Annotated in this window: 100 protein-coding genes, 1 pseudogene and 1 riboswitch (1 of these 102 running past the window's edge); of the genes and pseudogenes, 61 read left to right on the forward strand and 40 right to left on the reverse strand. The window is 68.2% G+C overall.

The annotated features are described in order from the left end of the window. The first annotated feature begins 154 nt into the window (after positions 1-154). From ACE3SG_RS20045 to ACE3SG_RS20065, 5 genes are read left to right on the forward strand one after another with little or no spacing between them, the layout of a single operon-like run. Positions 155-1,186: a hypothetical protein gene (locus ACE3SG_RS20045; protein WP_374567958.1), complete on the forward strand. Its 1,032-nt coding sequence runs from the start codon at positions 155-157 to the stop codon at positions 1,184-1,186. Beyond that, positions 1,186-2,160 (forward strand): ATP-binding protein, encoded by a 975-nt coding sequence (locus ACE3SG_RS20050; RefSeq protein ID WP_374567959.1) that lies wholly within the window; start codon positions 1,186-1,188, stop codon positions 2,158-2,160. Before ACE3SG_RS20045 ends, ACE3SG_RS20050 begins: the two co-directional genes overlap by 1 nt. After that, the gene (locus ACE3SG_RS20055; RefSeq protein ID WP_374567960.1) at positions 2,157-3,824 is read left to right on the forward strand and encodes a TniQ family protein; all 1,668 of its coding nucleotides are present in this window, start codon (positions 2,157-2,159) and stop codon (positions 3,822-3,824) included. Before ACE3SG_RS20050 ends, ACE3SG_RS20055 begins: the two co-directional genes overlap by 4 nt. Then, on the forward strand, positions 3,817-4,407 hold the full coding sequence (locus ACE3SG_RS20060) for a hypothetical protein (protein ID WP_374567962.1): 591 nt from the start codon (positions 3,817-3,819) through the stop codon (positions 4,405-4,407). Before ACE3SG_RS20055 ends, ACE3SG_RS20060 begins: the two co-directional genes overlap by 8 nt. A gap of 22 nt (positions 4,408-4,429) precedes the next feature. Further along, positions 4,430-4,825 carry a hypothetical protein gene (locus tag ACE3SG_RS20065; RefSeq protein WP_374567964.1) on the forward strand — a complete coding sequence of 132 codons (396 nt, stop codon included), beginning with the start codon at positions 4,430-4,432 and terminating at the stop codon, positions 4,823-4,825. Positions 4,826-4,847: 22 nt separating this feature from the next. Here the strand turns inward: ACE3SG_RS20065 and ACE3SG_RS20070 are convergent, their stop codons facing one another. Beyond that, on the reverse strand, positions 4,848-5,462 hold the full coding sequence (locus ACE3SG_RS20070; RefSeq protein WP_374567965.1) for an HAD domain-containing protein: 615 nt from the start codon (positions 5,460-5,462) through the stop codon (positions 4,848-4,850). A 241-nt stretch (positions 5,463-5,703) separates the two neighbouring features. Here ACE3SG_RS20070 and ACE3SG_RS20075 point away from each other — a divergent pair, with 241 nt between their 5' ends. Further along, positions 5,704-6,861, forward strand: a complete 1,158-nt coding sequence (locus tag ACE3SG_RS20075) for a hypothetical protein (RefSeq protein ID WP_374567967.1) — start codon at positions 5,704-5,706, stop codon at positions 6,859-6,861. A 58-nt stretch (positions 6,862-6,919) separates the two neighbouring features. Here ACE3SG_RS20075 and ACE3SG_RS20080 read toward each other — a convergent pair whose 3' ends face one another. The 5 genes from ACE3SG_RS20080 to ACE3SG_RS20100 form a co-directional block, all read right to left on the reverse strand. Further along, complete coding sequence (locus ACE3SG_RS20080; protein ID WP_374567969.1) at positions 6,920-7,204, reverse strand: hypothetical protein; 285 nt, start codon at positions 7,202-7,204, stop codon at positions 6,920-6,922. 168 nt (positions 7,205-7,372) lie between these two features. Beyond that, positions 7,373-8,086, reverse strand: a complete 714-nt coding sequence (locus ACE3SG_RS20085; RefSeq protein WP_374567970.1) for an NYN domain-containing protein — start codon at positions 8,084-8,086, stop codon at positions 7,373-7,375. Positions 8,087-8,155: 69 nt separating this feature from the next. Next, positions 8,156-9,373 carry a phospholipase D family protein gene (locus tag ACE3SG_RS20090; RefSeq protein ID WP_374567971.1) on the reverse strand — a complete coding sequence of 406 codons (1,218 nt, stop codon included), beginning with the start codon at positions 9,371-9,373 and terminating at the stop codon, positions 8,156-8,158. A 307-nt stretch (positions 9,374-9,680) separates the two neighbouring features. Next, entirely contained in the window at positions 9,681-10,373 is a 693-nt protein-coding gene (locus ACE3SG_RS20095; RefSeq protein WP_374567973.1) for a hypothetical protein, read from the reverse strand. A 525-nt stretch (positions 10,374-10,898) separates the two neighbouring features. Continuing rightward, the gene (locus ACE3SG_RS20100; protein ID WP_374567974.1) at positions 10,899-11,489 is read right to left on the reverse strand and encodes an OmpA family protein; all 591 of its coding nucleotides are present in this window, start codon (positions 11,487-11,489) and stop codon (positions 10,899-10,901) included. 185 nt (positions 11,490-11,674) lie between these two features. Next, a riboswitch (cobalamin riboswitch) is annotated at positions 11,675-11,930 on the forward strand. A 175-nt stretch (positions 11,931-12,105) separates the two neighbouring features. On the opposite strand from ACE3SG_RS20100, the gene ACE3SG_RS20105 reads away from it, so the two are divergent. The 14 genes from ACE3SG_RS20105 to cobA are packed head-to-tail and all read left to right on the forward strand — an operon-like array spanning position 12,106 to position 24,070. Beyond that, positions 12,106-13,395, forward strand: coding sequence for a cobyrinate a,c-diamide synthase (locus ACE3SG_RS20105; RefSeq protein WP_374568122.1), 1,290 nt, complete (start codon positions 12,106-12,108; stop codon positions 13,393-13,395). A gap of 14 nt (positions 13,396-13,409) precedes the next feature. Further along, a complete protein-coding gene (gene cobM / locus ACE3SG_RS20110) occupies positions 13,410-14,252 on the forward strand; it encodes a precorrin-4 C(11)-methyltransferase (protein ID WP_374567975.1) in 843 nt (280 codons plus the stop codon). Further along, the gene (locus ACE3SG_RS20115; protein ID WP_374567976.1) at positions 14,249-15,130 is read left to right on the forward strand and encodes a sirohydrochlorin chelatase; all 882 of its coding nucleotides are present in this window, start codon (positions 14,249-14,251) and stop codon (positions 15,128-15,130) included. The genes cobM and ACE3SG_RS20115 overlap by 4 nt, the downstream gene beginning before the upstream one ends. Then, complete coding sequence (locus ACE3SG_RS20120; protein ID WP_374567977.1) at positions 15,127-15,804, forward strand: precorrin-8X methylmutase; 678 nt, start codon at positions 15,127-15,129, stop codon at positions 15,802-15,804. The genes ACE3SG_RS20115 and ACE3SG_RS20120 overlap by 4 nt, the downstream gene beginning before the upstream one ends. 10 nt (positions 15,805-15,814) lie before the next feature. Next, the gene (locus tag ACE3SG_RS20125) at positions 15,815-16,909 is read left to right on the forward strand and encodes a cobalt-precorrin-5B (C(1))-methyltransferase (protein WP_374567978.1); all 1,095 of its coding nucleotides are present in this window, start codon (positions 15,815-15,817) and stop codon (positions 16,907-16,909) included. Next, positions 16,906-18,240, forward strand: a complete 1,335-nt coding sequence (gene cbiE, locus ACE3SG_RS20130; protein WP_374567979.1) for a precorrin-6y C5,15-methyltransferase (decarboxylating) subunit CbiE — start codon at positions 16,906-16,908, stop codon at positions 18,238-18,240. Before ACE3SG_RS20125 ends, cbiE begins: the two co-directional genes overlap by 4 nt. Then, on the forward strand, positions 18,233-19,033 hold the full coding sequence (gene cobI, locus ACE3SG_RS20135) for a precorrin-2 C(20)-methyltransferase (protein ID WP_374567980.1): 801 nt from the start codon (positions 18,233-18,235) through the stop codon (positions 19,031-19,033). The genes cbiE and cobI overlap by 8 nt, the downstream gene beginning before the upstream one ends. Further along, on the forward strand, positions 19,030-19,797 hold the full coding sequence (locus tag ACE3SG_RS20140) for a cobalamin biosynthesis central domain-containing protein (protein ID WP_374567981.1): 768 nt from the start codon (positions 19,030-19,032) through the stop codon (positions 19,795-19,797). Before cobI ends, ACE3SG_RS20140 begins: the two co-directional genes overlap by 4 nt. Then, positions 19,794-20,213 carry a cobalamin biosynthesis protein gene (locus ACE3SG_RS20145; RefSeq protein ID WP_374567982.1) on the forward strand — a complete coding sequence of 140 codons (420 nt, stop codon included), beginning with the start codon at positions 19,794-19,796 and terminating at the stop codon, positions 20,211-20,213. Before ACE3SG_RS20140 ends, ACE3SG_RS20145 begins: the two co-directional genes overlap by 4 nt. A 13-nt stretch (positions 20,214-20,226) precedes the next feature. Then, positions 20,227-20,412, forward strand: a complete 186-nt coding sequence (locus tag ACE3SG_RS20150; protein WP_374567983.1) for a CbtB domain-containing protein — start codon at positions 20,227-20,229, stop codon at positions 20,410-20,412. A 16-nt stretch (positions 20,413-20,428) separates the two neighbouring features. Continuing rightward, the gene (locus ACE3SG_RS20155) at positions 20,429-21,259 is read left to right on the forward strand and encodes a CbtA family protein (RefSeq protein WP_374567984.1); all 831 of its coding nucleotides are present in this window, start codon (positions 20,429-20,431) and stop codon (positions 21,257-21,259) included. A gap of 14 nt (positions 21,260-21,273) precedes the next feature. Then, entirely contained in the window at positions 21,274-22,233 is a 960-nt protein-coding gene (gene cobJ, locus ACE3SG_RS20160; protein WP_374568123.1) for a precorrin-3B C(17)-methyltransferase, read from the forward strand. Beyond that, positions 22,230-22,592, forward strand: coding sequence for a ferredoxin (locus tag ACE3SG_RS20165; RefSeq protein ID WP_374567985.1), 363 nt, complete (start codon positions 22,230-22,232; stop codon positions 22,590-22,592). The genes cobJ and ACE3SG_RS20165 overlap by 4 nt, the downstream gene beginning before the upstream one ends. Then, a complete protein-coding gene (cobA, locus tag ACE3SG_RS20170) occupies positions 22,589-24,070 on the forward strand; it encodes a uroporphyrinogen-III C-methyltransferase (protein WP_374567986.1) in 1,482 nt (493 codons plus the stop codon). The genes ACE3SG_RS20165 and cobA overlap by 4 nt, the downstream gene beginning before the upstream one ends. On the opposite strand, the gene ACE3SG_RS20175 is transcribed toward cobA, so the two are convergent. Together ACE3SG_RS20175 and ACE3SG_RS20180 are read right to left on the reverse strand one after the other, a co-directional pair. Beyond that, on the reverse strand, positions 23,962-24,726 hold the full coding sequence (locus tag ACE3SG_RS20175) for a 4'-phosphopantetheinyl transferase superfamily protein (protein ID WP_374567987.1): 765 nt from the start codon (positions 24,724-24,726) through the stop codon (positions 23,962-23,964). The genes cobA and ACE3SG_RS20175 overlap by 109 nt on opposite strands. A gap of 17 nt (positions 24,727-24,743) precedes the next feature. Further along, positions 24,744-31,031 (reverse strand): amino acid adenylation domain-containing protein, encoded by a 6,288-nt coding sequence (locus tag ACE3SG_RS20180; protein ID WP_374567988.1) that lies wholly within the window; start codon positions 31,029-31,031, stop codon positions 24,744-24,746. 199 nt (positions 31,032-31,230) lie between these two features. On the opposite strand from ACE3SG_RS20180, the gene ACE3SG_RS20185 reads away from it, so the two are divergent. Next, positions 31,231-31,479, forward strand: a complete 249-nt coding sequence (locus tag ACE3SG_RS20185) for a DUF2249 domain-containing protein (protein ID WP_374567989.1) — start codon at positions 31,231-31,233, stop codon at positions 31,477-31,479. Between the two features lie 158 nt (positions 31,480-31,637). Continuing rightward, a complete protein-coding gene (locus ACE3SG_RS20190; protein WP_374567990.1) occupies positions 31,638-32,150 on the forward strand; it encodes an SH3 domain-containing protein in 513 nt (170 codons plus the stop codon). A 13-nt stretch (positions 32,151-32,163) separates the two neighbouring features. Here ACE3SG_RS20190 and ACE3SG_RS20195 read toward each other — a convergent pair whose 3' ends face one another. Beyond that, positions 32,164-33,357, reverse strand: coding sequence for an MFS transporter (locus tag ACE3SG_RS20195; protein WP_374567991.1), 1,194 nt, complete (start codon positions 33,355-33,357; stop codon positions 32,164-32,166). Positions 33,358-33,552: 195 nt separating this feature from the next. On the opposite strand from ACE3SG_RS20195, the gene ACE3SG_RS20200 reads away from it, so the two are divergent. After that, complete coding sequence (locus ACE3SG_RS20200) at positions 33,553-34,806, forward strand: hypothetical protein (RefSeq protein WP_374567992.1); 1,254 nt, start codon at positions 33,553-33,555, stop codon at positions 34,804-34,806. Between the two features lie 64 nt (positions 34,807-34,870). After that, positions 34,871-35,764: a dienelactone hydrolase family protein gene (locus ACE3SG_RS20205; RefSeq protein ID WP_374567993.1), complete on the forward strand. Its 894-nt coding sequence runs from the start codon at positions 34,871-34,873 to the stop codon at positions 35,762-35,764. A 15-nt stretch (positions 35,765-35,779) separates the two neighbouring features. Here ACE3SG_RS20205 and ACE3SG_RS20210 read toward each other — a convergent pair whose 3' ends face one another. Together ACE3SG_RS20210 and ACE3SG_RS20215 are read right to left on the reverse strand one after the other, a co-directional pair. Then, on the reverse strand, positions 35,780-36,571 hold the full coding sequence (locus ACE3SG_RS20210; RefSeq protein ID WP_374568124.1) for a hydroxyacylglutathione hydrolase: 792 nt from the start codon (positions 36,569-36,571) through the stop codon (positions 35,780-35,782). A gap of 113 nt (positions 36,572-36,684) precedes the next feature. Beyond that, positions 36,685-38,118, reverse strand: coding sequence for a PLP-dependent aminotransferase family protein (locus tag ACE3SG_RS20215; protein ID WP_374567994.1), 1,434 nt, complete (start codon positions 38,116-38,118; stop codon positions 36,685-36,687). A gap of 177 nt (positions 38,119-38,295) precedes the next feature. Here ACE3SG_RS20215 and ACE3SG_RS20220 point away from each other — a divergent pair, with 177 nt between their 5' ends. The 3 genes from ACE3SG_RS20220 (at position 38,296) to ACE3SG_RS20230 (ending at position 41,558) form a co-directional block, all read left to right on the forward strand. Next, positions 38,296-39,063 carry a cytochrome c gene (locus tag ACE3SG_RS20220; protein ID WP_374567995.1) on the forward strand — a complete coding sequence of 256 codons (768 nt, stop codon included), beginning with the start codon at positions 38,296-38,298 and terminating at the stop codon, positions 39,061-39,063. Then, positions 39,060-40,346: a cytochrome c gene (locus tag ACE3SG_RS20225; protein WP_374567996.1), complete on the forward strand. Its 1,287-nt coding sequence runs from the start codon at positions 39,060-39,062 to the stop codon at positions 40,344-40,346. Before ACE3SG_RS20220 ends, ACE3SG_RS20225 begins: the two co-directional genes overlap by 4 nt. A 69-nt stretch (positions 40,347-40,415) precedes the next feature. Beyond that, positions 40,416-41,558, forward strand: a complete 1,143-nt coding sequence (locus ACE3SG_RS20230) for an App1 family protein (RefSeq protein ID WP_374567997.1) — start codon at positions 40,416-40,418, stop codon at positions 41,556-41,558. A 13-nt stretch (positions 41,559-41,571) separates the two neighbouring features. Here the strand turns inward: ACE3SG_RS20230 and ACE3SG_RS20235 are convergent, their stop codons facing one another. Then, entirely contained in the window at positions 41,572-42,303 is a 732-nt protein-coding gene (locus ACE3SG_RS20235) for a hypothetical protein (protein WP_374567998.1), read from the reverse strand. 235 nt (positions 42,304-42,538) lie between these two features. Here ACE3SG_RS20235 and ACE3SG_RS20240 point away from each other — a divergent pair, with 235 nt between their 5' ends. Then, on the forward strand, positions 42,539-43,417 hold the full coding sequence (locus ACE3SG_RS20240) for a substrate-binding periplasmic protein (protein ID WP_374567999.1): 879 nt from the start codon (positions 42,539-42,541) through the stop codon (positions 43,415-43,417). A 138-nt stretch (positions 43,418-43,555) separates the two neighbouring features. On the opposite strand, the gene ACE3SG_RS20245 is transcribed toward ACE3SG_RS20240, so the two are convergent. The 3 genes from ACE3SG_RS20245 to ACE3SG_RS20255 all read right to left on the reverse strand — a co-directional run bounded on the left by ACE3SG_RS20245 (position 43,556) and on the right by ACE3SG_RS20255 (position 44,645). Next, positions 43,556-43,807 (reverse strand): CopG family transcriptional regulator, encoded by a 252-nt coding sequence (locus ACE3SG_RS20245; protein WP_374568000.1) that lies wholly within the window; start codon positions 43,805-43,807, stop codon positions 43,556-43,558. A gap of 86 nt (positions 43,808-43,893) precedes the next feature. Beyond that, complete coding sequence (locus ACE3SG_RS20250; RefSeq protein WP_374568001.1) at positions 43,894-44,382, reverse strand: hypothetical protein; 489 nt, start codon at positions 44,380-44,382, stop codon at positions 43,894-43,896. After that, on the reverse strand, positions 44,304-44,645 hold the full coding sequence (locus ACE3SG_RS20255) for a hypothetical protein (protein WP_374568002.1): 342 nt from the start codon (positions 44,643-44,645) through the stop codon (positions 44,304-44,306). Before ACE3SG_RS20255 ends, ACE3SG_RS20250 begins: the two co-directional genes overlap by 79 nt. Before the next feature lie 176 nt (positions 44,646-44,821). On the opposite strand from ACE3SG_RS20255, the gene ACE3SG_RS20260 reads away from it, so the two are divergent. The 5 genes and pseudogenes from ACE3SG_RS20260 to ACE3SG_RS20280 all read left to right on the forward strand — a co-directional run bounded on the left by ACE3SG_RS20260 (position 44,822) and on the right by ACE3SG_RS20280 (position 48,065). Next, positions 44,822-45,229, forward strand: a complete 408-nt coding sequence (locus ACE3SG_RS20260; protein ID WP_374568003.1) for a ribonucleotide reductase subunit alpha — start codon at positions 44,822-44,824, stop codon at positions 45,227-45,229. 279 nt (positions 45,230-45,508) lie between these two features. After that, positions 45,509-46,723 carry a PAS domain-containing protein gene (locus ACE3SG_RS20265; RefSeq protein WP_374568004.1) on the forward strand — a complete coding sequence of 405 codons (1,215 nt, stop codon included), beginning with the start codon at positions 45,509-45,511 and terminating at the stop codon, positions 46,721-46,723. Between the two features lie 218 nt (positions 46,724-46,941). Further along, complete coding sequence (locus ACE3SG_RS20270; protein WP_374568005.1) at positions 46,942-47,136, forward strand: hypothetical protein; 195 nt, start codon at positions 46,942-46,944, stop codon at positions 47,134-47,136. 41 nt (positions 47,137-47,177) lie between these two features. Then, positions 47,178-47,471, forward strand: a pseudogene (locus ACE3SG_RS20275) (GFA family protein); the annotation flags it as partial. A 114-nt stretch (positions 47,472-47,585) separates the two neighbouring features. Beyond that, a complete protein-coding gene (locus tag ACE3SG_RS20280; protein WP_374568125.1) occupies positions 47,586-48,065 on the forward strand; it encodes a VOC family protein in 480 nt (159 codons plus the stop codon). A 15-nt stretch (positions 48,066-48,080) separates the two neighbouring features. Here the strand turns inward: ACE3SG_RS20280 and ACE3SG_RS20285 are convergent, their stop codons facing one another. The 6 genes from ACE3SG_RS20285 to ACE3SG_RS20310 form a co-directional block, all read right to left on the reverse strand. Beyond that, a complete protein-coding gene (locus ACE3SG_RS20285; RefSeq protein ID WP_374568006.1) occupies positions 48,081-48,437 on the reverse strand; it encodes a hypothetical protein in 357 nt (118 codons plus the stop codon). 11 nt (positions 48,438-48,448) lie between these two features. Then, entirely contained in the window at positions 48,449-48,997 is a 549-nt protein-coding gene (locus ACE3SG_RS20290) for a hypothetical protein (protein ID WP_374568007.1), read from the reverse strand. After that, complete coding sequence (gene bla / locus ACE3SG_RS20295) at positions 48,997-49,872, reverse strand: class A beta-lactamase (protein WP_374568008.1); 876 nt, start codon at positions 49,870-49,872, stop codon at positions 48,997-48,999. The genes ACE3SG_RS20290 and bla overlap by 1 nt, the downstream gene beginning before the upstream one ends. Positions 49,873-49,912: 40 nt before the next feature. Continuing rightward, complete coding sequence (locus ACE3SG_RS20300) at positions 49,913-50,587, reverse strand: DUF3106 domain-containing protein (protein WP_374568010.1); 675 nt, start codon at positions 50,585-50,587, stop codon at positions 49,913-49,915. 61 nt (positions 50,588-50,648) lie between these two features. After that, positions 50,649-51,209: a peptidoglycan-associated lipoprotein Pal gene (gene pal, locus ACE3SG_RS20305; RefSeq protein WP_374568011.1), complete on the reverse strand. Its 561-nt coding sequence runs from the start codon at positions 51,207-51,209 to the stop codon at positions 50,649-50,651. A 172-nt stretch (positions 51,210-51,381) separates the two neighbouring features. Continuing rightward, positions 51,382-53,190 carry a sensor histidine kinase gene (locus tag ACE3SG_RS20310; protein ID WP_374568012.1) on the reverse strand — a complete coding sequence of 603 codons (1,809 nt, stop codon included), beginning with the start codon at positions 53,188-53,190 and terminating at the stop codon, positions 51,382-51,384. A gap of 159 nt (positions 53,191-53,349) precedes the next feature. Here ACE3SG_RS20310 and ACE3SG_RS20315 point away from each other — a divergent pair, with 159 nt between their 5' ends. From ACE3SG_RS20315 to ACE3SG_RS20325, 3 genes are read left to right on the forward strand one after another with little or no spacing between them, the layout of a single operon-like run. Beyond that, complete coding sequence (locus tag ACE3SG_RS20315; protein ID WP_374568014.1) at positions 53,350-53,547, forward strand: hypothetical protein; 198 nt, start codon at positions 53,350-53,352, stop codon at positions 53,545-53,547. 3 nt (positions 53,548-53,550) lie between these two features. Then, on the forward strand, positions 53,551-54,252 hold the full coding sequence (locus ACE3SG_RS20320) for a response regulator (protein WP_374568015.1): 702 nt from the start codon (positions 53,551-53,553) through the stop codon (positions 54,250-54,252). 8 nt (positions 54,253-54,260) lie between these two features. Further along, the gene (locus tag ACE3SG_RS20325) at positions 54,261-54,641 is read left to right on the forward strand and encodes a helix-turn-helix domain-containing protein (protein ID WP_374568016.1); all 381 of its coding nucleotides are present in this window, start codon (positions 54,261-54,263) and stop codon (positions 54,639-54,641) included. 18 nt (positions 54,642-54,659) lie between these two features. Here ACE3SG_RS20325 and ACE3SG_RS20330 read toward each other — a convergent pair whose 3' ends face one another. Both ACE3SG_RS20330 and ACE3SG_RS20335 read right to left on the reverse strand, forming a co-directional pair. Next, positions 54,660-55,448, reverse strand: coding sequence for a LytR/AlgR family response regulator transcription factor (locus ACE3SG_RS20330; RefSeq protein WP_374568017.1), 789 nt, complete (start codon positions 55,446-55,448; stop codon positions 54,660-54,662). Continuing rightward, the gene (locus ACE3SG_RS20335) at positions 55,445-56,494 is read right to left on the reverse strand and encodes a sensor histidine kinase (RefSeq protein WP_374568018.1); all 1,050 of its coding nucleotides are present in this window, start codon (positions 56,492-56,494) and stop codon (positions 55,445-55,447) included. Before ACE3SG_RS20335 ends, ACE3SG_RS20330 begins: the two co-directional genes overlap by 4 nt. A gap of 260 nt (positions 56,495-56,754) precedes the next feature. On the opposite strand from ACE3SG_RS20335, the gene ACE3SG_RS20340 reads away from it, so the two are divergent. Next, the gene (locus ACE3SG_RS20340; protein WP_374568019.1) at positions 56,755-57,243 is read left to right on the forward strand and encodes a hypothetical protein; all 489 of its coding nucleotides are present in this window, start codon (positions 56,755-56,757) and stop codon (positions 57,241-57,243) included. A 16-nt stretch (positions 57,244-57,259) separates the two neighbouring features. On the opposite strand, the gene ACE3SG_RS20345 is transcribed toward ACE3SG_RS20340, so the two are convergent. From ACE3SG_RS20345 to ACE3SG_RS20355, 3 genes are all read right to left on the reverse strand, one after another. Continuing rightward, entirely contained in the window at positions 57,260-58,270 is a 1,011-nt protein-coding gene (locus ACE3SG_RS20345) for an aspartyl protease family protein (RefSeq protein WP_374568021.1), read from the reverse strand. A 131-nt stretch (positions 58,271-58,401) separates the two neighbouring features. Beyond that, the gene (locus ACE3SG_RS20350) at positions 58,402-58,812 is read right to left on the reverse strand and encodes a DUF302 domain-containing protein (protein WP_374568022.1); all 411 of its coding nucleotides are present in this window, start codon (positions 58,810-58,812) and stop codon (positions 58,402-58,404) included. Between the two features lie 112 nt (positions 58,813-58,924). Continuing rightward, complete coding sequence (locus ACE3SG_RS20355) at positions 58,925-60,220, reverse strand: sialidase family protein (RefSeq protein WP_374568023.1); 1,296 nt, start codon at positions 60,218-60,220, stop codon at positions 58,925-58,927. Between the two features lie 185 nt (positions 60,221-60,405). On the opposite strand from ACE3SG_RS20355, the gene ACE3SG_RS20360 reads away from it, so the two are divergent. Beyond that, positions 60,406-61,284: a DUF5694 domain-containing protein gene (locus ACE3SG_RS20360; RefSeq protein ID WP_374568025.1), complete on the forward strand. Its 879-nt coding sequence runs from the start codon at positions 60,406-60,408 to the stop codon at positions 61,282-61,284. A 9-nt stretch (positions 61,285-61,293) separates the two neighbouring features. Here ACE3SG_RS20360 and ACE3SG_RS20365 read toward each other — a convergent pair whose 3' ends face one another. Continuing rightward, positions 61,294-62,652 (reverse strand): MFS transporter, encoded by a 1,359-nt coding sequence (locus ACE3SG_RS20365; RefSeq protein ID WP_374568126.1) that lies wholly within the window; start codon positions 62,650-62,652, stop codon positions 61,294-61,296. A 310-nt stretch (positions 62,653-62,962) separates the two neighbouring features. Between ACE3SG_RS20365 and ACE3SG_RS20370 the strand changes: the two genes are divergently transcribed. Both ACE3SG_RS20370 and ACE3SG_RS20375 read left to right on the forward strand, forming a co-directional pair. After that, positions 62,963-63,949: a hypothetical protein gene (locus ACE3SG_RS20370; RefSeq protein WP_374568026.1), complete on the forward strand. Its 987-nt coding sequence runs from the start codon at positions 62,963-62,965 to the stop codon at positions 63,947-63,949. Between the two features lie 68 nt (positions 63,950-64,017). Next, on the forward strand, positions 64,018-64,920 hold the full coding sequence (locus ACE3SG_RS20375) for a LysR family transcriptional regulator (protein ID WP_374568027.1): 903 nt from the start codon (positions 64,018-64,020) through the stop codon (positions 64,918-64,920). Positions 64,921-65,544: 624 nt separating this feature from the next. Here ACE3SG_RS20375 and ACE3SG_RS20380 read toward each other — a convergent pair. Then, complete coding sequence (locus ACE3SG_RS20380; protein WP_374568028.1) at positions 65,545-68,256, reverse strand: PAS domain-containing protein; 2,712 nt, start codon at positions 68,254-68,256, stop codon at positions 65,545-65,547. A 292-nt stretch (positions 68,257-68,548) separates the two neighbouring features. On the opposite strand from ACE3SG_RS20380, the gene ACE3SG_RS20385 reads away from it, so the two are divergent. Then, positions 68,549-69,835 carry an HD-GYP domain-containing protein gene (locus tag ACE3SG_RS20385; protein ID WP_374568029.1) on the forward strand — a complete coding sequence of 429 codons (1,287 nt, stop codon included), beginning with the start codon at positions 68,549-68,551 and terminating at the stop codon, positions 69,833-69,835. A gap of 25 nt (positions 69,836-69,860) precedes the next feature. Here the strand turns inward: ACE3SG_RS20385 and ACE3SG_RS20390 are convergent, their stop codons facing one another. Then, positions 69,861-72,155 (reverse strand): WD40/YVTN/BNR-like repeat-containing protein, encoded by a 2,295-nt coding sequence (locus ACE3SG_RS20390; protein WP_374568030.1) that lies wholly within the window; start codon positions 72,153-72,155, stop codon positions 69,861-69,863. Between the two features lie 353 nt (positions 72,156-72,508). On the opposite strand from ACE3SG_RS20390, the gene ACE3SG_RS20395 reads away from it, so the two are divergent. Further along, entirely contained in the window at positions 72,509-73,600 is a 1,092-nt protein-coding gene (locus ACE3SG_RS20395; RefSeq protein WP_374568031.1) for a choice-of-anchor tandem repeat GloVer-containing protein, read from the forward strand. Positions 73,601-73,879: 279 nt separating this feature from the next. Continuing rightward, positions 73,880-75,319: a sialidase family protein gene (locus ACE3SG_RS20400; RefSeq protein WP_374568032.1), complete on the forward strand. Its 1,440-nt coding sequence runs from the start codon at positions 73,880-73,882 to the stop codon at positions 75,317-75,319. A 50-nt stretch (positions 75,320-75,369) separates the two neighbouring features. Here the strand turns inward: ACE3SG_RS20400 and ACE3SG_RS20405 are convergent, their stop codons facing one another. From ACE3SG_RS20405 to ACE3SG_RS20415, 3 genes are all read right to left on the reverse strand, one after another. Then, entirely contained in the window at positions 75,370-75,915 is a 546-nt protein-coding gene (locus tag ACE3SG_RS20405; RefSeq protein WP_374568033.1) for a GNAT family N-acetyltransferase, read from the reverse strand. Positions 75,916-75,981: 66 nt separating this feature from the next. After that, on the reverse strand, positions 75,982-77,997 hold the full coding sequence (locus ACE3SG_RS20410; protein ID WP_374568034.1) for a hypothetical protein: 2,016 nt from the start codon (positions 77,995-77,997) through the stop codon (positions 75,982-75,984). A 160-nt stretch (positions 77,998-78,157) separates the two neighbouring features. Continuing rightward, entirely contained in the window at positions 78,158-78,910 is a 753-nt protein-coding gene (locus ACE3SG_RS20415) for an MBL fold metallo-hydrolase (RefSeq protein WP_374568035.1), read from the reverse strand. Between ACE3SG_RS20415 and ACE3SG_RS20420 the strand changes: the two genes are divergently transcribed. Together ACE3SG_RS20420 and ACE3SG_RS20425 are read left to right on the forward strand one after the other, a co-directional pair. Then, complete coding sequence (locus ACE3SG_RS20420) at positions 78,851-80,023, forward strand: GlxA family transcriptional regulator (RefSeq protein WP_374568036.1); 1,173 nt, start codon at positions 78,851-78,853, stop codon at positions 80,021-80,023. The genes ACE3SG_RS20415 and ACE3SG_RS20420 overlap by 60 nt on opposite strands. A 217-nt stretch (positions 80,024-80,240) precedes the next feature. Then, positions 80,241-83,441, forward strand: coding sequence for an Ig-like domain-containing protein (locus ACE3SG_RS20425; RefSeq protein WP_374568037.1), 3,201 nt, complete (start codon positions 80,241-80,243; stop codon positions 83,439-83,441). Positions 83,442-83,468: 27 nt separating this feature from the next. Here ACE3SG_RS20425 and ACE3SG_RS20430 read toward each other — a convergent pair whose 3' ends face one another. After that, a complete protein-coding gene (locus ACE3SG_RS20430; RefSeq protein WP_374568038.1) occupies positions 83,469-83,750 on the reverse strand; it encodes a VF530 family DNA-binding protein in 282 nt (93 codons plus the stop codon). Positions 83,751-83,812: 62 nt separating this feature from the next. Beyond that, positions 83,813-84,436 carry a glutathione S-transferase family protein gene (locus tag ACE3SG_RS20435; RefSeq protein WP_374568039.1) on the reverse strand — a complete coding sequence of 208 codons (624 nt, stop codon included), beginning with the start codon at positions 84,434-84,436 and terminating at the stop codon, positions 83,813-83,815. Between the two features lie 103 nt (positions 84,437-84,539). Between ACE3SG_RS20435 and ACE3SG_RS20440 the strand changes: the two genes are divergently transcribed. The 7 genes from ACE3SG_RS20440 to ACE3SG_RS20470 are packed head-to-tail and all read left to right on the forward strand — an operon-like array spanning position 84,540 to position 94,131. Continuing rightward, entirely contained in the window at positions 84,540-85,565 is a 1,026-nt protein-coding gene (locus tag ACE3SG_RS20440) for a helix-turn-helix transcriptional regulator (protein ID WP_374568040.1), read from the forward strand. 51 nt (positions 85,566-85,616) lie between these two features. Continuing rightward, positions 85,617-86,222 carry a restriction endonuclease subunit S gene (locus ACE3SG_RS20445; RefSeq protein ID WP_374568041.1) on the forward strand — a complete coding sequence of 202 codons (606 nt, stop codon included), beginning with the start codon at positions 85,617-85,619 and terminating at the stop codon, positions 86,220-86,222. Between the two features lie 22 nt (positions 86,223-86,244). Then, positions 86,245-87,774 (forward strand): type I restriction-modification system subunit M, encoded by a 1,530-nt coding sequence (locus ACE3SG_RS20450; RefSeq protein WP_374568042.1) that lies wholly within the window; start codon positions 86,245-86,247, stop codon positions 87,772-87,774. Beyond that, positions 87,767-88,852, forward strand: coding sequence for a virulence RhuM family protein (locus ACE3SG_RS20455; RefSeq protein ID WP_374568043.1), 1,086 nt, complete (start codon positions 87,767-87,769; stop codon positions 88,850-88,852). The genes ACE3SG_RS20450 and ACE3SG_RS20455 overlap by 8 nt, the downstream gene beginning before the upstream one ends. Next, positions 88,842-90,071, forward strand: a complete 1,230-nt coding sequence (locus tag ACE3SG_RS20460) for a restriction endonuclease subunit S (RefSeq protein WP_374568045.1) — start codon at positions 88,842-88,844, stop codon at positions 90,069-90,071. The genes ACE3SG_RS20455 and ACE3SG_RS20460 overlap by 11 nt, the downstream gene beginning before the upstream one ends. Beyond that, a complete protein-coding gene (locus ACE3SG_RS20465) occupies positions 90,068-93,379 on the forward strand; it encodes a type I restriction endonuclease subunit R (protein ID WP_374568046.1) in 3,312 nt (1,103 codons plus the stop codon). The genes ACE3SG_RS20460 and ACE3SG_RS20465 overlap by 4 nt, the downstream gene beginning before the upstream one ends. A gap of 2 nt (positions 93,380-93,381) precedes the next feature. Next, positions 93,382-94,131, forward strand: a complete 750-nt coding sequence (locus tag ACE3SG_RS20470) for a M48 family metallopeptidase (RefSeq protein ID WP_374568127.1) — start codon at positions 93,382-93,384, stop codon at positions 94,129-94,131. Between the two features lie 73 nt (positions 94,132-94,204). Here the strand turns inward: ACE3SG_RS20470 and ACE3SG_RS20475 are convergent, their stop codons facing one another. Continuing rightward, positions 94,205-94,732 (reverse strand): GNAT family N-acetyltransferase, encoded by a 528-nt coding sequence (locus ACE3SG_RS20475; protein WP_374568047.1) that lies wholly within the window; start codon positions 94,730-94,732, stop codon positions 94,205-94,207. Positions 94,733-95,008: 276 nt separating this feature from the next. Here ACE3SG_RS20475 and ACE3SG_RS20480 point away from each other — a divergent pair, with 276 nt between their 5' ends. From ACE3SG_RS20480 to ACE3SG_RS20490, 3 genes are read left to right on the forward strand one after another with little or no spacing between them, the layout of a single operon-like run. Continuing rightward, a complete protein-coding gene (locus tag ACE3SG_RS20480; RefSeq protein ID WP_374568048.1) occupies positions 95,009-97,756 on the forward strand; it encodes an RICIN domain-containing protein in 2,748 nt (915 codons plus the stop codon). A gap of 16 nt (positions 97,757-97,772) precedes the next feature. Continuing rightward, positions 97,773-99,179, forward strand: a complete 1,407-nt coding sequence (locus ACE3SG_RS20485) for an RICIN domain-containing protein (RefSeq protein ID WP_374568049.1) — start codon at positions 97,773-97,775, stop codon at positions 99,177-99,179. Between the two features lie 24 nt (positions 99,180-99,203). Then, the gene (locus ACE3SG_RS20490; protein WP_374568050.1) at positions 99,204-100,685 is read left to right on the forward strand and encodes a right-handed parallel beta-helix repeat-containing protein; all 1,482 of its coding nucleotides are present in this window, start codon (positions 99,204-99,206) and stop codon (positions 100,683-100,685) included. Between the two features lie 25 nt (positions 100,686-100,710). Here ACE3SG_RS20490 and ACE3SG_RS20495 read toward each other — a convergent pair whose 3' ends face one another. The 3 genes from ACE3SG_RS20495 to ACE3SG_RS20505 all read right to left on the reverse strand — a co-directional run bounded on the left by ACE3SG_RS20495 (position 100,711) and on the right by ACE3SG_RS20505 (position 104,435). Then, on the reverse strand, positions 100,711-102,534 hold the full coding sequence (locus tag ACE3SG_RS20495; RefSeq protein WP_374568051.1) for a DUF6055 domain-containing protein: 1,824 nt from the start codon (positions 102,532-102,534) through the stop codon (positions 100,711-100,713). Positions 102,535-102,753: 219 nt separating this feature from the next. Beyond that, positions 102,754-103,686, reverse strand: coding sequence for an endo alpha-1,4 polygalactosaminidase (locus tag ACE3SG_RS20500; protein WP_374568052.1), 933 nt, complete (start codon positions 103,684-103,686; stop codon positions 102,754-102,756). Between the two features lie 197 nt (positions 103,687-103,883). After that, positions 103,884-104,435 carry a GNAT family N-acetyltransferase gene (locus tag ACE3SG_RS20505; protein ID WP_374568053.1) on the reverse strand — a complete coding sequence of 184 codons (552 nt, stop codon included), beginning with the start codon at positions 104,433-104,435 and terminating at the stop codon, positions 103,884-103,886. 167 nt (positions 104,436-104,602) lie between these two features. Between ACE3SG_RS20505 and ACE3SG_RS20510 the strand changes: the two genes are divergently transcribed. Further along, positions 104,603-105,547 (forward strand): glycosyl hydrolase, encoded by a 945-nt coding sequence (locus tag ACE3SG_RS20510; RefSeq protein WP_374568054.1) that lies wholly within the window; start codon positions 104,603-104,605, stop codon positions 105,545-105,547. Positions 105,548-105,595: 48 nt separating this feature from the next. Here ACE3SG_RS20510 and ACE3SG_RS20515 read toward each other — a convergent pair whose 3' ends face one another. Beyond that, on the reverse strand, positions 105,596-106,714 hold the full coding sequence (locus ACE3SG_RS20515; RefSeq protein ID WP_374568055.1) for an acyltransferase family protein: 1,119 nt from the start codon (positions 106,712-106,714) through the stop codon (positions 105,596-105,598). 580 nt (positions 106,715-107,294) lie between these two features. On the opposite strand from ACE3SG_RS20515, the gene ACE3SG_RS20520 reads away from it, so the two are divergent. Then, on the forward strand, positions 107,295-107,933 hold the full coding sequence (locus ACE3SG_RS20520; RefSeq protein ID WP_374568056.1) for a sensor histidine kinase: 639 nt from the start codon (positions 107,295-107,297) through the stop codon (positions 107,931-107,933). Continuing rightward, positions 107,930-108,586: a response regulator gene (locus ACE3SG_RS20525; RefSeq protein ID WP_374568057.1), complete on the forward strand. Its 657-nt coding sequence runs from the start codon at positions 107,930-107,932 to the stop codon at positions 108,584-108,586. The genes ACE3SG_RS20520 and ACE3SG_RS20525 overlap by 4 nt, the downstream gene beginning before the upstream one ends. A gap of 55 nt (positions 108,587-108,641) precedes the next feature. Here the strand turns inward: ACE3SG_RS20525 and ACE3SG_RS20530 are convergent, their stop codons facing one another. After that, positions 108,642-110,441 carry a CocE/NonD family hydrolase gene (locus tag ACE3SG_RS20530; protein ID WP_374568058.1) on the reverse strand — a complete coding sequence of 600 codons (1,800 nt, stop codon included), beginning with the start codon at positions 110,439-110,441 and terminating at the stop codon, positions 108,642-108,644. 278 nt (positions 110,442-110,719) lie between these two features. Here ACE3SG_RS20530 and ACE3SG_RS20535 point away from each other — a divergent pair, with 278 nt between their 5' ends. The 3 genes in view from ACE3SG_RS20535 to ACE3SG_RS20545 are tightly spaced (at most 18 nt apart) and all read left to right on the forward strand, a layout consistent with a single transcriptional unit that may run on beyond the window. Continuing rightward, a complete protein-coding gene (locus tag ACE3SG_RS20535; protein ID WP_374568059.1) occupies positions 110,720-111,322 on the forward strand; it encodes a DUF4255 domain-containing protein in 603 nt (200 codons plus the stop codon). Further along, complete coding sequence (locus ACE3SG_RS20540) at positions 111,319-112,026, forward strand: hypothetical protein (RefSeq protein WP_374568060.1); 708 nt, start codon at positions 111,319-111,321, stop codon at positions 112,024-112,026. Before ACE3SG_RS20535 ends, ACE3SG_RS20540 begins: the two co-directional genes overlap by 4 nt. Before the next feature lie 18 nt (positions 112,027-112,044). Next, positions 112,045-112,577, forward strand: the 5' end (the start) of a protein-coding gene (locus tag ACE3SG_RS20545) for a phage tail sheath family protein (protein ID WP_374568061.1). It continues 1,369 nt past the right edge of the window; 533 of the gene's 1,902 nt are visible here — the first part of the coding sequence; it begins with the start codon at positions 112,045-112,047; its stop codon lies beyond the right edge, outside the window.

Raw genomic sequence — 112,577 nt, forward strand, 5'->3', positions numbered from 1 at the left:
TCATCTTGACTCCATTCTCAATCGAAGGAGCCTCCTCGATTCCCGGGGCGGTTCACCCCAGCCGTCAAGTCGCTCGTTGGGTGGCGAGCGCCAAAACGCTGCCTGAGTTGCACCGGCGACTCGGCTATCTCATCCGACGCAAGCGCATCTGACCATGAGCGACCAATCCGAACAGACCATTCTTCGCAAGGCCCTGGAAGCACTGGACCCAGCACTCAAGGGCGTCGAGTTCGACAAGACAGCGTTGAGCGAGGCACTTCGTGCAATTCCGTGGCCCGCTTGCGGTGTGATGGACGACCTGGTCGTCGACAACGGGCTCGACCTGACATCGAACGGGGTCCAAGACGCCTGCACCGCGCTGGGCATCAACCTCCACTTCACGCCACCGCGCAGCCCTTGGTACAAGGGCACCATCGAAAGAGCCGGTGGAACCTTCAACACCCGCTTCATCCATTGGATACCGGGAACGACGCTCGGGGAAGCCACGGCGGACCGCCAGTACAACGCCGGCGACCACGCGGTCCTCAGCGATGACCACTTCGAGCTGCTGACCCAGGTGTACATCCGCCTGATTCACAACTTCACGCCTCGACGCGAGAAGGTTGGCTCGGGCGTGCGCCGCTACCTCAACGGCATCGCCGAATGGCCCGTTCGCGTTCCGACTTCGATGGACGAACTCGATGCGGCTTGCGCACTCACCCGCACCGCGACCCTGCGTGCGACGGGGCTGATATTCCTCGGGCTGCAGTACCAGAACGACGCGCTGGGAGAACTCTGGAACCGAGTTTCGGCGGGAACGCGGCTGACGTTCAAGGTCAATCCGCTGAACCTGAAGACCATCAAGGTGCTCAAGCCGGTGACCCAAGAAATCATCTCTGTCGACTGTGTCTCCGACTTCTCTTGGCCGAGAACGCTCTCGTATCACGTCGCCGTGCGTCAGCAGGCGCGCAACATGGGAGTGAGCGTGGTCGACCCGGTCGGCTTGTCGCAAGCCGAGCGCGCGCTCAAGGTGCTCCTCGACAAGGCCGTGGCCACCTCCAAGAAGGCGCTGCGTCGCATGCAGGCCGAGCTGTATCGCCAGTCCCGTGCCGCGGAAGATGCCGAAGCGACCGGTGAAGCGGCCGCGACAGTGGCCGCGACAAACCTCGACGATGCGTTGAGTCAGGCGTTTGGAGCGGAGGCCTGATGGACGTGACCTCGCTGGGCCTCGACCTGCCGGAGGGGCCTCTCAACGCCGCGTACAAGGCGCTCAACATCATCTTCGTGGTCACGCGGCGCCACGGAGCCGCCTTGAAGGCCATGGAACGCCTTTTCCGGGCCTCGCCTCACACCTCGAGCCACCAAGGGTTCGCGCTTCTCGGCGAGTCGGGCGCGGGCAAGACCTCCACGCTGGCCGAGTTCGAGGCCTGGTTGCGGAACCAACTCGGTCTCGGTGCCGATGCCCCCTCGCCCTTGCCGCGCATCGAAGTCACCGGCGCCATGCGTCCGAAGGAACTGATGGCCGCGGTGCTCAAGGCCTGTGGTGACCCTGTGTCGTCCAGCGGCACCTTGTCGCAGCTGATGGACCGGTTCACCCTGGTCGCGCCGCATGTCACCAACATCTACGGACTCGCGTTCGATGAGGTTCATCACGCCTTCGTCGGAAAGTCGGGCGATGACAAGCTGCAGATGGCTTTTGCGCTGAAGTCGATTGTCTCGGCGTTTCCCAAGCCCATCATCGCCCTGGGACCGTTGGCCCTCGAGAAATACCTGGATGCCGGAGACGGCACGAAGATGCGATTCGAGCGGCGGGAGTTCCTTGAAGACATGCGATTGGACCTGGCCGATGACCTGCACGACTTGCGCGCGGTCTTGAAAGCCATGGACAAGATACTTCCCAGCGAACCAGGCTGGTCGCTCGACTCGGCCGACATGCTCAAGCGCCTGTACCTGGCCGGCGAGGCGTCTTTCGGCCGCATCGTGAGCCTGGTGCGCCGCGCCTGCCATCAGGGGCTCGAGTCGTGTGCCGTCCGGGTGGGCTCAGAGCACTACAGCGCAGCGTGGCGCGAGGTGGCACCCCGAGGCAAGCGCAGCGACAAGCACGACCCCTTCAAGCTGGACCTCGCCACCGTCACCACGCTGGCAGCGCAGCTCTGCACCAAGCTCCGCGAGGCACCATGACTGTTGAACTTGAGGGTCCGCGCGGTGCCTCGACCGTCGGCCAGACAGCTACCGCCCCTTCGCAGGCCTCGCCGACGTTCGTGCGGTGTCGAGAGCTGCAGCCAGGGGAAAGTCTCGCGAGCCTTGTGCAGTGGCACTGCACGCAGAACGTCGTCCCTCGCCTGTCGACGCTGTTCTCGCTCTTGTCGAAGTGCGGCGGGGAGGCTGTCCGCACCCTTCACGACCTTGCGCAGAGTCCCACATCGCTCTGCGCCTTGGAGCGGGTGACCCGCCAGCCGGCGGGCGCCCTCGCCCACCTGCGGCGCAAGACATTGCGCGCGGCCGTCGAAGACGGCTACGAAGCGCGCGTCGTCGAAGGTGCCTACGAGTGGCCGCAGTTCACTCGCGCGCGCAAGCTGCAGGCCGTTTGCCCGCAGTGCCTGCGAGAACATGGCTACGGATTTGCGAACTGGGACTTCGTGCAAGCGCCGGTGTGTCTGCGCCATGGGGTTCGGCTCCTGGACCACTGTGACCACTGCTCAGTGCCCATCGAGATGGACCGGCTCGCGATGCTTCGATGTGCGCGCTGCTCACGCGCTCTCGGGCAGGCAGTATCGAAGCCCGTGGATGAGACGGTGCTGGCTGCCGCGCGGCTCGTGCAAGCCTCACGCGTTCAGGCGTTTGGAACTGCTGACGACAACTTCCCGGTCGAGCCGCATGACATCAGTGGCCTCCTGCGCTTGTTGCTCCTCGGTGAGGCAAGCAGGCCGGTGGACTTCGGCCTCAAGGGCGACCTCGAAGATGTCTCCATAGACCAACGCGTGGCTGCGCTGCGGCTGCTGGGTCAGACGCTGGCGGGAACGCGGATTGATTCGACGCGACTGCGCGAGCTGTCGCGGCGTCGCTGGGTGTTCGAGGCGCTCCTGCCCGAGGCCGAGCGAAGCCGTTTGCTGAGAGAAGCATGCGCGACCGCCGTGCTGCCGGCGGACGTCACGGCCATGCTGTGCGGCGACCGCGAACGTGCGCCACTGCCGACGGCCGTGGAGCATTTCAAGCCTTGGCAGCCGCCGCGCATTTTCAAGCTTCAGGACCTTGCTAATCGACTGGGTCTGTCGCGAGAGGACTTGCGCCTCCTGATGGCCGAAGAAGGCATATCGGAAGTCAAGCCGTCGCACTACGGCTTCGACATGGACGACGTGTTGCGCCTGGAGCGCGCGCTCGCAGAAATGCTCCCGCTCAACCAAGTGGACGACCTGCTGGGATGGCCGGGACTGGCCACCGAACTGATGTCGATGCGATTGGTGGTGGGCCTGACGCTGGGCTCTGGCGAGCAGCTGGTCCATCCACGCAGCGTGACGAGTCTCTTCGAGCGGGCACAGCAGACTGCGACCGTGACTACCGGGCGGAAAGCCATGGTGACTTTGGCGGCTGCTGCGCGGGCGACTGGCCTGGATGCACGACAGGTCGCCTGGGCTCTGTGGCGCATCTTGAGCGGGAGCGTGCCCAACGGCGGATGGCAAGAACCGTATCGCCTCACGTCGTTGCTCGTGATTCCCGAGCAGTTGCAGGCGCATGTCATCGCGCAATCGCATGGGACCGAGGCATTCACCCTTGCCGGCGCGGAGTCGCCGAGTGCTGGTCTCGCCGCCAGGCATTGCCAGAGTTCGGAGGCCGATGATGATTGAACCCGGCCTGGACATGATTGTCTGCACCAACCTGACACTGCGTGATGGCCGCTTCCGTCAAGGGCCGACGCTCCATGTAGAACAAGGGCATCGTCGACAAGGCGGCGCCTTCGACTGGCACGTGCGCCAACTGAACTCCCGGCTCGAACCAGTGGACTTCGGCACCGTGTTCAGTCACCGGTTGCAGCGAGAGCCGCTGCTATCCCTGGCGGCCCGGGCTGCTTGGTCGCTTTGGAACGACGACACGCCGTTCGAGGAACTCGAGGACTACGTCGGTCTGGTGGTCGAAGTGACGTATGGAGATGACAACGTCGCGACCATCTACGTCGAGCTCGACGAGGCCGGCGGTCGATACACCGGCTCGGCTGCCCCGTGCTTTGAGCTCTCGTTGGCGACGTTCGATAGCCGCGGCAGACGCGATGCCGGGCACTGGGTTCGCTCGGTCTTGAACGAGGTCGCGTTTGGCGACGTCAAACCGTTGCCGCCGTCTCTCTCTCGAGGAGCAACCCTTCGGACGCTGCCCGCGTGCTGGAAGGAAGGCGCAGAGTCTCCCAAAGACAGCGTGCTCATCTACTTCCTGTAGGTCAAGCCGTGAAGGAGAGGACATGACCGAGATGAATCGCACCGTCGTCAGCGCCGGGTCGACGGACATGGTGAGAACCGCGAGTTTGCGGCAGCAGAGTGACGACCACTTGGCGTCCGCAAGCGCGGCCGGAGCAAGAGCCGAATTTGCGCTTGCGGCCTCCTCCGCGATTCAGGCGGGCTACTGCGCCGTGCTGTCCGTGCTGTCGGCGGAGGAAATCCGCACGGTTCCCGACCACCCGAACGGTCAAGCAATGGCGCTCGGCGCGGTGCGTCTTGGCCTTCTGCCGGAGGACCAATTGTTCGGCGAGCAAGCCGCAGAGAACTTCTATGCGCCGCATCCTGAACAGCTTTGGTCGTTCGACGACTGCCTCGGGTGGGCCGGGCGTGCACGAGCGGCTGCCGGCTGGCATGGCTAAGCCTGGAAGGCCGCCGGGTTCGCTATGAGACCGGACTGATGCCGAAGTTGCCCACCAGCAAAGTCATCAAGCGGTCCTGCGCTGCCGGGTCGAGCAGGCCCTTGCAGGGGTCGGTCAACACGCAGTGGCCGCGTCGCTCGTCCACCGTCCAAAGTGCCGCCTCGTCGTCGACCGCGACCCAAGCATCGGGCTGCAGCCAAGCCACGTGATGCCGGACGACCTCCGCGCGCGTCATGGTCCAGTAGATGGTCGGCGACATCGGCTGACCCTGGCGACCCAGCTCGGCGCGCCGGGTCAGGTCGTCGAACGTGTATCCGATGACGCGCGAGGCAAGGCCGGGTCCAAGGCATTGCAGCACTGCCTGCAGCCCCTTGGACCACACCTGCGTCGACGTCAGGACGATGCGTGCGGATGGCCAGCCCTCAAGCAAGCGCTCGAGGTAGAAGGTGCCCTCGTACTCGGTGTGCCCCTGCTGCCAGCAGTTCTTATCGAACATCAGCTTGTACAGGCTGGCGCTGGGGTGAAGGACGCCGCTCACGCCAAGGTAGACGACTTGGGGCGATGTGACGCGCCCAGCCGTCGCTACCGGCAGCAGCGGCGCCAGCGTCACAGCCAGTTCCAGAGGCGTCGCATCCACGTCGGCACCGGACGGGTGGGTGTGTAGTTATGGCGAATCTGCATGGGCCCTCCTGTGGTCGGATAGATACTGTATATCCGTACAGCTTTTGGAGCAAGCGCCCGGCCACTTCTCAGAACTTCTCGCCGATTTTGAGAACTTCCGCGGGGGGGGCGCGGGGGGTCATCGCCGGTACTTCAACGCCGTGTACGTTCCTCTGAACGCGCCCCGTTCTGTCTGCGCCCCCCCACCTTCCAGCACCATGAGCCAGAGAGTCATCGAGTTCCAGCGGCACACGCTTTACAGTGAAGCGTGGACACAGCCGCAGACCAAGCTTGCCCTGCAGTACGGCGTCACGCCGTTGCAGTTGAAGCAGGCTGCCCAAGCGCTGGCGGTACCGTTGCCACCGTCTGGGCACTGGGCAAAAGTGGCGCGCGGCGACGACGTCCAGACGACGCCTCTGCCGGACTTCGATGGCGAGACCACGTTCAGCCTCACGAAATGGGTCGACGACGAGGCCGAAGAGGTGGCGCGACGCTTCGAAGCCGCACGAGACGGTCTTGAGCTGGAAGAGCCACCGCTTCCGGAAATGCGCAAGGCGCTCGCCGACTGTCTCCCCATCGTCAAGCGGATGGCCTCTCGCCTCAAGAAGGGCTACAAGGACGGCCGTGACTGGCCCGCCATCAAGGGGATGGGCCAGTTCGAGCTGGCGGTAGCGCCTGTTAACCAGGAACGCGCGCTGCTGACCATGGACCGCGTCATCCGGCACTGCCAAGCTGCCGGATTCAAGCTGGTCTCGGACGAGACACAGCGCGAGCCAGCCACTTTCATCGTCAACGGCATTGCCTACACGCTGCGCATCTTCGAGTCAGGCCGTCGTGAGGAACGCGAGCTGACTGCTCGTGAAAAGGCCGAGAGGAAGGCCTACCCCGACCGGTACCACTACACGCCGGACCGCTGGTCCTTTCATCCCAGCAATCTTCTGCGGCTCGAAGTGCACAACCCGGGCTACAGGAGCGCCGAGCTCACCATCCAGGATGGTAGCGACGCGCCACTTGCCGACCGCATCGGTGACCTGCCGCTCAAGTTGCAGGAGCGTGCGCTGAAAGAGAAGCTTCGCCAGGACGTTCGCAGCGAGGAGCGAAAACGCGAGGAGGCGCGGCGCGAGGCCCATGCTCGGAAGGTTCAGGCAAAACGCGAAGAACTCGACCGCCTGAAGCATTTCGAGGAGGCCGCCAGCCAGGCAGAGCGGGCGGCCCGCCTTCGCTCCCTCGCGGCGACCATGCAGGCCAGTGGGCAGTACGACGACGCAGAGGGGCAAGACAAGGTCGTCTGGATTCGCAACGCGGCCGACTGGCTAGACCCCGTCGTGAACAAGCACTGGCCGGTCGTCGATGACGTCGACGACCGCTACTACTGATGTTCGAGAGACGCATCACCGCGGCGATGCGGGCCCACAAGTGCTGTCGACGGCTCCATCAACGCACGTCACGAGAGCCGACGAGTCTGAGCACTTCCAACGTCATCCAGGTGTATGCCAGTGATTCGTTGTCGTGCTCTCCAATGGCCCAGCCCTCAGTGATGACGCAGCGCTTTTCACCGGATTGGCCATACGCCAAGGAAACGCGCGCGTGGTCACCGTCGACGGTCTGCGTCAGCTCGCACTCCAGCCCCGCCGAGCGCAGCCGTGCCATACCTCTCTGGAGCGCCAGTCGAGCGCTGGCTGCTCGTTTTGCTTCGTCGTCATCAATGCAATCTGCCATGGTGGCAGTCTCTCGCATTTGCCCCGTCGAAAGGTGAATGGGCCCGTGAGCACAGTCAGGAAGACTAACCTCAACCAAGTGTATGGGCGACACCGATGCAAGATGCATGCGGTGCGTTCAACGTCCGCGTCCCCGGGCGCGTAAACCATGCTTGCTCAGGAGGTACCGCTAGAGTCTGAGGCGAACATGCAGTTGGATGAGACCCGATGGGTCGGTGGTCTCCTTCGTCTCGACGTACGGCTGCTTGCGCACCAACTCGCCGAGCTTTTTGAAGCCGTAATTGCGCGGGTCGAAGGACGCATTGTTCTTGCCGATGTACGAACCGACCGCAGCTAGAAGTGCCCAGCCAGTGTCCCGCTGTGTCTCTTGGATGGCGTGCGTCAACAGGTCCTTGAGGTCCGGGACATCCGCGACAGGGATGCTTGTGGCCTCCTCGGCGGGGGCTTTGAGCACCTCAAAGAAGATGAACCGGTCACAGGCAGCGATGAATGCCTCCGGCGTCTTGCGCTCACCCAGACCTATCACGGTCTTTCCTGCCTCACGCAAACGTGTGGCGAGCCGGGTGTAGTCGCTGTCACTGGCCACGAGGCAGAAGCCGTCGACGTTTCCGGCATACAACAAGTCCATCGCGTCGATGATGAGTGCACTGTCGGTCGCGTTTTTGCCCTTCGTGTACGCGAACTGCTGCATCGGCTGGATGCCGTGCCGGTGCAGATGCTCTTTCCACCCGGTCAGGTTCTGCGTCGTCCAGTCGCCATAGGCCCGCTTGGTCGTGGCTGTACCAAATTTCGCCACCTCCTCCAACAGTTCCTTCGCGACGGACGCGGATGCGTTGTCCGCATCAATGAGCACTGCCAGTCTGACAATATCGCTATTTGCCATAAGCGAATTCCTCCCTTCACCATTGCTTCTCGGCGCCTTCACATGGCTCAAGTATCGAGATGAAGTTCCCTAGGCGTCCTTGAAGCGAAACCAGATGAGCGTGTCCAGTTCGGCGAGCGTCTCCAGCCCAAGCGCTCGCGGTCCTGGGTCATTCAGCGCCGCGCGCATGGCCTCCGCCAATCGAACGTAGCGCGCGCCCTCCGACCCACCCACGCCTCTGTCGAAACCGACTTGGGACCGCCAGCGCCGCACTGGGTCGTCAAGAATCGGGTAGCGCGTCGGAAGCAGGTGACAAAGCAATTCAGTAAGCACGGCGCCACGCGTCGAAACGCCAAGTGCATGCAAGCGGTCCTTCTCACGCGCAACGGTGTCGTCTTGGTCAGCCAAGTGCGCATCGAGTATCTCAACCAGCGACCGGGCCAACTCTCGATGGTCTGCGTGCTTGCCAAGCATGACCCACTGCAGACCACCCAAGCGTGTGGTCTCGCTTCCAGCCCATAGCCGGGACAGTCCGTTGTAAAAGGCGACGTTGTCGTCCTCCAGCCAACGCCGCTTCGCGGCAGCCGTTCTGACGAGGTCCAGCAGGGGCATCTTAGAGTGCGCATCGAAGTAGGCCCTCTGCGCTCGACGAGCCCGGAGATGTCGCGCAAACAGGTTCCGGTCGGCCTTATTTGTCAGCTCGAGCGCGAGGTCAAAGACGGGGGGTGGTCTGGCCTCGTCTGATGTCGCTGGCTTGCGCTTTCCACCGCCTTGAGTACTTCTGATGGGCGCTTCAACATACTTCCCTAGCCAGGCGTCGTTGACCTCCAGGCTGCAATCAGAAATCCGGCGGAACCACGTGAGCGTCCTCGCGTACTCCTCGCTGGAAAGCCCAACAGTCACGTTCGCTTCGACATTGCTCTCAAAAGCTGCGCGCGTGAGGTTCGACGAGCCGATGAGCAGGTAGCGCCGTCCGCTCGCTTCACGCCACAGGACAGCTTTGGGATGAAAGTTGACGCCCCGCAGATTGAAGGCCCGGACCTCGCCAAGAAAGCGTTTGGGAAGCCATCTCAGCACGCTCTCGACCGCTGCCCGGCGCGTGGTCCCAAAGTCGGTGCCGATGATGAGTCTGAACTCTTTGCACTTTGGATTGAGTCGTAGAGCACTTGGCCATTCAGTCAAGAACGCACTAACGATGTACAGCTGTTCTGCCTTCGCAAATGCCCGTCTGTATTCGTCGGCGAACTGCTGTACTCCCTCCCCGCGCCACGCAGTCGGCAACAGATGGAATTGGCTGGCCCTTTCCATGACCTGTCTCTCCTCGCCTCTTGTTGTCAGCCCTCGAGCCTCGCGCAGGCCCGGTGTCGCCAGAGTATCGGCCAGTCACGTCAGACGCGGCGCGAGCGAAGAGTAGGCAGCATGCTGCTGCATGTCTTCCACCGGTTGCGGACTCTTTTGTCCGCGGCATCTTCTCACGTCAATAGGGTGCGGCAATCTTCTCGAAGGCCATGGGGTTGAAGTCGAACAGCAGGGTACTCTTGCCGAGACCTTCTCCCTCGACGCGGCCAGCATACAGCCCGCCGTCTTCGGCCCAGACGACACGCCCACCATCGACTTAGGCCCACTCCCAGTTCGGCAGAGCGATGACCTGTTCCGTGCGCGCGTTGAAAAGCTGGTGCTCATCAAAGTAGCACCCCTTGCCCACGGGGTGATGCAAAGTAGAGTGGGCGAGTTTGCGCAGGCGCCAATGCGTGTTGATGCGGCGCTCAAACATCGTCACTGTGCCGCCGGCGCTGTCCGGCGCCGTGTACTTCATGGCCCACCCGTCGCGCTGCAGGCGCACGTAGTAGACGCCCGGACACTCGCCACCATATTGCTCGTGCCATGGATACGGCGCTGTGCGCTGAATGCGCGCCTCATCCTCGAGGACTACGTGTCCGTAACCCTCGTTGACCCAGAGCTCCTTGCTCGACGCGAACAGTCCCCCACCGTGCCAGCAGTCGCCCTTTGCAAGCAGCGTAATCGCCTTCAGGTACGGCGCCTTCGAGACGGCCGTCCAGGCGCCGCGTGCTCGCGAGTCCCAGCGACCGTTCATGGCGAAGTAGACGAAGTGCTTGCCGTCAGGCGACAGGTCGCAGCGCCGCTCGTAGATGCGTCCGTAGAGCCATTGACCGACCTTGAAGCGGTCGGTTGCCCGGTCCCAGCCGACGACCGCGGTGTGGCGGCTGGGACCTCGACGGATGACGACCGCTGTCGAGGCGTCGCTCGCCAAAAGGACATGGAGACGAGGGGGATGGGCGCGGGTCAAGTTTGATGGCGGTCGCGGTAAGAGGCGAAATCTTCGCATCGTCCGAAGCGCGCGAAGCGCTGCGCGTCGTTCGAGGGCGTGAGCAGACGCTAACTATAGAGCTCTATAGTCGGCTGTAATTGCGGCTCTCGCGGCTTCGGAGAGCGCAGCGGTCAATTTTTCTCTGCAAAATCAATAAGTTGCGGCGTTGCAGAAAATAGGTTGCGAACCGGCTACCCGTCATCACTGCAAACTTGTCCGCCAAGCAGCCGGGCTCGCTAAGTGATTGATTTACCTACTCCCTGGTTGGCAGGGCTACCGTGTCACCACACCAATAGCCACCCGCCAGATGATGATGGACCCCCTCCCACAAAACACGAGCGCTGGTTGTGGCCCAGCGCCCCTTGTCGTTGCTGTTTGCGGGTCGGTTGGCATTGGCTACGAATCCGTTGCCAATGCCTGATCTGTTGGTCTGTCGATGGCAGAGCCGGGTCGCCGTGGTAGCGCTCAAGCGCTACCCAACCGGCCAACGCCGACCCCTCCAGCTCAGCGCATCACGATCAGCTGAACCCGCCGGTTCATGCTGCGGCCTTCGCTGGTGCTGTTGTCGGCCAGGGGCGCAGATTCGCCGTAGCTGATCGTTGCCATGCGCGCCAGCGGCAAGCCGGCGCGGGCCAGGTGCAGGCGCACGGCTTCGGCCCGCTTGAGGCCCAGTTGCTGGTTGATCGTGTCGCTGCCGGTAGCGTCGGTGTGGCCTTGGATTTCAACGAACACCGGCTGGTTGTCGGCCTTGAGCTTGGCCACGAGTTGATCGAGTTCTTGGCCGGCCTGCTCGGTGAGCTGGGCGCGGCCCGAGCTGAACTTGATCTTGTCGTCGGTCAGCAGTGTGCTCATCAGCAGGCCGGGCGGCGCCGGCAGATTGGCGGCGGCCTGGGCGCGCGCCGCAGCCTCCTTCTCCAGCGCCGCGATGCGCGCCTCGCTGCCTTGCGCCCGGCCATCCAGGGCCTTCAGGCTGGCGTCCTGCGCCTGCACGCGGGTCTGCACCGGAGCGATGGACTCTGTGACGAATTCTTTGGTGGCACAAGCGCTCAGCAACATGACGCTGCTGGCGGCGATCAGGCTCGAAAGTCTCAACATCGGTGGGCTCACAGAGAAAGAAAGTGGTGTGACTTTAGTCAGGCCTCCGGGGAAAACGTACCGAGCTGTGAGCAATCCTCTCGCCGTTAACCGGGGCGAACAAACCTTACCGTTCTGCGCCACGGCGCTACGGTGCCACGTGCACAGATCGGCTGGAGCCAACCCCACAGGCCTTCGGCGGCCCGCCTATAATTTCTGCGTTTGGTGCTCGCGCCTGGTCTCAAGCCTGGCGCAGTTAAACGGGAATCAGGAAGGGTCGTTCCAACGGACACCACCCCAACCTGAGCTGCCCCCGCAACGGTAAGCGGTCGAGATCGCACGCAGCATTCGCTGCAGCGCTCTCGCTTCGAGTCACATGCCCACTGGGTGCTCAACGCATCTGGGAAGGGTTCTCGAAGCGCACCGCCAGCCCGGATACCGGCCAACAAGGGAGCACGCTCGCGTGCTTGGTTGCAGGCGCCTGCGGGGAAGCAGGATCCTGGTCGTATCCGGTCGATCCCATGTTCCATTTTCTGGCGCAGCCTGCGCACCTGTACCCGCCCGTGGCGAAGACGATGTTCGTCTGCCCGTGCCCGGTACAGGCGCCGTGAACCCGGTCGCCCACTGTCCGGCGCTGATGGTCAGCGCCCCGGCATCCGGCCAAGGCAAGACGAGCGTGACGGCCGCCATCGCGCGCGCCAACGTGCGCCGAGGCCGGCGCGTGTGCGTGTTCAAGACCGGCCCCGACTTCATCGACCCGATGATCCTCGCGCGCGCTTGCGGCGGGCCGGTGCATCAGCTCGACCTGTTCATGGGCGGGCTGGCGCATTGCCGCGGCTTGCTGCATGCGGCGGCAGCGTCGGCAGACCTGGTCCTCGTCGAGGGGGTGATGGGCCTGTTCGATGGCCAGCCCAGCAGCGCCGACCTAGCTTCTGCCTTCGGGTTGCCGGTGCTCGCGGTGATCGACGCCAGCGCCATGGCGCAGACCTTCGGCGCGCTGGCACATGGCCTGGCCACGTTTCGCGGTGACACACGTGTCATGGGCGTCGTGGCCAACCGCGTCGGCAGCCCGGGCCATGCGCGCATGGTGGGCGAGAGCTTGCCGGCGGGCTTGCCGCTCGTCGCCGCGTTGCGCCGCGACACCGAGCTCAGCCTGCCCGAGCGCCACCTCGGGCTCGTGCAGGCGATGGAGCTGCCCGAGCTCGACGCCTTGCTCGACCGCTGGGCCCATGCCTGGGACGACGCCACTGGCGGCGCCTTCGAGCCCTCACCCATCGCCTTTGAAGCGCCGATGGGCGAAGCGATGCCGCCGTTCGCCGAGCGGCCTCTTGACGGCGTGCGGATCGCCGTTGCGAACGACCCCGCGTTCTCGTTCATCTACCCCGCCAACCTCGACGTGCTGCGCCAGCTCGGCGCCGAGCCGGTGTTCTTCTCACCGCTGACCGACGCCGCGCTCCCATCGTGCGAGGCCTTGTGGCTGCCCGGCGGATACCCCGAGCTGCATGCGCCAGCGCTGTCCGGCAACGCGGCGATGGGCCGTGCCATCCGCCACCACGTTGCGCAGGACAAGCCGGTGCTGGCCGAATGCGGTGGCCTGCTCTACCTGCTGGAATCGCTCACCGATGTGGCCGGGCAGCGCCACGCGATGGTCGGCGCCCTGCCCGGCCATGCCGTGATGCGCCAGCGCTTTGCCGCGCTCGGCCTGCAGGCGGTGACGTTGCCCGAGGGCGAGCTGCGCGGCCACAGCTTTCACTACTCGACGTTGAGCACCGAGATGCAGCCTGTCGCGCGTGGGCGCAATCCCAACGGCGGCAGCACGGCCGAGGCGGTGTACCGCCAAGGCCGGCTCACGGCGAGCTACATCCACCACTACTTCGCGTCGAACCCGCGGGCCACCGCTGCGCTGTTCCGGCCGGGAGCGCATTGATGCCGAACCGGCCCATGCCACACCCAGACAACCTGGCGGCCCGCTGCGAAGCCGGCACCGTCTGGTTCGTTGGCGCCGGCCCCGGCGACCCCGATCTCATCACGGTGAAAGGCCGCGACCTGATCGCGCGGGCCGGCGCCGTGCTCTTCGCCGGCTCGCTGGTCAACAAAGCGGCGACGCGCTGGGCCCCCGCGGGCTGCACGATCGCCGACTCCAAGGACATGACGCTGGAGCAGATCGCGGGCTGGCTGGTCGAGCAGGCCGGCCAGCACGAGACCGTGGTGCGGCTGCAGACCGGCGACCCGGCGCTGTACGGCACCTTGATCGAAGTCGTGCAGCCATTGGACGCCGCCGGCGTGCTGGTGCGCGTGGTGCCGGGGGTGTCGTCGGCCATGGCCTCGGCGGCCGCGGCGGTCGAGAGTTTCACGCTGCCCGAGCTGACGCAGACGGTGATCTTCACCCGCATGGCCGGCCGCACGCCGATGCCCGCAGGCGAGTCGCTCGATGCCCTCGCGCGCCACGGCTGCACGATCTGCATCTTTCTCTCGATCACCCTGCTCGGCCAGGTCGTTCGCGATTTGCGCGCAGGCGGCTGGGCGGAGGACGCGCCGATCCTCGTCGTGCACAAGGCCAGTTGGCCGGGCGAGGAAAAGATCGTGCGCGGCACGCTGGCCGACATCGCGCAGCGCTGCCGCGACGAGCGCATCGTGAGCCAGGCCATGATCATCGCGAGCCCGGCGCTCGGCGCCCGCGACTGGCCCGAGCTGACCAAGTCGAAGCTCTACGACGCGCGCTTCACCCACCGGTTCCGGCGCGCCTCGGTGCCGCCGGGCCCCACCCCGGAGACAACGACATGACCGACACCATTTTGCTGATCGGCCACGGCTCGCGCGAGGCCGAAGGCAACGACGAGATCCAAGCTTTCGTGGCGCAGTGGCGCCAGCGCCAGCCGACCTGGCAGATCGAGGTCTGCTTCATCGAGTTCGCCGAGCCGGGCTTGCATGACGGCCTGCTGGCCGCGGCACGCCATGCGCGCCGTGTGCTGGTGCTGCCGCTCATCCTCAACGCCGCCGGGCACGTGAAGATGGAGATCCCCGAGGCCATCGAGCACACCCGCGAGCACGCGCCGGGCACCGAGTTTCTCTACGGCCCGCATCTCACCGCGTGCGACCCCATCCTGGCCATCCTCAAGCGGCGGCTGGCCGAGGCCATGGCCGAGCTGGACATGCCCGACCCCACGACCACCGGCGTGGTGGTGCTGGGGCGAGGCTCGTCGGACCGGCAAGCCAACGGCGAGATGGCCAAGATGGCGCGCTGGCTGCACGAAGAGACGCGCCACGAGCTGGTCGACCTGGCCTTCACCGGCATCACCTACCCACGGCTCGAGCGGGTGGCACAACGGCAAGCGATGCTGGGCATGAAGCAGATCGTCGTGCTGCCGTACTACCTTTACACCGGCACGCTGGTACAGCGCATTGCGCGCCAGGTCGAGCACCTGCGCCTGCAGTACCCGACGATCCGCTTCGCCAGCACGGCGCACTTCGGCCACGAGCGCGAAATTTTCGAGCTGATGGAGCAGCGCGTGCGGGAGCTGCGTTCGGGCGTGCCGCAAGCGCGGTTGCCTTGCGACGGCTGCAAGTTCCGCGAGATCGCGCACGACCTGGGCCACGGGCATTCGCACGAACATACCCATGTGCCGATCGCCGCCCTGCCGGTGAACGCTGTCGCGGCATGAGCGCCGCCAACACCGTCACCGAGCAGCTCACCGCCGCGGGCCGCGCCATCGAGCATGACTCGTTCGCCGTCATCGACCGCGAGGCGGGCCTGCATGCCTACGGCGAAGCCCAGTGGCAGGTCGTGCGCCGCATGATCCACGCCAATGCCGACTTCGACTTCAACGGCCTGACCGCGTTCCATGACGGCGCGATCGCCGCCGCGATGTCGGCGATCCTCGGTCGCCGCTCGCGCATCGTGGCCGACGTCGAGATGATCTGCGTCGGGCTCTCGGCACCGCGGCTGGCGCACTTCGGCCTCGCCACACACCAGTTCATCAGCGATGCCGATGTCATCGCCGCGGCACAGGCCGACAACACCACGCGCGCCGTGCAGGCGATGCGCAAGGCACACCGCGGCGGCTTGCTGGACGGTGCGATCGTCGGCATCGGCAACGCCCCGACGGCACTGATCGAAGTGGTGCGCCTGATCCGCGAAGAAGGCGCGCGGCCGGCGCTGGTCATCGGGATGCCGGTCGGTTTCGTCTCCGCCGCCGAATCCAAGGACCTGGCCGCCGCGCTGGACGAGGTACCGTGGATCGTCATCCGCGGCCGCAAGGGTGGCTCGACGCTGGTGGTCGCCGCGATCCACGCGCTGCTCGGGTTGGCCGAGGCGAGCGAGCGCGGCAACGCCTGACTGCGTGGTGATGGAGTCCACCGTCAAGCGCGGCACGCGCACCGGCTTCACCACCGGTGCCTGCTCGGCCGCGGCTGCGCGTGCGGCCGTGCTCGGGCTCGTACACGGCGCGGTGCCGAGCACCGTCGAGTGCCTGCTGCCGAACGGTCAGCTGGTCAACTTCGCCGTCAACGACGGCCGCACCGACGGCGTGCTGGCACATGCGATGGTGATCAAGGACGCCGGCGACGACCCCGACTGCACCGACAAGGCCCATCTCACGGCCGACGTGCGCCTGCGCCAAGACCTGCCCGGGCAGGTGCTGCTGCAAGGCGGCTTCGGCGTCGGCACGGTCACCATGCCAGGCCTGGGGCTGGCGGTGGGCGGGCCGGCGATCAACCCGGTGCCGCGCCGAAACATCGAGCACAACGTGCGCCTCGCGGGTGAATCGCTGCTGGACGAAGCCGGCTTCGAAGTGACCCTCTCCGTGCCGCAAGGCATCGAGATGGCGAAGAAGACGCTGAACGCACGGCTCGGCATCCTGGGTGGCATCTCGATCCTCGGCACCACCGGCATCGTCAAACCCTATTCGACCGCCGCCTACCGAGCGAGCGTGGTGCAAGGCGTGCACGTGGCCGCGACGACGGGCGCCGGCGTCGTGGTGCTCACCACCGGTGGCCGCACCGAGAAGTTCGTGATGGACGAGATGCCCGATCTGCCGCAAGCCTGCTTCGTGCAGATGGGCGACTTTTTGCGCTACGCGCTCGGCGCCGCCGTGAAGGCCGGCCTGCCCCGCGTCGTGATCGGCGGCATGGTGGGCAAGCTGACCAAGATCGCGCAGGGCGAGACCATCACCCACGCCGGCCGTGCCGAGGTCGACACCGGGTTGCTCGCCGATCTGTGCGCCGGCATCGGCGTGCCGGCAGACGTGTGTGAAGACATCCGCCATGCCGAGACTGCCCGCTATGCCAGCGAGCGCGTCGCGGCGCTGGGGCTGGTGAGCGAGTTCCACGCGGCGCTGGCGCGGCGCGTGTGGCGCACGGTCACCGAGCGCTATCCCGGCCAATTTCAACTGAAGGTGCTGGTCTGCGACTTCGATGGTCGCAAGCTGGCGGAGGCATCATGAGAGAAGAAGTCGAGCGGTTCAAAGGCGAGCGCTGCCGGGTCATCGGCGTGCTCGACGATGGGGTGGCCAGCCTCGGCGCCGCCGCCCTCGCCCACCTGGCGCGCGCCGACTGTGTGATCGGCGGCACCCGAACGCTCGAATTGCTCGACACGCACCTGCGCCCCGACGCGATCCGCCGCGATCTGACCGGTGCGATGTCGAAGGTGCCCACCTGGGTTCGCGAAGCCCAGGCCGACGGGCTGCGTTGCGTGGTGCTCGCCACCGGTGATCCGCTGTGCCATGGCATTGCGGCCTACCTGGCCTCGCGCCTGTGCATTGAAGCGTTGGAGGTCATCCCCAACCTGTCGACGATCCAGCTGGCCTGCGCGCGCTTGGGCATGCCGTGGCAAGACATGGCGATCGCGTCGGTGCACAGCCACGATGCCGGCGAATGGGTGGAAGGCGCCGACGCGCGCCATGGGCTCTACGCGTTGCTGCAGGCCGCGGCGCGACACGACCGGCTGGCCGTGCTGACCAGCCCCGACAACTCACCCGACCGCATCGCCCGCATGCTGGTCGCCGAGGGCCTGGGCGACGTGTTCCAGGTCGCCGTCGCCGAGCACCTGTGCCGGCCCGACGAACGCGTCGTCACCGGCAGCCTGGCGCAGGTGGCCACGATGCAGTTCGCCGAGCCCAACGTTGTGCTGCTGTGGCGAACGGAACTGCCGGCCCGGCCGGTGATCTTCGGCCTGCCCGATGCGCGCTTCGAGCAGCGCTTTCCCGAGAAGGGACTGATCACCAAGAACGAGGTGCGCGCCGTCTCGCTCGCGCGCCTGCAGCTGCGGGCCGACAGCGTGGTGTGGGACATCGGTGCCGGCTCCGGCTCGGTCGGGCTCGAAGCGGCGCGCCTGTGCCGCGACGGGCATGTCTACGCGATCGAGAAGAACGCCGACGACGCCGGCATTGCCCTGCGCAACCGCCGCGCGATGGCGGTTCACAACTACACGCTGGTGCAGGCGAAGGCCCCGGCCGGCATGCAGGCATGGGCCGACCCGGACGCCGTCTTCATCGGTGGTTCGGGTGGCGAACTGGCGGAGCTGATCGCCCTCGTCCTGTCGCGGCTGAAGCCCAACGGCTGGCTGGTGATGAACTTCGTGACGATCGAGAACCTGGGTGCCGCCGTCGCGGCCCTGAAGGCCGCGGGCGCGCCATGGGACGTGCTGCAGCTGCAGGCCTCGCGCAGCAAGCCCATCCTGCAGATGCACCGGATGGCCGCCGAGAACCCGGTTTGGATCGTGTGCGCGCAGCCGGGGTCGGGCGAGCCGCTCGTTGAGGGCCGCGCCGATGAATGACCCGGCACACGGCATCGGCCGCCTGATCGGCGTGTCCCTCGGCCCGGGTGACCCCGAGCTGATCACCCGCCGGGCGTGGGCCCAGCTGCAGCGCGGCGACGCGCTGTGGACCTACCCGGTGCGCTCGACCAAGAGCGAGAGCTATGCACTGGGCATCGTGCAGCGCAGCGGCCTGGCGCTGCCCGCGCAGCATCTGCCGCTGCTGTTTCCGATGACGCACGACGTGGAGAAGCTCACGCGCCACTGGCTGCGCGCGGCCGAGGCGGTGTTGCCGGTGCTGCTGGCAGGGCGAGACGTGCTGTTCTTGGTCGAGGGCGACGCGTCGACCTACGCCACCTTCGGCCACCTCGAGCGCACGCTGCGCGCGCTCGACGAGCGTATCGCCATCGAGGTGGTGCCCGGCGTCACGTCGTTCCACGCCTCGTGCGCGCGCCTGGGCGTGCCTTTCGCTGAGCAAGACGACACCGTCGCCATCGTGCCGGCCGCCTACGGTGTCGAGATGGTCGAACGCCTGCTCGACGACTTCGACACGCTGGTGCTGATGAAGGTCAAGCCCTTGATCGACGACCTGGTCGATCTGCTCGAGCGGCGAGGCCTGCTCACGCACGCCTGCTTGGTCGAGAAGGCCGGTTCGCCCGAAGAGCGCGTGGTGCGCGACGTGCTCACGTTGCGCGGCACGACCGTCAACTACCTGTCGCTGCTGCTCGTGAAGAACCCGCAGCGCCTGCGCGGCGAGCGCATCAAGGGCTGCAAGAAGAAGACATCCGAGCCATTCGAGAAAGCCACCGCATGACCACCGACACGGATCCCGCAAGCCACGAAGGCGTTCGCGTCGTTCTCGTCGCCATCACCCGCCACGGCGCGCAACAGGCCGCCCGGCTGGCGCGTCAGCTGCCGCAAGCCGGCGTCTGCGTGGCGGCCAAGTTCGCCGACGCGATGGCCGGCCTGGCCAACCCGGTGCACGCCTACGCCGGTGCCTTCAAGGACGAGATCGCCGGGCTGTTCGGCGCCTACGACCAGGTCGTGTTCTTCGTCTCGCTGGGCGCGGTGGTGCGCCTGATCGCGCCCCACCTGCGCAGCAAGGACGAAGACCCGGGCGTGATCGTGATCGACGACGCCGGCGACTTCGTCATCCCCGTGCTGTCGGGGCATGTGGGCGGTGCCAACGCTTGGGCCGAGCAGATCGCCGCGCTGCTGGGCGCCACGCCGGTGCTGACCACGGCATCGGATGTCGGCAAGACGATCCCCGTCGACATCCTCGGGCGCGAGCTCGGCTGGAAGGTGGAGGCGCCGAAGATCAACATCACGCGCGTCTCGGCCAACGTGGTCAACGGCGACCCGATCGCGGTGGTGCAAGAGGCCGGCAGCCCGAACTGGTGGACGAGGCCGACGCCGCTGCCCGCCAGCATCCACCGCTTCGAGCGATTCGACGAGGTCGATCTCGATCGTTTCAAGGCCATTCTGTGGATCACGCACGCCGAGGTCGACGAGGCGCGCTGGCAATCGCTGAACGAGCGGCTGGTCGTGTACCGGCCGCCGCAGGAGCCTGGCGCGTGAGGATCGCTCAAGTAGCTGTCGGACTTGGCTGTGATCGTGGCACGCCGCTGGCGACCGTTGAAGCCGCGCTCGAGCAGGCGCTGGCCAGCGTCGGCCTCACGCCGGACCACGTGGCCGTGCTCGCCAGCATCGACATGAAGGCCGACGAAGAGGCCTTTGTGCAACTGGCCGCGGCGCGCGGCTGGCCGCTTCGCTTCTATTCGGCCGCGCGCCTGGCCAAGGTGGCGGTGCCCAACCCGTCAGAGACGGTGCGCCGCTACATAGGCACGCCGTCGGTGTCCGAAGCGGCGGCCCTGCTGGCCGCGTCGAGCCCCACGCTGCTGGTCGAGAAATTCAAGTGGCGCGGCGAAGACGGCCGCAACGCCACCGTGTCGATCGCACCGATGTCCCCCGCAACCTCTTCATTCCACCCCTGAACCAGGAGCCCCCATGAACGCCCAACCGTCCCCCATCGGCACCCTCGCCCCGGCCCGCGTGAGCAGCCCCTTTTTGCAGATCGCCGCGGCGCTGCTGCTGGGGGCCGTGATGGTCTACGGCGTCGAGTTCAGCGCTTCGCCCCTGGCCCACAACGCGGCACACGACGTGCGCCACGCCAACGGCCGCCCGTGCCACTGACGGAGCCGGAGTCCCCATGCTGTTTCGACGCTTGTTCCTTTGCGCGCTGCTGGTCGGCACCTGCAGCGGGTTGCTGCACGCCGCGCTGCAGCGCTGGCAGGTGGTGCCGCTGATCGCCGCCGCCGAGGTGTATGAATCTACCGCCGAGGCCCACGAGCCACCCGCCATGCCGGCGCACGGCGAATCCGCTGCCGCTCACGAACATGACCACGAGCATGAGCACCAGCACGACGCGAACGAATGGCAACCGGCCGACGGCCTGGAGCGCACGGGCTGGACGATCACCGCCAACATTCTCGCGGCGACCGGCTATGCGCTGCTGCTGATCCCGCTGCTGGCGTGGTGGGACCGTTCGCGCGTCGGCACGGCGGCCTCCTGGAAGACAGGCCTCGCGTGGGGCGCCTGTGCCTGGCTGGCGACCTTCGCGCTGCCGGGCCTCGGGCTGCCGCCAGAGCTGCCGGGCATGGGTGCCGCGGCGCTGCGCTCGCGCCAGGCCTGGTGGTTGCTGAGCGTCGTCTGCTCGGGCGCCGGCCTGGCCGCGTGGTTGCTCGCGCGCCGCAATCATTGGGCTTGGCGCTGCATCGGGGCCGTGCTGCTCGCCGTGCCGTTCGCCGTGGGTGCGCCGCAGCCCGAGGTCGACGCGTTCTCGGCCTTCAGTGGCGACGCTGCCGTGCAGATGCGCCTGCTGTCGACACAGTTCGTTCGCGCCACCGCGCTGGCGACGGCGCTGTACTGGTTGTCGCTCGGTGCGTTGTCTGCCATCGTCGTCGCGCGCTGGGTCAGGCCGCTGATCGGCACCTTCGGCTTCGGCGGTGTGGTGGCACCGGCGGCGGGGCGTGCCCTGTGAGCGCCGGCAAAATCATGCTCGTGGGCATCGGCCCCGGCAGCGTCGATCACATGACGCAGCGGGCACGCGAGGCCATTGCCGAAGCAGACACCGTGATCGGGTATGTCACCTACATCAAGCTGGTGGACGACCTGCTCGAAGGCAAGGAGATCATCCGCAAGTCGATGACGGAAGAGCTCGACCGCGCCGTCAGCGCGCTGCAGGCCGCCCAGGCCGGCCGCAAGGTGGCGCTGATCTCCTCGGGCGATGCCGGTGTCTACGGCATGGCCGGGCCGACCTACGAGGTGCTGTTCCAGGCCGGCTGGACGCCCGAGTCGGGCGTGGAGGTCGAGATCGTGCCGGGGGCTTCAGCCCTGAACAGCTGCGCCGCGCGGGTCGGCGCACCGCTGACCCACGACTTCTGCGCCATCTCGCTGTCCGACCTGCTGACGCCGTGGCCGGTGATCGCGCGGCGGCTGAACGCGGTGGCGGCGGCCGATTTCGTCGTCGCGCTCTACAACCCGAAGAGCGGCCGCCGCACGCGCCAGATCGTCGAGGCGCAGCGGCTGTTCCTCAGCCACCGCCAACCCGACACGCCGGTGGCGATCGTCAAGTCGGCCTACCGCCGGCGCGAGCGCATCGAGTTCACCACGCTGGCCCACATGAGCGAGGCCGACATCGGCATGCTCACCACCGTGCTCATCGGCAACAGCCACACCTTCGTGCGCCACGGCCTGATGGTCACGCCACGCGGCTACGCCAACAAGTACGACATGGACAACCATGGGGCCCATGCCGGCGAACAGGCCGGCCGCTCGTTGTCGACCGGCCTGCTCGGCTGGCTCGACACCCTGGCTGCTGCCCACGCCGCCGGCGACAGCATCGCCCTGCTGGCCGAGCGCTACGGCCTGCCGGCCCCGTACATCGAGGCGACGCTGGCCGAGCAGCCTGTGGAGCAAGACGAGGCGCCCGAGCGCGAGGAGACCGACGCATGACTGCCGATAAGCCGAAGATCGGCGCCTACCGCCGTCACCTGCTCGTGTGCACCGGCCCACGCTGCACGCAAGACAACGCCTCGCAAGACCTGTTCGACAGCCTGGGCGACAAGTTCAAGGCGGCCGGCGTGAACGACGGTGAACTTCGCGTCAAGCGCAGCCGTGTCAACTGCTTCGCCGCCTGCAAAGGCGGCCCGGTGATGTGCGTGCAGCCCGACGGCGTCTGGTACTACGACGTCACGCCCGCGAACATGGACCGCATCATCGAAGAGCACTTCGTCGGCGGCCGCGTGGTCGACGAGCTCGTGTTCCACCGTGGGCCCGGCATGGAAGCCGACGAGCCTTGCGCGTCGGAATGAACGCGGTCGAGCCGGTCACCTCACCAGAGAGCCAGCCGGACAGCCGGCCGGGCATGGTCTACATCGTCGGCGCTGGCCCGGGCCCGGCCGATCTGCTGAGCCTGCGTGCGCTCGATCGCCTTCAGCGGGCCGATGTGGTCGTGCACGATCGCCTGGTGGGTGACGACGTGATGGCGCTGGTGCCGGCGGCGGCGTTGCGTGTGTACGCCGGCAAGGCCTCGGGCCACCACGTGATGCCGCAGGCGCAGATCCATGCCGTGTTGATCGAGCATGCGCGCGCCGGGCGGCGTGTGGTGCGCCTGAAGGGTGGCGACCCGCATGTGTTCGGCCGCGGTGGCGAAGAGGTGCAGGCCCTGCAGGCGGCGGGCATTGCCTTCGAAGTGGTGCCCGGCATCAGCGCCGCCAACGGGTGCGCGGCAGCGGCCGGCATCCCGTTGACCCACCGCGAGCTGGCCAACACCTGCACCTTTCTCCCGGGCCACCTGGCCGATGGCAGCGTCGAGCTCGACTGGCCGGCGCTGGCGCGGCCCGCGCAGACGCTGGTGTTCTACATGGGCGTCGAGCGCATCGCCCGCATCGCCGAGCAGCTCATCGCGCATGGCCTGCCCGACAACACACCGGCCGCCATCGTGCGCGACGGCACGCGCGACACGGAGGACGTGCTGGCAACCGGCCTCGCCGCGCTGGCGCGGCTGGCACCGGCGCACGGGCCGCGGCCGGGCTTGCTGATCGTCGGGCAGACCGTGCGCCTCAGCCCGCACTACCGCCAGGCCGACACCGCCGACCCCAGCCTTCGGGCCGCGGCGACACCCTGCGCACACCATTTTTCTGCCACCGAGCGCGCCAGCTTCTATCGGCTGGTCGACGCACGGCGCGACATGCGCCACTTCACCGTGGGCGGCCGAGTCGATGACGAGGTGCTGCAGCGGCTGCTGACTACCGCGCACCGCGCGCCCTCTGTCGGCCTGATGCAGCCCTGGCGCTATGTGCGTGTGGTGGATGCCGGCCTGCGCGCACGCATCGCGACGCTGGTCGACCAAGAGCGCGCGGCCACGGCCGCCGAGCTCGGCGACAGGGCGGATGAATTCATTCGGCTGAAGGTGGACGGCGTGCGCGAATGCGCCGAGCTGCTGGTGGTGGCGCTGGCCCCCGACGACGGCACGGTCTTCGGGCGCCGCACCATGCCGCGCGACATGGCGCTGTGCTCTCTTGCCTGCAGCGTGCAGAACCTGTGGCTCGCCGCGCGCGCCGAGAACCTGGGCATGGGTTGGGTTTCGATGTTCGAGCCAGCCGCGCTGGCCAAGGCGCTTGGCATGCCCGCCGGTGCCGAACCCATGGGCATCTTGTGCCTGGGCCCCGTCGACCGGTTCTACGACGCGCCGATGCTCGAGATCGAAGGCTGGCGCCAGGGCCGGCCGCTGAGTGCGATGGTGTTCACCGACGGGGCGGCCTGGGCCAGCGCAACGATCGCCCCGTGAGAAGGCGGCAACGAGCGAACCACCACGCGGGCGACACGCTCGCCGCTGCGAACCAACAGCTCGACAGGGTCGGCAGTCGCCCCCACGTCGATGCTGGCGGGCTCGACGCTGAGCCCCCACCCCACGGCCTTCAGGCAGGCCTCCTTGCGGGTCCAGCAGGTGAAGAACGCGCGGGTGACGCCGGCCCCGGTTTCGGCGAAGACCTGGCGTTGTTCGTTCTCGGTGAAGAGTGCCTGGGCCAGCGCGCGCAGGTCGTTCACGGGGCGCGGCTGTTCCACGTCCACGCCGACACCCGTGTCGGCACCCGTCAGTGCAATCAGGGCCAGGTCCTCGCCGTGGCTCAGGTTGAATTGAAGGCCTGACGAGCGCAACCGCGGCTTGCCGAATTCGCCCCGCTCGAACTCGAGCGCGCTGGCCGCCACACCCAGGTGACCGGCGAGCACGGCCCGCAGCGCCACGTGCGCCGTCAGAAACCGGCGGCGGTCGCGCTCGAAGGCGAACGCGCGCGCGCGCCGATGCTCGTCGGCCGACAGCCAGCCCAGCTCCGTCGGCGTGGGCCAACGGTCCAGCTCGGCACACCAGACCTCGAACGGTGCCGGCGCGTCGAGCGACTGGCACCGAATCGTCGAGGCCAGGCGCAGGTGTGCGTGGGGCATCACCGCCAGTCCCGCGTCTACTTGGCCATCGCGTGGTCGGCTTCGCGCTCGGCCGGTTCTTCCAGCCGAACGAGCGGGTTGCTGGGCTGCGCCGCGGCGCGGGTCATCAGCGCCTTCCACTGCAGCAGCCATCCCCTCACCGTCTGCTCATCGAACAGATCGCGTGCGAAGTAGCAGGCCACGGTCAGGCCCTCTTCGCTTTCCCACATGTTGACTTCGAGATCGAAGAAGAGATGCGAACGCGGCGGCACCTGCAGCTCGGTCTGCAGCCCTTTCCATTGCATCTGCGGCGCGTCGTTCAGGTTGAGCAGCACCGACACGATCGGCAGGCAGCCGGGCTCGCGTGGTGGCTGCAGCGCCTGGATCAGCTCGCCACAGGTATAGCCCTCGTGCGCGCGCGCCTGCAGCAGCGTGTGCTTCACATCGCCCAACAGGTCGACGAACGGCGCGGCGTCGTCCACGTCAGCCCGGATCGGCACCACGGCGCTCGAGTGCCCGATCAGGCGCTCGCAGCCGGCGAATGGCTGCAGATCGGCCGCCAACTGCCCTGCCACCGGCACGCCGACGATGATGCGGCGCTGCCCCGTAACCTGCCGCAGCCAGGCGATGGTGGCGGCCAGCAGAAAGTGAAAGAGCGTGGCGCTCGAGGCCGCGCTGGCCGCACGGATGGGTTCGCAGATAGCCCGGTCGATCGTCAATTCGACCGTCCCGGCGCGGTACGAGCGCTGAACAGGGCGTGGCCCCTTGCACGGCAGCGCCACCGACGCGGGCGCATCCGAGAAGGCTCGGGTCCAATACTGCTCGGCATCGTGGTGGGCCCGGCGGGTGTCGGCGCCGTGGTACCAGGCCACGTAGTCTCGATACTGCATCGCGGCGGGCGGCGGCTCGAGACGCTCGGCGCCCACCCGGGCCGAATAGAGCCGGCCCAGCTCCATCACCACCACGTGCGTGGACCAGCCGTCGATCACCACGTGGTGGAACGTCAGCTGCAGCACATGGTCTTGCGCGCCCAGCCGAACGAGCTGCACCCTCATCAGGGGCCCGTCGGTGAGCTTGAACGGTGTCTCACGCCGCTGATCGGCGAGCGCTGCCAGCCGCAATGCCTGTTCATCGCCCGGCTCGGCCGACAGGTCGATGATCGGCAGCGGCTGCACCCGCCAGGGGTGGACGCGCTGCCGTTGGCCGTCGACCGAGATGGTGGTGCGCAGCGCGTCGTTCAGGTCCACCAACTCCTGGACGGACGCTTCGAGCGCCCCGACATCGAGCGGGCCGCGCAGCCGAAGGTCGACCAGCTGGTTGTAGGCCAGCGTCGCCCCGAGCTTCGACGCGAACCAGATCTCCCGCTGCCCCGCCGTCGTCGGCAACTCGATCTCGCCTGTCTGTGCCACCAGCGGCGCCGTCGCCGCAGGCGGGGCGGGCGCGGGCTCGTCGGGCGCGATGGTGACAGTGCGCTCAGGCGGCAAGGCGTGGTCGAGGTGGTCCACCACCATCTCGACATTGGCGAGCTGGCTCATGAGCTGCGCAAACGTCACCTTCACGCCAAACGCCTTCTGGATCGCGAAAGCCACCTGGGTCAGCGACAGCGAATTGAAGCCCTGCTCCAGGAAGGTCGCCGAGGTGCTGATCTGCGCGCGCTCGCGGCCGGATATCGGCACCAGGATGTCGACCAGGCGCGCGCTCAGGCGGGCAGCGCGGTCGTCGGCCGCGCTCAGTGGCGCGTGGGGCGATGGCGCGTCGTCGGGTGGCGCATCCGCCGGCTCGGCACCGGCATGGCCGACACCCATTGCGGCGCCCTGCGCGGCGGCCACGCTGACCGGCGCGGGGTCGACCCAGTAGCGCTGCCGCTCGAAGGCGTAGGTCGGCAAGGGCACCTGGCGGCGGTCTTCGTGGACGGCGAAGGCCTCCCACTCGATGGACACGCCGTTCTGCCACAGCGACCCCAGCGCAAAGAGCCAGGCCGCCCACTCGGCATGGTCGGCCTGCGAATCGGCCAGCGACGGCACCGCCACGCCCGGCCGGTCCGCCGCGAAGTGCTGGCGGACCAGCGACGACAGTGTCGAGCGCGGCCCGCATTCCAAGAAGAGGTCGTGTTGCTGGTCCAGCAGGCAGCGCACCGCCTTCGAGAAGTTGACCGTGGCGCGCGCATGGTTGGCCCAGTAGCCGGGATCGGTGGCCTGCGCCGCCGTCATCGGCTCGCCGGTCACGGTCGACACGATCGGCCGCGCCGGCGGGCGCAGCCGCACCTGGGCCACGGCGGCGCGAAGCGGCTCCAGCATCGGGTCCATCATTGCGGAGTGGAAGGCGTGCGAGGTGTGCAGCAGCCGGCAGACCACGCCCTGCCCTTCGAGCATTTGCTTCAGCTCGTTCACGCTCGCCTCGGGCCCGGCCACCACGCACAGCGAGGGGCTGTTCACCGAGGCGATCTGTAGCGACGCCGGCAGCAGCGGCTCGACCGCGCCGGCAGCCAGGTTGACCGCGAGCATCGCGCCGCGCGGCAGGCCCTGCATCAGCCGACCACGCAGCGCGATGATCTTGAGCGCATCGTCCAGGTCCCACACGTCGGCCAGGGTGGCGGCCACGAACTCGCCGATGCTGTGGCCCACCATCACGGCCGGCTGCACGCCCAGGCTCTGCCACAGCCGGGCGAGCGCGTACTCAATGACGAAGATCGAGGGCTGGGTGTAGTAGGTGTCCTGCAGCGATCGGCGTGCCGTCTCTTCGTCGTCGCTGCGCGGGTAGAGCAGCTCACGCAGGTCGCGCCCAAGGTGCGGCTTCAGCCGCTCGCAGCAGTCGTCGACCACCGCGCGGAACAGCGGCTCGCCTTGGTACAGGTCGAGCCCCATGTTGACGTACTGGGTGCCCTGCCCGCCGAACATGAACACCACCGGCGGGTCGCGCCGCTCGCAGCGCCGGCTGCCGCAGCGCAAGGGGTTGGGCTTGCGCAGCAGGCACGCGGCCTCCTGTGCGTCTGCGGCGACCACGAATCGGCGCTGGGCCATCTGCCGGCGCCCCGACTGCAGGGTGTGGGCCGCGTCAGCCAGCGGCAGGCCCGGCGTGTGTTCGAGGTGGTCTGCCAGCAGCTGCGATTGGGCGTCCAATGCCGCGGGGGATCGTGCCGACAGCGGCAGCAGCTGCAGCGGGCGCGACGCGCCACTCTGTCGCGCCACGCCCGCCTCTTCGAGGATCATGTGCACGTTGGTGCCGCCGAAACCGAACGCACTGACCGCGGTGCGGCGCGGCTCGGCGCCGCGCGGGAACGGGATCAGGCGGTCTGCGATGACGAAGGGCCCGTTCGAGAAATCGATCTTCGGGTTGGGTGTCTTGAAGTGCAGCGTCGGGGGGATCTGCTCGCGGTGCAGCACCATCGCGGCCTTGATCAGGCCTGCGACGCCCGCAGCGTTCGTCGGGTGGCCGATGTGGCCCTTGATCGAGCCGACATGGCAGAACTGCTTCTTGTCGGTCTTCGATTCGAAGACCTGGCGCAAGGCTTCTATCTCGATCGGGTCGCCCACCGGCGTGCCGGTGCCGTGCGCCTCGATGTAGCGAATGGTCTCGACCGGCACGCCAGCGCGCGCCTGGGCGATCGCGATAGCCTCGGCTTGGCCTTCGACGCTCGGCGCGAGGAACGACGCGGGGCGCCCGCCGTTGTTGTTCTTGCCGCTGCCCACCAGCACCGCGTAGACCGTGTCGCCCTCGGCCAGCGCGTCTTCCAGGCGCTTGAGCACCACGATGCCGGCGCCGTCGCAGAACATCGTGCCGGTCGCATCGGCATCGAACGGCCGGCAGTGGCCGTCACGGGCGAAGGTGCCGCCCTCTTGGTAGAGAAAGCCGCTGCGCTGTGGCACCGTGATGTCGACACCGCCGGCCAGCGCCACATCGCACTCGTAGTCGAGCAAGGCCCGGTACGCCTGGTCGACCGCCAGCAGCGTGGTCGAACACGCCGTGTTGAGGCTCACCGCCGGGCCGCGCAGGTCCAGCAGGTAGGCCGTGCGCAGCGCGACGTAGTCTTTCTGGTTGCCGTATTCGACCGCCAGCTTCCCGGCCATGGCCATCAGGTCGGGATGGGTCAGCAGGTTCGTCGTGTAGTAGTGGTTGTCGCCGATGCCGGCGTACACGCCGATGAGCCCCTTGTAGCGCTCGGGGTCGACACCGGCGTTTTCGAGCGCCTGCTGGGCCAGCTCCAGGAAGACGCGCTGTTGCGGGTCCATCACCTTGGCCTCCAGCGGGCCGATGCCGAAGAACGCCGCGTCGAATCGGTCCGCGCCTTCGATCAGCCCGCGGGCGCGCACGTAGTCGGGGTCGTTGCGCAGTTGCGGGTCGATGCCCGGCCCGAGCTCTTCAGGGGCGAAGAACGAGATCGATTCGACACCGTTGCACAGATTGCGCCACAGCTCGTCGAGGTTTTCTGCACCCGGAAACCGGCCCACCATGCCGACGATCGCCACGGCATGGCGCGGCCGCTCGCCCGGGGCCGCGCCGGTGCGCCACTGTTGCGCCCGGCGTTCAGCGCCTTCGTGCAACGGTGCGCTGGTTTCGCGCCCTTCGAGATAGTGCGCCAGCTGCGCGATGGTCGGGTATTGAAAGGCCTTGACGGGCGGGATGTCTGCCCCGAAGCGAGCCCGATACAAGCTCACCATGCGCAGCACCACCAGCGATGTGCCGCCGAGATCGAAGAAGCTGTCGTCGATGCCGCCCTTGTCCACATGCAGAAGCTCGCACCACAGAGCCGCCAGTTGCCGCTCGACGGCCGTGCGCGGGGCGATGTAGGCCTGCGCCAGGTGCGGCCTGGCCTGCAGCGGCGCCGGCAGCGCCTTGCGATCGATCTTGCCGTTGGGTGTCAGGGGCAGGCTGTCGACCGGCTGGAACAGCGACGGCACCATGTAGTCGGCCAAGGTCTGCCTGAGCCGCTGGCGCAGGGCGTCGGCCGTCAACTCGACACCGCTGCCGGTGCCCGTGTAGTAGGCCACCAGGCGCTTCTCGCCAGGGCTGTCTTCTCGCAGCACGACCACCGCCTGCCGGATGCCGTCGATGCGCGCGAGCGCGGCTTCGATCTCGCCGAGTTCGACGCGAAAGCCACGGATCTTGACCTGGTCGTCGATGCGCCCCAGGCACTCGAGGTTCCCGTCGGGCCGAAAGCGCGCGAGGTCGCCGGTGCAGTAGAGCCTGGCACCCGGCTTGAACGGATGGGCGATGAACTTCTCGGCGCTCAGCGCGGGCCGGTTGAAATAGCCCGACGACAGCCCTGCCCCGCCGATCAGCAACTCGCCCGTGCCACCGGGCGGTACCGGCTGCCGTTGAGCGTCCAGCACGAGAACCTCGGTGTTCGCAATCGGCCGGCCGATGTGGATGTCGCGTGCGTTGGTGACGCGGCAGCAGGTCGACCACACGGTGGTTTCGGTCGGGCCGTACATGTTCCACAGCTCGACGCCGCGCGCGAGCAGTTGCTCGGCCAGGTCTTCGGGCAAGGCTTCGCCGCCGACCAGGGCCTTGAACGGTGACGCACCGTCCCAGCCTGCGTCCAGCAACAAACGCCAGGTGACCGGCGTGGCCTGCATGACGGTGGCGCCGTGCGTGCTCAGCAGCGCTCGCAGCGCACGGCCGTCCATCGCATCGTTGCGGCTGGCCATGACCACGGTGGCCCCCACCGTGAGCGGCAGCTGCAACTCCAGCACCGCGATGTCGAACGACAAGGTGGTGACGGCCACCAGCACGTCGTCTCGCGTCAAGCCCGGTTCACGGGCCATGCTCACCAGAAAATTGACCACCGCGCCGTGCGGCACGACCACGCCCTTGGGCTGGCCGGTGGAGCCCGAGGTGTAGATCACATAGGCGGGGTCGTCGGCGCACCCCATGGCAGCGTTTTCGGCGGCGTTTGCCGTGAGCCGGGTCGCTGGTGCGTCGTCGATGCGGGGCGCATCGGCATCGAGCAACAGCTGCCGCTCGCGCGGCAGGCCGAACGTGCCCGCCAGCGCGGCCGTGGACACGAGCAGCGTGAGCTGCGCATCCTGCGCCATGAAGCTCAGCCGCTCGCGCGGGAACGAGGGGTCGAGCGGCACGTAAGCCGCCCCGGCCTTGAGAACGCCGAGCACCACGGCGAGCAGGTTCGCGTCTCGCTCGAGGCACACGCCCACCCGGTGCCCGCGCCCAACGCCGCGTTCGCGCAAGGCCGCGGCCAGGCGCTCGGCGCGCGTGTCCAACTCGGCATACGAGAGCGTCTGGGCCCCGGCCACGAGTGCCGTTCGCTGCGGCGTGCGTCGGGCTTGCGCCTCGAACAGTTCTTGGATCAATGTGATCGCATCGGCCATGGCATCCCTCGCCCATTGGGGTGTTGTGGCGAAGCATGTTTTCATGCCCCCACCGGGGCAGCCTTGTCCTTGGACAACAAACCTGCGAACGCCGCGGGCCCTGGTTGGCCAGGTGTTGCTCAGGGTCAAACGCACCGGCGAGCAGACGGTCGAACATCGAGCCAGCCTGGCGTTGACCAGCGCCGATTCGGAGCGACACATGACCCTCACCACCTATGGCACGAAGATCGACCTGCGCGACATCCCGCCGCGCGACCACCCCAGCCTCGTGCTGAATACCTACCGCCTGCTGAAGGCGGGGCAATCGATGGAACTGATCCACGACCAGGATCCCCGTCCGCTTTACTTCCAGCTCCAGGAACACGAACCGGGCGGCTTCCGCTGGAATTGCGTGGAAGAGTCTTTCTCTGTCTGGCGCGTGCGCGTGCTGTGCCCGTCGCTGGCCTGAGGTCCCTGCGCGAGGCGCGGTGATCGACATGCCGATGAGCGACACGCTGCGGCAGAATCTGAAACTGCGCAGCGACAAGCCGGCGGGCTGACGAACGTCAGCCCCCCACCGATGCGGCTGCCGCAGCGAATTCAATGTCGTTGGCACGGGAGCCCATCATGCTCAGACCACTGACCTTCTCGATGCTCGCCGCGGCGCTGCTGGCCTGGCAGCCCGCGCCGGCCGCGGCAGCAGACACCTACCTGGCCCACGAGACGTCGCTGTTCGCCGGCCCGTCACCCGATCTGCCGCAGGTCACCACGCTGCCTGCGGGTGCCGACGTCTCGGTGCAAGGCTGCCTGGACGACTTCACCTGGTGCGACGTGGCCGCCCAGCGCGGCCGCGGCTGGGTCTATGCCGACAACATCGCCCGCCGCCCGGACGGCGCGAGCGTGAGCGTGCGCCGCACCGGCATCGAGGTCATCGGCTTCGACCTGCTGGCCTACTGGGCCCAGAACTACACCGACCAGCCGTGGTACGAAGAACGCGAGCGCTGGGCGCGCGCGCCGCGGGTCAATCGCCAGCGCTGGCCTCAGTTCCCCGGCCAACCGCCCATCAACCCTCAGCCGCCCCCACCGCCGCCACCGCCGAAGCAGCCCACGCAACCGGTGATGCCGCAGCCGCGGCCTTGAGCGCTCGGCACCACTAACGCGGCATCAACGCCACGAACGCGACGATGGCCAGCAGCGACAGCGCCGCTGCCGCCCCAAAAGCCGCTGCCGGCGCCACGGCCCACAGCAGGCCGGCCAGCAGCGAGGCCGGCAGGTACAGCACGCCGGTCACGAAGCCGAAGACGCCGATCGCGGTGGCGCGGCGCTCGGGTTCGAGGTCGGCGATGAAGGCCTTGCCTTGTGATTCGTCGATGGCGTAGAAGATGCCGTAGACGGCGAACAGCGCCGCCAGTGCCCATCGTTCGGTGATGAAGGCCGCGCCGAGGTTGATCAGCCCATACAGCGTGTAGCCGAGCAAGATGATGCGCGCGCGGCCGACCCGGTCGCCCAGCAGCCCCGCGAACGGCGCCACGACGACGCAGGTGGTGTTGAACAGCGCATACAGCAGCACGATCTCGGCCACGCCAAAGCCCAGCTCGTGTGCGCGCAGCAACAAGAAGCCGAGCGAAAAATACGCCAGCGCGAACAAGGCCGACGGCAGCAGAAAGCGTTTGAATCGTGGGCTCAGCAGGGCCCACGCGGCCAGCGGGCTCTCGCGGCCGTGCTGCACGGCCGGCCGCTCGCCGATCAGCGCCAGGACCACCAGGCTGGCCAGTGCCGGCACGAAAGCCACCCAGAACAAGGTGCGGTAGGTCGACGCCGATTCACCCAGCGATTGCAGCAGGCCATATGCCACCAGCGGGCCGACGACGGCGCCGGCTTTGTCCAGCGCCTTGTGCACGCCGAACGAGTAGCCCCGCGAGGCCGGCGGTGCGATCGAGCTCAGCCATGCGTCGCGCGGCGGCCCGCGAAAGCCCTTGCCCAGGCGCTCGACCACGCGAAACACCGCCAGGCCGGTGATCGCGCTCGACACCAGCAGGATCGACTTGGCCAGCGTCGAAAAACCATAGCCCGCGATCACCAAGGCCTTGCGCCGGCCGCTGCGGTCCGACAACCAGCCCGCCAGCAGGTTGAGCGACGAGCTCGACAGATCGGCCAGCCCTTCGACCAGACCCAGCAGCGCGCTCGAAGCGCCCGCGATCGTCGTGAAGAAGACGGCGAAGACCGCGAAGATCATCTCTGAGCTCACGTCGACCAGAAAGCTGACGAGGCCGAGCTTCAGGACGTCCGGATGCAGCCGGCGTGCATCGGCTGCGGGTGTGTCGCGCCCCTGCTGCGGCTCGGTCATGCTGCGCTCCCTGTCATGGCGCTGCGACTGTACCGAAGGGGGCTGCGCCGTCGGCGGCGGTGACCATCGAGCCGATCAAGCGCGCGATATTCGATGCAGTGAACACGGAATCCGCAGACTTCGTCAGCCGGTGTCTTCCCCCAGGCGCGAAAGCGCAGTCAGAATCGCCGCTCACCGTGTGCGCAACGACCTCGAATGCCAAGAACCTCACCCGATCGAGCTGCTGAAGTGCTGGAACTGGCGCAGCAGCATTTCGAACAGGGGCGGTTGATCGCGACGATCGAACTGCTGGCGCCCCTGGCCGGCGGCGGGCTGCCTGCCCCGTTGGTGGCGAAGGTCGAGCACCTGCGCTGCGTCTCGGCCTACCGCCTGGGCCAGCTCGACGTCAGCCTGCAGAGCACGCGTGCCTTCCTCAAGCGGGTGGACCCGGGCATCGAGTCCACGCTCGAGCAGCGGTTTGCGGTGCTGGCCGTGGCGGTGGTGGCCGCGGGCGAGCTGGCTCAGTACGAGCAGAGCCTGGAGCACCTCACCGAGCTGCTGGGCCTGGCTTCCAGGCTGGGTGGGCTGGCGCACTATGTTCGCGCCCGCGGCACCGCGGCGTCGGCCTTCTTTCTGCTGGGCGACCCGTGGGCGGCGCAGCGCATCTTGTCGGCGCTGACCAGCGAATTCGACCGCGAGCATGACGAGCTGCGCCTGGAAACCACCATGCGCTGCAACCATGCCTCGCTGTGCCTGCAAGTGGCGCGCATGGCGCGCGATGCCGACGACCCCGATGCATCGCAGCAATCGCTGCAAGACGCCCAGGCCAGCCTGGACCGCGCCGTGCTGGCCGCCCAACGGCTGCAGGACCTGCGGCTGGTCACCTTCGTCCAGCTGCACCAGATCGAGCTGAGCCTGCTGCAAGGTCGGCACGAATCGGCATGGGCCCACCTCGACAAGGCCACCGTCAACGCCCGGGCCGCCGGCTTGAACGCGCACTGGCGCCACCTCGAGCTGCTGCGCGCCGAGTTGCTGCTCGGCCGTGGGGCCGGCCTGGCGGCGCTGGACGTCCTCGACGGGCTGCGCCGCACCGAGACCCCGGGCCATGAGCTCAGCGAACGCCTGCTGTTGCGCGAACTCGAGTTTCGCGCGCTGCAGGCGCTCGGCCGCGACGCCGCGGCGCTCAAGGCCAGGGTCGCATTCGACCAGCTGCACGCCTACCGCGCGTTCCGCCAGGCGCGTGCGCAGTCTGCGCTGATGCGCAAGCGGCTGGAGCTTGAGCACCTGTTCCAGCGCAGCTCTGGCCACAAGGCCTTCGGCCCCGTGAAGTCACCAGGCCCCAAGCTGGCGGCATCGCCCGCGCTCGCGCCCGCGCCCACGCCCACGCCCACGCCCACGCAGGCGCCTGGCGGCCCGGCCGTGGCCACCCGTCGCCGCGCACCGCGGCCTGTGCCCATCAGCCAGCCTTGACCCCACCTGGCATGCAGGTCATGCCAGGCGTAGTAGCCTCCCGCTTCGCCCACGGGAGACCCGCATGCCGCCTCGCCTGACGTCGCAGGATTTCGACCAGGAACTGCTCATCCTCTTCGATGCCTATGTGCATGGAGACGTGGATCGCCGCGGCTTCCTGGACCAGGCCAGGCGCTTCGCCAAGGCCGGGGTCACGGCCGCGGGGTTGCTCGCGGCGCTGAGCCCCGATTTCGCCGCCGGCCAGCAGGTGCCGCCCGGCGATGCCCGGCTGAAGGCAGAGCGGGTCTCGGTGCCTTCGCCAAAGGGCAACGGCCAGATTCGCGGCTACCTGGTGCGGCCCGCCGCGGCCGGCAGCGCGAAGCTGCCGATGGTGCTCGTCATTCATGAGAACCGCGGCCTAAACCCGCACATCGAAGACATCGCCCGCCGCCTCGCGCTGGACGGCTTCATGGCCTTCGCGCCCGATGCGTTGACGCCGCTGGGCGGCTACCCGGGCGACGAAGACAAGGCGCGCGCCGCCTTCGCCACGCTCGACCAGGCCAAGACGCGCGAAGACTTTCTGGCGGCCGTGGCGTGGTTGCGCGGCCGGCCCGACGGCAACGGCAAGCTCGGTGCGGTCGGCTTCTGTTATGGCGGCGGCATCGTGCATTGGCTGGCCACCCAGCTGCCCGACCTCGCGGCCGCCGTGCCCTTCTACGGCAACACGCCGGCGCCCGACCAGGCGGCCCAGGTGAAGGCGCCGCTGCTGGTGCACCTGGCAGCCGTCGATGAGCGCATCAACGAAGCCTGGCCGGCTTACGAGAAAGCGCTCAAGGCGGCCGGCGTGAAGCTCGAGGTCTACCAATACGCCGGCACGCAGCACGGCTTCAACAACGACACCACCCCGCGCTACGACGCCGCCGCCGCACGCCAGGCTTGGGACCGCACGGTGGCGTTCTTCAAGCGCCAATTGGCTTGACGATACCGCCAGGCCTTACCAGGTGTTGCGCAGCTCGCGCAGCTTGGTGAACACGGTCTTCGCGTCGGGCGCTTCGGGCAGCTCGGGGAACTGCTCACGCAGGTGGGCGATGACGCTCGGGCTGCTCAGGCGCATGAAGGTGTTGAACTGCTTTTCTTCGCCCAGCGTGGTGACGCGCGCGCTGGCGGCGTCGTGCCCGGCCACCTCGGGCAGCAGCGACTGCGCCGCGGCGTTGTCGGGCTCGCGGGCCAGCGTGAACCGCAGGTTGTTCTCGATGTAGTCGTGGCCGGGGTAGACGCGCGTGTCGTCGGGCAGCTTGGCAATCTGGTCGGCGAACGTGGCGTACATCGCCTCGACGTTGCCGCCGTTGTGGCAGTTGCCGGCACCGGCATTGAACAAGGTGTCGCCCGAGAACAGCGCAGGCTGGTCGCCATGGGCGCGCAGGCAGATGTGGCACATCGTGTGGCCCGGCGTGTCCAGGCATTCGAGCTCGACCGTCTTGCCGACCTTGATCACGTCACCGGCTTTCACGCCTCGGTCCACCCCGGGGATGCGCCCACCGGCCAGGTGGTGCGCGATCACCTTGGCGCCGGTGGCGGCCACCACCGCGGCGTTGCCACCGGTGTGGTCGTGGTGCTCGTGGGTGTTCAGGATCTGCGTGATTTGCCAGCCCCGCACCCGCGCCGCGTTCAGGCACTTCTCGTGGTCCAGCGGGTCGATCGCCAGGGCTTCGCCGCTCTCGGGGCAGGCGATCAGGTAGTTGTAGTTGCGGAAGGCGTTGCCGGTCCAGATGCGCTCGACGATCATCACGGGCTTTCGAATAGGTTGGAGGGTGGCTGGTTCAGCCAGGCGCCGATGATGCCCGCGAACGGGGCCACGCGTGCAAGTAGGCGATAGGTGGGCGATTGGCCGGCGAGCTGCTACGCAGGCGGCGCCAGCAGCGAGCCGGCCAGCTGGCCCACCGTCTTGATCGCCTGGTCGACGCGCTTGTCCGCAGCATGGCCACAGTTCAGGCGCAGGCAATGGCCGAAGCGGCGGCCGGCCGAAAAGATCTGCCCCGGCGCGAGGCTGATGCTGTGCGACAGCGCCAGCCGGTGCAGCTGCCAGGCGTCGATCGACGGCGGCAGCTCGATCCACAGAAAGTAGCCGCCCTCAGGCCGGGTGACGCGCGTGCCTTTCGGGAAGTGCTTTTCCACCGCGCGCAGCGCCCGTGCCTGGCTGCCGGCCAGTGCCTGGCGCAGCTGCCGCAGGTGGCGGTCGTAACCGCCTTGCTGCAGGTAGCCGGTGATCGCCTCTTGCGACGGCACCGGTGCCGACAGCGAGGTCATCAGCTTCAGGCGCTCGACCGCCTGCGCATGCCGGCCGGCCGCCACCCAGCCGACCCGGTAGCCCGGCGCCAGGCACTTCGAAAACGAGCCGCAGTGCATCACCGCGCCGAGGCGGTCAAACGCCTTGGCCGGTGGCGGCTGGTGGCGCCCGAAATACAGCTCGCCGTAGACATCGTCTTCGATCAGCGGGATCTCGCGCGCCGCCAGCATCGCCACCAAATCGCGTTTGGCCTGCTCGGGCATCAGGCAGCCCAGCGGGTTCTGGAAGTTGGGCATGAACCAGCAGGCTTTGACGCGGTGGCGCGCCAGCACGGCCTGCAACGCGCCCAGGTCCACCCCATGGCGCGGGTGCGTGGCCACCTCCACCGCCCGCAGGTTCAATCGCTCCAGCGCCTGCAGCGCGGCGTAGAAGGTGGGCGACTCGATGGCCACCACGTCGCCGGGCTGGGTGACCGCTTGCAGGCTCAGGTTCAGCGCCTCCATCGCGCCATTGGTGATGACGATCTCGTTCGGGTCGACCTTCATCCCCTGCACCGCGTAGCGCAGCGCGATCTGCCGCCGCAGGTCAGCGTTGCCGGGGCCGAGGTCTTCGACGATGCGCTTCGGGTCCATCCGCCGCATGCCGGCGGCCAGCGTGCGCGCCAGTCGCGGCAGCGGGAACAACTCAGGCCCCGGAAAGGCCGAGCCCAGCGGCACCAGCTCGCGCTGGCGCATCGCGCCCAGCACCTCGAACACCAGCTCGCTGATCGCCACCTTGGTCGACCCCGCCGGTGGTTGAGACGGCGCAGGCTCGGCCGGCGCGGCCTTGCTGGCAACGCTGGCGGCACAGACGTAATAGCCCGAGCGCGGCCGGGCCTGGATCAGGCCGCGCGCCTCGAGCAGGTAGTAGGCCTGGAACACCGTCGACGGGCTGATCTGCCGCTGGGTGCTGGCCTGCCGCACCGAGGGCAGCCGGTCACCTGGGCGCAGCGTCTGCTGCCCGATCAGGTCGGCGATCTCGTCGGCATAGCGTTCGTAGCGCGTCATCGGTGGCGGTGGCAACTGATCTGGTGACTGATCTGATTTTGCGCACTGTACTGAGTGGGCTGCTCCACCAGGGCATTGGCGGGTGTCAATGCATCTGATCTGGTCGTTTTTTCGAGTTCTGAGCCTTTTCGATGGGCATGGCGTGAGGCACAGTCTGGCTTGTCCATGATTGCTGCGATGCGCACCACGCGCCGTTTCCTGCCCTCGCCTGTTGCCCAACGCAGCGCCCGCGCCGCCACGTTGGCCGTGCTCTGCCTCGCCGCCGCCCCCGTGTGGGCGGGCGACGCGCCGGCCGAGCGCCAGGTGCCCGACACGCTGCAGCAGCGCCTGCTGGCCTGCACCGCCTGCCACGGCAAAGACGGGCGCGCCACCAACCAGGGTTACTTCCCGCGCATCGCCGGCAAACCGGCGGGTTACCTCTACAACCAGCTGCTCGGTTTTCGTGACGGGCGGCGCCACTACGCCGGCATGACGAGCATGGTCGAGCACATGTCGGACGACTACCTGCGCCGCATTGCCGACCACTTCGCCGCACTCGATCTGCCCTACCCCGGCCCGCAGACCACCGCGGCGCCGGCCGCGCTGCTGGCCGCCGGCGAACGCCTGGTGCGCCAGGGCGATGGCGCCCGGCAGCTGCCCGCCTGCGTCAAATGCCATGGCGCCGCGATGACCGGCACGCTGCCCGCCACGCCGGGCCTGCTGGGCTTGCCGCGCGACTACCTCGTGGCGCAGCTCGGGGCCTGGCGCAGCGGCTCGCGCCACGCCGCCGAGCCAGATTGCATGGCCCGCATCGCGCAAGCCCTCGGCCCCGACGACATCGCCGCGGTGTCGACCTGGTTGTCTGCGCAGCCCTTGCCGGCCAACCCGAAAGCCGTGACGGCCAGCGCCGAGCCGTTGCCCTCGCCTTTGCCACCGTCGTTGCGCTGCGGGAGCGTGCCCCCATGACGCGGCGTGTCGTGCTCAAGCGCGTGGCGCTGATCGGGCTCGCGTTGGCCGCCTTGGCCGCCATCGTCATCGGCCGCAACCTGCGCGACGAGGCCACTGTGCCCGAGCCTGCCGCGCCGCTGGCGATCACGCCGCAGCTGGTCGAGCGCGGCGCCTATCTGGCGCGCGCCGGCAACTGCGCCGCCTGCCACACCGCCCGCGGCGGGGCTGCCTACGCCGGCGGGCGCGGCATCGAGACGCCGTTCGGCGTGGTCTACGCCGGCAACCTGACGCCCGAGGCCGACACCGGCATCGGCCGCTGGACGGCGGGTGACTTCTGGCGCGCGCTGCACAACGGCCGCTCGAAAGACGGCCACTTGCTGGCGCCGGCGTTCCCCTACCCGAGCTACACCCAGGTCAGCCGCGACGACGCCGACGCCATCTACGCCTACCTGCGCACCGTGGCGCCGGTGCGCCAGGCCAACCGGCCGCATGCGCTGCGCTTTCCCTACAACACGCAGGCCGCGCTGGCCGTGTGGCGCGCGCTGTTTTTCGAGCCCGGCAGCTTTCAGCCGCAGCCAGGCAAGACGGCAGAGTGGAACCGCGGCGCCTACCTGGCCAAGGGCCTGGGCCACTGCGTGGCTTGCCACTCGCCGCGCAATGCATTCGGCGCGATCGCCGACGGGTTCGAGTTCCGCGGTGGCCTGATCCCGATGCAGAACTGGTATGCGCCGTCGCTGGCCTCGCCGCAAGAGGCCGGCGTGGCTGATTGGCCAACGCCACAGGTGGTGGGCTTGTTGAAGACCGGCGTCTCGCCGCGCGGCTCGGTGATGGGGCCGATGGCCGACGTGGTCTACCGCAGCACCCAGCACCTGAGCGACGCCGACCTGCAGGCGATGGCCGTGTTTCTGAAAGACCTGCCGCAGCACGACACGGCCCCGCGCGAGGCCGACCATTCGGCCGACCATTCGGCCGACGACGCGCTGCTGCCGCAAGGCGCCAAGCTGTACGACAAGCACTGCGCCTCGTGCCATGGCGACCAGGGCCAGGGCGCCAGCGGCGCCTACCCGCCGCTGGCCGGCAACCGCATGGTCACGATGAACGACCCGACCAACCTGGTGCGCGTGGTCGTGGGCGGTGGCTTCCCGCCCACCACCGCCGGCAACCCCAGCCCCTACGGCATGCCGCCGTTCGGCCCGCTGCTCGGCAACGACGACATCGCGGCGGTGATCAGCCACATCCGCAACGCCTGGGGCCACCATGCGCCGACGGTGTCGCCGCAAGACGTGGTGCGCGCCCGCTGAGCGTGGCCCGCTCGGCGCCCCGCGCCGTTGCGCATAGGATGACGCGCTGTCAATCTGCCGGGAGTCTTCATGCACGCATGGCGAGCCTTCGTCGCGGCCACACGTACGGCCACACGCACGGTCATGCAACTGTGCGGCATCGCGCTGGCCGGTGGGGTTGTGGCCAGCTGTGCCCAGGCCGAGGGGCTGGAGCGCGGCGACCTGGTCATGTTCGCGCCGGCCCAGGCGGCGGTCACCAGCCCGGGCCAGTGGACGGTGTTCATCCAGGGCCGCGTGTTCGAATCGCCGGCCGGCAAGCCAGGCCGCCAGGCGCTGATCGACGCCTTGGCGCCGGTATTGGGGGCCGACCGAGCGAACCCGATCTACCGCGAACGGGCGGGCCAGTTGGTGTCCGACAGCGCCGGCGGCACCGAGGTCTCGGTGCTGCTCGCCGGCCGGGTGTTCGACGCCGCGCCGTCTGACGCGGCGGGTGTCTTCTCGCTCGACGTGGCGCTGACCGACGACGAGATCGCGCGCGCGTCGCGCCAAGGTGTCGTCCCGTTCGAAACGCTGCCCACGCGGCGCAACCCGCAGCGCTTCCAGGGCCAGGCGGTGCTGGTGCCGCCGCAGGGGCTGACCGTGGTCACCGACATGGACGACACGATCAAGGAAACGAACGTCAACGACCGCACCGAGGCCAAGGCCAACACCTTCGTGCGGCCGTTCAGGCCGGTGGCCGGCATGCCGGCGCTGTACCGCGCGTGGCAGGCCGCGTCCGGCGGGCAGATCCACTTTCACCTCGTGTCGGCCGGCCCGTGGCAACTGCACGCGCCGTTGCGGCGTTTCACCGAAGAAGCGGGCTTCCCGGCCTTCACCTGGGACATGCGCTCGATCGACATCACCGACCCGCGCCGGCTGATCGACGAAACCGTGCACGCCGATCCGGCCCGGCTGTTCGACTTCAAGGTGGCCCGGATCCGCGCACTGATGGCCCGTTGGCCGGCGCGGCACGTGGTGCTCGTCGGCGACTCGGGCGAGCGCGACCCCGAGGTCTACGCCACCATCGCGTCCGAGTTTGCAGACCGGGTCGACGCGGTGTTCATCCGCAACGTGACCGGTGAGCCCTCCACTGCGCCGCGCTACACCAGGCTGTTCGCCGACGCCAGCACCGCCGCCAAGCTGACGGTGTTCACCGACCCCGCCCAGTTGCCGCGCCGGTTAGCGGCACGCTGAAGCGACCCGGGTATCAAGGCTTTCGCGGCTTGCCGGCGGCCGGTGCGGAGGATGCGGCGGATGCGGACGCCGATGCTGCGTCGGGCTTGGCCGCGGCGGGCGCCGCGCTGCCAGCTTGCGCGGCCTTGGCGGCGGCGGCGTCGTCGCCCGCGGTGCGCTTCACGCCGATCAGTTTCAGGTGCCGCTCCTGGGCGATGTCGCCCAGCTCGGCGTAGACGCTGGCCAGGTCGAGCGGCGAAGGCGAGAGCAGGCGGATCGCGATGCGCTCCACGTCGGCCACCGCGGTGCGGTTGGTCTGCCACTTCATCTGGAAATCGCCCGACGACGACAGCGCCGCGAGGATCGCGCTCAGCGAGGCCATGGCTGCGGCGAGGTCTTTCTTCAGCGAAGCGCGCTGGGGCCAGGCTTCGAGCTTCAGCACCAGGGCGGCCAGCAGGCCGAGCGCCGAGGCCCCGAGCACGCAGCCGTTGTAGACACCGCTCCACAGGCGCGCCACGTCGCGGTACTCGTCGAACATCGTCACCGCCAGCTTGGCAGCGCCCTGGCGCGGCTCGGCCATGCTCTGGGCGTCGACGCGCAGCTTCTCGATCGCCGCGCTGTCGGACGCATGCCAACCGAAGCCGTTGAGCTTGACCACCGCCACGCCGGCCAGCACCAGCAAGGCGATCAGCAGGATCAGCACCCACGGTGAGCGGCGCGGCGGTGGGGTCTGGGTGGCGCTGGGCGCCGGCGTGTCGGTGCTCATTCGGGTCCTTTGGGTCAGGTTTCGTTCGAAGGTCGCGAAGGGCCGCACGCCATCATGCGCCGCACCCGGGCCGCGGGTCATCCCAACCCCGGTGGATTCGACCGCCGGTCGCCCCGCCTGTTGCGTGTTGGCGACCACAGTGACACCATCGACCCACCGTGATCGGCCGTGCGCCGGGCGGCAATGGCCCATCGGCGCGACGCTTCAAGATGTTGGAGGCCAGATGAACACGGACATGCCCCCTCTGCGTGCTCTGCGCGCTTCTCGCATCGTGCCCGGCCGCCGGCTCGGCCAGGCCATCCGCGCGCTGGCCCGCGCGGCCCCCTGCGCCCTGCTCATCGCCGCCGCGGGCCTGTGCCATGCGGCGCCGCCGGCGCCGGTGGACGTGACGATCTATGCCGACGACGGCTATCCGCCCTACTCGTATGGCGAAGACGGCAAGGCGCGCGGCATCTACGCTGAGATCCTGAACAAGGCCTTCGAGCAGATGCCGCAGTACCGGGTGACGGTGGTGCCGGTGCCCTGGAAGCGCGGGCTTCGGCTGCTCGAGAGCGGCCAGGGCTTCGCGCTGTACCCGCCCTACTTCAGGCCCGACGAGCGGCCGTACATCAAGTATTCAGAGCCGATCCTCGACGAGCAGGTCGTCGTCTTCTGCAACCGGCTCACCACGTCCAACCGCAACCTCAAGACCTGGCCGGACGACTATGTCGGCCTGACGATCGGCACCAACGCCGGCTTCCTGCTCGGCGGCAAAGAGTTCGACCGTTATGTGGCCGCAGGGCGGATCACTCGAGACTCCAGCACGTCCAGCCACGGCAGCGTGCTGAAGATGCTCTCGGGCCGCAACGACTGCTACATCAACGACCGGCTGGCCATCCGCTGGGAGGTGGACCAGATCCGCCGCCACGGTGAAGTCGAGGCCCAGCGGATCGCCATCGTCGAGACCAACCGCCTCTATTCTGAAAAAGGCCACCTGGGCTTCACCGACCGCGACGACGGCCGCTTCGAGTTCAAGAACAACTTCATGCAGGACCTGAACGCGGCGATCATCCGAATGAAGAACGACGGCGAGATCGACCGCGCGGTCGAGCGCTTTCTCAACGCCTTGCGCTGAGTCCCTCGAGCCTTGAGTGGGCTGGCCTTCTACTGGAACCGCACCCACCCCGACGGCAAGGTGCTGGCCAACCGCGCGCGGCTGGTCGGCCTGCGCCGCGCGCCCTGATCGCCCGCGCCGGGCCCGCCGCGGCGATGCTCAGCGTGCTCGGGCGGCCCTGGCCGGCTTGCCGGGCTTGGCGGCGGCGCCGCGCTGGGGCGACGCCGGTGGGGCCTCTTCGCCATCCAGCCCGCTGGGCGTGTAGCTGGCGCCGTGCTGCGCCAAGTAGTCGCGGATCAGCTGCCGCACCACCTGCGACGGCGTGAGGTCGAGCTGCGAACACAGGCGCTCGAAGGCTGCCTTCTTGTTCGGATCGATCAGCAGCGTCAACCGCGCGGTCTTGAGCTCCATGGATCCCTCGGTGTGCAGAGTCAGGTGATGTGGGCGGCCGATGCTAACTGAGCAGCCGTGGCCGACGATTGCGCCGTGTGAGCGCTTCAGTCTGGCCGTGAAGATTTCATCGCGCCGCGGATCAACGCGAAGGCGCTTGCCAACTGCGCGCTGGCGGCGGGGTCGAGCGGTGCCGATGCCGCGCCGGCGCTGATCTGCTTCAACGCGTGGCCCTTGCAGGCAAAGACGATGCTGTTGCTCAGCTCGCCGTCGTCCACCAGCAGCACCGCACCATCGAAGCTGCGCCGGATGCGCTCGACGAACGCGTCGCGCTGGCGATGGCCATAGTGCAGGTTCACCACCAGGATCCCGTCGGGCTGCAGCATCTCGTGGCAGTCGTCGTAGAAGCGCTGTGAGCACAGGCGCGGCGGCTGGCCGTCGGTGTCGTACGCGTCGACCATCAACACGTCGGGCCGGGTCACCCGGTGGCGCACGAACTGGGCGCCATCGGTGCGTATCACGCGAAATCGGTCATCGTCGGGCGGCACGTGGAACTCGTCGCGCAGCGCGATGACGTGCGGGTTGATCTCGGCCACCTCGATCGAGGTTTGCGGCAGGTAGCGGTAGCAGAACTTGGCCAGCGAGCCCCGCCCAAACCGATCATCACGATCTGCCGCGGCTTCGGGTGAAACAGCAGAAAACCCATCATCGTCTGCGTGTATTCCAGGTCCAGCGCGTCGGGGTCGCGCAGCTTCATGCGGCTCTGGATCGCGCTGATCGAGAAATGCAGCGCTTTGGAGGTCAGGCTCTCGTAGACGAACGGCCTGACGTGGTCGGCGGAATCGAGGCTCTCGGGCATGGCTGGATGCGACTGCTGGCACCGCGCCAAGCGGCGCCGTGCATTGGGTTCAGATGATACTCGTATGTTAATGCAAGTGACATGATTGTGCACTGTCGGCCGCCCTGGGCCGCCGGCCGCGGCGCGCTTGACAAAGCGCAAGCCCGTCCGGACGAGGCTCGTTCAAGCTGACCCTCATGAACGAGCCCCATCATTTCCAGCAGTTGCTGCGGGCCGCCCGCGGCATGACGCAACCGCAGCGCCTGCTGTTCGTCTTCACCACCGCCGGCCTGCCTGACGACGCCAACCCCGAGCAGCGCGCCCGCCACATCGCCGGCGCGGGCGGCACCTTGACGCCGCTGATGTGCGTCGACAAGGCGCCCGAGGACCTGACGGATTTCGCCGCCCTGGTGGCCGAATCGCGCGTGGCCGGCCCGCCGTGGGACGTGGTGTTCGTGGCCGCGCTCGACGGCGGCGGCGGCCAGCCGGCGTCCGATGCCGCGATCGACACCGCCCTTGAATCGATGGTGGCCGCGGTGCGAAACGGCAGCGTGGGCCACCTCGCCGCCTACGACAGCCTGGGCCGCACGCTGGCCTTCGAATAGCGCGCGCCAGGCGTTGCGTTGGCCACTTTGCAAGCCTGCAGGTCTTGGCTGCGAATACGCCGCTCATGACACCGCGCGTTGGTGTCGACGACGCAGGCAACCGCGTCACCCGGGGCCGCGCGAGTATTCGCGCCGCGCCAAAGCGTGAACGGGTGCACGCCCCGGTGGCACGGCCCACGCCGCGTCAGCCCGATGACATGTTGGGCCGTCAACCTGTCGGGTGGCGGCACCATCGACCTGCCCCGCGCTGCGCGCGGCATACCCTGGAGACGGGCTGACATGAAGAACCTGGTTTTGCGCGCCGTGGCGGCCGCCCTGGACGGCGTGGAGATTGCCTTCTGCGCCTTCGACCGGCTCGACCGGGCGCTGGCCTGGAACAGCACCTTCCTCGACTTCTTTCCCGAGCACCGGGGCCAGGTCCACGTCGGCGAGCCTTATGCCGACAACCTGCGCCGCTTCTACATGCAGCGCCTGGACGCTGCCGAGCTGCCGCTGCTGCAGCGCTACATCGACGAAGGCATTGCTCGGCACCGCTCGCAATGCCGCCCCTACGAGTTCGACCACCGCGGCGCGCGGGTGCGCGTGTCGTCGGTCGAGATGGGGGCGTTCGGCCGCATCCGCGTCTGGCGCCGGCTGTCCGCCACCAGCCCCGGCGCGGCAACGGGCAAGCCAGATACCACCGCCCCGCTGGGCGCGCTGCCGATCGAATCCCTCGCCGACGGTGTGCTGCTGGTCGATGCCAGCGACCACATCGTCGCGGCCAACCCGGCTTTTCTGTCGCTGTACCGCATCGAGAGCGCGGCCGACATCACCGGCCAGTCGTTCGAGCAGATCTACCGCCGCGCCTGGGCGGGCCAGGTGCCGGGCCCCGACTACCGCAAGAGCCTGGACCTGCTGAAAGACAACCAGCGCTTCAGTGGCGCGCCCTACGAGCTGGCATTGCCCGGCAGCCGTTGGGTGCGCATCATCGAGCAGCGCGGCGTGGCCGGCGCCGGGCGCGGCTGCTTCGTGCACGTGGACATCACCAACCTGAAGCGGCAAGAGCAGGCGCTGCGCCAGGCTGAGGCCAGCGCCCGCCACCACCAGGCGCTCTACCGGTTGCTGGCCGAATCGTCACGCGATGTCACGCTGGCAGTGGCTGAGGGCGAGATCACCTACGCCTCGCCGTCGATCCTGGCGGTGCTGGGCTGGCAGCCCCATGAACAGGTCGGCCGCCCGGTGCTCGACCTGTTCGACGCTGACGACGCCGGCAGCGCCCACATCGGCAGCCGCAGTGCCCGTGGGTCGATGCTGGGCGACCAGCGTGTGCGCGTGCGCTGCATCGACGGCAGCTACCTGTGGATGGAAGCCCGCACCCAACCGGCACCGGCGCTGGACGAGACGTTCAGCCGGTCCACGGTCGTCATCAACCTGCGAAGCCTGGCGGCGCGCGGCGCCGAGCCCGGCCACGGCGAGCAGCCGACCGCGCCTTCGCAGCCACGCCTGCCCCACTAGCCATCACGGTCGCTGGCCGGCACAACGGGCCGCGCCGCGCGGTCTGAGCCTGCACCGCCGCACAGCCCCCTGGTTTGCTCAATCGGGTATGCCGCCACTTGCCCGCTGGCGCCTTTGAAGAGATCATCGGCGCCCATCGAAGTGGCGTGGCAACAAACACTCTGTCTTGCGTCGTCGGCTCCCCCGGGTCGGCGAGCGAGCAAACAAGGAGCCTGGCGATGTACGACGCAACGTTGGTGCGTGGGTACCGTGAATCCACGATCGAGGAGGAGCCCATTCTCGGCCGCGTGCTGGCGCTGCCCGATGGCCGGGTCCAACCCCTGAATGGGTGGGACCGGCTGCAACTGGCCCTGGGCCTGACCAGCGCCCGCCGGCTGGAGGCCAAGTACTTCCAGCCGCCACCGGCCCGCTGAGCGCCCGGGCGGCGCCGCGGCCCCGCCGAGAGACACCACGCATGGACCGATTCACTGGGGGCTGCCTGTGCGGCAGCGTCCGGGTCGTGGCAACGGGCCGCCCCTACCGGGTCGGCATCTGCCATTGCCTCGACTGCCGCAAGCACCATGGCGCCTTGTTCCACGCGTCGGCGGTGTTCCCACTAGACGCGGTGGCGATCGAGGGCGAAACGCGCGACTACGCCGGGCGCTTCTTCTGCCCGCGCTGCGGCTCGCCGGTCTTTTCGCGCAGTGCAGACGAAATCGAAGTGCACCTGGGATCGCTCGATGCGCCCGACCAACTGAAGCCGACCTACGAGCTGTGGACCGTGCGCCGCGAGGCCTGGTTGCCGCCGTTTCCGCTCGCGAAACGATACGAGCACAATCGCGAAGCCACCGGCCGCCTCGAGGAAACCCTGGGGAGAACCAACGTGGTCAGCAAGAACACCATCTGCCTCTGGTACGACGGCACCGCCCTGGAGGCCGCGCAGTTCTACGCCAAGACGTTTCCCGACAGCGCGGTGGGCACGGTCTTTCGCGCGCCCGGCGACTACCCTTCGGGCCATCAGGGCGACGTGCTGACGGTCGAGTTCAGCGTCATCGGCATCCCGTGCCTGGGGCTGAACGGTGGCCCGCAGTTCAAGCACAACGAGGCCTTCTCGTTCCAGGTGGCCACCGACGACCAGGCCGAAACTGACCGCCTGTGGAACGCCATCATCGGCAACGGCGGCCAGGCCAGCGCCTGCGGCTGGTGCAAGGACAAGTGGGGCCTGTCGTGGCAGATCACGCCGCGCGCCCTGACCGCCGCCATCGCCGACCCCGACCGCGCCGCGGCCAAGCGCGCCTTCGAAGCGATGATGCAGATGACCAAGATCGACATCGCCGCCATCGAGGCGGCCCGGCGCGGCTGAGGCCAGCTCGGGTGTTCACATGGGTGGCAAGCCGTCGGTGCGCGGCGCCTGAACCCAACTCAGCTTCACGTCGTTGCTCGGCGCCTTGGCCCGTGGCGGGCATGCGGCGATGGCCGCGGCGCGAACAGCGTCGTCCCACGCCAGCGCAGCCTGCGCATCTCGCCAGCTGAGGATCGTCGGGTCCGACGCCAGGCCCAAAGCCTCGCACAGGTCTCGTCGCCATCGGCCGTGCTCGGCTTCTGCCGGCGACACGCCGTGCGCGCGCAGGGCCGCGCGTGCCGCCGCGGTGCCTCGCTTCAGGCTGGCGTCGTCCGCGCCGGCAATGGCCAGCATCAGATGGCCGCCAAGGCTGTCTTGAACGTCGTCCGACATCGTGCCCACTGTCACACCACGGCGTTCCACAGCACGCGGTTGCCGCCGGCTTGCCGGGCCCGCGCCATGGTGTCTTCGGCCTGCTGGATGGCATCGCCCAGGTCGTGCCGTGGCGCAACCTTGCAGGCGCTCACGGTGACCGTCAGCAGCGGCGGCCCGGGGGGCTGGGTGCAGCTCCACGCCGAGTCGAACTCGATGTCATCGATGCACGCGGGGTCGACGGCCTGCTGCACCGCGATCCGGATGACTTCGGCCAGGTCGATGCCGCGGGTCAGGTCGTGGACGAAGACCAGCAGCGCGTCGGGCGCGGCCGTCGCCACCAGGCAGCCAGGCGCCAGCGCCGCGACCAGATCGTGAACATGGCGCACGGCCGGCTCGCGCGTGCTGCCGGCGTGCAGCCGAGCCGGGTCGACCAGGCCGTCGACCTTGACCAGCAGCAGCGCACCGGCCCGGTCGCGCCCCCGCGCCAGCTGCCGCAGCACCCGCCGCTCGAACTGCTGCCGGGTCAGCGCCGGTGCCGGCGCATCTGGGTCGATCAGGCGCTTCAGCCAGGCCCACATCAGCGATCCCCCTGCCGCCGGACCAGTGGCTCGAGCAGACCACCGATCTGCGCCACCGCTGCGTTGCGTTGTTCGACGGACGCCGCCGTGTCGGTGATGAAGACACTCACGATCAGCGGCTTGTGGCTCGGCGGCCAGACGATGGCCACGTTGTTCGTCGTCCCGTGGCGGCCCGTGGCCGTCTTGTCACCGATGTCCCACCCGTGGGGCAAGCCTGCGCGCAACCTGGCGCCACCGCTCTTGTTGGCCAGCAGCCAGGCGGTCAGTAGCCGGCGCGACGGGTGCGACAGCGTGCTGCCGAGCAGCAAGGCCCTGACATGCGCGCCCATTGCGGCGGGCGTGGTGGTGTCGTGCAGATCGCCGGGGGTCGCGTCGTTGAGGGCTGGTGGCCCATGGTCCAGCCGCGAGGCCGCGTCGCCCTGCTCGTTCATGAAGGCGGTCAGCCCGTCCGGCCCGCCGACCCTCTTCAAGACCAGGTTGCCGGCCGTCAGGTCGTTGTGGGTGAGCGCCGCACCGCACAGATCCGCCAGCGTCGGGTTCTGGGCGTCGCCAGCCGAGTGAAACACCGGCGAGTCGGGCAGCAGGTCACGGGCGGTGATGCGCACGCGCCGGCCCAGGTCGACCTTGCCCGCGTCGGCACGGGCGAGCAGCGCCGCGCAGGCGACGAACGAGAAGATGCCGCACATCGGAAACGACTCGTCGGCGCGGTGGCCCCAACTGCGGCGGGTCTGGGTGTCCAGCACCCAGACGCCCAGCCGTGCTCGCAGCGCCTTTTCGATCTCGGTCAGCTGGCGGACGAACGGGTCCGGCGGCGCCGCGCGGGCCACGCCCGCCGCGGCCAGGGCCAGCAGGCCGCCGAACCGGCGCCGTGTCACCCCTGGCGCGCCGGTGTGCGTGCCGCGCTGGCCTTCCTGGTCAAGACGGCATCGGCTCTTCGGTCGCATCCGGCGGGTGGTTCTCTGTGGCCTTTGGCACAGCGTTCGTCACGGTGTTGTCGTCGGGCTCGATGACGTGAAACGTGTGGGTCAGCAGCACGGTCGTGGCCCCCGGGGCGACGTGGACCATCGCCGGCGGCAACGAAGGCTGGTTCTCCAGCCCCTTGGCCAGATGCTCGGGCGCCGCGTGCCCGTCAGGCGACGGTGGCTCGGGCCTGGGCTTGCCGGCGTGGCTCTTGGCCCGCAGAAAAGCCAGCCGTGCGGCGGCGCGCTCGGATGGTGTCATCCGGGCCCACGCCACCATGCGGTCGTGCAGGCGTTGCCTGGCCTGGGGTGACTTGCCGTGGATGCGGTCTGCAATCAGCTGCCACTTGCGATGCTGCGCCTCGCTCATCGTGGGCCAGATCGTCTTCAAGGGGCGCAACACTTCTTTGCGCGTCGCGCTCATCGCCGCCCAGCTCGGCCCGCCGTCGATGTCGGGTGGGGCCTCGGCGCGCGGCGGTGCCTGCGTCAGCGCATGGGTGGGCATTTCAGTCATCGCCACGCGCAGCAGCAACACCGAGATCGCCGCAGACGCCGCGAGCAACAAGCAAACCAGGTACCAGGGACGCCGCCCCGTCTTCGACGTGAGGGTTGTTTCAGCTGGGTCAGTCATGATGACGTGCAACGCTGTGCTGGCCACGCCGGGCGTGTCGCTGCCGTGCCGCCGGTGGGGCCTATTTCGTCGGGTATTGAAGGTCGGCGCGGCGGTTCTGGCTCCACTGCGCTTCGTCGTGCCCGGGGGCGCGGGGTTTTTCCTCGCCCCAGCTGACGGCCTCCATCTGGTTGTCCTTGGCCCCGTAGAGCGTGAGGGCGTTCCGCACGGCCTCGGCCCGCTTCTGGCCCAGGGCCAGGTTGTATTCGGGGCTGCCGCGCTCGTCGGTATTGCCCTCGATCCGAATCGCCAACGCCGGGTTCGACATCAGGTACTTGCCATGCAGTTCGAGCAGGCGCACGAATTCGGGCTTGACGAGCGATTCGTCGAAATCGAAATAGACGCTGCGCTGCGTGGAGATGGCGCTCTTGGGGTCCAGGTGCGCCGGCAGCACCGATGCGGCCGCCGCGGGCGCGGTGGCAGCCGCCGGCTTTGGCGCCGCGGCGGCAGGCTTGGCCGTGGCTTCGGGGGCTGGGGGCTTCGGTGCCTCGGGCGTGCTGCTGCAGGCTCCCAGCAAGGCGGCCAGTGCCAGCGGCAGCAGCACACGATGGTTCAGACGGGCCAGGCTCGGTTTCAGGTACATCTTGGTTTCGCCAGGTGGGTCAGACAGATCGACGGCGCCCTCGGCAACCGATCGATCGGCATTCGGCAATCTAGCCGCCGAGGGCCCGCCCATGCCAGTGCGGCTGGTCATCGCATCTCGGGACCTTCGTCACTGTTTGTTGCGAATCGGCCCGCCGGCGACGGCGCCTGCCTCAACCCGGGAACAAGAGCTCGATGCGGGTGCCCTCGCCCGGCGCGCTGTGGATGCGCAGCCGTGCATCGATCAACAAGGCCTGTTCATGCATGCCGAGCAGGCCGTAGTGGCCCGGCCGGGGGGCGGCCGGATCGAACCCGACGCCATCGTCGCTGATCGAGATCAGCGTTCCGGCCACGGCGGCGGTGGCGTCGTCGGCAAAGGTGCCGCGCCGCAAGGTGATGCCTACCGAGCGGGCCTGGGCGTGACGCTCGATGTTGCGCAGCGCCTCTTCGAGGATCCGAAACACGGTCTCGGCACGGTCGTCGGCCCAGCCGGCGGGGGCCGGGTCTGCGTCGATCGAGACCGTGATCCCCGTGCGCTCGCCAAAGCGCTTGGCCAGGTCTTGCAGCGCGGGGCCGAGCCCGGTGTCGCGCAGGCCGTTGTCGCGCATGCGCAAGATGGCGGCGCGCGCTTCCACCAGGCCGCCCGAGGCCGCCTCTTCGGCGCGGCCCAGCTCTGCGTCGACCTCGTCTGCCGTCATGCGCGGGTGGAGTTTTCTCACCAGGCGGATCTGGGTCAACAGCGCCATCAACGAATGCGCCAGCGTGTCGTGCATGTCGCGGGCGATCCTGAGCCGCTCGCGCGTGACGGCGGCGTGCCGGGCCTCGTCGGCCATGCGCTCGATGCGAACGGTGCGCTCGGCCACGCGCCGGTCCAGCTCGACATTGAGCGCCTGCAGCGCCTGCTTTTCGGCCTGCAGGTGCTCGACGACCTCGGCCAGCGTGGCGCCGATGCGGCTGACCTCGTCGTTGCCGGCCGGTGGCGTCAGCGTGCGGTGGGCGCCGCTGCGAACGGCTTCGGCGCCTTCGGCCAGCAGCGTCAGTCGGCTGGTCAGCACGCGCGTCACCGCGGCCGCCGCCACGGCGGACAGCAGGCCCGCCAGAAACACCGTCATGAAGACCGTCCGACGGGTGCTGCGCACCGGGGCGAGCACGAAATCGGCGTCCTGGCGAACGATCGCCGTCCAGCCCAAGCCCATGCCGTCGGCCAGGCGCAGCTGGGTGCGCGCGCCGATCACGTAGGCCCCGCCTTCGGTCAGGTCGTGTTCATTGGCGTTGCGGCCTCGCCAGGCGTCCGGCCCGGCCAGGATCACGCCGTCGCGCCCCACCAGCAGCAGCTGCACCTCGTGGCGTTTGCTCAGGGCCTCCTGCATCTTGGCCAGCTCCTGCTCCACCCAGGCCCAGGTGACCGAGGCCCCGATGACGTGCGGCTCGCGCCGGCCGGCAGGCCGCACCGGCACGGCCATGTCGATCAGGCCCAACGGCGCAGCGCCTGCTGCCGACGAGGCAGCCTCGGCAGCACCCGGCGGCATGCGCAGGTCGCCGACGAAGGGTTGCTGGCGCCCCTGCTGAAACCAGGGCGACGCCGACACGTTGTCGCCCACCTGCCGGCCCTGCGTTGCGACGACCACCACGCCATCGCCGTCTGCCACGCCGAGCCAGACGAACTCGGGAAACTGCGCCTGCACCGTCTCGAAGGTACGCAGCATCGCCTCGGCGTGAAGGGCATCGGCAGCCGCGACCTGGGCCGCTGTGGCCTGCAGCACCGAGCGCCGGGCCTTCACGTTCATCGACAGCGCGTCGCGCACCTGGGTGGCGAACTCGACCAGCAGGCTGGTGGCGTCTTCGCGGGCACGGCTGTCGGCCTGCGAGGCGGCGAGGTTGGCGGCCAGCAGCGCGGCCAGGGTCACCACCAGGAAGACGGCCCAGCCGATCGCCGCGGCGATGTGCCAGCGCGGGTTGAATGGCCGCAGGAAATCCCTCATCAAACCAGTTTATGGGCGTCGGGGCAGCAGCCGCTGCAGGTCGTGACCATGGGGTGCCTGTCGTCACTGCTGCGGCCTTGCGGGCGTGGGCTAAGCTCGCCCCATGCACCCACCGCGCCGCGGCCGTCGCTGCACCACCCCGTGCTGAGGCAGGGCCCCATGATCAACGAGCTGGTTCAATCCGTGAGCCGCTCGGCTTGCCTGTCGCCCGAGCAGGCCTCGCAGGCCGTGAGCAGCATGCTGCGCTTTCTCGCGGCGCGCCTGCCATCGCCGCTGTTTGGCGAGATCCAGGTGCGGCTGAGCCCGCCGTCGGCCGACGCGCAGGCCGACCCCGCGGACCACCCTGGCGGGCGCTGAACCGTGGGCACTGACACGGCACGGCAGGCCTTGCGCCTGCTCATCGTCGACGACCAGCCGCTGATCCGGCGCGGCATGGCGATGATGCTCGCATCGGAGGCCGACATCGACGTGGTGGGGCAAGCCGCCGACGGGCTGGAGGCGATCGACATGGCCCTCGCCACCCGCCCCGATGTGGTCGTCATGGACCTTCAGATGCCGCGCGCCAGCGGCGTGGTGGCCACGCGCGAGATCACCTCGCGCTTGCCGGCAACGCACATCGTGGTGCTCACCACCTACGACGACGACGAGCTCGTCTTCGAGGCCATCCGGGCCGGCGCGCACGCCTATCTGCTCAAAGACGCCTCGGAAGCCGAAGTGCTGGAAACCATCTGGTCGGTGCATCGCGGCGATTCGCGCTTGTCGCCGGCGATCGCCCGCAAGGTGATGGAACAGTTTCGGGTGTTCTCGGCGGGCGTGCCCTCCGACGAGGCCGGGCGCGCGCCGACGGCCCCCGCGCACGCCCCGCCGCCCGAAGAGCCGCTGAACGACAAGGAGCTGCGCATCCTCGAACTGATCTCGCAAGGCAAGAGCAACAAGCAGATCGCCGCGACCGTGTTCCTCGCCGAAGGCACCGTGAAGAACTACGTCAGCCGCATCATGGACAAGCTGCATGCCGGCAGCCGGGTTGAGCTGGCCCTGAGGGCCGCTGCGCACCGCAAATAACCCTCATCGTGGCCAAAGCATCCGCCCTGCCCGACGACGTCGAGCGCTTCATCCTGATCCACATCCCGTCGGTGCCGTACCTCGAAGCGGCGCTGTTCTTTCACGGGGGTCAGCCCGCCTCTCGCAGCGCGCAAGAGGTCGCCCAGGCGCTGTACCTGGCGCCGGCCACGGCCCAGCGGCTGTTGCAGGCGCTGTGTGACGGTGGTCTGCTGGCACGAGACGGCCACAGCTACCGATACGCGCCGAAGCCCGCCTTGTGCCGGCCGATGGATCGCCTGGCCGAGGCCTATCGAGCGAACCTGATCGGGGTCACCCAGCTGATCCACGACGCCACGCACAAAGACGCGCGGCGGTACCCCGAATCGCTCAAGCTCAAGCGCGACATGTGACGCCGGCCCGGGTGGCGTTCACTCGGCCTTGAACAGGTGCAGGTAGGTGCGGCTCACCGGCAGCACCTCGGGCCGGTGCTTGAAGTGCAGGTCGGCCTTTTCGTTGTCGCCCGGCGTCACATGGCTGACGGCGGCGAGGTTGACCACCACCGAGCGGTGCACCTGTTGAAAGCGGGCCGGGTCCAGCTGGTCGACCAGCGTCTTCAGCGAGGTGCGGATGAGCGCCTCGCCCAGCTGGCCACCATCGCCGCGCCAGGCGACCAGCGTGTATTTCTCGTCAGACTTCAAATACTCGATGTCTTCGACCGGGATCAGCCGCACCGACGACCCGACCGCCGCGCGTATCCAGCGCAGGTGGCCGCTGGGTGCGGCACCGGCCGGCGCCTTGAGCTTGTCGGCCAGTTGCTGCAGCAGCGCGTCGGTGGCGACCGCCGGTTGCTCCAGGCGCAGGCGCTCGCGCAACCGTGCGAGCGTGGCGGCCAGCCGATCGGCCTGCACCGGCTTGACCAGGTAGTCGAACACGCCGTGCTCGAAGGCTTTCAACGCGTACTGGTCGAACGCGGTGATGAACACGACATGCGCGCGGCCCGCCACGCGCTGCGCCACCTCGATGCCCGACATGCCGGGCATGTGGATGTCGAGGAAGCAGACGGTGGGCCGAAAGGCCTCGAACTGCTCGGCCGCCTCCAGCCCATTGCGCGCCTGGGCAACGATCTGCAGCTCGGGCCATTGGGTGGCCAGCAGCGCGCGCAGCACCTCGCGCAGCAGGGGCTCGTCGTCGGCAATCAGGGCGGTGGGTGGGGTCATGTCTGGGCGGGGAATTCGACGTCGGCCTGCACCCCGTGCGGTTGCAGCTCGCTCAGCCGCAGCTCGGCCTGGTCGCCGAACGCGAGTTGCAGGCGTTCGCGCAGCGTGGACAGCCCGGTGCCCAGGCCCTGGCTGGTCGGCTGCAGCCCGAGGCCGGTGTCGCGCACCTGGGCCAGGCAGCGGCCGTTGGGCAGGCGTTGCACGCGCACGTCGATGCGGCCGCCGTCCAGGCTGGGGTCGATGCCATGGCGCACGGCATTCTCCACCAGCGTCAGCAGCATCAACGGCGGGCAGCGAAGCGTCTCGAGCCCGGCGTCCACCTGTACGCTGAACTGCAGCCGATCGGGCAGCCTCAGCTGCATCAGCGCCAGGTAGGCGTTGACCATCTCGAGCTCCTGGCCCAGCCGGCTCTGCGGCTCGGCCAGCCGCGGCACCGCGGCGCGCAGGTAGGCCACCAGGCTGGCCAGCACCGGCGACGCCTGCGGCGAGCCGGCATCGACCAGGGCCTGCACATTGGCCAAGGTGTTGAACAGGAAGTGCGGCTCGACCTGCGCCTGCAGCAGCCGCAGCCTGGCATCGAGCGCCTGGCGCTGCAGCTCGCCGCGGGTGCGCTCGCCCTGCACCACCAGCGCATCGCGCTGGCGCACCAGCGCGCCCATCGCCACCCACGACGAGACCAGCATGCCCATCACGCACAGCAGCAGAAAGCCGTTCATGCGCTCGGGCACGTCCCAGAACGGCGGCTGGCCGGGTGTGATGGTCGACAGGTAGAGCGCCAGTTCGACCGCCGGCACCACCAGCGTCGCCGCGGCCACCTGCAGCGGCCAGCGGGCCAGCGGGCGTGGCAGGCGACGCGGCCAGTGTTCGAACAGCGTGAACAGCCCCAACGCCGCCAGCGCCGGCCCGAACACCCGGACGGCCAGGCTTTGAAGATCGGAATGCCAGTTGAGCGCCAGGAAGGCAAACACCAGCGACGCGGCGACCAGCACCACGCCCAGGCGGCGCGGCTGCAGCAGACGAACGAACGGCGACAGGACTCGGTTCATGCGCCGGATTCTGCGGGCGCCGCCGGCCCGCCGCAGCCGGCGTGAGACGGCGCACGGCGCGGGCAGACCAGGCACGCCAGGCGCCGACGAGGCGCCGACAAAGCATCGGCAAAACACCAACGGGTGCGCCGCGGTTCGTCCCAGCCGGCCGCGCCCGGATCGCCGCCAGCGCGGTTCGTCGCACGGTGCGCCACGGCGCGGCGGGTGGTCGGCACAGTGCGGCCCGTCGAACACCTCTTCAATTCACCGAGACGAGCACCATGCCGATGTCATCGCCCTACTCCCATCACCCCCACCACCTTGGCCATGCTGGCCAGGCCCCCGCCAGCGACAACCCCCACGGCGGGGCCGCCAGCGTGTCGCTGTTTCGCCTGTACCTGCTGCGGGCGCTGTACCTGGTGATCGTCATCGGCCTGGGTGCGGTGGTGTGGCCGGGCGTGATCAGCCCCAGCCGGCCCTGGGAACTGATGGAAGGCGTGGTGGCCTGCATGCTCGCCGCGTTCTCGGTCTTCTGCCTGCTGGGCCTGCGCTACCCGCTGGCGATGCTGCCGGTGCTGTTGTGGGAGCTGCTGTGGAAACTGATCTGGCTGCTCGACGTGGCGCTGCCCGCGTGGCGCAGCGGGCACATGGACGACGCCACCGCGGCGGTGGTGACCCAGTGCCTGTTCGTCGTCGTGATCCCGCTGGCCGTGCCCTGGCGCTACGTGGTCGACACCTGGGTGCGCCAGCCGGGCAACCGCTGGCGCTGAGCGCGGCTGGCCAGGTTCAAGGCGCCGATGCGGGCGCCGATGCAGGTGGCACGGCGGGCTCAGCCGCAGCGGGCTTGGCAAACACCGGCCCGCCGAGGTGGCTCAGGTAGAGCTTGCGCTGGCTCATGGCAAACAGCACCCGGTGGCTGGCGAGGAAGTCGGCCCCCAGCACCATCTGCGGCGCGTCGTCCAGTGCGCCCGAGCCCGAGTAGCGCAGGTCCTGGCGCGCCGCGCCCCACATGTCCATCACGGTCAGCCGTGCATGCTGGATCACCTCGGGGCCGATCGCCACGCTGTCGAAACGGCCGATCCAGGTCGCCACCTGGCGCGTGCCGACACCGGCCGCGGCGCCTTCGACGGCGCTGCCGTCCGTGGGCTTGCGAACGCCCAGCTTGGCGGCCACTTTCTCGTCGATGAGGCTGGCATGCGCGCCCGAGTCGATCAAGGTGCGCACCGGCTGGCCATTCACCTCGATCATCACTTCGGCCCGCAGGTCCTTCGGGCCTTTTTCCACCAGCGGCAGCACGATCGCGTCCGGGTCCCAGTAGCCGAGGAAGGTGTTCTTGCAGTCTTCGGGCCGAAAGAAGTTGATGACCTTGTCCTTCAGCAGCAACTCGATGTCGTTTTGCAGCAGGAAGTTGGCGCCCAGAATGGCGTCGACGTCCGCGGCGCCATCCCAGACCACCGACATGCGGACGTTGTTCCACCGCGCCGGCCCCATCACCAGCTCACGCACGCTGGCGTGGTATTCCTCCGACTCGCCGCCGATGCCGAAGGCCCCGCGGAAGCTGTGCGACAGCGGCAGCTCGGCACGCTCGGCAATGCCGCGTGTCAGCGACGTGATGCTGGCCCCCGTGTCGACCAGCACCTTGATCGGCCGCCCGTTGACCGAACCGTCGATGCGCGGCGAGCGCGCGGCGGTGTCGATCGGCAGCGAGCCGAACTTGACGTACCGGCAAGCGGCTTCGGCAGGCACCGTGGCCAGCAACACCAGCGCCGCGGTGATCGCCTGTTTCATCGCCATCATGGCCTCTCCCTCGTTCTCGGGGCCGTGATGGACCCTCGCCGGCGGCATTTTCGTCGAGCCGGGTCGCCCGACCTCGGTCTCGTACGCCGCGGCCGGTCAGCGCGCCCGCGCGCCTGCCGCGCCGCCCACGCTCACCCGCCCGGCGCCGCGCTGCCGCCCAGGCTGGCGCAGGCTCGGCGCAGGCACTGTTCGGCCTGGTCTGCCACCGGCTGGATGCCGGGCTTGCCAACCAGGCCGACCATGGTCTGCGGGTCGAGAAAGCCCACCACCACGTGGCCCGAGGGCTCTTGCCGCACGATCACGTTGCACGGCAGCAGCAGGCCGATGTCCGGCTCGCCCTGCAACGCCTGGTGCGCCAGCGTCGGGTTGCAGGCCCCGAGGATGCGGTACGGCGGCATCGCGGCGCCCAGCTTTTCCTTCATCGTGCGCTGCACGTCGATCTCGGTCAGCACGCCGAAGCCTTCGGCCTTCAGGGCGTCGATGGTCTTGGTCAACGCCTGATCGAAGGAAACGTCGGTCAGCGTGGTGGTGAATCCGTACATGATCGGCCTCTCGAGGTGGGGGTGAAGCGGGGCGATCACCCGCCCGCCATACTGTCAGGCCTTCGGCGCAGCGGCCTTTGCGCCAGGTCAAGCGAGCGGGGCGCCCCTGGCCTCAGGGCCTGGCGTGGTTGACGCGCGTGGTCAGCCGCGGGTTCTGGCCCTGGCCCAGAAACGCCGCTTGCACGCGCGAGCCTGCCCAGGCGTGGGTCGCGCTGGCCTCCAGGTCTGAGGTTTGCAGGCGCGGATCGGTCAGGTCATCGTCCAGCAGTTGGGGCGGCTGGAAGCTGCGGCCGCCATCGGCCGAAAAGGCGATCATCGGCTGGTAGCGCAGCCCTTGTGGATCGTTGCGGCGATCGAGCCAGGTGACCGCCATCTCGCCCCGGCGATTGACGCTGATCTTGGGCATGAACTGGTCTCCCGCCGCCGGGGCAACCGGCTGCGGGTCGCTCCAGTGTTGGCCGCCATCCTCCGAGCGGGTGGTCATGACGACCAGCCGGCCATCAGCGAACGTGGGCACGGCGACATACAGCTCGCCACGGTGCGGCCCGTGGCTGTTGTCGACGGCCAACGAAGGCTCGAACTTCAGGCGTACGTCGGTGCCCGGCAGGTTGCCCCAGCCGCGGCCAGCGGGCAGACCGGCCTCTAGAAAGCCGACGGGCAGGCTCCAGCTGGCACCGCCATCGTCCGACTGCACGAAGTAGATCGACGCAGGGTAGGCCGTGCAGTCCCAATCGCTGCAGGTCGCGTAGACGAGGTTCAGCCGGCCGTTGTGGCCGATGGCCAGGCTGCCAGGGCTCACCGGCCCTTCGAACGTCGGCATGGCCTTGTGCGACTGCCAACTGCTGCCGCCGTTTGGCGACACGGCAACGCGAATCTGGGCGCCCTCTTCTTCCCAGGCCGTGTAGGTCACGTAGGTGGTGCCTCGGTAGGGGCTGTTCGGGCGGTCGTCGACGTGGACGTAGGCGTCGGTCAGGCCGCCATGGGTGGACGAGGGACTCGCCACGTAGCGCCAAGGGTCCCAGGTGGCTCCCTGGTCCGCTGAACGTGTCACGAACAGGGCGCTGGTGTCGGCGTCGCCGAGGACGGCGCCTGCCGCCAGCAGCCCCCCGGCGGCATCGAACGTGACCGATGGTGTTTGAACCATCCAGTACCAGTCGCCCACCTCCGGCAGGCAGTGCAGCGCCCAGTTGCTGGCCGCATCGGCCGACACATGAACCGCCTGGCCCGTTTTGCAATGGCTGACATGGCCACTGATGGCCAGGTGGTCGGGCCGCTGGGCATCGACCGCCATCAGCGTGCGGCCGCGGCCCTCCCGGTACACCAGGGTGTCTTTGGCCCACGCCGGCCCTGCGGCACCCGCAACACCCAACGCCAGGGCGGCCAGCCGAATCTTCATCGACGCTTTCATCATCAGTTCTCCAGTTTGATATGCCATACCGCCTTTCTAACGTGTTATCTAGACGGACTTTGACGGTTTATCAGCTGCGCCAGTGGCGTCGCGATTCTGCATTACCCGATGCGGGTAAACACGGTCAATTCTCGACTTTCGGCTTTGGCAAGGTGCATACACCTAACTCGACTTTTCAATGCCACATGAAGACGGATGGATCACGGACGAGCCCGGTCTCTCTGGGCCGGCGCGTCGTGCTGGGCGGCATGGCGGCGGCGGCCTGCGCTGCCAGCCTGAAGGGCCGCGCAGCCGACGCGGGCCGGCCCCAACTGATGCTGCTGGGCGTTCATCACTTCGCCAACCCTGGTCTCGACGTGGCCCGGCAGGCCGACGACGATGTGCTCGCACCTGCGCGCCAGCGCGAGCTGGCCTCGATCGTCGAGGCGCTGGGGCGCTGGCAACCGACGCTGGTCCTGGCCGAAGAAGACCCCGACCATGAGGCCGCGCTGAACCAGCGTTACCAGGCCTGGCGAGACGGCCACGCCGAGTTGGGGCGCAATGAGACCGAGCAGCTCGGGTTCCGGTTGCGCCGCCAGTTGGGCCTGCCGCCGCTGCGCGGCATCAACTGGAACGGCCGGCCGCCCGGCGAGCTGAAGCACTACGACTACGAGGCCTGGGCCACGGCCCAGGCGCAACGCGGCAACAGCCGACCGCAGCAACTGCTCGATGCCCGCCGCCAGGCACTGCAGGCCTGGGCCAGCGAAGGTGACCGGGTGCTGCACGACCGTGGGCTGGTCGCCGCACTGCGGCTGCACAACACCCCGGCTCGCCTGGCCGAATCGCACCGGCGCTACTTCGACTACCTCGAGCTGGGTGACGACGCCTGGCCCGCCGGCGCCAACTACGTGGGCCACTGGATGACGCGCAACCTTCGCATGTTCGACAACATCCGGCGGGCCGCGGCAGGCCAGCCGCGGGCCCTGGTGATCGTCGGCGCGGGGCACGTGCCGCTGTTGCGCCGCTATGCCACCGATTCGCAGCAGTGGGTGCTGGCCGATCCGCTCGACCACCTGCCGGCGTAGCCGAGCCTCTCAGTGGGTCGGCCCCAGCGCCGGCACGGCAGGCGCCAGGCGGGCACGCGTTGCCACGGCCAGCGCCACGGCCACCAGCATCGCGGCCACCACGAAGGTGGCGTGCAGGCCTGTCGCCACCGCGTCGGCCGGTGCCGTGGCCACATCGGCGGCCTTGGCGGCGAATGCGAACACCGCGCCCATGACCGATGCGCCGGTGACCAGGCCCAGGTTGCGCGACAGGTTCAGCAGCCCCGACACCATGCCCCGCTGGTCTGCGCCGATGCCGTTCATCACCGCGGTGTTGTTGGCCGCCTGGAACAGCGCGTAGCCCACGGTGGCCAGCACGATCGGGCCGATGTAGCCGGCCACGCCCAGCGCCGGCGGCATCGCCGCCAGGCCCAGGCAGCCGGCCAGGATGCCGGCCAGCCCGCCGAGCACGACACGGCCGGCGCCAAAGCGGTCTGTCAGGCGCCCCGCCGGCACGCCAGTCAACGCGGCGGCCAGCGGGCCGACCGACAGCACCAGGCCGACCCGCGCGGCATCGAGCCCGAGTGCACGCGACAGGTAGAAGGGTCCGACGACCAGCGTGGCCATCATCACCGTCGAAACCAGCGCGCTCGTCGCCAGGCCGGCGCTCAGGCCAGGGTCGCGAAACATCGCCCAGCGGACCAGCGGCGACGCGGCCCGCGTTTCAACCAGCCAGAACAGCCCGGCGCCGACGACCGCCGCCGACAGCAACGCCAGGTTGACCATGCCGACATGGCCGCGCCCGATCGTCATCGCCAGCGCGTAGGCGGCCAGCGTCAGCGCCAGCAGCAGCGTGCCCGGCAGGTCGAAGCCGGCGCGGCCCGCCTTCGGCCCGCCGCGATCCACCGGCAAATGGCGGTGCGCGAGCAGCCAGGCCACCACCCCCAGCGGCACGTTGACCAGAAAGATCGCGCGCCAGCCCGGCCCGGCGATCAACACACCGCCCAGCGAGGGCCCGAGCGCCGTGCCGATCGCCGACATCGTGCCCAGCAGGCCCATCGCGCTGCCGGTCTGGGCCTTGGGCACCGTGTCGCCCACAAAGGCCACCGTCAACGCCATCATCACCGCGGCGCCCAGGCCCTGCAGCGCCCGCGCGGCGAGCAGCAGCCCCAATGTCGGCGCCGCGCCGCACAAGGCCGAGGCCAGCGTGAACAGGCCCAGCCCGGCCAGCAGCAAGCGCCGGCGGCCGACCAGGTCACCCAGCCGCCCCACGCTGACGATCAGCGTGGTGATGGCCAGCAGGTAGGCCAGCACGATCCACTGCACCTGCTGGAAGCTGGCGCCGAACGCCTGGGCCAGCGTGGGCAGCGCCACATTGGCGATGCTGATGCCCAGCGACGACAACAGCATCGACAGCGACAGCCCCGCCATCACCCAACGAACCGAAAGCGCCCTGCCCGCCTGGCCGGCACCCGGCCCGGCCGCTGGTTCGCGCGCTGCAATGACTGGCTTCAATCTCGACTCCTTCGCCTTGATCGCTCCGACAAGAAGGAGCAGTGACAAGCGTAGTGAGTCGGCCCGCCGGGCGGAAGGCGCGTCGCGTGCAGGTTGTCCGTGCGTCTGACGCTGGTGTCCCCCAGCCGCGCTTGCGGCGGATCAATGCCCAACCGGGCTTCAGGGCGCAACTTACGGGCACCTACACCGATCAGGAGGGCCTGCAATGACCGACCGTCGAACCCTGTTGACGGCTGCCGCGGCAGCCTGGGCCGCGCCGCCCTTGGCGCAAGCACGGCCGGGCCGGCCGGTAACCACTGCGGGCTCGACCGAGCACTATCTGCCGGGCGGCACGCGCGGCATCCAGCGTGGCCAGTTCTCGTACACCGCGACGGACCGGATCGAGGGCTACGGCGTGATCCGCATCCCCGACGCCAAGCGCCTGTTCATGATCCCGCTCACCAGGGTCATCTTCGACGAGAGTGGCGGCGAGAAATTCGCGCTGCAGGGAGACGGCGTGCTCACCGTGTTGAAGGACGACCTGTACGAGCTGACCACCAACATGGACTGGCCTGCGCAGGCGCGCGGCTCGGGGCAGGACGGCTACGACGTCGACGTGCGCAAGCTGCAGATCCTGCGCGCCAGGGTGGGCGTGCTGCCGCCGGCCTACATCGAGGGCCAGGTCACCCCGGTGGGCGACTCGACCCAATACGACCGGCTGGCGATGCACGACACGCCCGGCGCGAGCGTGCCGCAGGCGGTGCGCACCAGCGTTCAATGGGAGCCCGGGACCATCGCGCCGGGAGCGATGGCCTATGCCGACGTGCCGTTGCCCAGCGGCAGTTTCGCCCCTGCGGTGGGCGACTTCGTCCGCGTCAGCCATACCAGCCTGACGGATGCCGCCCTCGGCGCGCAGAACATCGGCGTGCTGATCTACGCGCGCATCGTGGCCCCGGGCCTCGCGCGCGTGATCGTGGAGAACCGGTTCGGCACCCAGGCTGTCGCCATCCCGGCCGGCAGCATGAACCTGCTGGCCGAGTCGGCCGTCACGAGTGCCGGCAACAGCCAGGACGCATGGTGCTACCTCGGCTCGGGGCCGGTGATGCTGCTGGCGGGCGAGAAGCTTTTCATCGCCGTGCGCAGCAGCAGCCTCGGCGACTTCCTGCAGATCGCCAACAGCAGCTTTCTTCGCATCTCCAACGTGGTCCCCTGAGCGCGGCCACATGGGCCTCTGCCCAGGTCAGAATCCGGGCGGCACGCATCGCCAACCCAGGACACCGCATGTCGCCCCCCGATTTCAACCTGCTGGTCACGCTGGACGTGCTGCTGGCCGAAGGCAGCGTGGCCGGCGCTGCCCGGCGCCTGCGGCTCAGCCCCTCGGCGATGAGCCGCGCGCTGGCGCGCCTGCGCGAGACCACCGGCGACCCGCTGCTGGTGCGCGCCGGCCGCGAGCTGGTGCCCACGCCCCGCGCGCTCGAGCTGCGCGAGCGGGTCGGCCAACTGGTGCAGGACGCCGAAGCCGTGCTGCGCCCGGCGCAGGCGCTGAAGCTCGACCAGCTCGAGCGCACGTTCACGCTGCGCACGCGCGAAGGCTTCGTCGAGAACTTCGGGCCGGCCCTGATCGCCCGCGTCGGCGAGCAGGCGCCCGGCGTGCGGCTGTGCTTCGTGCCGAAGACCAACAAGGACAGCACCTCGCTGCGCGAGGGCACGGTCGATCTCGAGACCGGCGTCGTGGGCCAGGCGACGAGCCCCGAGGTGCGGGTGCAGGCGCTGTTCCGCGACCGGTTCGTCGGCGTCGTCCGCTCGGGCCACCCACTCGCCGAGGGTGACGTCACGCCGGCCCGTTATGCCGCGGGCCGGCACCTGGGCATCTCGCGGCGCGAGCTCGACAACGGGCCGATCGACGACGCCTTGAGGCCGCTCGGCCTCGAGCGCCGCATCGTCGCCATCGTCGGCGGGTTTTCGACCGCCCTGGCGCTCGCGCGCGCCTCTGACCTGATCGCCAGCGTACCCGAGCGCCACACCGGCAACCTGCGCGCCGGCATGCACAGCTTTGCGCTGCCGGTGGCGATGCCCGAGTTCACCGTCTCGATGCTCTGGCACCCGCGGCAAGAAGCCGACCCCGCCCACCGCTGGCTGCGCGGGCTGGTGCGCGAGGTGTGCCTGGCCCAGCTCGCGGACTAGGGCCTGTTCACACTACGCAAGCCCGATGCGTTGCCACCAGAACAAGGCGAGCGCAAGGCGCAAAACGAAGCCGGGGTGCGGCCTTGCAGGCCGCGACCTCGCGGCGCTCGGTCCCTTCACCAGGCAGGACCAGTCCTCAGGACTGCTCCTGTCCGGGTTCAGCCCCGGCGAGGCTTTGCAACGCCGCGGTCGGCTGTTCTGGTGGCAACCCTTCGGGAACGGGCCGTGCAGGGCGCATGGCGTCGTTGCCCACCTTGCCCAGGCACCAGCCTGGGCGGCGGCGGGCGCCTTGCCCTGCATCCCTGCACGACTCGTTCGCACGGGCTTGCGTAGTGTGAACAGGCCCCAATGGTTCAGTTGCATTGCAGTTCTCCAGTGGGTCGACAACAGGCCCGGCTGGGTGGCAATGCGATGCGACAAAGGCAGCTGCGAGCCACACGGACGAGCCTGCGGCGCGCCGATCGTGCTGACCAGGGCGCCTGAGGTTCGTCGTGGGTTCTCGCGCCCGGTTCGGGGCGTGGAGCAGAGCTCTCCGCGTGTGAGGAGAGGGGTCGGGCTTACCGAAAACCGACCCTGCCTTTTTCGACCGCGGCAGTGTAGCGGACAGGCGCGCGAAACAGCCGCTCAGCCCCTGTCGGCAGCGCCGTCGCCGTTGCCGTTGCCGCGCTCGTAGGCGCGGCGCCGATGCTGGCGCCCCGCCGCCTTGGCCAGGTAGCTCATCGCGTCGGCCCGCGCGACCAGGCCCTTCAAGCCGCCCTCGCCGGTCGCGTCGAGCGCCGAGCCCACGCTGGCGCCGACGGACAGGCGCAGCTCGCCGATCTTGAACGGCCGGGCCGCAGCGTCGCGGATCTTGCGCGCCACCGCGTCGACCTGGGCCATCTCGGTCACGCCGGCCAGCACGATGGCGAACTCGTCGCCACCCAGGCGGGCCACCGCATCGGTCGGCCGCACCAGGTGCTGCAGCCGGCTGGCGAACATCACCAGCACCTCGTCGCCGATCGCGTGGCCGTGGGTGTCGTTGACCGGCTTGAAGCGGTCGAGGTCGATGTAGAGCACGCCGGTGGTGGCGCCCTCGCCGGCTTCGATCTGGCGCGAGAGGCAGCCGTCGAAGCCGGCGCGGTTGAGCAGCCCGGTCAGGGGGTCGCGCTCGGCCAGCGCCAGCAGGCGCGAGCGCTCTTCGCGGTGGCGGGTGATGTCGTGCGCCACGCCGATGAAGCCGTCGACAGTGCCGTCTTCGAGCCGCAGCGGCAGGTAGGTCACGTTGACATGCCGGCCGACGCTGGCGCTGGGAAACTCTCTCTCGTAGGTGACTGTTTCGCCGGCCAGCGCGCGGGTCACCCACGGCCGGATGCGCTCGAACTCTTCGGCGCCCAGCACCTGCTCGATCGAATGGCCGACCACGTCGCCGCGGTCGCGGCTGCGCCAGCGCTCGAAGGCGCGGTTGACGAGGCGGTAGCGCATGTCCACGTCCCACACCCCCACCATCGCCGGGATCGCCTCGATCACCGCGTTGAGCGTCGCCGTCTGCCGCGCCAGGCTCTGGCGGGCGGCCATGTCGGCCGACACGTCGCGCATGATCCCCGAGTAGCGCGCCACGCGGCCGCGCACATCGCGATGCGCGATGACCATGTAGCTGACCGGCACGGCCCGGCGCTGGCCGTCCAGCACCGTGGCCTCGCCGACCCACACGCCGTTGCGCTTGACCGCCGGGATGATCTCGTTGTCGAAGCGGTCGTTGGTCTGCGGCGTGTTGAACTCGCTGAAGTGGTGCCCGTCGACAGGTTCGTCGGGCGCGAAGCCCAGCGTGCGCCGCACGGCCGGGTTCAGGTAGAGCACACGGCCGCGCCAGTCGGCCTGCACCACGAAGTCGGGCGTGTTGTCGAACACCTCGGTCAGGTCGCGCAGCGCCCGCTCCACGGCCTTGCGGTCGGTGATGTCCACGCCGATCGTGAAGATGCCGCGCACCTGGCCGTCGGGCGCGATGTCCGGGATCAGCTGGCTCTCGATGCAGCGCAGCCGGCCGTTCACATGGTCTTCGTATTCAAAGCGCTGCGCCTGCCCGGCCAGCGCCTGCTGCAACCGGCCCTCGACCACTTCGTCGTCGCTCTGGCCCCGTGTCAGCTCGCCGCGAGTGCGGCCCAGGATCGCCTCCTCCGACAGGCCAAAGCGCAGCACGTGGGCCCGGTTGACGAACTGGAAGCGCTGGTCCGGCCCGAAATAGGCGATGCGCACCGGCACGTTGTCGGCGATCTTGCGGATGAACTGCTCGCGCGCTTCGAGGCGTTGCTCCAGCTCGCGGCGCTGGGTCACGTCGCGCCCGACCAGGTGCAGCATCCGGGCCTCGCCGGGCATGTCGTGCGCGCGGTGCACCCAGGCCACCCAGATCGGCTTCGCACCGGGCACCAGCATGCGGTGCTCGCCCGACATCGTCAGCCCGCTGCGCGACACCGCCGACAGTTGATGGCGCACCGCGTCGCGCTCGGCCGGGTCGATGAAGTCGTAGAGGTTGCGGCCGGTCAGGTCGGTGGTGCCCAGGCCCAGCGCGCGGCCGAAGGCGGGGTTGGCGTAGCCGAGCGTGCCGTCGGCATAGGCCAGCGCGATCATCTCCTGCTGCTCTTCGACGATCGTGCGATGCCGCTGTTCGCTGGCGGCCAGCTCGTCTTCATAGCGGTTGCGGGCCACCAGCAGCGTCATGATCTGGATGCCCGCCAGCACGGCCGCGGCCACCAGCGCGCCGACGATCCAGGTGGCCAGGCGGCGGCTCGCGGCGGTGGCCGCCCGGACGCGGTCGCTGGCGTCGTCTCGCTCGGCGCGCAATGCACGCATCGTCGCCTGCAACCCGTCTTGCAGCGACTCGGTGGTGGCCTGCACCACGGGGCTGCGCACCATGTCCAGCGCCGCCTCGCGCTGGCCGGCCTCGAACAGCCGCACCGTGTCGGCAAACTCGGCCAACTTGGTGGCGGCAAGCCGGCGGATGGTGCGCGCGGGCTCGGCCAGTGCCGGCAGCGTCTGGTCGAGCGAATCCAGCTCTTTGAGCAGCGGCGGCAACTGCACGCCGGCCTCGCGGTAGGGCGCCAGGTCGTGGGGGTCGCTGGTCAGCAGGTAGCCGCGCTGGCTCGATTCGGCGTAGGCAAAGGTGACCAGCGCCGTTTGCAGCTGGCGCAGGCGCAGGTTCAGCTCGGCCTGGCGCTCGGTCTCGTTGAGCACCGTTTCGGCCTGGCGGGCAAACAGCACGGCCCCGGCCACCAGTGCCGCCAACGACAGCACCAGCAAGGCAGCAGTGGCCCGCAGCTTTGCGCTCAGCTGCCGGCGGCGGGCCTGGCTCTGTGCATTCACTCCTCGGCGCCCCAAGGTGGTCGGTCGTGCCGTGGGCTCCCTTGTCCGATGTCAGTCTAGATCGATCGCCCGCGCAGGTGGCAAGGCGTGATGCAACCGCTCGTACGCACTTTCCCGCCCCCGTGGCGCCGCCACCAACTGCGACATTTGCCGCACTTCACGCAGCGTGCCCGCCGGATCCCCCAAAGTGGGGGGTAAACGTCTTTCTTTTCCGGACGATAGCCGGCGCTATACAAGTCAACAGGGAGTGGTAGCAGGCCTTTCCCAAAAGGGCCGGCCTGCGCTGCGCGTCATGAACGAAACCGTCGAAGTCAACCACCACTACCTGGACCGGGTGGTCGCGCTGTCCGAAGACAGCGGCGTTGAGGCCAGCGAAGACATCATGGCCGGCAACGGCATGAAGCTGCTGGCCAAAGGCGCCCGCATCGACGCACGCGCCAAGCAGCGCCTGCTCGAATACAAGCTCAGCAAACCGCTGGAAAGCATGATGCGGGTCGTCGAAGGCGTGGGCTCGCGCAAGATCGACCGCGTGGCCGAGGCGCTGCTCGAGCGCCACCCGCTGCTGTCGCGCCTGTGCGGCGCCGCCACCGGCAAGCTGCTGAGCACCTCGCTGCGCGACCTGATCCTCACCTCGCAGGTCGATTCACTGCTCAGCGTCTACGCCGCGCAGAGCCCGGCCAAGCTGGAGCATGCGGTGGGCATCGCGCTGATCGGTGCGGCGATGGCCAACCAGATCTCCGGCGGCCCGCCGATGGACCTGATGCTCTTGGCCGGCCTGCTGCACGACGTGGGCGAGGTCTACATCGACCCGGCCATCCTGACCCCCGGCGCCAAGCTGACGCCGCAGCAATGGAAGCACGTGGCAGCCCACCCCATCGTGGGCGCCCGCGTGCTGAAAGACATGCCCGGCGCCGGCATCAAGGTGGCCAGCGCGGTGCTGCACCACCACGAGCGGCTCGACGGCTTCGGCTACCCCGGCGGCCTGCGCAGCGACGCCCTGCCGCTGCCGGGCCAGGTGCTGGCGATGGCCGAGATGCTGATGGGCCTGATGGAGGGCGGCAACCACCACGCCGAGCGCGCGGCGGTGGCGGTCAAGCTCATCCCGGGGGAATTCAACCGCGCGTTGCTCGACAAGGTGGCCACCGCCGCCCACGCCGAGAGCAAGGGCCGGCCGGCGCACGACGACCCGGTGCTGGCCGCCTCGGTGCAAGAGCTGGCCGAGCGCGTGACCGCGGTCTACGGCGCGTTGCAGCGCTTTCGCCAGCACCGCGAGCTGATCGTCAGCAAGATACCGGCGGCCAGCGCCCCGCTGAAGAGCCTGCTGGAGCATGCGGTAGAGCGCTGCCAGCGCATCAGCCTGGCGTTTTCGAGCACCGGCCTGGACAGCCACCAGCCCGACGCACTGGGCGCGCAGCTGGCCGAGCTGGACGCCAACGTGCGGCTGGAAGTCTCCATCGTGCTGCGCGAGCTGCAATGGCGGCTGCGCGAGGTCAAGCGCGAGGTGACGCTGCGCTCGGCCCAGCTCTCGCCGGCCGACGCGGCGGTGGTGCAGCAACTGGTCGAGAAGACGGGCGCCTGACCCGCCCCTCGGCCCGGCCGCGGGTTCAGGGCGCCTCGCCGACGACGATGCCCCGCCCGTTGGTGCCGACATAGACCCGGCCGAACACGCGCGGGTCGCCGGTCAGCGCATCGCCGAAATTGCCGTACTGGTGTTCGCCGTCGTTGATGCGTTGCCAGGTGGCGCCCGCATCCACCGAGCGGAACAGGCCGCGCACGCCACCGATCTTGGCCACGGCATACAGCGCCACGTAGTCGGCCCCGGGCGCTGCTTTGCCGAACCCGATGTTGTCGGCCTCCGGCACCCCCTTCACCTTGCTGAAGCTGGCGCCGCCGTCGGTCGAGTGCCACAAGCCGTAGGGGCCTGCCGCTTCGCTGCCGCCGGCCAGCCAGATGTCGCCTTCACGCCCCGGCACGGCTTTGAATTTCACGTGGTCGACCGTCGGCAGGTTGGTCGCCGCCGTGGCCGAGAACGAGGCGCCGCCGTTGGTGCTGGCGTAGAAGCGCCCGCCGGCGAAGGCGTAGAACCTGGCGGGGTTCACCCGGTCGGACCGCACCTGGGCGCCCGCCGGCACGCCTGACGACACCGCCCACGAGCTGCCCCGGCTGATCGAATAGACCACCGGTGCGCTGCCGGATGGGCTCCATACGAAGGTGCCGGCGTCCGCCGCCACGGCGATCACGCCCGCGCCGGCGCCGCCGGATGGCTCCTGGCCCTGGTACCAGTTGTGGCCGCCATCGGCCGACACGCCGATGCGGTTGACGTTGGGGTTGGCGCTCTTGTCGATCTGCCCCACGCGGGCCATCACCTCGGGCTTCAGCTCGGCAAAGTCGATGCTGCTGTTGCCGCTGAGGTTGGGCGTGATGTGCATCATCGCCGGCACCTTCTGCAGGTCGTCGTGCCGGAAGCCGGCCACGTCGTACATGGCCGAGAACAGCGGTGCGCCAACCGGCGGGCTCACCAGGTCCAGCACCGCGGTTTCTTCCAGGCCCTTGACCATCGGCTTGATGGTGATCTGCCCGCCCTGCTGGTCCCAGTCGAGCAGGTTGTTGCTGCCGTAGAGCGTGGCCCCGGTGCCATACATGAAGCGGTTGGCATTGAAGGGGTCGATCTCGACCGCCTGGGTCATCCAGCCCAGCTTGGGCGACACCTCGGGCGGCTGCGGGTTGGCGCCGAAGCTCAGCCACGGCACGGCGCTGATGTCCATCGTGTAGCGAAAGCTGCGGTTCGGGTAGCTCGTGAACTCCCACGCGCGCGTCCAGGTGGCGCCGCCGTCGGTGCTGCGAAAGAACTGGGCGTCGGGCCACCACGAGATCTGCGTGGCCACCATCAGCACCTTCGGGTTCTGCCGGTCGACCGTGAGGCCGCTGTAGCCGAAGTAGGCGTCGGGGCTCGACGACGGGATCGGGCTGATCTGCGTCCACGCGCCACTGGCCAGGTCGAGCTTCCAGACATCGCCCTTCGACCCGTCGTAAGGCCCGCCGGTGTCGCTGGTCGCGATGTAGAGAAAACCGTTCACCGGCTCCAGCACGCCCTTCTGCGGCAGGTAGCCCACCGGCTGGTTGGCCACGCGTTCCCAGGTGGCGCCGGCGTCTTTGGAGCGGTAGATGCCGTTCTGCTTGTCGGCCACGCCAACGTAGATCACGCGAGACGATTGGCCGGGGCTGCTGCTGCGCGGGTCGAAGGCGACCCACAACACGCCCTGGTTGTCCGATTGGTAGCCCGAGCTGTCGTTGGGGTCGGCCACATAGTTGCCGGGGTTGGGAAACGACGTGACCTGCGCCCAGGTGGCGCCGCGGTCCACGCTGCGCCACAAGCCCTTGCCGCTGGGGGCACCGAAGTACAGCACCTTGGCGTGGTTCGGGTCCACCGCCAGCCGCTCACCCATGCCGCGGCCCGGCATGTTGCCGCCCAGCTTGAAGGGCAGCTTGGTGGTCTGCCAGGTGCGCCCTTGATCGGCCGAACGCAGGATGGCGCCGTTGTTCGGGTCCCAGCTGTTGGTGTACATGCCCACGGCCGCGTAGACACGGTTCGCATCGCTCGGATCGGCCACCACGCTGACCACACCGTTGAAGCCCCAGTTCTTCCACCCCACCCAGTCCAGCAGCGGCTTCCAGCTCTGGGTCGACTCGCTCCACCGGTACATGCCGCCGATGTCGGTGCGCGCGTAGATCAGGTCCTTCTGGGCTCGGCTGAACACGATGCCCGAGATGAACCCACCGCCGCGGATGGACACGTTCTTCCACGAGTAGGTCGCCGCCAGCGGAGTCTCACCTGCATCGGCGTTAGACGCCGCCGCGCTCGCCGCCTGCGCCGACACCGCCAGCAAAGCGGCAAACATCAATACTCGTACTTTTGGTCGCAGCGTCATGGGGTTCTGCAGGTTGATGACAGTGGCCGAGGTTGTATCTCGCGTTCATATAGTCATACAAGTTGCAGAACGCATGTGGCGTAACAACCAGTCAGTGGGGTGGTCGCGGCGGCTTGCGACGCATCAACCCTGCCCGCGTACAGCGGGGGTAGCTTTGCACGCCGCGCAGGTGCCATCTCGGCGCCTGGGGTTACCGAAACGAAAGGCTCGTCATGCCCGCACATCGCACGTCACTTCGACTTCAGGACGCTCGTTCCGGCGTTGGTGCACAAGGCCTGCGACGGCGAGAGTTGTTGGGCTTGTTCGGTGCCGTTGCCGCGGGCATGGCCGCCGGTGACGCCGGGGCCGCAACTGCAGTGCACGGATGGCAATACCGCGTGCTTCATTCCTTCGGCGATCCCACCGATCATCGAGGCGGCGGTGCATCCCCCAGCGGCGATCTGCTCATGACCGACGCAGGCGGCATCTACGGCAGTTGCAGTGCCGGCGGTCGGTTTGCGGGCGGCACGATCTATTCGGTGAACCCGGGCGGAGGGATCAGTTGCCTGCATTCTTTCGCGGAGGGCGACGTGCAGGGTTGGCGCCCGATGGGCCGCCTAACCTTGGGAACGGATGGCGCCGTGTATGGCGTGACCGGCCTGGGTGGCGAGTCGTCAGGCGGTGTCGTCTTCCGTTTCGGCCTGGACGGTGCCTATGACCGGCTGACCTCCTTCAGCTCGAACAACGGCGGCAATCCGAGAACGGGGTTGGTCCTCGCGACGGATGGCAACTTCTATGGCACGACATTCCTGGGAGGCACCGAAAACGGCGGAACGATCTACCGGATGACGCCGCAAGGTGAGTTGACGACGATCCACTCGTTCACCCGCAAAGAGGGGCAAATGCCGGCGGCGGCGTTGATTCAAGGCACCGACGGCAACCTGTATGGCACAACGGGTTCCTACGGGGTCAACCGATACGGTGCGGCATTTCAATGCACCCTCGATGGACACCTGAAGGTGCTCCATTCATTCGCGGGGATCGAAGGAGGGTATCCATTGGGCCCGCTGGTGGAAGGGCCCGACCAGCAGTTCTACGGCACGACACAGAGCGGCGGCGACTGTTGGCTGGGCAGCGCTTTTCGAGTGGGTGCTGACGGCGCGTTCAAGTCGCTGCACTCCTTCTGCGCCGAGTCTCGTGTCGGCGTGTATCCCAACGACGGTCTGTCCGTGGGCGACGATGGCCTGCTCTACGGCACCACCGAGTCGGCGGTCTTCAGCATGTCCTTGAATGGCAGGCCCCGCGTACTGCGGGCCGGCCTGCCGAACAGCAAGGGGGCGCTTTTGCAGGCCGACCCCGACACCTGGCTGGGCGTTGCGCCGACGGGCGGCAAGTTCGACAAGGGCCTTCTGTACGAACTTCGCCGCAAGGCATGACCGGCCGCCGGGCTCAAAGCCACGCCTTGGGGCGCCAGGCCGCCGCCCACCGCTTGCGCGGGCAAGGTCAACAATCGTCAGCCCATGACGATCGACAGCCGTCGAGAGGCTTCCCATGCGATCGGGGCATGGCTACGCTCTGCGCCTTGCAGCGACCCGTGCCACGGCCTTTCTCAAGAAGGGACGGCCCTCTCCCGTGGCCTGCCTCGGCACGCTGACTGACGGCCAGACACCGCCGGCCAGGCGATGCGTTTCACTGTCTACCACCAGGAGAAACCGATGCGAACCCTGCCCCGTCTTTCGATCTGCCTGTCGGTGCTGGCATTGGCGCTCGCGGCCAGCCCCGCTTGGGCCGCCAAACGGGTCAGCACCGACCCGTTCACCAACACAGACAGCCAGCATGCCACCGAGGTCGAGCCCGACACGTTCGCCTTCGGCTCGACGGTGGTGGGGGCGTTTCAGACCGGTCGGTTCTTCGACGGCGGGTCTTCCGACATCGGCTTTGCCACCTCGCAAGACCGCGGCAAGACCTGGGTTCACGGCTTCCTGCCTTCGATCACCGTCAACAGCACGCCGGCCGGGCCGTACGACCGGGTGTCCGACCCTTCGGTGGCCTACGACGCGAAGCACGGTGCGTGGCTGATCCTTTCGCTGCCCCTCAACGGCGGCTCCGGGAAGGCCGTGGTGGTCAGCCGCTCGACCGACGGTGGCCTGAACTGGAGCGCCCCGGTGACCGTCTCCACGACCACCGGCTTCTACGACAAGACCTGGATCGCCTGCGATAACACCAAGACGAGCCCCCACTACGGCCACTGCTACGCCACCTGGGACGACGCCAACGCCGGCGACCTGCTGTTGACCAGCACCTCGACCGACGGCGGCCTAAGCTGGGGCGCCAAGAAGACCACCGCCAACAATGCGGCGGGCCTGGGCGGCCAGCCGCTGGCCCAGCCCAACGGTGATGTCGTCGTTCCCGTGCTCAGCGCGTTCGCCGACCGGATCCTGGCCTACAAGTCGACCAACGGCGGCACGTCCTGGCGCTCGTCAACGACCGTGGCCACGATCAGCGACCATGGCGTCGCTGGCAACCTGCGCACCGAGCCGCTGCCTTCGGCCGAGGTCGACGCTGCCGGCAAGGTCTATGTCGTGTGGCACGACTGCCGCTTCCGGTCCGGCTGCGCTTCGAACGACATCGTGATGAGCACATCGACCAACGGCACCACCTGGACGTCGCCGGTACGCATCCCGATCGATCCGACCTCGAGCACGGTGGACCATTTCATCCCGGGCTTGGCGGTGGACCGCAACAGTTCGGGCAGCACCGCTCGCCTTGCGCTGACCTACTACTTCTACCCCAGCGCCAACTGCACGCAGAGCACCTGCAAGCTGTCGGTGGGGTTCGTGTCCTCTGTCGACGGCGGAACAAGCTGGAGCGCAGCACAGACCCTGGCTGGCCCCATGACCATGTCCGACCTGGCTGACACGAGCCAGGGCCTCATGGTGGGCGACTACATCTCGACCTCGTTCGCCGGCGCGAAGGCGGTACCGATCTTTGCGATCGCCAAAGCCAAGAGCGGCTCGGCCTTCGACGAAGCCATGTATGCCAGCAAGCTGTTGGTAACGGCCCTGCAGCCCCGCCCGCTGCGGGTGACTGACGAGCCAGTGCTCTCGCTGCAGGGCGACAGGGTCCGGCGTTCGCACCCGCTCGTCACCCCATAAACCTTTCGGTTGACCTGTCGCGCCTGACGCCGGCCAGTGAACGGCTGGCGTCAGTCCGGCGCCTTGCAGCGCGCGTAAACCACCGTGTCGCGCGGCAGCCCGCCGATGTTCGGCCGCCAGGTCGCCATGCGCAGCACACCCTCGCGCTGCAGGCCCAGCTTCTCCAGCAGGCGTGCCGAGCGGTGGTTGTCAATGTCGGTGGTGGCCCAGATGCGCAGGATCGACGGCTGGCGCTCGAGCCAGCTGATGAGCAAGGCGCCGGCTTCGATGGCCACGCCGCGGCCCCAGGCGGAACGAGCGAGGAAGTAGCCGAAGTCGGCGGCATGACCTTTGACCCGGCAGGCGATGCAGCCCAGCACCGGGCCGCCGGCGCGGCCTTCGATGACCCAGTGGTACTCGGCACCGCTGGCCCAGCGGCCGGCGCAGCCTTCGAGGTAGGCGCGGGCGTCGGCCACCGAGCGGTGGGCGGGCCAGTCCATGTAGCGCATCACCTCGGCATCGTTCGCGGCGTCGAACACCGCCTGGGCATCGGCGGGGGTGGATCGCCGCAGGCGCAGCTGGGCGCCAACGATGGACTCGGGGATTTTCGGCAGCATGGCAGGCGTTGGGTCGGGCAGCGCGCGATTTTCGCAGCGCCGCCCTGCCCCTCGTCCGGCGCCCCGTCAGTCGGCCAACCGCGGCAGCGTCTGCACCGTGGTCGGCAGTGCCGTCTTCAGCTTGACCGCGCCAGACGGGTCGGTGATCCGCAGCGTGCCGCCGGTGGTGTCGGTGTTGAAGCGAATCAGCGCCGTGTCGCCATTGGCCAGCACGATGCGCGCGCCGGTCTTGCCGGTCGCGTCTGACCGCACCGCGCTGCTGAACGCATGGTCGGCCCCCAGCACGTTCAGGAACGAAGTGCTGTCGCCGGTGCCATCGGCCACGTCGATGCGCCGGCCGGCGTTCATGTCGGAATCGACCTTGGGCCAGTACAGCACCTTCGAGGTCAACCCCGCCGGCGCGAGCCGCACCACGTCGAGCTGGTGGCCGCCGTTGGTCATCGTCAGCTGGTCGCCGTTGATGGTGGGCTTTTGCGGCAGGTTCAGCGTCCACACGCGCCGGATGCCCGTGCCGCTGGTCTGCACGCGGTCGAAGACGACGAAGGTCGACGGCTTGATGAACAGGAACTCGCGCTCGACCTTCACCACCGAGGCCTTGCCGGCGTACATCGGCGTCACGCGGGCCAGGCCGTAGGCGTATTCGGGCTTGTTGGCCAGCGCGAGCATCTTGCAGCTCGCGTTGTAGCCTTGTGCCACCTCTTTGCCGTCTTTCTCGATGCGCACCAGGTTGTGCGGTGCCTCGTACTGCGCCAGGCCCGAGTGGGTGTCGATGTTCTCGTCGAAGGCCAGCCAGCTGCCCTGGTACATCACGAAGCTGCCCTGGTCCTGGTGGGCGTGGCTTTCGGTGTAGGGGCCGCAGATCAGGTTGGCGTAGGCGCCGGTCTTGGCCCAGGCCGAGCGCATGCTGAATTGCCCCGTGCCGCTGCCCCAGTGCGCCGGGTACAGGCGGCTCAGCGGCTGCCCGGTGAAGCCCGACTGGTCGTAGACATAGTCGACCCAGAACTGAAAGCCGTTCTCCATCTTCGGCACCGAAGACTGGGCCAGCAGCGTCTTCGACAGCCCGGTCATCGGGTCGGCCGGGTACAGGTGCGACAGCGTCTCGAGGTACTGGCGGTGGTAGTCGAAGAACGCCGCCGTCGACTCGCGCGCGTGGTCACCGGTGGGCGCCAGGCGGTCCAGCGTGGGCACGATGTCGTGCATGAACTTGTCGAACGAGGCCAGCGTGTGCGGCGTCAGGTCGACAATGCGGTCGGTGGTCGACTTCTCCCACAGGTAGTAAAGGTCGAACAGCTCGCGCATTGCCGTGCCGTAACCCGTGCCTTCGCGCGAGCCGCCGCCGGTGAGGTCGCGGTTGAAGGTCGGCACCAGCTGGTTCTGGATCTTCTCGATGCGGAACTTGTCGATCCACTGCGGCGCCAGGCTGTTCTCGTCGTGCGAGGCCAGGCCTAGCAGCATGGTGGCACGCAGGAACGAGTAGTAGTAGTTGTTCGACGGGTTGTCGATCGACCAGCCCGACCACGGGTACTTGGTGTTGCCCCACTGTGCCTGCTCGGGGTTCCACACGTTCCACACCGCCTGGTTGGCGTAGGTGACCCAGCGGCTGCGCTGGGCGCTGGTCATCTGGGCGCGGCACCAGTCGTAGACCATCGAGACATTGCCGATCGTCGGGCCGACGTAGAGGTAGCTGTCGCCCGCCACCGTGGCGCGCTGGTTCTGGTTGATCAGCGCTTCTTCCGACTTGACGAAATCGTCGGTCAGGCCGACGGCGTAGTCGCAATACGCTGCCTTGCCGGTCACCTGGTACATCAGCGCCGCGTGCCAGCCGGCGAACTCATAGTAGTCGGCGCCGTCCATCTGCGCGTCGACATAGTTCTTGAACCGGGTGGCAGCGGGGCTGCCGCTGCTCATCGAGGTTTTGAGCCGGTTCAAGGTGGCCGCGTCGGGCACCAGGATGCGCGGTGTGCCCAGCGGGGTGATGACGATGCTCGCCTGCGCTGCCGGCCCAAAGACGGCCAGCGCCGCCACGGCGGCGGCCATGGCAACGCGCCGGGGCGCGAACGAGAAGTGGATCGAAGAGGCCATGCGGGTGTCTCCTTTTTGTAGGGATCGTGGCCCGAATGTTGGGTGCGCGTATCTCCGTTGTCAGCATCTCTTGCGAGGTGTTTCCGCGGGTGCAAACGGTCACGCGTTGGTCGCAGGGTCTGTGAGTTAGGGGGATGATGGGCGGCCGCGATACATCGTGTCACGACGCTGCGCTGCCGCCAAGCCGTTGCCCTGCGCGCATGCCAGACAGCTTCGCCGCGTGACGCCGGACCTCGCTGGCCGCCAGCGGCCCGCCGTGGCCCATATGAAAGCGTTGCGCACCCGCGTCGACCAGGCGCCGCAGCTCCACCGCCACGGCGCGTGGGTCGTCTTCGAACGGCGGCCGTATCGCGCGCCCCTTGCGCACCAGCCCGCCCAGCAGAATGCCCGAGGCGATCAGGTCGCCGACCAGCGCGTCGCCGCCATCGAGATCCAGCGAGATCGAGCCCGAGGTGTGGCCCGGCGTGTGCAGGGCCCGGCCGGCGATACCGAATGGGCGCAGGTCCACCGGCTCTGCATCGCTCGGCAGCAGGTCAGGGGTGAACGGCGCATAGGGTTCGAGGATCAGGCCGGTGCGCATGAACAGCCGGCCGAACCAGCCCGTTTCGCAAAAGCCCATCGGCCGCCGTTGCTCGAAATAGTCGCGGTCGGCCGCATGGCCGAGGATGGGGGCACCCGACAGCTCGCGCAGACGCGCGGCACTGCCCGCGTGGTCGACGTGCGCGTGCGTGACGACGATCAGGCGCAGGTCGGCCCATGTGCGGCCGAACGATCGCAAGGCGCGCTCGATCTTGTGCTCCGACCCGGGCAACCCGGTGTCGACGACGATGCAGCCCGCCGGGCCGACGATCAAATGGCAGTTGACCATGCCGAACGGCAGGATCGGCACGCGAACGATGGTGGGAAAAGACATGATGACTCCACGGGCGGCACAACGGTGCGCGGGTGCAGACTCTGCACCGGCCGGGCAAAATGCACCGGTGGCGATATCGCCATTCTTCAGGTCGATATGGCCAACGCACCCGGTTCAACTGCCGCCAGCCCTTTTCGCATCGCCGTGCTGGCTTACGACGGCTGCCTGGGCCTGCAGGTCTTTGGGCTCGTTGACCTCTTGCGGATGGCGGCAGACGTCGGGCGCAGCCTCGGGCACCCGCCGCGGCGCGCGCTCGCCGTGGAGATCTGTTCGGTGGGCGGCGGCCCGGTCACGCTGGCCGGCGGCGCCACGATAGCGACACGCCGATTGCGCGGCCGGCCACACCTGCTGGTGGTCCCGGGCTTCGACCCGAGCGGCGCAGCCGAGCCGGCGCTTTGCCTGCCGCAGCGCGCCCGCGAGGCCCGCGCGATCCAGCGCGTGTTTGCCGGCGGTGCGGCGGTGGCGTCGATCTGCACCGGTGCCTTCTTGCTCGGAAGCGCGGGCCTGCTCGATGGCCGAGCGGTCACCACATCCTGGATGTTCGGTGGTCACCTCGCGCGTGCGTTCCCGGCGGCCGTCGTGCGCACCGACGCCCTGTTGCTCGAGGACAGCGGCGTCACCACCACCGGTGCGGTCAGCGCCGCGCTCGATCTCGCCGTGCAGCTGATCAAGCAGCATTTCGGCGCCGCCGTGGCATCGGCCACCGCCAACGTCTCGCTGCTGCCGGGCGTTCGCAGCGATCAGCGCCCTTTTGTCGACGCGCGGCTGTCGGCTGCGCAGACCGGCAGCTTCGCCGCGCGTGTGAGCGACTGGTTCGGCGGCCGGTTGGGCGAGCGCTACGAGCTGGCCCGTGTGGCAGCCGCGTTCAAGGTCAGCCCGCGCACGTTGATGCGCCGGGTCAAGGCCGAATCGGGCCAGTCGCCGCTGGCGCTGCTGCAGCAGCTGCGCGTCGAAGAGGCCAAGCGGCTGTTGGCGGGGTCTGGCGCGAGCATCGAGCGCGTGACCGAGGCCGTGGGGTATGCCGACCCGGTCACGTTTGCCAGGCTGTTTGCGCGCGTCGTGGGCGAAAGCCCGGCGCGGTACCGCCGGCGCATGGGTTTGGCCCCCACGTGACTTGAATCAAGTGGCAGCGGCGCCGGTGCGGCTTCAATCGGGTGGGCTCGCCACTTTCGTTCGACGCGGCGTATCAGGCAGCCGCCTGCCGGCTCTGTGGGGCCGAGCGCCTGCCCCGTGAAGGCGATCTCGAGGGGTATCGGCCGTCTGCCCTGACGGGCCGATGCGTGCGTAGCGGCTGGCTGAGCCAAGCCGCGTCCACCGAGGAGACGAACCGATGACCACCATCCCACGACGCTCGCTGGCCCCGCTGGGCCCGCTGGCGCTTTTGGCCGCGCTGACGGCCTCGCCAGCGGTGCTGGCCGCCCCTGGCGCCATGAGCCTGGACGAGCGCATCGCCTGCCAAGCGGCGGTCGAGCAGGTGTATTGGCGGCATCGCACAACCTCGGGTGACGCGCAGCCGCGGCTGCCGTTCGAGCAGGCGGTGCCGCCGGCCGTGCTGCGCCGAAAGGCCGAAGACACCGTGCGCAAGACCGCGGCGCTGCGCCAGTGGTGGCACACCGAGGTCGGCGCCGACCAGTTGCAGGCCGAGCTGGACCGGATGGCCGCGTCGAGCCAGTCGCCCCAGGTGCTGGCCGAGCTGTTCGCCGCCGTGGGCAACGACCCGCGCCTGGCCGCCGAGTGCATCGCCCGGCCGCTGCTGGTGGACCGGTTGATCCAGTCGTACTTCGCGGCAGACGACCGCATCCACGCGGCCGTGCGGCGGCAAGCCCGCCGTGAGATGGCCACGGGCCAGCCGGGCTCGGCCGAGCGGCGCGAGATGGTGCTGGTGCACGACCGCGCCGCCGCCCTGGCCACGCCCGGCGCGCTGCTGCTGTCGCCCGAGGCCTTCGACGAGCGCGTGAGGGCGCTGCGCCGCAGCGAAGGCGGGCGCGATGGCGCACCGGTGCTGGGCCGGTTCGGGCCGCTGCGCGAAGACAGCCGCCGCGTCTATGCACTGTCGATCGACCGGCTCGACGCCGAGCGCGTGCAGCTGCGCAGCGTGGCCTGGCCCAAGCCCGATTTCGAGCGCTGGTGGGCCGGCCTGCGGCGCAGCCTGCCGACCCAGCTGGCGGTGCCCGCAGCGGCCTATCGCCTGCCGGCCCTGGCGCCCAACGCCAACTGCCGCGACGACAGCTGGAAACCCACGCTCGCCGGGCTGGACGGGCGCTACGAGCACAGCGCCGTCTGGACCGGCCACGAGATGATCGTCTGGGGCGGAATGGAGGCGGTGGGCTTCGTCTACAACGACGGCAGCCGCTACAACCCCGCCACCGACACCTGGTCGCCGGTCAGCAACGTGGGCGCGCCAGGCCCACGCCACGCCCACGCCGCGGTGTGGACCGGCAGCGAGATGCTGGTCTTCGGTGGTGACGGCACATCCACCGGCGGCCGCTACGACCCGGTCACCGACACCTGGCGCGCCACGGCCACCACCGGCGCCCCCATTGGCCAGCAGTGGGCGGCCTCGGTCTGGACCGGCAAGGAGTTCATCGTCTGGGGCGGCATCCTCGGCTCGCCCGTGGACACCGGTGGCCGCTACAACCCCAAGACCGACCGCTGGCAGGCCCTGCCGCCGGCCCCGCTGGCGGCGCGCGCCTACATGCCCGGCGTGTGGACCGGCAGCGAGATGGTCATCTGGTCGGGCTACGACGTGACGCGCGGCGAGCTGTTTCGCGATGGCGCGCGCTTCAACCCCAAGACCAACAGCTGGGCACCGATGGCCACCGCCGGCGCGCCGCAAGCCACTTACTGGAACACCCTCGTCTGGACCGGCCAGCAGGTGGTGGCCTGGGGCGGCGTGATGGGTGACGGCGGCAATGGCCGCTACAACCCGGCCACCGACAGCTGGTCGACCGTGTCCACCACCGGCGCGCCGCCGTGGCGCTACCAGCACAACGCGGTCTGGACGGGCAGTGAAATGTTGGTCCATGGCGGCTGGCCCTCCAAAGGCGCCGGCGGCCGCTACAACCCGGCCACCAACACCTGGGCCTTGATGAGCACCTTGAACGGCCCGACCACCGGCCAGGCCAGCACGATGGTCTGGACCGGCAGCGAGGCGCTGCTGTGGGGCGGCCTCGACGAAGACTTCGCCTTCCACGGCGACGGCGCGCGCTACAGCCCCACCAACGACCAGTGGCGACCGATGAGCACGATGAACGTGCCCGCGGCACGCGCCATGCACTCGGCCGAATGGACCGGTGCCGAGATGGTGCTGTGGGGCGGCTACGGCTACACGCTCACCGACACCGGCGCCCGCTTCGACCCCGCCACCAACAGCTGGTCGCCGATCAGCACCGTGGGCCAGCCGGCGCCCCGGGCCAGTGCGACCTCGGTCTGGACCGGGCAAGAGATCATCTTCTGGGGCGCCGGCCCCGGCGACCCGTTCACGCCCGATTCGGGTGGCCGCTACAACCCGGCCACCGACAGCTGGAAACCCGTGTCGCAGAAGAACGCGCCACTGGTCACCTACGGCCACAGCGCAGTGTGGACCGGCAGCGAGATGATCACCTTCGGCGGCATCAGCTCGAACGAAGGCGCCAAGCGCTACAGCCCAGCCGCCAACAAGTGGACCAACGCCACCCTGGTCAACGACCCCGGCCACCGCGACCACCACGGCGCGGTGTGGACGGGCAGCGAGATGATCGTCTGGGGCGGCTCGATCGACAGCGGCCAGATCGGCCCGCGTGGTGGCCGCTACAACCCCGTCACCAACACCTGGGTGCAGATCAACGCATCGGCCGGCCAGCCCGAGGCGCGCATGTGGCCGGTGGCCGTGTGGACCGGCACCGAGGCGGTCTTCTGGGGCGGCTACGACCAGCTCTATGGCCGCTACTTCAACGACGGCGGCCGCTACAACCCCACGACCGGCCAATGGAGCGCCACCTCGCTGAACGGCGCGCCCACGCCGCGCGTGGCCCAAGGCGTGTGGACCGGGTCTGAGCTGGTGGTCTGGGGCGGCGACAACTATCCCACCGGCGGCCGCTACCACCTGGCGAGTGACCAGTGGTCACCCACCAGCACGCTGCGCGCGCCCACGCCCTTGTGGGGCGGCCGCTGGAGCACCGTGTGGACGGGCACGCAGATGATCGTCTGGGGCGGCTTCGGCCCAACGCAGAAAGGCGGGCTGTACTGCTTGTCCGGCCAGTCCAACCTGGCGCCGCTGGCGGTGGCCGACGCTTTCGGCACCCGCGCCGGCAAACGCCTGGTCGTGGCGGCTGACGCGGGCGTGCTGGCCAACGACAGCGACGGCAACGGCGACCCGCTCAGCGCACGCCTGGTCAGCGGCCCGGCGCACGGCAGCCTGCAGCTCAACGCCAATGGCTCGTTCAGCTACCAACCTGCGTCGGGTTATGTCGGGCCAGACAGCTTCAGCTATGTCGCCAACGACGACCTGCTGGACAGTGCCGCGGCAACGGTGAAGATCAAGGTGCGTTGACGGCGAGCGCGCGGCCAGCCCGCGCGCTCAGCGCTCGGCGCGCTTCTGCTCACGCAGCATGAACAGGTACAGCCCTTCGACCTTCTCGCGCGCCCAGGGCGTTCGGCGCAAGAACTTGAGGCTCGACCCGATGCTGGGGTCGATGGCGAAACAGCGCACCGGCACGCGCTCGGCCAGGCCGAGCCAGCCGTAGGCGGCAACGAGGGCTTCGAGCATCGCGTCCAGCCGCACGCCGTGCAACGGGTTGCGCGGCTGGTGGGCAGGTGCGCCGGATGGTGGGGCGGGCGGGGAGACCGGCGTGTCAGGCATGCCCGATTGTCGGCCACCCACCTCGCCTCACGTTGCCGTGGGCCCGGTGAGCCCGCGGTGCATCACCCCTCGATCTGCATCGCCGGCCGCGCCTGCACCTTGGTCAGCCAGGCCTGCACATGCGGGTGCTTGGCCACCGGCGCGCCGATGTAGACGCTGTAGCCGATGACCGAGCCGACGAGCAGGTCGGCCATCGAATACTCGGCGCCGAGCATCCACGGCTGTGCGGCGAGCCGCGCGTCGAGCAGGCCCAGCAAGCCGTCGAGCGCCTCGCGCGCGGCGTCGGCATGCGCGGCGCTGCGCAGGCGCTCTTCGCCCATCGTCGAGAACTGCAGGCGCACGATCGCCGTCCCGTAGGTCACATAGGCCCAGGTGCACCACGACATCGCCTGCAGCCGCTCGGGCGTGCCGGCCGCGGGCCACAGGCCGCGCTCGACGCCGTATTGCTCGCCCAGCCACAGCTGGATCGCCAGTGCCTCGAACATCGGCGCGCCATCGACCGTCAGGGTCGGCACCTTGCCGTTCGGGTTGAGCGCCAGGTATTCGGGCCGGCGCTGCTCGCCAGCCTTGATGTCGACCTTGATGCGCTGGTGCGGCACATCGAGCTCGGCCAGCGCGGCGGCAATCGGCGAAGCGCTCGACATCGGGTGCCAGTAGAGAACGATGGACTTCGGTGCTGCGGACATGGGTCTCTCCTTTGATGGGTTGAGGTCGGGTGTTGACGACGGATCCACTGTAGGCAGCATTGCGGACAGATTCGGCCCTCGATAGCAGCTAGAGTCGGGCGCCATGTTGACCTCGTCTTCGCGCCTGCTGCGCCTGCTCTCGCTGCTGCAAACCCGCCGCCACTGGGCCGGCGCCGAGCTGGCCGAGCGGCTGCAGATCCACGCCCGCACCTTGCGGCGCGACATCGATCGCCTGCGTGAACTCGGCTACCCGATCGAGGCCAGCAGCGGCGTGGCCGGCGGTTATGCATTCAGGCCCGGCCAGGCGCTTCCGCCGCTGCTGCTGGACGACGACGAAGCCCTCGCCGTCGCGATCGCGCTGCGCACCGCCGCCTCGGGCATGGTCGGCGGCATCGAAGAGACCGCCCTGCGCGCCGTCGTGAAGCTCGAGCAGGTGATGCCCGCGCGCCTGCGCCAACGCGCCGACGCGCTGCGCACGGCGATCGTGCCGCTCCACAGCGTCGGCCCGGTGGTCGACGCGGCACTGCTCGCGGCGCTGGCCGGCGCCTGCCGCGACCAGCTGCGCGCGCGCTTCACCTACACCGACATCCGGGGCACTGAAAGCGAGCGCACGGTCGAGCCGCACGGTGTCGTCCACACCGGCAGCCGCTGGTACCTCGTCGCGTGGGACCCGGCCCGCGACGACTGGCGCACCTTTCGCATCGATCGCATCGCCGGCACCGCCAAGATCAGCGGCCACTTCGCGCCGCGCCCCGGGCCCGAAGGCGGGGACCTGCAGGCCTTCGTGTCGCGCTCACTGGCCGTGTCGCCCTACCCCGAGCGCGCGCGCATCGTGCTGCACGCGCCGCGCGACGCGATGGCCCGGCGCATCCCGCCCGCGTATGGCCTGCTCGAAGCGGTCGACGCCGACCGCTGCCTGCTCCAATGCGGCGCCCACGCGCTCGACCAACTCGCCTACTGGCTGCTCGCGCTCAATGTCGACTTCGAGGTGCTGGAGCCGGCGGCGCTGAAGGAGCGGTTGATTGCGGCGGGCGAGCGGGTGGCGCGCAGCGTTGGCACAGTGTCGACTTCGGCGCGGGCGCATCCCCCCGCCCCAATGGCCGGCAAGGGCGAGGAGTGCATCAATTAAAATGATGCATTCATTCTTGCATCTCGTCGAGCCGATCGCTAATATTGCTGCATGGCGATTGATGCACAAGACTTGCATGTTGGAGATTTGCTCCACCTGAAGAGCGGCTACCCCTTTCGCGGCTCCATTGAGGAATCGGCCGACGGCGAGGCATTGGCACTCCAGATGAAAGATGTCGACCCCGAGCTTGGGGTCGACTGGGCAGGTGTCACGCGGACATCGCTTGCCGGCCGCAAGCACCCTGACTGGCTCAGAGCCGGTGACGTTCTGTTCGTCTCCAAAGGCGCCCGCTTCTACGCCGTCTGCATCGACGAGCCGCCCAGCCCGGCCGTATGCAGCCCTCACTTCTTTCTTCTCCGGGTGGCTCCGCACGCGCCGTTGCTACCTGCCTTCCTGGCATGGCAGATGAACCAGCCCCCGTTCCAGCGTCAACTTCAGCAAGCAGCCGAGGGCAGCAGCCAGCTCAGCATCCGGCGCCCGGTTCTGGAGTCGCTCACGCTGAGCGTGCCGTCTCTGGCCGACCAGCAACGCATCGTCACGTTGGCCGAACTCGCGCGCCGGGAACGCCTCACCCTCAAACAGCTTATTCACAACCGTGAGCAGCAGCTTCAGTCGCTCGCTGAAGGCCTGGCTCAGTCAGCCCAGGCCTCGCTCTGAACACCACAGGGATTCCCGAACCATGAACGACACCGTGACCCAAACCGCACCCGTCAGCCAGGACGCGATCAACGCCGCTGTCTGGGCCGCTTGCGACACCTTCCGCGGCACCGTGGACCCGAGCATCTACAAGGACTTTGTCCTGACGATGCTGTTCCTCAAATACGTGTCCGATGTCTGGCAAGACCACTACGACAGCTACAAGAAGCAATACGGCGACCACCCCGAGCTGATCGAAGAGATGCTCAAGAGCGAGCGCTTCGTCCTGCCCGCCAATGCCAGCTTCTATGCCCTGCACACCCAGCGGCACAGCCCCGGCAACGGCGAGCGCATCGACAAGGCTCTGCACGCGATTGAAGAGGCCAACATCACCAAGCTGCGCGATGTGTTCCAGGACATTAGTTTCAACGCCAACAAGCTGGGCGACGAGCAGCAAAAGAACGACATCCTGCGCCACCTGCTGGAAGACTTCGCCAAGCCCGTGCTGGACCTGCGCCCCAGCCGCGTCGGCCAGCTGGACGTGATCGGCAACGCCTACGAGTTCCTCATCAAGAACTTCGCCTCCACCAGCGGCAAGAAGGCCGGCGAGTTCTACACCCCGCCCGAAGTCTCCACGCTGATGGCGCGGCTGATGGCGCCGCAGGAGGGCGACGAAATCTGCGACCCCACCTGCGGCTCCGGCTCATTGCTGATGAAGTGCGGCCGCTTGATCCGCGAGAACACCGGCTCGCGCAAGTACGCGCTCTACGGGCAAGAAGCCATCGGCAGCACCTGGGCGCTGGCCAAGATGAACATGTTCCTGCATGGCGAGGACAACCACCGCATCGAGTGGGGCGACACCATCCGCAACCCCAAGTTGCTCGACGGCGCTGCGAGCCTCAAGCACTTCGACATCGTGGTCGCCAACCCACCCTTCAGCCTGGAAAAGTGGGGCTTCGAAGGCGCCGATGCCGACAAGTTCAGTCGCTTCCGCCGTGGCGCGCCGCCGCGCACCAAGGGCGACTACGCCTTCATCCTGCACATGGTCGAAACCATGAAGCCCGGCACCGGCCGCATGGCCGTCGTCGTGCCGCACGGCGTGCTGTTCCGCGGCGCCGCCGAGGGGCGCATCCGCCAGAAGCTGATCGAAGAGAACCTGCTCGACGTGGTGATCGGCCTGCCCGAAAAGCTCTTCTACGGCACCGGCATCCCCGCCGCCGTGCTGGTGTTCCGCAAGCACAAGGCCGACGACAAGGTGCTCTTCATCGACGCCAGCCGCGGCTTCGAGGCCGGCAAGAACCAGAACGTCCTGCGCGAAAAGGAGGATCTGAACCGCATCTTGGCGACAGTGCAGGCTCGGCAGAGCGTCGACAAGTACGCCTACCTCGCCACGCCCGCCGAGATCGCCGAGAACGAGTTCAACCTCAACATCCCGCGCTATGTGGACACCTTCGAGGAAGAAGCCGAAATCGACCTGATGGCCGTGCGCAAGGAGCGCGAGCAGCTCAAGGCCGAGCTGGCCGGCCTGGAAGCGCAGATGGATGCGTACCTGAAGGAGCTGGGCTATGAGTAAGCCCAGCCGAAGCATCACCCGCTCGTCTGCCGCCGAGTACCTGACCTTCGTGGCGGCTGCAGGCCAGGGCGGCGTGGAGGCCATCTACGCCGACGAAAACGTCTGGCTGAGCCAGAAGATGATGGCGCAGCTCTATGACGTGAACGTCCGCACGATCAACGAGCACCTCAAGAAGATCTTTTCGGACAGAGAGCTGCCCGAAGATTCAGTCATCCGGAAATTCCGGATAACTGCCACCGACGGCAAGACCTACGACACCCAGCACTACAGCCTGGCCGCGATCATCGCGGTGGGCTACAAGGTCAACTCCGAGCGTGCGGTGCAGTTCCGCAAGTGGGCCAGCGCCATCGTCGAGTCCTTCACCATCAAGGGCTTTGTGATGGACGACGAGCGTCTGAAAAACGACGGCTCGGTGTTCACCTCGCAGTACTTCGAAGAGCAACTGCAGCGCATTCGGGAGATCCGTCTTTCCGAGCGCAAGTTCTATCAGAAGATCACCGACCTCTACGCCACGGCCATAGACTACGACAGCCAGGCCCTGGCCACCCAGCGCTTTTTTGCCACCGTGCAGAACAAGCTGCACTGGGCCATTCACGGGCAGACAGCGGCCGAGGTGATCTACAGCCGCGCCGATGCAAGCAAGGACCACATGGGGCTCACCTCCTGGAAAGACGCCCCCGCAGGCAAGGTCCAGAAGTTCGACGTGGTCGTCGCCAAGAACTACCTGAGCGAGGGCGAGATGGCGCAGCTGCAGCGCCTGGTATCTGCCTACCTCGACGTGGCCGAGGACATGGCCTTGCGCAAGATCCCCATGACCATGCAGGACTGGGAGACGCGCCTGAACCGCTTCATCACCGCCACCGACCGGCAGGTGCTGCAGGACGCCGGCCAGGTCACGGCGGAAATCGCACGCGCCCACGCCGAGAGCGAATTCGAGAAATACCGCATCGTGCAAGACCGCCTGTACCAGTCTGACTTTGACAGGCTGCTGACGGGAACGGGCGTGGATGAGGATCGATCGCGTGTCGAGACAGAGACGCGGCTGACGAAGAAGAAGGGAGGCCGTGATGCTGCCTGAAGGATGGCGCCGCTCAACGCTGGGCGAGATTGCCCGCATCACGTCAGGCGGCACACCGGATCGAAGCAAGCCGGAATACTGGGGCGGTGAGATCCCCTGGGTCACGACCGGCGAGATCCAGTTCAACACCATCACCGGCACGGCCGAGAAGATCACGGCAGCAGGCTTGCAGAACTCATCGGCCAAGCGCTTCCCACCCGGCACGCTGCTGATGGCCATGTACGGGCAGGGCAAGACGCGGGGTCAGGTGGCGAAGCTGGGCATTGAGGCCACAACCAACCAGAACTCAGCGGCCATTCTGCTCAACGACGGCCACGACCCCGACTTCTACTTCCATTTCCTTTCGTCGCAGTACGAGGACATCCGCGACTTTGGGCATTCCGGCGGCATCTCGCACCTGAACGCGGGGCTCCTCAAGCAGATCGCAGTCCCTGTGGCGCCGATCCATGAACAGCGCCGCATCGCCCAAATTCTCTCCACCTGGGACCAAGCCATCGCCACCGCGGAGAGGCTGGTGGCGAACAACCAACGCGGCACGCGGGATTTGATGGCTTCGCTACTTTCAGGGCGTCGCCGCTTCCCTGGCATATCGGCCAAATGGCGCTACGTGAACCTTGATGCCATGTTTGAGCGAGTCGCCCGGAGGAACACCACGCACAACACGAATGTGCTGACGATCTCAGCGGAACACGGGCTCATCAGCCAACGCGAGTACTTCAACAAGTCGGTCGCCAGCGCCAACCTGACCGGCTACACGCTCCTGCATCGGCACGACTTCGCCTACAACAAGAGCTACTCGGCGGGCTACCCCATGGGGGCCATCAAGCCGTTGATGGCATACGACGCAGGTGTCGTGTCGAGTCTCTACCTCTGCTTCCGGTTGCGCGATGACGTCGACGCGGATTTCGACTTTTTCCGTCACTACTTCGAAGCAGGCCTGCTGAACCAGGAGATCGAAGGCATCGCACAAGAGGGCGCACGAAACCACGGCCTGCTGAATGTGAGCGTCACGGACTTCTTCAAGCTCCGGCTTCACATTCCCGGTGCTCCAGAACAGCGGCGGATCGCGGAGGTCATCAACGTCGCCAAGGCAGAAGAAGGGCTGCTGGCGGCCCAACTGCAAGCTTTGCAGCATGAGAAGGCCGCCCTCATGTCCCAGCTCCTGACCGGCAAACGCCGCGTCAAGTTGCCCGAAGCCGAGACGGAAGCACAGGCATGAACTCGACGCCCAACTCTCGCGAGCAGTACAGCGCCCACCTGCCGGCCCTGCACCTGCTGTGCAACCTGGGCTGGCACTTCCTGACCACCGCGCAGGCGCTGGCCCTGCGCGGCAGCACGCGCGAGGTGCTGCTCAAACCCCGGCTGATCGAGGTGCTGCAGACCCGGCGCTATGAGTACAAGGGCGAGTGGTACCCGCTGTCGCCCGGCGGCATCGACCAGATCGTGCGCGAGCTGTCGGCGCTCAGCCTGGCTGAAGGGCTGATGCCTGCCAACGAGCGGCTGTACGGCAAGCTGGCGCTGGGCATCACGGTCACCGAGTTCATGCCCGACGGCAAGAAGCACCAGCCCACGATCCACGTGATCGACTGGGCCGACCCTGGCGCCAACCGCTGGGACGTGACCGAGGAATTGGAGGTGCTGGCCGCGCAGGGTACACGCCATCGCTCGCCGGATGTGGTGGGCTATATGAACGGCATCCCCCTGGTCGTGATCGAGGCCAAGCGGCCCGAGTCGGGCGGCGGCAGCCACCCGTCCAAGGCCATGGTGCTGGAGGGCATCAGCCAGCACCTGCGCAACCAGCGGCCCGACGAAATCCCCAACCTGTTCGCCTACGCCCAGTTGCTGCTCTCCATCAGCCAGACCGAGGGGCGCTACGGCACCACGCACACGGCGGCCAAGTTCTGGGCCAAATGGCGGGAAGAGGAACTGGACGAGGCCCACATGCTGGCCGCCAAGAATGCTGCACTGAATCCGCCGGTGCGGGCGGCGTTGTTCGACGGCAAGCCAGCCGCGCTGGCGGCCTACTTCGACACCCTGTGGAGCGCCCCCATGCAGGCCACCGAGCAGGATCGTTTGCTGGTGAGCCTGCTCACGCCGGCGCGGCTGCTGGAGTTCCTGCGCGGCTATGTGCTGTTCGACCGCAAGGTCGGCAAGATCGTGGCCCGCTACCAGCAGTTCTTCGGCATCCGTGCGCTGCTGGCGCGCATCTGCCAGATGAAGCCCGAATCGCAAGGCGGCGGCCGCGAGGGCGGCGTGGTGTGGCACACCACCGGTTCGGGCAAGAGCTTCACCATGGTGTTCCTGACCAAGGCGCTGCTGCTGGTGGACGACTTGAAGGAATGCCGGGTGGTGGTGGTCACCGACCGCATCGACCTGGAAACCCAGCTCGCCCGCAACTTCATGACCGGCGGCGCTTTCGGCTCCAGCATCGCCACGCAGAAGGACGGCGAGAGAAGCCGCAGCCTCTCTGGACGCGACCTGGCGCAGCGCATCGGCAAGGGCACCGAGCGCATCACCTTCACGCTGGTGCACAAGTTCAACACCGCGTCCAAGCTGCCAGAGTGTCGCAACGACTCGGCCAACCTGATCGTGCTGGTCGACGAAGGTCACCGCAGCCATGGCGGTGAAACGCACGAACGGATGAAGAAGGCATTGCCCAAGGCCGCCTACATCGCCTTCACCGGCACGCCGCTGCTCAAGAACGAGAAGACAGCCAACAAATTCGGCCCCATCGTGCATGCCTATTCGATGCAGCGCGCGGTGGAGGATGAGACCGTGGCTCCGCTGCTGTACGAAGAGCGTGTGCCCGAGTTGGACATCAACGAAGAGGCCGTCAACCGCTGGTTCGAGAAGATCACCTGCAACCTGAGCGAGGCTCAGCGCACCGACCTGAAAAAGAAGTTCGCCAAGAAGGGCGCCATCTACGGCGCGGCCAACCGCATCGAGCTGATTGCCTGGGACATTGCCACCCACTTCAGCGAGAACATCAAGAAGCTCGACCTCGGCCTGAAGGGCCAGGTGGCTACCGACAGCAAGCTCGACGCCATCCGCTACAAGAAGGCGCTGGACGACACCGGCCTGGTGACCAGTGCGGTTGTGATCTCGCCCCCGGACACGCGCGAAGGCAACTCCGACGTGGACGAAGACACGCTGCCCGAGGTGCAGAAGTGGTGGAAGCAGGCCATGGCCCCCTGCGGCAATGACGCAGAGGCCTATGAGAAGCAGGTCGTCAACGACTTCGGCATGGACGGAGCCCCTGACTTGCTGATCGTCGTGGACAAGCTGCTGACCGGGTTTGACGAGCCGCGCAACACCGTGCTGTACATCGACAAGCCCTTGAAGGGGCACAACCTCATCCAGGCCGTGGCGCGTGTCAACCGCCTGCACGATGCCAAACGATATGGCGTGCTGGTGGACTACCGCGGCGTTCTGGAAGAGCTGGACACGGCGATCCGCGCCTACCAAGACCTGGAGGCTCGCACGCAAGGGGGCTTTGACATCAGCGACCTGGAAGGTCTGTACCGCCAGTTCAGCACCGAGTACAAGCGCCTGCCGGCCTTGCACGAACAGTTGAGGTCGTTCTTCAAGCTGGTGACCAACAAGCTGGACCGTGAGCAGTACCGGCAAGTGCTGGCGCCCAAGTTCGTGAAGGGGACTGACGGCGAGGAGTACGACGAGCGGCAGAAGCTGCGCGACGACTTCTACGATGCACTGACCGCATTCGGCCTGTGCTTGCAGACCGCGCTGTCGTCGCGCAGTTTCTTTGAGGACAAAAGCTTTTCAGAGGATCTGATCACTCGCTACAAGGTCGACCTGCGCTTCTTCACAGAGCTGCGCCAGACCGCCCGACGCGATGCCATGGAGACGGTGGACTACAGCGTCTACGAGGAGCAGATCCGCAAACTGGTCGACAAGCAGGTCATCGGCACCGAAGTGCGCGAGCCGGAGGGGGTGTACTTGGTGCACCAACTGGGCAAGGCCGAAGACCCGCAGGACTGGTCCGAAGAAAAGACGCGCAACGAGACGGACATGATCCGAACGCGGCTGCGCAAGACCATCGAGCAGGAGCTGGCGGCGGATCCGTATGCGCAGAAGGTGTTCGGTGAATTGTTGAGACAGGCCATTGCCGAGGCGGAAGCCATGTTCGACCACCCGCTGAAGCAATATGCGCTGTTCAAGTCCTTCGAAGGGAAGCTGGAGTCCCGCGCGACGCCGGGTGTTCCCGACGCGTTGGCAGACAAGCCGCATGCCAAGGCCTACTTCGGCGCGATCCGACTGGTGCTGGGCGACGAGGCCTTTGCCGCACTGAGCGGCGAAGCCGTGGATGGCTTGGTGCAGCAGGCCCTTTCGATGGACACCGTGGTGCGCGATGCCGTGGCCGAGAACTCGCTGAATCCGCAAAACATCGAAGCTGCCATCCGGAAGGGCTTGCTGCCTCTACTGTTCGGCACGCTCGGCCTCGACAACGCCAAGCAGGTGGTGGAGCAAATCATCCAGATCACGCGCATCGGTCTGAGCAAGACTTGAGCATGCTGCCACCGGAGAGAACCACGCGACATCACGTCGCCTATGGTGACGAAGTCATTGCCTTCGTTCTTCGCCGCCAGCCCTCGCGCACCGTGCCGAGCATCGCCATTCACGTGGAGCCCGATGGCCATGTGCTCGTGGATGCGCCGAAAGCCGCCCCCTTGGCCGAAGTGCTGGCCGCCGTGAAGAAGCGGTCTCGTTGGATCAGTCGGCACGTCAGCGCCGCAAAGGCGCGGTTGGCACACGTGCTCCCACGCGAGTACGTCAGCGGCGAGTCTCTGCAATACCTGGGCCGACGCTATCGCCTGAAAGTCATCGTCAACCCAGCGGCCGCGGTGGAGGCACGCATGCGCGGCGCATTCATCGCCGTGACCGTGACAGAGCACGTACCCGCCACGATCAGATCAGCCCTTGATGACTGGTACCGCCAGCGCGCGCGCGAACTGTTTGCCGATCGCCTTGCCGCTGTGGCCGCGCCGTTGCGCTGGGTCAAGCAAGTTCCGCCATTCCGCCTTCAGTTCATGACCGTGCAATGGGGAAGCTGCTCGCCTTCCGGCCGCATCACGCTCAACCCCCTGCTGGTCAAGGCGCCGCGCGAGTGCATCGACTACGTGCTGCTCCATGAGCTGTGCCACCTGCTGCACCACAACCACAGCCCCAAGTTCTACCGAACTCTGGACCGGCACATGCCGAACTGGCGGACGGTCAAGGAGAAGCTGGACAACATGGCGGAAGAGGTGTTCCGAACCTGAGCCGAGCCATGTTCGAGGCCGCAGCGGCATCACCGGGGTCTGCAAATCTTGGGTTGAAATTCGCCACCCAGCGTCAGCCGGCCGCCGCCACCCTCCGCCTGGCCCCATACAAATAACTCGCGGCCTGACCGGGCACATCGTCCAGCGTGCCGATGCGCAGCATGCCGATCTTTTCGAGCACGCGGATCGACGGGGCGTTGCTCGGCCGCACGATCGCGAAGACTTCGGGTTCGCGCAGTTCGTCGAGCGCATAGTGCAGCGCGGCCTGCGCCAGTTCGGTGGCGTAGCCTTGGCCCCAGGCGGTGGTGGCCAGGCGGTAGCCGAGGTTCAGGGCGTAGGTGTCCAGGTACTTGCGGTAGGCGATGCCGCCGAAGCCGATGATGGTGTCCGGCGCCTGGCGTGTCGCGATGGCCCATTGGCCGAAGCCGCGGGCGGCCCAGTGCGCGATCCAGCCGTCGAGCACTTCGCTCGATTTGTCCAGGCTCGCGTGCGGCCCGAAAGGGTTGAAGACGTTGGTCGCGGGGTCGCCATAAATCGCGAACATGCGCTGCGCATCGGCAGCCGTCGGGCGCCGCAGGATCAGGCGGTCGGTGGTCTTCATCGCACGATTGTGGCCGCTGCTGCGGCACGCCTTCTCATCGTCTCAGGCAGCTTTGCGTGGTGCGTCCAATCACCAAAGTGGTATCTATTTGTGTCCCAAAAGACAGCAGGATTAAACAAATAAATCAGTGACTTAGGGATGGAACCGGTTCACTGGCCCGAAACTGGTATTACCCCGTACCAGACGCCCTGGCAGCGCCCATAGACTGCGGCGCGACCGATGTCAAAGACGGGCGGGCCACGCCGCGCGCACGGCGGTCGTCGACCAAAGGAAGGCATGAACACTCCCACCACGTCTTCGGCGCTGCACCGCGCCGTGTTGACCCTGTTGGCCATCATGGCCACGTCGGCGAGCGGGCTGGTCGCCGGTTGCGGCGGCGGCAACGAGGCCAACCCAGCGCCCGAGACCAGCGCCGCCACGCGTGAGGTCGCCAGTGCTGCAACCGATGCCGCCGCCGATGCGGCCGGTGGCACCGACCTCTTGGCCGAGGCCCTGAGCGCCGTGCTGCCCGGCGCCACGCGCTACGTGCTGGTCAACGCCAACAGCGGCAAGTGCGTCGACGTGGCCGGGGCCAGCCAGGCCGATGGCGCCAACATCCAGCAGTACAGCTGCAATGGCACCTTGGCCCAGGCCTTCGACATCGTCGAGACGGCGCCGGATGTCTACAAGCTGCTGAACGCCAACAGCGGCAAGGCGATGGACGTGGCCGGTGGCTCGAACGCCGATGGCGCCAACATCCAGCAGTGGGCCGACAGCGGCGTGGCGGCGCAGCAGTTTCGCCTCGAACGCACGCAGGGCAACCGCTACGCGCTGGTGAACGTGGGCAGCGGCAAGTGTGTCGACGTGGCCGGCGCGTCCGGTGCCGATGGGGCCAACATCCAGCAGTACACCTGCAACCAATCAGCGGCTCAGCAGTTCTTGCTCTACCCACGCGGCGGCGGCACCACGTCTGCCCTGCCCATCGGCCTGTACAACGCCACCGCGGTCTCGTCGGGCCTGTGCCTGGACATTGCCGGCGCGTCACCCGACAACGGCGCAAAGGCGCAGCAGCAGGCGTGCGACAAGAAAGCCACGTCGCAGAACTTCGAACTCGTTGGCGACACGGGCGGCAGCTACCGCATCACCAACGCCGACAGCGGCAAGGTGATCGACATCGCCGACAAGTCGCTCGCCAACGGCGCCCGCGCACAGCAGTGGGCCGCCGGCAACAGCGACAACCAGCGCTTCGACATCACGGCCGACGGCACCGGCTACGCGATCCGCGCCAAGCACAGTGGCCGTTGCCTCGACGTGGTCGACAACAGCAAGCAGCCCGGTGCCGAGATCCAGCAGTGGGACTGCGCCGGCTCAGCCAACCAGCGCTGGCAGCTCAAGCCCAAGGGTGCGCAGGGCTCGCCCTTCGGCCCGAATGTGCTGGTGTTCGACCCGTCGATGCCGGCCAGCAGCATCCAGTCGCAGGTCGACGGCGTGTTCTCGTCGCAAGAGTCGAACCAGTTCGGCACCGAGCGCTACGCCCTGCTCTTCAAGCCCGGCAGCTACAACGCCAACGTTCGCGTCGGCTTCTACACCCAGGTTTCGGGCTTGGGGCAACTGCCGGACGACACCACCATCACCGGCACGGTCGAGTCGAACGCCGGCTGGTTCGGCGGCAACGCCACGCAAAACTTCTGGCGCATGGCCGAGAACCTGGCCGTGGTGCCCAACGGCGGCACCGAGAAGTGGGCCGTGTCGCAGGCCGCGCCCTTCCGCCGCATGCATGTGCGCGGCAACCTGGTGCTCGACGATGGCGGCTGGTCCAGCGGCGGCTTCATCGCCGATTCGAAGATCGACAACCAGGTCAACTCCGGCGGCCAGCAGCAATGGCTGACGCGCAACTCGCAGATTGGCAGCTGGACGGGCTCGGGTTGGAACATGGTCTTCGTCGGCACCGCCGGCGCGCCGGTCACCAGCAACTGGCCCAACCCGCCCTACACCACGCTGAACCAGGCGCCGGTGGTGCGCGAGAAGCCGTTCCTCAAATGGACGGGCACCAAGTACGCCGTCTTCGTTCCCGCCCTGCGCAGCAACAGCAGCAACACGACCTGGGGCGGCGGCAGCCCGGCGGGCCAGACGCTGGCGCTGTCGAGCTTCTACATCGCGCAGTCGTCGAAAGACACCGCCGCCACGATCAACAAGGCGCTGGGCAAAGGCAAGCATGTGCTGTTCACGCCGGGCGTGTACCACCTGAGCGAGCCGATCCGGGTCAACAACGCCAACACCGTGCTGCTGGGCCTGGGCCTGGCCACGCTGCAGGCCGACAGCGGCACCGTGGCGCTGAAGGTGGCCGATGTCGACGGCGTGAAGGTCGCCGGCCTGCTGATCGACGCGGGCGAAACCAACTCGCCGCTGCTGATGGAGATGGGCCCGAACGGCAGCAGTGCCAACCACGCGGCCAACCCCAGCTCGCTGCACGACGTGTTCTTCCGCGTCGGCGGCGCCGCAGTCGGCAAGGCCACGGTCAGCCTGCAGGTCAACAGCGCCAACGTGATCGGCGACGACCTGTGGATCTGGCGCGGCGACCACTCGCACGGCGTGGGCTGGACGGTCAACACCGCCGACAACGGCCTCGTCGTCAACGGCGCCAACGTGACGATGTACGGCCTGTTCGTCGAGCACTACCAGAAGTACCAGACGCTGTGGAACGGCAATGGTGGCCGCGTCTACTTCTACCAAAGCGAAGCGCCCTACGACGTGCCCAACCAGGGCAGCTGGATCGGCGACGGCGGGGTCAACGGCTTCGCGTCTTACAAGCTGGGTAGCGGCGTGACCTCGCACGAAGCCTGGGGCCTGGGCGTGTACTGCTACTTCTCGGCCAACAACAGCGTGAAGCTGAACAGCGCCATCGAGGCGCCCACGCCGGGTGGCGTGCAGTTCCACAACATGACCACGCTGTCGCTCGGCGGCGTGGGCGAGATCACCCACGTGCTCAACAACCGGGGCAACGCCGCGAACTCGCAATCGGTGGTTGCGCGCCTGGCCCAATAGCCTCACGGAGCCACTGATGACCATGCACCTCAAGACCCTGGCGACTGCCGCCGCACTGGCCACGCTGCTGCCCGTGGGCGCCCAGGCCGCCACCGCGGTGGCGCCCTACTTCGAAACCTGGGCCTACTGGGGCGGCTACACGCCGACCACGCTGATGGAGGCCAAGGCCAACGGCGGCGTGATGGGCGCGACCATGGCCTTCGGCATCTCGGGCGGCGGCTGCACGCTGGGCGGCGGGCTCGAGAATCTGATGAGCGGCAGCGGCCTCACCGACATCACGAACTTCCAGGCGGCCGGCGGCAAGCCGATCCTGTCGTTCGGCGGCGCTTCGGGCACCTACCTCGAAGCCGCCTGCAGCGAAGACGCGATGGTCTCGCTGATGCGCAACATCATCGACACCACCAAGGTCAAGGCGCTGGACTTCGACATCGAAGGCAGCCAGCTGGACAACACCTCGCTCAACAGCAAGCGCAACAACGTGATCAAGCGGCTGCAGGCCACCTACCCGGGCCTGTATGTCTCGTTCACGCTGCCGGTAGACCCGACCGGCCTGCCCGGCAATGCGCTCACCCTGCTGCGCAGCGCGCAATCGGCCGGCGTGGTGACCTCGGTCGTCAACATCATGGCGATGGACTATGGCCGCGACGCCGACCAGGGCCGCCCGATGGGCGACCTGGCGATCATGGCCGCCAACGCCACCTTCAACCAGATCAAGGGCATCTACACCGGCAAGACCGACGCGCAGCTGTGGGCGATGATCGGCATCACGCCGATGATCGGCGTCAACGATGTGCAGAGCGAGGTCTTCCGCCAGGCCGACGCACAACAAGTGACCGCCTTCGCGAAAGAAAAAGGCCTGGGCCTGCTGGCCTACTGGGCGCTGCAGCGCGACATGCCCGGCGGCAGCGACTACAACAACTACAGCCTGGTCAACAACTTTGCGTACGAGTTCTACCAGCTGATGGCCGGTGGCGGCGGTGGCGGTGGCCCGGTGGACGACGGGCGCTACCTCGTCAAGTCGACCTTCAGCGGCAAGTGCTTCGAGGTCGAAGGTGGCTCGCTCGCTGATTCGGCCCAGATCGTGCAGATGAGCTGCCATGCCGTCGGCAAGCAGCGCTTCGACGTGAAGGACATGGGCGGCGGCAACTACCGCCTGCTCAACGCCCGCAGCGGCAAGGCGATCGACATCGCCGCCGCCTCGAACGCCGACGGCGCCAAGGTGCAGCAGTACACCGACAACGGCACCGGCGCGCAGCGCTTCATCTTCAAGTCGACCGGCGTGGCTGGCGAATACACCATCGTCAACCAGCACAGCGGCAAGTGCCTGGACGTGGCCGACCAGAGCCAGCAAGACGGCGCCAAGATCCAGCAGTGGACCTGCAACGGCGGTGCGAACCAGAAGTTCCGCTTCAAGAAGAAGTAAGACGACCTCGCCAAGGAGCCACCGGTGCCTTTTGTGTCTCGCGCCTCGGCCGCCACGCTCGCGTTGCTGGCCGCCAGTTCATCGGCCTGGTCGGCCGGCTGCCTGGCCTCGGGCAACGAGCAGACCATCAACGCCGCGCTCACCGGCCCCGGCAGCCAGGCGGTGCTGTGCCCCGGCGCCGTCTTCGCGCTGAAGGCGCCGGTGCAGTTCACCGCGGCCGACCAGCGCCTGTACACCCAGGGCCTGCCCACCGGCGCCACGCGCGCAGTGCTTCGCGTGACCGGTGCCAACCAGGCCAGCGCCATCACCGGGGGCTTCAGCGGCATCCACATCGAAAGCATCGAGGTCGACGGCGCGCGGCCCGCACTCGGCCGCATCAACAACGGCGCCGGGCTGATCGAGATCGGCGGCAGCGCCATCGGCCAGGTGGTGAAGAACATCTGGGCCCACGACCCGCGCGGCTGGAGCGCGCTGCACCTGATCGAAGGCGGTGTCACCAACGGCGTGCCGGCCTGCCAGCAGGCCAGCATCACCAACAACCAGATCGGCCCCGCCGGCATGCCCAATGGCGAGTGGGCCGACGGCATCTCGCTGGCCTGCGGCCACTCGACCGTGAGCGGCAACACCATCACCGACGCGACCGACGGCGGCATCGTCATCTTCGGCGCACCCGGCTCGCAAATCACCGGCAACAAGATCGTCGCGAACACACGCGTGCTGCTGGGCGGCATCAACCTGGTGGACTACAACCCGACCGGCGGCAACTATGCCGGCACGCTCGTGCAGGGCAACACGGTCGACGCGGCCGGCGCGCTGATCAAGGTGGGCATCGCGATGGGCCCGGCGGTGTGGGGATGCGACGACCGCGTGGTGCGCGGCGCCACCGTCAAGGGCAACACCCTCACCGGCAACCACATGGGCTACGGCTACCCGGCCAACGGCATCGACGGCTTCGTCGTCAAGGGCAACAAGGACGAATCACGCCATGTGGGCCTGCCCAACGCGGGCTGCGGCGGCCCGGTATCGGCCCCGGCGAGCCTGCAGCGCCAGCCGGGCATGACCGGTGCGTCCACCCTGCAAAAGGGTTATGCCGATGCCTCCGTCCACTATGTGCTCGGCGTGGCCGAGCCGCCTGCGCTGGCGGCGCTGCGCCAACCGGTGGGCTGCGAAGGCCTGTCGATGAACCAGGGCTTGGCGCCGCACCAGGCCACGCTGTCGTGCGACGGTCGCTTCACGCTGCGGCTGCAGGGCGACGGCAACCTCGTGCTGCGCCAGGGCAAGGTGGTGCTGTGGTCCAGCGGCACCGGCGGCCAGGCGGTCGCGCAGGCCATCCAGCAGGCCGATGGCAACCTGGTGCTGCACGACTGGTCGGGCCAGGCGGTGTGGATGACCGGCACCGCCGGCCACCCGGGTGCGCGCCTGGTCGTGCAGACCGATGGCAACCTGGTGATCTACGACGGCCCGACGCCGGTGTGGTCCAGCGGCACCTGTTGCCACCCCGCATAGACCGCGGTCGGCGCGGCGGCGATCCTCAAAGGCGCCACACCCAGCGCTGCTTCTTGTTGATGTCGGTGTCGGACCCCACCTGCGAAGTCGCGTCCACAAAACCCGAGCGATGGCCGCTGGTCAGGGTCAGGCCGGTGCCTCGGTACTCGACATCGCCGTAGAGATCCAGCGTGCCGGCAGCGCCTTGGCCAGCTTCGAAAAAGCCCAGCGGGTAGAAGGTGGTGTGGACCTTCGCGGAGCCGGACACGTTGAAATCGTTGTTGCCGAATGGGCTGCCTGACATGCCCACGATGCTGAGCCCGTCGACGGTGCCGCCTGACACCGAACCGTTGACAACAGTGGCCTGGTCTTCGACGCGCGCAGAGCCGCTGGCGCGGCCGTTGGGCAAGATGCGGGCATACGGCCCGACATAGACGCTGGCGGGTGTGCTGGCAGGTGCGCAGCCGCCACCGTTGCCGTGGGTCACCGTGCCAGACGGGCAGGCATCGCGCACGCCGTTGCGAAAGCCCTGCGGCCAGGCGTTGGTCAGCTCGATCATGTAGGGGTAGCGCCAGATCGAGTGGTAGTCCTGGTCCCAGACGATCGACTGGTAGATCTTGGGCGTGGCGGTCACCACAAGGAAAAGCGGCTCGCCGGGAACGACGCGAAATGTTCGCTCGCCATCCAGGCCCCTCTTCAGGACGCTGTAGCGCGCCGAGGTGAAGTCTGCGTTGGTGGCCACCAGCCCCCAGCGGAAGCCCGCCTCCGAGCCGGCCTGGTCGATGCCGCGGAACTTGACCGTCACGGTGGTCGCGCCGCTGGTGGGGTACAGCCGCACCACGTTGTAGCCAAAGCGCTGCGGCGCGCCGTCATACGGCGACACGAAGCGGCGGTTGGTGGCCCAGTTGTCGTCCAGCGCTTCAAGCGGCATCAGGCGATGCAGGCGCTCGGCACGATCGGTCTGGGTGAGGTTGCCGTAGGTGGCGCGAAAGGCACCTGGGGTGGCTTTGTAGTCCCACACCACGTTGTGCATCGCCCAGTCACCGATGAAGTCGTTGAGCTTGGCCAGCGACCAGCCGCGCGACTGCTGCAGGTTCGTGAAGGGATCGGCGCCAGGCGTGGTCCAGATGCCGGTGACGGCCGCCGGGCCGTGCTTGTCTTTCAGGAACTCCATGAACTGCCAGTTGCAGTACCTGTCGCGGGTCGAGCCGAGGTACAGGTGCGGCGCGTTGGCCAGCATCTCGGAGCAGTGCACGTTGCCTTGGTACTCAGGCAACTGGTGCGGCGTGAAGTTCGCGTGGCTCTCGTAGAGCCACCCGCAGGTGTTGCTCTGGTCGCATCGCATGCCACCGTCGTAGCTGGCCCAGGACTGCCAGCCATGGGTGAACTCGTGCGTGAGCCCCCAGTGGTCTCTCAACGCTGCGGGCGCGATCCACATGCCCAGGTGCAGCGCCCCCTGCCCGTCTACCCAGGCACCGGCCGACAGGCCCCAGTCTGAATGGATGTGGACGGCGGCCTTGATCTTGTCCGCGCGGTCGTTGTAGGGCTCGGGCAGGTAGAGGTTCGAATCGAACAGGTTGTGCCAGACCGTGTTCTCCAAGGTATCGGCCGCCAGGTTCAGGTCGGCGGCAGAGACGGCCTCGTCCGAATAGAAAACGAAGTGCGCCGATTCCTTGAGCAGCTTGAAGTTCGACTGGTCGGGGTTGGGCCCGCCGACGCGCCAGGTGCCCGGCGTCACGTGCGGCTTGGTCGGCGTGCCGGTGTACCACTTGGTCTCGGTGGTTCCTTCGTCGATCTTGCCGGCGCTGTGCGCCGGACCGCACCAAGCGAGCACGGCCGCCAACGCGGCCCACATCATCCGTGTCGTCATGTCCAGCGCCTCGAGCTTTCATGCCGGCGGCCCTGGGTGCGCCACCGCCTGTCAACGTTGTCATCGGGTGCGGCAATGTAGCAGGGAGGGCCGCTGACGCTGGGAACGTTTCTCCGAGTGGCATCTGAACCAGTCCGTTACGTGGCCTGACCCGTGTGCGCCACGAGCAGGCCCCGCGCTGCGGTGGGCAGATGCACCCGCATCTGCCCTGCTGCAAGCTCAATCGCAGCTGTAGCGGTATGCGTCGTTCAAGGCCAGCGGCAGCACCAGCGTGCGCAGGTTCATCGCCTTGGCCTTGGCGCACATCTGGGCGCGGGCGGTGGCGTCGTCGCGCCAGACCTTCTTGTATTCGGCGTTGAAGACCGGCTTGCCGTTGTTGGTGAACACGCTGTAGCCGCCGCACTCGCTGTACTGGTTGCACTGCTCGTTGACGGCGAAATCGAAGCTCGGCTCGAGCGCCTTCAGCTGGTCGACGTCGTTCTTCAGGCCCACCTTCAGGCCGCGGGCGCGTGCCTCGTTGGCCAGGAAGCGGTTGTAGTCGAGCTGGGTCGACGCGGTCAGCGGGAAGCCGGGGTTGTTGGTGTAGCCGTCGACGTTGTCGGGCTCGACGCCATCGCAGCTGCGTGCCTTGGCCTTGTCCAGCCGCCCCTTCATGATGTTGCGCACATTGGCCGAGCGCGTGTCGACCCACTTCTCGCCGGCCCAGCCGTCGAGGTTGTTGCCCTTGTCCGAGGCCTTGAACAGGTTGTAGTCGGGGCGCCAGTTCTCTGCGCTGCCGGCCGAGAAGTAGCAGACCACGTACTTGCCCTGGCTGTGCAAGGTGGCGATGACCGAGTCCGGTGCGTCGAACAGGTCGATGTCGTACACCTTGGCGTTGTACTTGGTGTTGATCGTGCCGGTGAGCTGCCATTGCCAGGTGTCGCTCACCTGCGGCACCCACGCCGTCACGGCCGGCGCCACCAGGGCGGGTGCAGCGCCTTCGCCGGTTGCTCCCCGTGCGGCCTGGCCACGCGCGGTGCGCGCCGCCACGACGTCGGCCCGGGTGACTTCATCGGGGTCGCTGCCGCCGCCGCACGCCGTCAAGGCCAGCAATGCGACAAGGCTCAGGCACGCCAGCGGCGCGCCGGGACGGGAGATGGAACGAAAGCTCATGGTTGCTCCTGGATGGTCCGTCTGAAGAGGTGTGGTTCAGTGATCGATCACCAGGCCATGGTGCGCACGCGGCCTGATGCGAAGCTGATGCACCACCCCGGCTCACCAAGCGTTGCCAACTTTCACCGGTCTTCACGAACCATCGGCCTCGCCACCCATGCGCTTTCGCGCCGCCGCCGATCGAAAGCTGCGGTGGCTCAGGCTTCGGCCCGGCGCTCGAAATGCAGCAGGTCGTACCAGATGCCGGCCAGCTCGAAACTGCGGTGCGATCGGCCGAACGGGGTGAAGCCATTCTTCTGCAGCACCCGGGTCGAGCCCTCGTTCTCGGGCCGCGCCGTGGCCTCGACGCGCACCAGCCCATGCTCGCCAAACGCCTTGGCCAGGACCTGGCGCACGGCTTCACTGGCGAGCCCGCGGCCACCGGCCGATTGCGCGATGCGGTAGCCGACTTCGGCCGAGTGGAAATGCGCGCGGCGCACCTTCGTCAGGTTGACCCGCCCGACCAGCGCACCGCTGTCCCACAGCAGGTACTGGTAGGCCCGGTCGTCTCGCGCCTCGCGCTGCGCCTGCTCGATGGCCGCCCCCACGCCTTCGGCCGAGTAGTAGTCGGCTGGCCGCGCGTTGATGGTTGCCTCGAAGAACGCCCGGTTCTCCAATTCGAACGCCAGCAAGGCCGGCAGGTCGACCGCGCGTGGCGCAACGAGTTGCAGCGTGGCGGCAGAGGTGCGGGTGGCGAGTGGGTGGGACATTCGATGGGGCGGTGGACGCAGGCCGCCGATGCTATCAACCGGCCCTATCCACCGGCCCCGCAACGTTCGGACACATCGATTCGCGTAAACGCGCAGGCCCGCCGGGTGGGTACGGCGCGGGAACGGTGCTAGTGTCTGATTCCCCTTCTGAAAGCGCTGCCGCACCTATGACGAACCCCACCTCCACTTCACGGCGCCGGGCCCTCGCCACCGGCCTCGCCCTGCTCGCCGCGCCGCCCTTGGCGCTGGCCGACGACACCACCGCCGACGCGGCACCACTGGCCGGCAAGAGCGTCAAGCGCGGCATCGCCTACGACCTGGCCAACAGCGAAGACCTGCGCGCACTGTCGCCCGGCGTGAGCTGGTGGTACGACTGGGGCCTGAAGCCCAACCCCGGCGCCCCCGCGGCCTATCGCAAGAAGTTCGACATGGACTTCTACTCGATGCTGTGGAACGACGTGTACGACCACGACACCGTCGTCGCCTGGCTGCTGGCGCATCCGAAGATCAAGTTCCTGCTGGTGCTCAACGAGCCCAACCTGGTCGAGCAGTCGAACAAGACGCCGCAGCAGGCCGCCGCCTTCTGGCCCGGCTACGAGCGCATCGCCAGCGAGACCGGCGTCAAGATCGTCGGCCCGCAGATCACCTGGGGCACCATGTCGCCCTACAACGACCCGGTCGCCTGGCTCGACGCGTTCTATGCCGCCTACCGCTCGGCCCACGGCGGCCGCGACCCGCGCATCGACTACCTCGGCTTTCACTGGTACGACTACGGGCTGTCAGGCCAACTCGACCGTTTGACCAAGTACGGCAAGCCGTTCTGGGTGACCGAGTTCGCCAACTGGCACTGGCAGGCCGATGGCGCGCAGATCGACACGCTCGAAAAGCAGAAGGCGCAGATGACCGACATGGTGGCCGTGTGCGAGCAGCGCACCGACGTGTTCCGCTACGCCTGGTTCACCGGCCGCTGGAGCCCCGACCCGCACTTCACCAGCCTGCTCGCCAGCCCCGGCACCGGGCAGCTCACCGAGCTGGGCAAGCACTACCTGTCGCTGCCATTCACCAAGCCGCGGCCGCTGGCCGGCGACGCCGAGGCAGAGACCACGCGCTGATACCGCTGATACCGCGCGGGCGGCCGACGCCCCCGCCGGCCGCCTGCGCTACCTGGCCGACAACGCCGGCCGCGGCGGCTGCCGATCACCCAGCCACGACAGGAACAAGGCCTTGAGCGGGCCCTTCTGGCGCTCGATGCCGCTGCCGATCACCCAGACCATCGTCAGCGGCCCTGCCAGCACGAAGGCCGTGCGGTAGTCCTCGAGGCCGACAGCGGGTGTCAGCGCAGCAAAGAAATTCAGCAGCGGGTAGTGCAGCAGGTACAACGCGAAGGTGAAGCCGGCCACATAGCGAATGGGCCGCTCCACCAGCCCCGGCAAGCGGCGCAGGTGCGGGGCCAAGGCCACGGCGCCGATGAAGTTGGCCGCCACGCAGGCACCGATCAGGTAACTGGCCAGAAACCGGCGCGACCACGACAGCTTGTCGTACAGGAAATCGTGGCCGAGCAGTTGCTGGCTGATGTCCAGCAAGGTGTCGGGCCCATTGCCCAGCCTGAACAGCAGGTACATGCCGATCGAGCCCAGGAACAGCGCAAGGCCGTTGCCCGCGCTGATCGGGTTGGTCGTGGCGTGGCGATAGGCCATCACGCCCATCAGCCACACCGGCATCAGCAGCAGGATCTTGGGGCCGATCAGCAGGCAGATGCCGGTCACGGCCACCACGCGGGCGTTGCCGCGCAGGAAGTGCGCCGCGCCGAACAACGCGTAGTACCAGGCCTCGTAGCCAAGCGACCAGAACGGGCCGTTGGAAAACGGCCGCGTGTACGAGAACCACAACTCGTTGGTGAAACTCAGGCTCGCCAACACACGGATCAGCGGGTTGTCGTATTCATACCAGCGGCCGGTGTACAGGCTGGGCTCGATCACCGAGCCGGCAGCGTCGAGCACGATGGTGAGTATCAGCGCCGGCACGACCACCGAATACAAGCGTGCGAAGCGGCTGGCGGCATATTCTTGGAGGGTGCGTTCCTTCGTGGCGGCCACATGCGCGATCACAAAGCCGGACAGCACGAAGAACACCATCACCGCGTCGTTGCCCAGGTGCGAGAAGCGCCAGAACACGGGCACGCCACCGGTGAGCCGCTGGTAGTTGGCATGCACGACGAAGACCAGCATCGCTGCCATGAACCTGACCAGGTCGAGATAGATCGATAGATTTCTATGCATTGAATCCCCTTGCAATTTATTGTCCGGGGGGTGTCTCAGCCTGCGCGTTGAGAAGCTGAAATAGTTGGATCAACCGGTGAATGCATCGGTAACTGAACGTCGCGATCGCAGATCATTCGGCGTGCACCCCACCGAGCAGTTAGGCATGCACCAGAGCCGCCGCTTCGCGAAAGGTTCCATCGCGATGACTTCGCCCATTCGCCGCGTCCCCGCGGCTCACAGGCGGCATCGCGCAGGCCGAAGCGGCCGAGGCACCGCTGCGCATCGCGCGCAACGGCCTGCCCGTTCTGCCCACGAAGACCCGGCTCGTTGACAGGTGACCGGCGCGGCCTGTGGGCGGCCGGTGGGTTGTGCCCAGCGGTGCTGCCGGTGAAATGACCCGTAATGGAAGGCCCGCCGTCGGCTCGTTAGGCTGCCGACCGCATCGCGCCGCTGCGCCGTGACCTGGCTGCGCCCGTGCGGGCCGCCAACACTGACGATTCACACATATTGACACATGGCTCGCCCCCACCTAGCCTGCTGCAGCCTGCCGCTCGAGCAGCCGCCGGGCCCTTTTGGGCCTGAACAGGGAGATGCAAAGATGAACGAAGCCGGCTTGAACGAGGCCCGTGCTCGGCATTTTCAGCAGCGCCTTCACGATGGCCTGGGCCAGTGCCTGTCCCTGGCCGTGATGCAGATCGACCAGGCCGAGGCCGTGGCCGATGCCGACGCCCTTCGGCGCGCGCGCACCCTGCTGCGCGACGCGCTGCACGAACTGCGCGCGCTGATCCGCAGCGTAGAGCCGCCAGCCAACGCCGCGGCCGAGCCCGACCTGCCCGCCCGCCTCAACGCCTGCGTGCGCCGCCTGAACGCCCAGCAGGCCGTGCCCGTCAGTTGCACGATCGAGGGCCTGTCGCTGTATGTCTCGGCGCCGGCCTGCGACATCTTGCTGGGCGCCACGCGCGAGCTGCTGGTCAATGCCTGCAAGCACGGCCGGGCGGTGGGCGTCGATGCCCGGCTGTCGATCCTGCCGCACCGCCTGAGCATCACCGTGACCGAGCGCGGCAACACCGCCGACGCCGGCCCCCATGCCGACACCTGGCGCCGCCCCGCCGGCCCCGGCCAGGGCCTGGGCCTGCGCGCGGCCCGTCAGGGCCTGAGCCAGATCGGTGCCCGGCTGCGCTGGCGCCACAGCGTGGCGGGCGGCGTGCAGGCGCGCATCAGCTGGGTGCCGCAATGAAGATCCGGGTCATCGTGGCCGACGACCACCATTGCGTGCGCGAGGGCCTGGTCGCCCTGCTCGACCGCGAGACCGACATCGAGGTGGTGGCCCAGGCCCGCGATGGCATGGAGCTGGTGCGCCTGGCCCGCGAATGGCAGCCCGACGTGCTGCTGGTCGACCTGTACATGCCCTGCATGAACGGCCTGGAGGCCATTCGCCGCCTGCGCAGCGAGCCGCTGGCCTGCCGCTCGCTGTGCCTGAGCATGCAGTCGGACCCGCGGCAGGTGCAGGCCGCGCTCGACGCCGGCGCCAGCGGGTTCGTGTTGAAAGACAACTCGTTCGACGAGCTCGCGCGCGGCGTGCGGCGGGTGCACGCGGGGCAGCTGTTCCTCAGCGGCGAGCTGCTGGGCCAGGTGCTCACGCACAGCGGCGCCGCACCGGCCATCGACCCCACGCTGCAGCGGCTGACCCCCCGCGAGCGCCAGATGGTTCAGCTGCTGGCCGAGGGCTTCTCGACCCAGCAGATCGCCGACCACCTGCACGTGAGCGCCAAGACCGTTGCCACGCACCGCGAGCACGTGTTCGCCAAGCTGCAGATCCAGGGCATTGCCCAGCTGACGCGTTATGCGCTGCGTGCCGGGCTGAGCTCTCTCGAAGCCCGCGGGCCTTGAGCCGCAGGCCCCGCCGGCATTACTGCCGACGGGGCCCGCGGCGCCGAACAGAGGCTTACTTCGAGCCCTCGAAGAACTCGCGGATGAACTCGTGCACATCGCGCGACGGACCGGCGGGGCCGACCACCGTGGTGGCCAGCGGCACCATCTCGCGCGCGGCCGCCCGGCTTGGCAGGCTGCCGGCCAGCGGCATCGTGATCCACGACTTCTTGGTGTCGACCGTGGCGGTGACCGGCTCGTAGGCGATCAACGGGTTGGGCTTCTCCGCGGTGATGACCACGCCGAGGTTGTGGCCGCTGGCGAAGATGCGGTCGTCGGCGTTGATCTCCCAGGTCATGTCGTACCACTGGCCGGGCACCAGGTCTTCCTTGACCTTCCACGATTGGTGGTGGCCAAGGTCGGCGATCGTGCGCGAGACGATGTAGGCGGTGCCGTTGTTGTAGTCGACCACCCGCGCCTGCAGCCCGGCGGCCTTGCGGTCGACCTTGACGCGCAGCGTGATCGTGGCGGTGCCGGACTCGCGCACCTGGCTGGTGAGCTGGTTGCTCAGGAACACCAGCCGGTCACCACGCTGCTGGTTCGGGTTCGCCACGATCGTGTCGCTCGAGTACTCGCTCGCCTGCGTGAAGCTCAGGTAACGGTCGGCCCTGGCGGCCGACAGCGCGCCGCCCAGCGGCGACTTGAGCTGTAGCTTCTGGTCTTGCGTGCCGGCCGGCGGCCACACCGCGTCGGTCGACCAGGTCATGTCTTCGCGCTGGATGATGGCCTGCGGCTCGTTCGGCAAGCCGTTGTCGATGCCTTGCAGGTAGTAGTCGAACCACTGCAGCAGCGGCGTGCTGTAGGTGGCGCCGAACTCGTAGTACGGCTCGACGTGCTGCTTCTGGTGCAAGAAGAGCCGGCGCTCGACGCCGTACTTGGCCAGCTCGTTCCACCACTCGCCGAAATGGCGGGTCTTCACGTTCTCGTCGGTCAAGCCGTGCACCACGAAGACGCTGGCCTTCATCTTCGACGCATCGAGGCGGAAGTCGCGCACCGACCACCACTTGTTGTAGCTGCCGGTCGGGTCGTCCGATTTGGTCTGCAGCACCGGCGTCAGGTCTTTGCAAACCTGGCTGTTGTAGTGGCTGATGTAGTCGGCCAGGAAGGTCACATATTCTTCGTAGAACGGGATGCCGTTGCCACGGGTGTAGTCGTACCAGCTCGAGATGGCGGCCACCGGCACGATGGTCTTCAGGCCCTCGACGCCGGTCGAGGCCACGGCGTTGGCGATCGTGCCGTCCCACGACACGCCGATCATGCCGCTCTTGCCGTTGGTCCACTGCGTGGCGTCGGCGGCGCTGCCGTCGGGGTGCGTGCCCTTGGCGCGCCCGTTGGCCCAGTCGATCACGGCCTTGGTGCCCAGCACCTCGCGGTCGCCGCCCACATCGGCGCAGCCGGTCGAGAAATCGGTGCCCGGCAGCGCCACCGTCGCGACGGCGTAGCCGCGGGGCACGAAGAAGTCCGTCTCCCAGGCATTGCGCGCACTCTGGAAGAAATACGGCGACGCATGGATGATCAGCGGCACCTTCGCGCCGCGCGCGGCGTTGGGGCGGGTGACCTCGACCTTGATGGTGTCGATCTTGCCGTCCTTGTCGCGGTCGAAGCCGGTCTCGACGTTGACCACTTCCTTGACCGCCTCTGCCAGGCTGAACACCGGCACCGTCTGGTTGCCGGCCACCCAGGGACGGGCGAACGAGCTGGTTTCAGACGCCGCCGCGGCGGCCGTGGTGAAGGGGGCCAGCGCGGCACCGAGCGCGCAGGCGCCCGCCAGGGCCAGCGGCCTCGGGCGCGCGAAGGCCGGACGAGTGGAAGTCATGGGTGTCCTCTCAGAAGAAATGACCGTTGAGCAAGAGCGTTAGACGACTATAGACACCACACGCCGCAGCCCACGCCTGGATGAACAAACTTGATACTGTCCACGTCGGCGCATCGGTGCATCGGCGCCCGGGCTGCCGGCGGCCCGCCGCCACCGGGTTCACCCTCTCAGCATTTTTCTGATCAGCAGATTGCTGAGCCGAAATCAGCCTCCGGACGATAGGCGCCGCGGCGCGCCGGGCCTAACGTGGCCAGCGTGTCCACCCTGCCCTTCACGCCATGATCGACGCCGCCTTGGGCCTGATGGCCGGGCAGCTCAACGAGCATCTGCGCCGGCGCTTCCAGCTCAGCGAAGACCTCGCGGTGCTGTCGAACCTGCTGGAGCAGAACGGCACGCTGGTGCCGCTGGTGGCCAACAAGCTGGTGCTGTTTCTGGCCGGGGTCGAGCGCGACACCATCGCCCACCGGGCCCAGGGTGCGCCGCTCGGGCTGCATGCGCAGCAACTGGCCACCAACGCGCCGGTGTACCTGAACCTGCTGGTGATGTGCGCGGCCAATTTCAGCGGCGGCAACTACCCCGAGGCGCTGAAGTTCCTGTCCAGCGCCATCGCCTTCTTTCAGTCGCACCAGGTGCTGGACCAGCACAACGCCCCGGGCCTGGACGCGCGGCTGGAACGCCTGGTGCTGTCGATCGAGAACCTCAGCAGCTCGGAGATGCACAGCCTGTGGGGCATCCACAGCGGGCGCTACCTGCCTTCGGTGCTGTACCGCGTTCGCATGATCAGCCTGGACGGCCAGCACGTCAGCGGCCGCGAGACCCGCGTGCGCAGCATCGAGACCGACGTGCCCGACCCGATGGTCAAGCCGCGGAGCCTGTCGTGAACACGCTGCGCCCGTACCTGCTGGCCCATGTGGAAACGCGCCACGACTACTTCGCCGACGGCCTTTGCCGCGCGATGGTCTTCGAGCCGACGCTGCCTTGCGCCGAGTGGCTGTCGGCCTTCGACATGCTCGTGCGGGCGAACGACCACAGCATGAGCCTGCACGTGCCCGAGCACCGCCTGGCCGATCTGGGCGACGAGCTGCGCGCCGCCGGCCCCGCGATGACGCTGGACTTCGCCGTCAGCAGCCGCGACCCCGCGTTCGCCTACTACACCGACGGCCCCGCGGCGCAGACGCTGCGCATCGCGCTGGGCGACGCCTCGGACCAGGCCACCTGGCTGGCCGGCCTGGGCCGGCGCTGGACGCTGCAATGGCACAGCCGCCAGAGCATCTGGTGCTACTGGCTGCTGGGCGAGTGGGACGAGAAGGTGCTGACCATCGTCGACACCCAGGGCCAGCGCGAGTTTGACGCGCTCGGCCTGACCCCGCTCGACGACGCGCAGCAGGCGCATTGTTTTCGTTCACGGGCACCGCTGGCCTTGTCCGAGCGTGCGCCCGCCGGGTTGCAGCTGCGCGCGGGGCATTCCGCAGCGGCGACCCGGGTGGTGATGTCCCAGCTGCCGGCTCCGCGGCCGACGGCGCTTCAGTACGAGAGCGGGCCGAACGGCCAGCAGGCCGTCTCCGAAATCTTCGTCAGCCGCTGACCCACACAGGAGAAACCGATGGGTGTCATGAAAACTCCGGGCGTCTACATCGTCGAGAAAAACGCCTTTCCCAACTCCGTGGTCGAAGTGGCCACGGCCGTGCCCGCCTTCGTCGGTCATACCGAGTGGGCAGACAACCACAACACGCCCTTGAGCATGCGGCCCTGGCCGCTCAGCTCGATGGCCGAGTACCACCAGTACTTTGGCGGGCCGCCGAAGCCGCGCTTCAGCCTGTCCGACGTGAGCGACCCACTGGATGCTCAGTTCCAGGCCCTGAGCGAGCCCGACACGCCGTCCAGCAAGAAGGGCTACAAGCTGGCCCAGGTCAAGGGCAGCGCCGGCGGCGACTACGGCCTGTACACCGCGCTGCGCCACTTCTTCCAGAACGGCGGCGGGCGCTGCTACGTGGTCTCGATCGGCAACTACGCACAAGAGCTGGACCCTGAGCTGTTCCAGAAGGGCATCGACGCGCTGAAGAAGGAGCAGGAACCGACGATGCTGCTGGTGCCCGAGGCGGTGCGCTTCAGCGATGCCGACACCTGCAAGGACAT

Source organism: Ideonella sp., assembly GCF_041914305.1.
Lineage (GTDB): Bacteria > Pseudomonadota > Gammaproteobacteria > Burkholderiales > Burkholderiaceae_C > Ideonella.

Coding starts and splice junctions, on each gene's coding strand:
- ACE3SG_RS20260 (WP_374568003.1), top strand. CDS start 44,822: ATGAACGAGCCCCATCATTTCCAGCAGTTGCTGCGGGCCGCCCGCGGC.
- ACE3SG_RS20105 (WP_374568122.1), top strand. CDS start 12,106: ATGGTCAGCGCCCCGGCATCCGGCCAAGGCAAGACGAGCGTGACGGCC.
- ACE3SG_RS20420 (WP_374568036.1), top strand. CDS start 78,851: ATGGCAGTTGACCATGCCGAACGGCAGGATCGGCACGCGAACGATGGT.
- ACE3SG_RS20530 (WP_374568058.1), bottom strand. CDS start 110,441: ATGACTTCCACTCGTCCGGCCTTCGCGCGCCCGAGGCCGCTGGCCCTG.
- ACE3SG_RS20535 (WP_374568059.1), top strand. CDS start 110,720: ATGATCGACGCCGCCTTGGGCCTGATGGCCGGGCAGCTCAACGAGCAT.
- ACE3SG_RS20285 (WP_374568006.1), bottom strand. CDS start 48,437: ATGTCGGACGACGTTCAAGACAGCCTTGGCGGCCATCTGATGCTGGCC.
- ACE3SG_RS20310 (WP_374568012.1), bottom strand. CDS start 53,190: ATGAGGGATTTCCTGCGGCCATTCAACCCGCGCTGGCACATCGCCGCG.
- ACE3SG_RS20495 (WP_374568051.1), bottom strand. CDS start 102,534: ATGACGACACGGATGATGTGGGCCGCGTTGGCGGCCGTGCTCGCTTGG.
- ACE3SG_RS20475 (WP_374568047.1), bottom strand. CDS start 94,732: ATGAAGACCACCGACCGCCTGATCCTGCGGCGCCCGACGGCTGCCGAT.
- ACE3SG_RS20375 (WP_374568027.1), top strand. CDS start 64,018: ATGTCGCCCCCCGATTTCAACCTGCTGGTCACGCTGGACGTGCTGCTG.
- ACE3SG_RS20395 (WP_374568031.1), top strand. CDS start 72,509: ATGGCCGCCGGTGACGCCGGGGCCGCAACTGCAGTGCACGGATGGCAA.
- ACE3SG_RS20075 (WP_374567967.1), top strand. CDS start 5,704: ATGAGCCAGAGAGTCATCGAGTTCCAGCGGCACACGCTTTACAGTGAA.
- ACE3SG_RS20485 (WP_374568049.1), top strand. CDS start 97,773: ATGACCATGCACCTCAAGACCCTGGCGACTGCCGCCGCACTGGCCACG.
- ACE3SG_RS20125 (WP_374567978.1), top strand. CDS start 15,815: ATGGAGTCCACCGTCAAGCGCGGCACGCGCACCGGCTTCACCACCGGT.
- ACE3SG_RS20150 (WP_374567983.1), top strand. CDS start 20,227: ATGAACGCCCAACCGTCCCCCATCGGCACCCTCGCCCCGGCCCGCGTG.
- ACE3SG_RS20450 (WP_374568042.1), top strand. CDS start 86,245: ATGAACGACACCGTGACCCAAACCGCACCCGTCAGCCAGGACGCGATC.
- ACE3SG_RS20195 (WP_374567991.1), bottom strand. CDS start 33,357: ATGACCGAGCCGCAGCAGGGGCGCGACACACCCGCAGCCGATGCACGC.
- ACE3SG_RS20270 (WP_374568005.1), top strand. CDS start 46,942: ATGTACGACGCAACGTTGGTGCGTGGGTACCGTGAATCCACGATCGAG.
- ACE3SG_RS20065 (WP_374567964.1), top strand. CDS start 4,430: ATGACCGAGATGAATCGCACCGTCGTCAGCGCCGGGTCGACGGACATG.
- ACE3SG_RS20455 (WP_374568043.1), top strand. CDS start 87,767: ATGAGTAAGCCCAGCCGAAGCATCACCCGCTCGTCTGCCGCCGAGTAC.
- ACE3SG_RS20425 (WP_374568037.1), top strand. CDS start 80,241: ATGACCACCATCCCACGACGCTCGCTGGCCCCGCTGGGCCCGCTGGCG.
- ACE3SG_RS20180 (WP_374567988.1), bottom strand. CDS start 31,031: ATGGCCGATGCGATCACATTGATCCAAGAACTGTTCGAGGCGCAAGCC.
- ACE3SG_RS20355 (WP_374568023.1), bottom strand. CDS start 60,220: ATGAAAGCGTCGATGAAGATTCGGCTGGCCGCCCTGGCGTTGGGTGTT.
- cobM (WP_374567975.1), top strand. CDS start 13,410: ATGCCACACCCAGACAACCTGGCGGCCCGCTGCGAAGCCGGCACCGTC.
- ACE3SG_RS20175 (WP_374567987.1), bottom strand. CDS start 24,726: ATGCCCCACGCACACCTGCGCCTGGCCTCGACGATTCGGTGCCAGTCG.
- ACE3SG_RS20520 (WP_374568056.1), top strand. CDS start 107,295: ATGAACGAAGCCGGCTTGAACGAGGCCCGTGCTCGGCATTTTCAGCAG.
- ACE3SG_RS20220 (WP_374567995.1), top strand. CDS start 38,296: ATGCGCACCACGCGCCGTTTCCTGCCCTCGCCTGTTGCCCAACGCAGC.
- cbiE (WP_374567979.1), top strand. CDS start 16,906: ATGAGAGAAGAAGTCGAGCGGTTCAAAGGCGAGCGCTGCCGGGTCATC.
- ACE3SG_RS20300 (WP_374568010.1), bottom strand. CDS start 50,587: ATGACTGACCCAGCTGAAACAACCCTCACGTCGAAGACGGGGCGGCGT.
- ACE3SG_RS20340 (WP_374568019.1), top strand. CDS start 56,755: ATGCCGATGTCATCGCCCTACTCCCATCACCCCCACCACCTTGGCCAT.
- ACE3SG_RS20055 (WP_374567960.1), top strand. CDS start 2,157: ATGACTGTTGAACTTGAGGGTCCGCGCGGTGCCTCGACCGTCGGCCAG.
- ACE3SG_RS20515 (WP_374568055.1), bottom strand. CDS start 106,714: ATGCATAGAAATCTATCGATCTATCTCGACCTGGTCAGGTTCATGGCA.
- ACE3SG_RS20510 (WP_374568054.1), top strand. CDS start 104,603: ATGACGAACCCCACCTCCACTTCACGGCGCCGGGCCCTCGCCACCGGC.
- ACE3SG_RS20365 (WP_374568126.1), bottom strand. CDS start 62,652: ATGCTGTTGTCGTCGCTGGGCATCAGCATCGCCAATGTGGCGCTGCCC.
- ACE3SG_RS20185 (WP_374567989.1), top strand. CDS start 31,231: ATGACCCTCACCACCTATGGCACGAAGATCGACCTGCGCGACATCCCG.
- ACE3SG_RS20155 (WP_374567984.1), top strand. CDS start 20,429: ATGCTGTTTCGACGCTTGTTCCTTTGCGCGCTGCTGGTCGGCACCTGC.
- ACE3SG_RS20435 (WP_374568039.1), bottom strand. CDS start 84,436: ATGTCCGCAGCACCGAAGTCCATCGTTCTCTACTGGCACCCGATGTCG.
- ACE3SG_RS20165 (WP_374567985.1), top strand. CDS start 22,230: ATGACTGCCGATAAGCCGAAGATCGGCGCCTACCGCCGTCACCTGCTC.
- ACE3SG_RS20230 (WP_374567997.1), top strand. CDS start 40,416: ATGCACGCATGGCGAGCCTTCGTCGCGGCCACACGTACGGCCACACGC.
- ACE3SG_RS20415 (WP_374568035.1), bottom strand. CDS start 78,910: ATGTCTTTTCCCACCATCGTTCGCGTGCCGATCCTGCCGTTCGGCATG.
- ACE3SG_RS20060 (WP_374567962.1), top strand. CDS start 3,817: ATGATTGAACCCGGCCTGGACATGATTGTCTGCACCAACCTGACACTG.
- ACE3SG_RS20205 (WP_374567993.1), top strand. CDS start 34,871: ATGCCGCCTCGCCTGACGTCGCAGGATTTCGACCAGGAACTGCTCATC.
- cobA (WP_374567986.1), top strand. CDS start 22,589: ATGAACGCGGTCGAGCCGGTCACCTCACCAGAGAGCCAGCCGGACAGC.
- ACE3SG_RS20480 (WP_374568048.1), top strand. CDS start 95,009: ATGAACACTCCCACCACGTCTTCGGCGCTGCACCGCGCCGTGTTGACC.
- ACE3SG_RS20240 (WP_374567999.1), top strand. CDS start 42,539: ATGCCCCCTCTGCGTGCTCTGCGCGCTTCTCGCATCGTGCCCGGCCGC.
- ACE3SG_RS20140 (WP_374567981.1), top strand. CDS start 19,030: ATGACCACCGACACGGATCCCGCAAGCCACGAAGGCGTTCGCGTCGTT.
- ACE3SG_RS20090 (WP_374567971.1), bottom strand. CDS start 9,373: ATGGAAAGGGCCAGCCAATTCCATCTGTTGCCGACTGCGTGGCGCGGG.
- ACE3SG_RS20360 (WP_374568025.1), top strand. CDS start 60,406: ATGAAGACGGATGGATCACGGACGAGCCCGGTCTCTCTGGGCCGGCGC.
- ACE3SG_RS20505 (WP_374568053.1), bottom strand. CDS start 104,435: ATGTCCCACCCACTCGCCACCCGCACCTCTGCCGCCACGCTGCAACTC.
- ACE3SG_RS20235 (WP_374567998.1), bottom strand. CDS start 42,303: ATGAGCACCGACACGCCGGCGCCCAGCGCCACCCAGACCCCACCGCCG.
- ACE3SG_RS20045 (WP_374567958.1), top strand. CDS start 155: ATGAGCGACCAATCCGAACAGACCATTCTTCGCAAGGCCCTGGAAGCA.
- ACE3SG_RS20430 (WP_374568038.1), bottom strand. CDS start 83,750: ATGCCTGACACGCCGGTCTCCCCGCCCGCCCCACCATCCGGCGCACCT.
- ACE3SG_RS20215 (WP_374567994.1), bottom strand. CDS start 38,118: ATGACGCGCTACGAACGCTATGCCGACGAGATCGCCGACCTGATCGGG.
- ACE3SG_RS20445 (WP_374568041.1), top strand. CDS start 85,617: ATGGCGATTGATGCACAAGACTTGCATGTTGGAGATTTGCTCCACCTG.
- ACE3SG_RS20390 (WP_374568030.1), bottom strand. CDS start 72,155: ATGTTTGCCGCTTTGCTGGCGGTGTCGGCGCAGGCGGCGAGCGCGGCG.
- cobJ (WP_374568123.1), top strand. CDS start 21,274: ATGCTCGTGGGCATCGGCCCCGGCAGCGTCGATCACATGACGCAGCGG.
- ACE3SG_RS20255 (WP_374568002.1), bottom strand. CDS start 44,645: ATGCCCGAGAGCCTCGATTCCGCCGACCACGTCAGGCCGTTCGTCTAC.
- ACE3SG_RS20470 (WP_374568127.1), top strand. CDS start 93,382: ATGCTGCCACCGGAGAGAACCACGCGACATCACGTCGCCTATGGTGAC.
- ACE3SG_RS20350 (WP_374568022.1), bottom strand. CDS start 58,812: ATGTACGGATTCACCACCACGCTGACCGACGTTTCCTTCGATCAGGCG.
- ACE3SG_RS20100 (WP_374567974.1), bottom strand. CDS start 11,489: ATGTTGAGACTTTCGAGCCTGATCGCCGCCAGCAGCGTCATGTTGCTG.
- ACE3SG_RS20315 (WP_374568014.1), top strand. CDS start 53,350: ATGATCAACGAGCTGGTTCAATCCGTGAGCCGCTCGGCTTGCCTGTCG.
- ACE3SG_RS20080 (WP_374567969.1), bottom strand. CDS start 7,204: ATGGCAGATTGCATTGATGACGACGAAGCAAAACGAGCAGCCAGCGCT.
- ACE3SG_RS20465 (WP_374568046.1), top strand. CDS start 90,068: ATGAACTCGACGCCCAACTCTCGCGAGCAGTACAGCGCCCACCTGCCG.
- ACE3SG_RS20290 (WP_374568007.1), bottom strand. CDS start 48,997: ATGTGGGCCTGGCTGAAGCGCCTGATCGACCCAGATGCGCCGGCACCG.
- ACE3SG_RS20385 (WP_374568029.1), top strand. CDS start 68,549: ATGAACGAAACCGTCGAAGTCAACCACCACTACCTGGACCGGGTGGTC.
- ACE3SG_RS20085 (WP_374567970.1), bottom strand. CDS start 8,086: ATGGCAAATAGCGATATTGTCAGACTGGCAGTGCTCATTGATGCGGAC.
- ACE3SG_RS20190 (WP_374567990.1), top strand. CDS start 31,638: ATGCTCAGACCACTGACCTTCTCGATGCTCGCCGCGGCGCTGCTGGCC.
- cobI (WP_374567980.1), top strand. CDS start 18,233: ATGAATGACCCGGCACACGGCATCGGCCGCCTGATCGGCGTGTCCCTC.
- ACE3SG_RS20405 (WP_374568033.1), bottom strand. CDS start 75,915: ATGCTGCCGAAAATCCCCGAGTCCATCGTTGGCGCCCAGCTGCGCCTG.
- pal (WP_374568011.1), bottom strand. CDS start 51,209: ATGTACCTGAAACCGAGCCTGGCCCGTCTGAACCATCGTGTGCTGCTG.
- ACE3SG_RS20400 (WP_374568032.1), top strand. CDS start 73,880: ATGCGAACCCTGCCCCGTCTTTCGATCTGCCTGTCGGTGCTGGCATTG.
- ACE3SG_RS20210 (WP_374568124.1), bottom strand. CDS start 36,571: ATGATCGTCGAGCGCATCTGGACCGGCAACGCCTTCCGCAACTACAAC.
- ACE3SG_RS20525 (WP_374568057.1), top strand. CDS start 107,930: ATGAAGATCCGGGTCATCGTGGCCGACGACCACCATTGCGTGCGCGAG.
- ACE3SG_RS20440 (WP_374568040.1), top strand. CDS start 84,540: ATGTTGACCTCGTCTTCGCGCCTGCTGCGCCTGCTCTCGCTGCTGCAA.
- ACE3SG_RS20120 (WP_374567977.1), top strand. CDS start 15,127: ATGAGCGCCGCCAACACCGTCACCGAGCAGCTCACCGCCGCGGGCCGC.
- ACE3SG_RS20265 (WP_374568004.1), top strand. CDS start 45,509: ATGAAGAACCTGGTTTTGCGCGCCGTGGCGGCCGCCCTGGACGGCGTG.
- ACE3SG_RS20225 (WP_374567996.1), top strand. CDS start 39,060: ATGACGCGGCGTGTCGTGCTCAAGCGCGTGGCGCTGATCGGGCTCGCG.
- ACE3SG_RS20200 (WP_374567992.1), top strand. CDS start 33,553: ATGCCAAGAACCTCACCCGATCGAGCTGCTGAAGTGCTGGAACTGGCG.
- ACE3SG_RS20370 (WP_374568026.1), top strand. CDS start 62,963: ATGACCGACCGTCGAACCCTGTTGACGGCTGCCGCGGCAGCCTGGGCC.
- ACE3SG_RS20500 (WP_374568052.1), bottom strand. CDS start 103,686: ATGAGCTTTCGTTCCATCTCCCGTCCCGGCGCGCCGCTGGCGTGCCTG.
- ACE3SG_RS20410 (WP_374568034.1), bottom strand. CDS start 77,997: ATGGCCTCTTCGATCCACTTCTCGTTCGCGCCCCGGCGCGTTGCCATG.
- ACE3SG_RS20115 (WP_374567976.1), top strand. CDS start 14,249: ATGACCGACACCATTTTGCTGATCGGCCACGGCTCGCGCGAGGCCGAA.
- ACE3SG_RS20345 (WP_374568021.1), bottom strand. CDS start 58,270: ATGATGGCGATGAAACAGGCGATCACCGCGGCGCTGGTGTTGCTGGCC.
- ACE3SG_RS20460 (WP_374568045.1), top strand. CDS start 88,842: ATGCTGCCTGAAGGATGGCGCCGCTCAACGCTGGGCGAGATTGCCCGC.
- ACE3SG_RS20050 (WP_374567959.1), top strand. CDS start 1,186: ATGGACGTGACCTCGCTGGGCCTCGACCTGCCGGAGGGGCCTCTCAAC.
- ACE3SG_RS20335 (WP_374568018.1), bottom strand. CDS start 56,494: ATGAACCGAGTCCTGTCGCCGTTCGTTCGTCTGCTGCAGCCGCGCCGC.
- ACE3SG_RS20330 (WP_374568017.1), bottom strand. CDS start 55,448: ATGACCCCACCCACCGCCCTGATTGCCGACGACGAGCCCCTGCTGCGC.
- ACE3SG_RS20245 (WP_374568000.1), bottom strand. CDS start 43,807: ATGGAGCTCAAGACCGCGCGGTTGACGCTGCTGATCGATCCGAACAAG.